The 105,854-nt window shown below is 60.0% G+C and carries 89 protein-coding genes, 6 tRNA genes, 1 pseudogene and 1 riboswitch; of the genes and pseudogenes, 31 read left to right on the top strand and 65 right to left on the bottom strand.

Annotated features, from left to right (window positions below):
• Window positions 1-103 precede the first annotated feature (103 nt).
• The 5 genes from HMPREF2710_RS04345 to HMPREF2710_RS04325 all read right to left on the bottom strand — a co-directional run bounded on the left by HMPREF2710_RS04345 (window position 104) and on the right by HMPREF2710_RS04325 (window position 7,073).
• Window positions 104-1,030 carry an amino acid oxidase gene (locus tag HMPREF2710_RS04345; RefSeq protein WP_070599709.1) on the bottom strand — a complete coding sequence of 309 codons (927 nt, stop codon included), beginning with the start codon at window positions 1,028-1,030 and terminating at the stop codon, window positions 104-106.
• 234 nt (window positions 1,031-1,264) lie between these two features.
• Window positions 1,265-2,182, bottom strand: a complete 918-nt coding sequence (sucD, locus tag HMPREF2710_RS04340) for a succinate--CoA ligase subunit alpha (protein WP_005504562.1) — start codon at window positions 2,180-2,182, stop codon at window positions 1,265-1,267.
• Between the two features lie 29 nt (window positions 2,183-2,211).
• Window positions 2,212-3,378, bottom strand: coding sequence for an ADP-forming succinate--CoA ligase subunit beta (gene sucC, locus HMPREF2710_RS04335; RefSeq protein WP_005504561.1), 1,167 nt, complete (start codon window positions 3,376-3,378; stop codon window positions 2,212-2,214).
• Window positions 3,379-3,839: 461 nt separating this feature from the next.
• Window positions 3,840-6,821 carry a UvrD-helicase domain-containing protein gene (locus HMPREF2710_RS04330; protein WP_070599707.1) on the bottom strand — a complete coding sequence of 994 codons (2,982 nt, stop codon included), beginning with the start codon at window positions 6,819-6,821 and terminating at the stop codon, window positions 3,840-3,842.
• Window positions 6,822-7,000: 179 nt separating this feature from the next.
• A tRNA-Arg gene (locus HMPREF2710_RS04325) sits at window positions 7,001-7,073 on the bottom strand.
• A gap of 177 nt (window positions 7,074-7,250) precedes the next feature.
• On the opposite strand from HMPREF2710_RS04325, the gene HMPREF2710_RS04320 reads away from it, so the two are divergent.
• The gene (locus HMPREF2710_RS04320) at window positions 7,251-8,267 is read left to right on the top strand and encodes a DUF4031 domain-containing protein (RefSeq protein WP_070599706.1); all 1,017 of its coding nucleotides are present in this window, start codon (window positions 7,251-7,253) and stop codon (window positions 8,265-8,267) included.
• 182 nt (window positions 8,268-8,449) lie between these two features.
• Here the strand turns inward: HMPREF2710_RS04320 and HMPREF2710_RS04315 are convergent, their stop codons facing one another.
• From HMPREF2710_RS04315 to HMPREF2710_RS04305, 3 genes are all read right to left on the bottom strand, one after another.
• Window positions 8,450-9,163: a C40 family peptidase gene (locus tag HMPREF2710_RS04315; RefSeq protein WP_070599703.1), complete on the bottom strand. Its 714-nt coding sequence runs from the start codon at window positions 9,161-9,163 to the stop codon at window positions 8,450-8,452.
• Window positions 9,164-9,323, bottom strand: a riboswitch (cyclic di-AMP (ydaO/yuaA leader). It abuts the gene before it with no gap.
• 699 nt (window positions 9,324-10,022) lie between these two features.
• Entirely contained in the window at window positions 10,023-10,727 is a 705-nt protein-coding gene (locus HMPREF2710_RS04310; RefSeq protein ID WP_070599702.1) for an iron-dependent transcriptional repressor DtxR, read from the bottom strand.
• 223 nt (window positions 10,728-10,950) lie between these two features.
• Complete coding sequence (locus tag HMPREF2710_RS04305) at window positions 10,951-11,712, bottom strand: DUF3027 domain-containing protein (protein ID WP_070542971.1); 762 nt, start codon at window positions 11,710-11,712, stop codon at window positions 10,951-10,953.
• 141 nt (window positions 11,713-11,853) lie between these two features.
• On the opposite strand from HMPREF2710_RS04305, the gene HMPREF2710_RS04300 reads away from it, so the two are divergent.
• The 4 genes from HMPREF2710_RS04300 to HMPREF2710_RS04285 all read left to right on the top strand — a co-directional run bounded on the left by HMPREF2710_RS04300 (window position 11,854) and on the right by HMPREF2710_RS04285 (window position 15,112).
• Window positions 11,854-12,126 (top strand): hypothetical protein, encoded by a 273-nt coding sequence (locus HMPREF2710_RS04300; protein WP_049340923.1) that lies wholly within the window; start codon window positions 11,854-11,856, stop codon window positions 12,124-12,126.
• A 74-nt stretch (window positions 12,127-12,200) separates the two neighbouring features.
• Window positions 12,201-12,905: a response regulator transcription factor gene (locus HMPREF2710_RS04295; RefSeq protein ID WP_070599698.1), complete on the top strand. Its 705-nt coding sequence runs from the start codon at window positions 12,201-12,203 to the stop codon at window positions 12,903-12,905.
• A gap of 1 nt (window position 12,906) precedes the next feature.
• Window positions 12,907-14,406 carry a sensor histidine kinase gene (locus HMPREF2710_RS04290; RefSeq protein ID WP_070599697.1) on the top strand — a complete coding sequence of 500 codons (1,500 nt, stop codon included), beginning with the start codon at window positions 12,907-12,909 and terminating at the stop codon, window positions 14,404-14,406.
• Between the two features lie 415 nt (window positions 14,407-14,821).
• Window positions 14,822-15,112, top strand: a complete 291-nt coding sequence (locus tag HMPREF2710_RS04285; protein ID WP_005504526.1) for a WXG100 family type VII secretion target — start codon at window positions 14,822-14,824, stop codon at window positions 15,110-15,112.
• A gap of 232 nt (window positions 15,113-15,344) precedes the next feature.
• Here HMPREF2710_RS04285 and HMPREF2710_RS04280 read toward each other — a convergent pair whose 3' ends face one another.
• On the bottom strand, window positions 15,345-16,805 hold the full coding sequence (locus tag HMPREF2710_RS04280; RefSeq protein WP_070599694.1) for an RNase H family protein: 1,461 nt from the start codon (window positions 16,803-16,805) through the stop codon (window positions 15,345-15,347).
• A 178-nt stretch (window positions 16,806-16,983) separates the two neighbouring features.
• Here HMPREF2710_RS04280 and HMPREF2710_RS04275 point away from each other — a divergent pair, with 178 nt between their 5' ends.
• Entirely contained in the window at window positions 16,984-17,988 is a 1,005-nt protein-coding gene (locus tag HMPREF2710_RS04275; protein ID WP_070599692.1) for a 4'-phosphopantetheinyl transferase family protein, read from the top strand.
• Window positions 17,989-18,089: 101 nt separating this feature from the next.
• Here the strand turns inward: HMPREF2710_RS04275 and HMPREF2710_RS04270 are convergent, their stop codons facing one another.
• From HMPREF2710_RS04270 to HMPREF2710_RS04255, 4 genes are all read right to left on the bottom strand, one after another.
• Complete coding sequence (locus tag HMPREF2710_RS04270) at window positions 18,090-19,193, bottom strand: isochorismate synthase (protein WP_070599691.1); 1,104 nt, start codon at window positions 19,191-19,193, stop codon at window positions 18,090-18,092.
• A gap of 63 nt (window positions 19,194-19,256) precedes the next feature.
• A complete protein-coding gene (locus HMPREF2710_RS04265) occupies window positions 19,257-20,024 on the bottom strand; it encodes an SDR family oxidoreductase (protein ID WP_070599689.1) in 768 nt (255 codons plus the stop codon).
• Window positions 20,021-20,740, bottom strand: coding sequence for an isochorismatase family protein (locus HMPREF2710_RS04260; RefSeq protein WP_070599687.1), 720 nt, complete (start codon window positions 20,738-20,740; stop codon window positions 20,021-20,023). Before HMPREF2710_RS04260 ends, HMPREF2710_RS04265 begins: the two co-directional genes overlap by 4 nt.
• A gap of 306 nt (window positions 20,741-21,046) precedes the next feature.
• On the bottom strand, window positions 21,047-22,456 hold the full coding sequence (locus tag HMPREF2710_RS04255) for an FAD-dependent oxidoreductase (RefSeq protein ID WP_070599685.1): 1,410 nt from the start codon (window positions 22,454-22,456) through the stop codon (window positions 21,047-21,049).
• 195 nt (window positions 22,457-22,651) lie between these two features.
• On the opposite strand from HMPREF2710_RS04255, the gene HMPREF2710_RS04250 reads away from it, so the two are divergent.
• A complete protein-coding gene (locus HMPREF2710_RS04250) occupies window positions 22,652-23,179 on the top strand; it encodes a mycothiol transferase (RefSeq protein ID WP_049353950.1) in 528 nt (175 codons plus the stop codon).
• A gap of 212 nt (window positions 23,180-23,391) precedes the next feature.
• Window positions 23,392-24,753 (top strand): MFS transporter, encoded by a 1,362-nt coding sequence (locus HMPREF2710_RS04245; RefSeq protein ID WP_246824527.1) that lies wholly within the window; start codon window positions 23,392-23,394, stop codon window positions 24,751-24,753.
• 204 nt (window positions 24,754-24,957) lie between these two features.
• Here the strand turns inward: HMPREF2710_RS04245 and rlmC are convergent, their stop codons facing one another.
• From rlmC to HMPREF2710_RS04225, 4 genes are all read right to left on the bottom strand, one after another.
• Complete coding sequence (gene rlmC, locus HMPREF2710_RS04240) at window positions 24,958-26,091, bottom strand: 23S rRNA (uracil(747)-C(5))-methyltransferase RlmC (protein ID WP_070599683.1); 1,134 nt, start codon at window positions 26,089-26,091, stop codon at window positions 24,958-24,960.
• Between the two features lie 208 nt (window positions 26,092-26,299).
• On the bottom strand, window positions 26,300-27,922 hold the full coding sequence (gene groL / locus HMPREF2710_RS04235) for a chaperonin GroEL (RefSeq protein ID WP_049346117.1): 1,623 nt from the start codon (window positions 27,920-27,922) through the stop codon (window positions 26,300-26,302).
• Window positions 27,923-28,333: 411 nt separating this feature from the next.
• Window positions 28,334-28,924, bottom strand: coding sequence for a LytR C-terminal domain-containing protein (locus HMPREF2710_RS04230; RefSeq protein WP_049340902.1), 591 nt, complete (start codon window positions 28,922-28,924; stop codon window positions 28,334-28,336).
• Between the two features lie 261 nt (window positions 28,925-29,185).
• Window positions 29,186-29,509, bottom strand: a complete 324-nt coding sequence (locus HMPREF2710_RS04225) for a DUF3263 domain-containing protein (RefSeq protein ID WP_070599681.1) — start codon at window positions 29,507-29,509, stop codon at window positions 29,186-29,188.
• Window positions 29,510-29,720: 211 nt separating this feature from the next.
• Between HMPREF2710_RS04225 and HMPREF2710_RS04220 the strand changes: the two genes are divergently transcribed.
• On the top strand, window positions 29,721-30,392 hold the full coding sequence (locus HMPREF2710_RS04220) for a uracil-DNA glycosylase (protein WP_070507220.1): 672 nt from the start codon (window positions 29,721-29,723) through the stop codon (window positions 30,390-30,392).
• 139 nt (window positions 30,393-30,531) lie between these two features.
• Here HMPREF2710_RS04220 and HMPREF2710_RS04215 read toward each other — a convergent pair whose 3' ends face one another.
• From HMPREF2710_RS04215 to HMPREF2710_RS04180, 8 genes are all read right to left on the bottom strand, one after another.
• The gene (locus tag HMPREF2710_RS04215; protein ID WP_070507221.1) at window positions 30,532-32,670 is read right to left on the bottom strand and encodes a threonine/serine exporter family protein; all 2,139 of its coding nucleotides are present in this window, start codon (window positions 32,668-32,670) and stop codon (window positions 30,532-30,534) included.
• Window positions 32,671-33,086: 416 nt separating this feature from the next.
• The gene (locus HMPREF2710_RS04210) at window positions 33,087-33,365 is read right to left on the bottom strand and encodes an HPr family phosphocarrier protein (protein WP_005504506.1); all 279 of its coding nucleotides are present in this window, start codon (window positions 33,363-33,365) and stop codon (window positions 33,087-33,089) included.
• Window positions 33,366-33,599: 234 nt separating this feature from the next.
• Window positions 33,600-35,294, bottom strand: coding sequence for a phosphoenolpyruvate--protein phosphotransferase (ptsP, locus tag HMPREF2710_RS04205; protein WP_012902843.1), 1,695 nt, complete (start codon window positions 35,292-35,294; stop codon window positions 33,600-33,602).
• A 99-nt stretch (window positions 35,295-35,393) separates the two neighbouring features.
• Window positions 35,394-37,412, bottom strand: a complete 2,019-nt coding sequence (locus tag HMPREF2710_RS04200; RefSeq protein ID WP_070599679.1) for a PTS fructose transporter subunit IIABC — start codon at window positions 37,410-37,412, stop codon at window positions 35,394-35,396.
• A gap of 182 nt (window positions 37,413-37,594) precedes the next feature.
• Window positions 37,595-38,545, bottom strand: a complete 951-nt coding sequence (locus tag HMPREF2710_RS04195; protein ID WP_070542993.1) for a 1-phosphofructokinase family hexose kinase — start codon at window positions 38,543-38,545, stop codon at window positions 37,595-37,597.
• Window positions 38,545-39,336 (bottom strand): DeoR/GlpR family DNA-binding transcription regulator, encoded by a 792-nt coding sequence (locus tag HMPREF2710_RS04190; RefSeq protein WP_049357323.1) that lies wholly within the window; start codon window positions 39,334-39,336, stop codon window positions 38,545-38,547. The genes HMPREF2710_RS04195 and HMPREF2710_RS04190 overlap by 1 nt, the downstream gene beginning before the upstream one ends.
• A 418-nt stretch (window positions 39,337-39,754) precedes the next feature.
• A complete protein-coding gene (locus HMPREF2710_RS04185) occupies window positions 39,755-40,189 on the bottom strand; it encodes a VanZ family protein (RefSeq protein WP_096740964.1) in 435 nt (144 codons plus the stop codon).
• Between the two features lie 34 nt (window positions 40,190-40,223).
• On the bottom strand, window positions 40,224-41,513 hold the full coding sequence (locus tag HMPREF2710_RS04180; protein ID WP_070599677.1) for a histidine phosphatase family protein: 1,290 nt from the start codon (window positions 41,511-41,513) through the stop codon (window positions 40,224-40,226).
• 265 nt (window positions 41,514-41,778) lie between these two features.
• On the opposite strand from HMPREF2710_RS04180, the gene HMPREF2710_RS04175 reads away from it, so the two are divergent.
• The 4 genes and pseudogenes from HMPREF2710_RS04175 to HMPREF2710_RS09355 form a co-directional block, all read left to right on the top strand.
• Window positions 41,779-42,717, top strand: coding sequence for an ABC transporter ATP-binding protein (locus tag HMPREF2710_RS04175; protein ID WP_070599711.1), 939 nt, complete (start codon window positions 41,779-41,781; stop codon window positions 42,715-42,717).
• On the top strand, window positions 42,717-44,135 hold the full coding sequence (locus HMPREF2710_RS04170; protein ID WP_070599675.1) for an FtsX-like permease family protein: 1,419 nt from the start codon (window positions 42,717-42,719) through the stop codon (window positions 44,133-44,135). The genes HMPREF2710_RS04175 and HMPREF2710_RS04170 overlap by 1 nt, the downstream gene beginning before the upstream one ends.
• A gap of 175 nt (window positions 44,136-44,310) precedes the next feature.
• Window positions 44,311-45,075 (top strand): HAD family hydrolase, encoded by a 765-nt coding sequence (locus HMPREF2710_RS04165; protein ID WP_070599673.1) that lies wholly within the window; start codon window positions 44,311-44,313, stop codon window positions 45,073-45,075.
• Between the two features lie 1,421 nt (window positions 45,076-46,496).
• Window positions 46,497-46,649: pseudogene (locus HMPREF2710_RS09355) on the top strand (HAD family phosphatase); the annotation flags it as partial.
• 153 nt (window positions 46,650-46,802) lie between these two features.
• On the opposite strand, the gene HMPREF2710_RS04160 reads toward HMPREF2710_RS09355, so the two are convergent.
• The 4 genes from HMPREF2710_RS04160 to HMPREF2710_RS04145 all read right to left on the bottom strand — a co-directional run bounded on the left by HMPREF2710_RS04160 (window position 46,803) and on the right by HMPREF2710_RS04145 (window position 51,663).
• Complete coding sequence (locus HMPREF2710_RS04160; protein WP_070507236.1) at window positions 46,803-47,498, bottom strand: methionine ABC transporter permease; 696 nt, start codon at window positions 47,496-47,498, stop codon at window positions 46,803-46,805.
• On the bottom strand, window positions 47,499-48,554 hold the full coding sequence (locus HMPREF2710_RS04155) for a methionine ABC transporter ATP-binding protein (RefSeq protein ID WP_049353211.1): 1,056 nt from the start codon (window positions 48,552-48,554) through the stop codon (window positions 47,499-47,501). It abuts the gene before it with no gap.
• 141 nt (window positions 48,555-48,695) lie between these two features.
• Entirely contained in the window at window positions 48,696-49,580 is an 885-nt protein-coding gene (locus tag HMPREF2710_RS04150; protein ID WP_070507239.1) for a MetQ/NlpA family ABC transporter substrate-binding protein, read from the bottom strand.
• Window positions 49,581-49,896: 316 nt separating this feature from the next.
• Window positions 49,897-51,663, bottom strand: coding sequence for a long-chain-fatty-acid--CoA ligase (locus HMPREF2710_RS04145; RefSeq protein ID WP_070599671.1), 1,767 nt, complete (start codon window positions 51,661-51,663; stop codon window positions 49,897-49,899).
• Between the two features lie 147 nt (window positions 51,664-51,810).
• On the opposite strand from HMPREF2710_RS04145, the gene HMPREF2710_RS09460 reads away from it, so the two are divergent.
• Genes HMPREF2710_RS09460 through HMPREF2710_RS04135 form a run of 3 tightly spaced genes read left to right on the top strand, consistent with a single transcriptional unit; the run spans window position 51,811 to window position 53,768 of the window.
• Window positions 51,811-51,960, top strand: coding sequence for a hypothetical protein (locus tag HMPREF2710_RS09460; protein ID WP_005504480.1), 150 nt, complete (start codon window positions 51,811-51,813; stop codon window positions 51,958-51,960).
• Entirely contained in the window at window positions 51,960-52,622 is a 663-nt protein-coding gene (locus HMPREF2710_RS04140) for a sugar O-acetyltransferase (protein ID WP_049363518.1), read from the top strand. The genes HMPREF2710_RS09460 and HMPREF2710_RS04140 overlap by 1 nt, the downstream gene beginning before the upstream one ends.
• 33 nt (window positions 52,623-52,655) lie before the next feature.
• Entirely contained in the window at window positions 52,656-53,768 is a 1,113-nt protein-coding gene (locus tag HMPREF2710_RS04135; RefSeq protein WP_070599669.1) for a hypothetical protein, read from the top strand.
• A gap of 175 nt (window positions 53,769-53,943) precedes the next feature.
• Here the strand turns inward: HMPREF2710_RS04135 and HMPREF2710_RS04130 are convergent, their stop codons facing one another.
• The 6 genes from HMPREF2710_RS04130 to HMPREF2710_RS04105 form a co-directional block, all read right to left on the bottom strand.
• Window positions 53,944-55,419, bottom strand: coding sequence for a dihydrolipoamide acetyltransferase family protein (locus HMPREF2710_RS04130; RefSeq protein ID WP_070599667.1), 1,476 nt, complete (start codon window positions 55,417-55,419; stop codon window positions 53,944-53,946).
• 99 nt (window positions 55,420-55,518) lie between these two features.
• Entirely contained in the window at window positions 55,519-56,505 is a 987-nt protein-coding gene (locus HMPREF2710_RS04125; protein ID WP_049327015.1) for an alpha-ketoacid dehydrogenase subunit beta, read from the bottom strand.
• A 2-nt stretch (window positions 56,506-56,507) separates the two neighbouring features.
• Window positions 56,508-57,674: a thiamine pyrophosphate-dependent enzyme gene (locus tag HMPREF2710_RS04120; protein WP_070599665.1), complete on the bottom strand. Its 1,167-nt coding sequence runs from the start codon at window positions 57,672-57,674 to the stop codon at window positions 56,508-56,510.
• A gap of 413 nt (window positions 57,675-58,087) precedes the next feature.
• Complete coding sequence (locus tag HMPREF2710_RS04115) at window positions 58,088-59,215, bottom strand: histidinol-phosphate transaminase (protein ID WP_070599663.1); 1,128 nt, start codon at window positions 59,213-59,215, stop codon at window positions 58,088-58,090.
• Window positions 59,216-59,487: 272 nt separating this feature from the next.
• A complete protein-coding gene (locus HMPREF2710_RS04110; protein WP_070599662.1) occupies window positions 59,488-61,776 on the bottom strand; it encodes an extensin in 2,289 nt (762 codons plus the stop codon).
• A gap of 19 nt (window positions 61,777-61,795) precedes the next feature.
• A complete protein-coding gene (locus HMPREF2710_RS04105) occupies window positions 61,796-62,389 on the bottom strand; it encodes an ABC transporter substrate-binding protein (RefSeq protein WP_070599659.1) in 594 nt (197 codons plus the stop codon).
• A gap of 291 nt (window positions 62,390-62,680) precedes the next feature.
• Between HMPREF2710_RS04105 and purB the strand changes: the two genes are divergently transcribed.
• On the top strand, window positions 62,681-64,114 hold the full coding sequence (gene purB / locus HMPREF2710_RS04100) for an adenylosuccinate lyase (protein WP_070599657.1): 1,434 nt from the start codon (window positions 62,681-62,683) through the stop codon (window positions 64,112-64,114).
• A 109-nt stretch (window positions 64,115-64,223) separates the two neighbouring features.
• Here the strand turns inward: purB and HMPREF2710_RS04095 are convergent, their stop codons facing one another.
• Window positions 64,224-65,105 carry a hypothetical protein gene (locus tag HMPREF2710_RS04095; RefSeq protein WP_049346152.1) on the bottom strand — a complete coding sequence of 294 codons (882 nt, stop codon included), beginning with the start codon at window positions 65,103-65,105 and terminating at the stop codon, window positions 64,224-64,226.
• 271 nt (window positions 65,106-65,376) lie between these two features.
• Here HMPREF2710_RS04095 and HMPREF2710_RS04090 point away from each other — a divergent pair, with 271 nt between their 5' ends.
• Window positions 65,377-66,438, top strand: coding sequence for an EamA family transporter (locus HMPREF2710_RS04090; protein WP_012902817.1), 1,062 nt, complete (start codon window positions 65,377-65,379; stop codon window positions 66,436-66,438).
• A gap of 188 nt (window positions 66,439-66,626) precedes the next feature.
• Complete coding sequence (locus HMPREF2710_RS04085) at window positions 66,627-67,601, top strand: EamA family transporter (protein WP_070599655.1); 975 nt, start codon at window positions 66,627-66,629, stop codon at window positions 67,599-67,601.
• 102 nt (window positions 67,602-67,703) lie between these two features.
• Here HMPREF2710_RS04085 and HMPREF2710_RS04080 read toward each other — a convergent pair whose 3' ends face one another.
• Together HMPREF2710_RS04080 and HMPREF2710_RS04075 are read right to left on the bottom strand one after the other, a co-directional pair.
• Entirely contained in the window at window positions 67,704-68,492 is a 789-nt protein-coding gene (locus HMPREF2710_RS04080; protein WP_070599653.1) for a spermidine synthase, read from the bottom strand.
• Window positions 68,492-69,256 (bottom strand): DsbA family protein, encoded by a 765-nt coding sequence (locus HMPREF2710_RS04075; protein ID WP_070599651.1) that lies wholly within the window; start codon window positions 69,254-69,256, stop codon window positions 68,492-68,494. The genes HMPREF2710_RS04080 and HMPREF2710_RS04075 overlap by 1 nt, the downstream gene beginning before the upstream one ends.
• Window positions 69,257-69,576: 320 nt before the next feature.
• Here HMPREF2710_RS04075 and HMPREF2710_RS04070 point away from each other — a divergent pair.
• Window positions 69,577-69,651 (top strand) — tRNA-Thr (locus HMPREF2710_RS04070).
• Window positions 69,652-69,756: 105 nt separating this feature from the next.
• Window positions 69,757-70,023 carry a hypothetical protein gene (locus tag HMPREF2710_RS04065; RefSeq protein ID WP_005504446.1) on the top strand — a complete coding sequence of 89 codons (267 nt, stop codon included), beginning with the start codon at window positions 69,757-69,759 and terminating at the stop codon, window positions 70,021-70,023.
• Between the two features lie 126 nt (window positions 70,024-70,149).
• Here the strand turns inward: HMPREF2710_RS04065 and HMPREF2710_RS04060 are convergent, their stop codons facing one another.
• The 3 genes from HMPREF2710_RS04060 to HMPREF2710_RS04050 form a co-directional block, all read right to left on the bottom strand.
• Window positions 70,150-71,025, bottom strand: a complete 876-nt coding sequence (locus tag HMPREF2710_RS04060; protein WP_049358271.1) for an HpcH/HpaI aldolase/citrate lyase family protein — start codon at window positions 71,023-71,025, stop codon at window positions 70,150-70,152.
• A 218-nt stretch (window positions 71,026-71,243) separates the two neighbouring features.
• On the bottom strand, window positions 71,244-71,783 hold the full coding sequence (locus HMPREF2710_RS04055) for a dehydrogenase (protein ID WP_070599649.1): 540 nt from the start codon (window positions 71,781-71,783) through the stop codon (window positions 71,244-71,246).
• 248 nt (window positions 71,784-72,031) lie between these two features.
• Window positions 72,032-73,042, bottom strand: a complete 1,011-nt coding sequence (locus tag HMPREF2710_RS04050) for an NAD(P)H-quinone oxidoreductase (protein ID WP_070599646.1) — start codon at window positions 73,040-73,042, stop codon at window positions 72,032-72,034.
• 125 nt (window positions 73,043-73,167) lie between these two features.
• On the opposite strand from HMPREF2710_RS04050, the gene HMPREF2710_RS04045 reads away from it, so the two are divergent.
• A tRNA-Ser gene (locus HMPREF2710_RS04045) sits at window positions 73,168-73,255 on the top strand.
• Between the two features lie 102 nt (window positions 73,256-73,357).
• On the opposite strand, the gene HMPREF2710_RS04040 is transcribed toward HMPREF2710_RS04045, so the two are convergent.
• From HMPREF2710_RS04040 to HMPREF2710_RS04015, 6 genes are all read right to left on the bottom strand, one after another.
• Complete coding sequence (locus HMPREF2710_RS04040; protein ID WP_070599644.1) at window positions 73,358-73,801, bottom strand: hypothetical protein; 444 nt, start codon at window positions 73,799-73,801, stop codon at window positions 73,358-73,360.
• Between the two features lie 67 nt (window positions 73,802-73,868).
• Window positions 73,869-74,150 carry a hypothetical protein gene (locus HMPREF2710_RS04035; RefSeq protein WP_049353199.1) on the bottom strand — a complete coding sequence of 94 codons (282 nt, stop codon included), beginning with the start codon at window positions 74,148-74,150 and terminating at the stop codon, window positions 73,869-73,871.
• 137 nt (window positions 74,151-74,287) lie between these two features.
• Window positions 74,288-74,761, bottom strand: a complete 474-nt coding sequence (locus tag HMPREF2710_RS04030; protein ID WP_070599642.1) for a hypothetical protein — start codon at window positions 74,759-74,761, stop codon at window positions 74,288-74,290.
• A gap of 178 nt (window positions 74,762-74,939) precedes the next feature.
• Entirely contained in the window at window positions 74,940-75,584 is a 645-nt protein-coding gene (locus HMPREF2710_RS04025) for a DUF4190 domain-containing protein (RefSeq protein ID WP_049352300.1), read from the bottom strand.
• A 198-nt stretch (window positions 75,585-75,782) separates the two neighbouring features.
• Window positions 75,783-76,283: a hypothetical protein gene (locus tag HMPREF2710_RS04020; protein ID WP_049352303.1), complete on the bottom strand. Its 501-nt coding sequence runs from the start codon at window positions 76,281-76,283 to the stop codon at window positions 75,783-75,785.
• Between the two features lie 209 nt (window positions 76,284-76,492).
• Window positions 76,493-76,840, bottom strand: coding sequence for a DUF4190 domain-containing protein (locus tag HMPREF2710_RS04015; protein ID WP_049340397.1), 348 nt, complete (start codon window positions 76,838-76,840; stop codon window positions 76,493-76,495).
• 254 nt (window positions 76,841-77,094) lie between these two features.
• Here HMPREF2710_RS04015 and HMPREF2710_RS04010 point away from each other — a divergent pair.
• Window positions 77,095-77,186: transfer RNA gene (locus HMPREF2710_RS04010), tRNA-Ser, on the top strand.
• Window positions 77,187-77,279: 93 nt separating this feature from the next.
• Here the strand turns inward: HMPREF2710_RS04010 and HMPREF2710_RS04005 are convergent.
• From HMPREF2710_RS04005 to HMPREF2710_RS03965, 9 genes are all read right to left on the bottom strand, one after another.
• Window positions 77,280-77,825 (bottom strand): SixA phosphatase family protein, encoded by a 546-nt coding sequence (locus HMPREF2710_RS04005; RefSeq protein ID WP_070599640.1) that lies wholly within the window; start codon window positions 77,823-77,825, stop codon window positions 77,280-77,282.
• Window positions 77,826-77,976: 151 nt separating this feature from the next.
• Complete coding sequence (locus HMPREF2710_RS04000; RefSeq protein ID WP_070599639.1) at window positions 77,977-78,729, bottom strand: winged helix-turn-helix domain-containing protein; 753 nt, start codon at window positions 78,727-78,729, stop codon at window positions 77,977-77,979.
• Window positions 78,730-79,308: 579 nt separating this feature from the next.
• Window positions 79,309-79,947, bottom strand: coding sequence for a uracil phosphoribosyltransferase (gene upp / locus HMPREF2710_RS03995; RefSeq protein WP_005504417.1), 639 nt, complete (start codon window positions 79,945-79,947; stop codon window positions 79,309-79,311).
• Between the two features lie 185 nt (window positions 79,948-80,132).
• Window positions 80,133-80,219: transfer RNA gene (locus HMPREF2710_RS03990), tRNA-Ser, on the bottom strand.
• 155 nt (window positions 80,220-80,374) lie between these two features.
• The gene (locus tag HMPREF2710_RS03985; protein WP_005504416.1) at window positions 80,375-80,995 is read right to left on the bottom strand and encodes a TetR/AcrR family transcriptional regulator; all 621 of its coding nucleotides are present in this window, start codon (window positions 80,993-80,995) and stop codon (window positions 80,375-80,377) included.
• A gap of 80 nt (window positions 80,996-81,075) precedes the next feature.
• Entirely contained in the window at window positions 81,076-83,682 is a 2,607-nt protein-coding gene (locus tag HMPREF2710_RS03980; RefSeq protein WP_070599637.1) for a YhgE/Pip domain-containing protein, read from the bottom strand.
• A 2-nt stretch (window positions 83,683-83,684) separates the two neighbouring features.
• On the bottom strand, window positions 83,685-84,596 hold the full coding sequence (locus HMPREF2710_RS03975; RefSeq protein WP_246824526.1) for an ABC transporter ATP-binding protein: 912 nt from the start codon (window positions 84,594-84,596) through the stop codon (window positions 83,685-83,687).
• Window positions 84,597-84,894: 298 nt separating this feature from the next.
• The gene (locus HMPREF2710_RS03970; protein ID WP_049363561.1) at window positions 84,895-85,422 is read right to left on the bottom strand and encodes a nucleoside deaminase; all 528 of its coding nucleotides are present in this window, start codon (window positions 85,420-85,422) and stop codon (window positions 84,895-84,897) included.
• A gap of 41 nt (window positions 85,423-85,463) precedes the next feature.
• On the bottom strand, window positions 85,464-87,650 hold the full coding sequence (locus HMPREF2710_RS03965; RefSeq protein ID WP_070599633.1) for a RecQ family ATP-dependent DNA helicase: 2,187 nt from the start codon (window positions 87,648-87,650) through the stop codon (window positions 85,464-85,466).
• Window positions 87,651-87,987: 337 nt separating this feature from the next.
• Between HMPREF2710_RS03965 and HMPREF2710_RS03960 the strand changes: the two genes are divergently transcribed.
• Entirely contained in the window at window positions 87,988-88,644 is a 657-nt protein-coding gene (locus HMPREF2710_RS03960; protein WP_005504410.1) for a DedA family protein, read from the top strand.
• 149 nt (window positions 88,645-88,793) lie between these two features.
• Here HMPREF2710_RS03960 and HMPREF2710_RS03955 read toward each other — a convergent pair whose 3' ends face one another.
• From HMPREF2710_RS03955 to HMPREF2710_RS03920, 8 genes are all read right to left on the bottom strand, one after another.
• Window positions 88,794-89,453: a hypothetical protein gene (locus tag HMPREF2710_RS03955; RefSeq protein WP_070599631.1), complete on the bottom strand. Its 660-nt coding sequence runs from the start codon at window positions 89,451-89,453 to the stop codon at window positions 88,794-88,796.
• Between the two features lie 406 nt (window positions 89,454-89,859).
• The gene (locus HMPREF2710_RS03950) at window positions 89,860-90,684 is read right to left on the bottom strand and encodes a multidrug ABC transporter permease (RefSeq protein WP_070599629.1); all 825 of its coding nucleotides are present in this window, start codon (window positions 90,682-90,684) and stop codon (window positions 89,860-89,862) included.
• Window positions 90,685-90,776: 92 nt separating this feature from the next.
• Window positions 90,777-92,456 (bottom strand): ABC transporter permease, encoded by a 1,680-nt coding sequence (locus tag HMPREF2710_RS03945; protein ID WP_070599627.1) that lies wholly within the window; start codon window positions 92,454-92,456, stop codon window positions 90,777-90,779.
• 79 nt (window positions 92,457-92,535) lie between these two features.
• Window positions 92,536-93,129, bottom strand: a complete 594-nt coding sequence (locus tag HMPREF2710_RS03940; protein WP_044141787.1) for a flagellar type III secretion system protein FlhB — start codon at window positions 93,127-93,129, stop codon at window positions 92,536-92,538.
• Window positions 93,130-93,239: 110 nt separating this feature from the next.
• Window positions 93,240-93,977 carry an organic solvent tolerance protein OstA gene (locus tag HMPREF2710_RS03935; protein WP_246824525.1) on the bottom strand — a complete coding sequence of 246 codons (738 nt, stop codon included), beginning with the start codon at window positions 93,975-93,977 and terminating at the stop codon, window positions 93,240-93,242.
• A 257-nt stretch (window positions 93,978-94,234) separates the two neighbouring features.
• Window positions 94,235-94,921 (bottom strand): amino acid transporter, encoded by a 687-nt coding sequence (locus HMPREF2710_RS03930; RefSeq protein ID WP_070599622.1) that lies wholly within the window; start codon window positions 94,919-94,921, stop codon window positions 94,235-94,237.
• Between the two features lies 1 nt (window position 94,922).
• Window positions 94,923-95,432, bottom strand: coding sequence for an asparaginase domain-containing protein (locus HMPREF2710_RS03925; RefSeq protein WP_070832225.1), 510 nt, complete (start codon window positions 95,430-95,432; stop codon window positions 94,923-94,925).
• Between the two features lie 168 nt (window positions 95,433-95,600).
• Window positions 95,601-95,673, bottom strand: a tRNA-Lys gene (locus HMPREF2710_RS03920).
• 87 nt (window positions 95,674-95,760) lie between these two features.
• On the opposite strand from HMPREF2710_RS03920, the gene HMPREF2710_RS03915 reads away from it, so the two are divergent.
• From HMPREF2710_RS03915 to HMPREF2710_RS03890, 6 genes are all read left to right on the top strand, one after another.
• Window positions 95,761-96,534, top strand: coding sequence for a histone acetyltransferase (locus tag HMPREF2710_RS03915; RefSeq protein WP_083303485.1), 774 nt, complete (start codon window positions 95,761-95,763; stop codon window positions 96,532-96,534).
• Window positions 96,535-96,930: 396 nt separating this feature from the next.
• Window positions 96,931-97,548, top strand: coding sequence for a hypothetical protein (locus HMPREF2710_RS03910; RefSeq protein WP_005504391.1), 618 nt, complete (start codon window positions 96,931-96,933; stop codon window positions 97,546-97,548).
• Window positions 97,548-98,582: an inorganic phosphate transporter gene (locus HMPREF2710_RS03905; RefSeq protein ID WP_070599618.1), complete on the top strand. Its 1,035-nt coding sequence runs from the start codon at window positions 97,548-97,550 to the stop codon at window positions 98,580-98,582. Before HMPREF2710_RS03910 ends, HMPREF2710_RS03905 begins: the two co-directional genes overlap by 1 nt.
• Window positions 98,583-98,724: 142 nt before the next feature.
• A complete protein-coding gene (locus HMPREF2710_RS03900; protein WP_070599616.1) occupies window positions 98,725-99,777 on the top strand; it encodes a glycosyltransferase family 2 protein in 1,053 nt (350 codons plus the stop codon).
• 2 nt (window positions 99,778-99,779) lie between these two features.
• Window positions 99,780-101,471: a polysaccharide pyruvyl transferase family protein gene (locus tag HMPREF2710_RS03895; RefSeq protein WP_012902788.1), complete on the top strand. Its 1,692-nt coding sequence runs from the start codon at window positions 99,780-99,782 to the stop codon at window positions 101,469-101,471.
• Between the two features lie 127 nt (window positions 101,472-101,598).
• Window positions 101,599-102,927: an FUSC family protein gene (locus HMPREF2710_RS03890; RefSeq protein ID WP_070599614.1), complete on the top strand. Its 1,329-nt coding sequence runs from the start codon at window positions 101,599-101,601 to the stop codon at window positions 102,925-102,927.
• A gap of 100 nt (window positions 102,928-103,027) precedes the next feature.
• Here the strand turns inward: HMPREF2710_RS03890 and HMPREF2710_RS03885 are convergent, their stop codons facing one another.
• Window positions 103,028-104,509 carry a DNA repair protein RadA gene (locus HMPREF2710_RS03885; RefSeq protein ID WP_070599612.1) on the bottom strand — a complete coding sequence of 494 codons (1,482 nt, stop codon included), beginning with the start codon at window positions 104,507-104,509 and terminating at the stop codon, window positions 103,028-103,030.
• Between the two features lie 208 nt (window positions 104,510-104,717).
• Here HMPREF2710_RS03885 and disA point away from each other — a divergent pair, with 208 nt between their 5' ends.
• A complete protein-coding gene (disA, locus tag HMPREF2710_RS03880) occupies window positions 104,718-105,794 on the top strand; it encodes a DNA integrity scanning diadenylate cyclase DisA (RefSeq protein ID WP_070599611.1) in 1,077 nt (358 codons plus the stop codon).
• The last annotated feature ends 60 nt before the right edge of the window (window positions 105,795-105,854 follow it).

Here is a 105,854-nt window from a genome sequence, read left to right as displayed (position 1 = left end):
GTTTTGTTGTCCAAGAAACGGGAGGCAGTTCAATCACACGCCGGGGGTTTTCTATACGTCCGTACCCTGCATGAGGGGTTACCCTACTACGGGCTGAGCCCTATTACGGGTGAATCTCCGCGGTGGTGGCCTGACCGGAAACGCTCTCAGAACCGGTCGCGCCGTTGCCGGAGTAGGTCAGGTTAGCGACCTGCACGCTGGACGTCTGCTTGTACGAAACCCAGCCGTCGTTTGCCGGGAAGCGCAGCTGCGCCGGCATGAAGTTAGTCTGGCTGTAGTACTTGGTGCCGGACTGCTTCATGGTGTACGCCTTGCTGGTGGTGTAGACGATACGACCCTTGAAGGTGTAGGTGCCGTCGGAGTTCTGGGTGATGGTCGGTACTTCTGCGGTCCAGGTGCCAGCGGTCTGTGCGACGGACAGGTACTTTGCCTGGCCTGCGGAGGCTACCAGTTCGGTGGTCTTACCGGTCAGCTTGCGACCGGAGGGGGCCCATGCCTGGCCGTTGATCTTACCGAACTTAAGGAGCGACTGTGCGCTGGCGGCGACGGTGTACTCAACCTCGGTCACGAAGGTTGCGCCAGCTGCGAGGGTGACGCTGCTGCCGGGGATGTAGCCGGTGCCGGTTGCGGTGTCCTTGGTCGGTACGGACCACCAGAAGCCGCTGGAGGACATGTATGCGCCGTTTGCGCCGGTCTGGGAGTTGGTGACGGGGGTGAACTTACCTTCACCGTTGACGTAGGTTGCGCTCTTGGGCTTGGAGGTTGCGTCGTCCCAGTTGATGTCGGAGTCGGGGGTGCCGGAGGCGGTGAAGTGTGCCTCGGGGGTTGCCGGGTTGATGGTGCCGGTGTTGTTGGAGGATGCGTAGCCGACGTAGCCGCCGTTGTTCTGCACGCTGACGTACACGCCGTACTGTACGCCGGGGGTTTCCTTGGATGCTGCGTAGGCGGGCACTGCTACGGAGGCTGCGACGACGGGTGCAGACCAGACGCCTGCCTTGGCGATGGTGCGGCGAGAGATGGGCTGGGTCATGAGTGTGGTGATCTCCTGTGAGTGGTGGTGTTTCTTGGAGCCGCCCAGAAAATGATTCTGACTAGGCTCAACGCCCTCCAGTATACAAAGGTTCTGGTCATACTTACATCTTTTTGCGGCACTATGTGCACAATCTTACTTTCTAGTGCAATATTTGCTAGCGTTAGAGGGGCGTTAAAAGCGCAGATGCCGGCAGTCTTTCGACTACCGGCATCTGCCGCAATACTATGCTGTTTACTTCGCTGCGAAGATTTCGCGCATCAGGTTTGCAGCCTCGGAGGGGGTCTTACCGACCTTCACGCCTGCTGCTTCCAGAGCTTCCTTCTTCGCCTGAGCGGTACCGGAGGAACCGGAGACAATAGCGCCTGCGTGGCCCATGGTCTTACCCTCAGGAGCGGTGAAGCCTGCAATGTAACCAACGACGGGCTTGGTCACGTTTGCCTTGATGTACTCTGCAGCACGCTCCTCAGCGTCACCACCAATCTCACCAATCATGACGATTGCTTCGGTCTCGGGGTCAGCTTCGAAAGCTTCCAGAGCGTCGATGTGGGTGGTGCCGATGATGGGGTCGCCACCAATACCGATAGCGGTGGTGAAACCAATGTCGGACAGTTCGTACATCAGCTGGTAGGTCAGGGTACCGGACTTGGAGACCAGACCGATCTTGCCCTTGCCGGTGATGTTCGCCGGGATAATACCAACCAGGCACTCCTCGGGGGAGATGATGCCGGGGCAGTTGGGGCCGATGATGCGGGTGATCTGCTTGCCGTTCTCGTCCACGGATGCCTTAGCGGCTGCCCAGAACTCTGCGGAGTCCTGAACCGGAACGCCCTCGGTGATGACGACGACGAGACCGATCTTAGCCTCGATAGCCTCGAGAACTGCTGCCTTGGTGAAGGCCGGGGGAACGAAGACGATGGAGACGTTCGCGCCGGTCTTCTCCATAGCCTCAGCTACGGAACCGAACACGTTCAGCTCGATGTCGGAGCCGTCCTTCGCCTTGTGGGTGACGGTGGTGCCAGCCTTGCGAGCGTTCACGCCGCCCACAATGTTGGTGCCTGCTGCGAGCATGCGTGCGGTGTGCTTGGTACCCTCGCCACCGGTGATGCCCTGAACGATGACCTTGGAGTCCTTGTTCACAAAGATAGACATATTACTTCCTTGAAATCCTTTGCTGGCGATTACGCCTTGTGAGCGAGCTCTGCTGCCTTGTCAGCGCCGGAGTCCATGGTCTCAGCCAGAACAACCAGCGGGTGGTTCGCCTCGGAGAGGATGCGGCGACCCTCAGCAACGTTGTTGCCGTCCAGGCGCACAACCAGGGGCTTGGTTGCTGCGTCGCCCAGAATCTCCAGAGCCTTCACGATGCCGTCTGCCACTGCGTCACATGCGGTGATGCCGCCGAAGACGTTCACGAAAACGCTCTTGACCTGCTCGTCGCCCAGAATGATTTCCAGGCCGGCAGCCATAACCTCAGCGGACGCGCCGCCACCAATATCAAGGAAGTTTGCGGGCTTGACGTTGCCGTGGTTCTCACCAGCGTATGCAACGACGTCCAGGGTGGACATAACCAGACCTGCACCGTTACCAACGATGCCGACCTCGCCGTCCAGCTTCACGTAGTTCAGGTCGAACTGCTTTGCCTTAGCTTCCAGCGGGTTCTCAGCGGACTTGTCCACGAGAGCCTCGTGCTCGGGCTGGCGGAATTCTGCGTTGTCGTCCAGGGAGACCTTACCGTCCAGGGCGAGGATGGTGCCCTCGGGGGTCAGAACGAGGGGGTTAACCTCAACCAGGGTTGCGTCTTCCTTAGTGTAGACTTCGCCCAGCTTGACGAGAACGGGAACAACCTTCTCCTGCAGTTCTGCGGAGAAACCTGCTGCCTTAGCAATTTCCTCAGCCTTAGCCTGGTCCAGGCCGACCAGCGGGTCAACCTCGATCTTTGCCAGTGCCTCGGGGCGCTCAGCAGCGAGCTGCTCAATTTCCATACCGCCTTCTACCGAGCACATTGCCAGGTAGGAGCGGTTTGCGCGGTCCAGCAGGAGGGAGAAGTAGTATTCTTCGGCGATGTCTGCGCCGTCAGCGACCAGCACGCGGTGAACGGTGTGGCCCTTGATGTCCATGCCGAGAATTGCCTTAGCGTGCTCGTAAGCTTCTTCGGGGGACTTTGCGAGCTTAACGCCGCCAGCCTTACCGCGGCCGCCGGTCTTAACCTGAGCCTTAATGACGGTCAGGCCGCCAATTTCCTCAGCTGCTGCCTTTGCTTCTTCAGGGGTGGTCGCAACAATGCCCTTGAGCACGGGTACACCGTGCTTTGCGAAGAGCTCGCGCGCCTGGTATTCGAAAAGGTCCACAGGTGTCCTTCTTCTTCGAAGTGGTGCCGAGTACTGGTGCACTCGGCCTGGTCTCATTAGAGGAGGTTCCCCCGTGTGGTCAGTACGGTGCGATAGGGGTCTCTCGCACCCGGCGCACACGCATCATTGACGCGGGGAATTTCTCTCGTCTCTACTCTATCGGATTCGGCGTGAGCTCGCACTCACAGAGCCCCAAATCTGAGATTTTAGCGACTCAGCTCACAAATATTTTGGGTACATTCCACCCAAAGGCAGTGCACCAGGTAACTAACTCGAGCTAACGCTCCCCCATCCGCCGCGAAATACCGGCGAAAATGCGGCGTTTACCGCCGTGCTCTGCAAAGCCCCGGCCACCTTCTCAGCAGGCGGACAACACGCCCGATACAGCACATAAAAGAGGGGCGGGCACCCTCAGGTACCCGCCCCTCCATCGGCGTTGTTAGGTTCGCACGCCTGACGCGTTAGCTCACCTTCTCCAGCGGCGCGTAACGCAGCAGCAGGCGCTTCTCTTCCGAACCGAAACGGACCTTCGCCACGGTCTTATCGCCGCTACCCTCAACGGCGAGCACGCGGCCCTCACCAAACTTGGTGTGGCGCACGGTATCGCCGACCGCCAGGGTCGGGATTTCCTTGCTCTGATGCACGCGGGAACGGTTCGTCACCTTCGAGGAGGCAACCGCCGCCAGCCCGTAGCTTGCCGAGCCGTTGATATCCGCGGTGGACGGCTCAGAACGGCGTGCGGGGCGGGACTCGTAGGGGTCGTATGAGCCGCGCGAGCTACCGGCGCTGTAACCGCTCGAGCCATAACCACCCGAGTAGCCGCCGGAACCGTAGCCGGAACGGGAACCACCCGAATAGCCGCCACCGTACGAGCTACCGTAGGAGCTGCCGCCATAGGAGCCACCGCCGCGAGCGCCGTATGCCCCCATGCCCGAGGCACCGAAACCCGAGAAGCCCGCGGTGCGCTTCCACTCAATGAGCTCCTCCGGGATCTCCTCCAGGAAGGGCGAGGGCGGGTTGAACTGGCTCTTGCCCCACATCGTGCGGGTCTCCGAGCGGGTCAGGTACAGGCGCTCCATGGCGCGGGTCAGACCCACGTAGGCCAGGCGGCGTTCCTCGCTCATCTCCTTCTCATCGGTCAGGGCGCGCTGGTGCGGGAACAGGCCGTGCTCCATGCCGGTCAGGAACACCACGGGGAACTCCAGGCCCTTGGCGGTGTGCAGGGTCATGAGGGTGACCATGCCCTGGGCCTTCGCCTCGGCGGCCTCGGCGGCAATCTGCGCAGCGGAGGCGCTCTCACCCTCCGCGCTGGCGGGGCGGTTCGGAATCGAGTCGGCGTCGGCGACCAGGGCCACGTGCTCGAGGAACTGCTCCAGGTCGGCGCCGGGGTTCTCGGTCTCGAACTCGACCATGGCGTCAAGCAGCTCGGAGAGGTTTTCCACGCGCGATTCGTCCTGAATGTCCTTGGAGGCGCGCAGAGCCGCCAGGTACCCGGTCTGCTCCAGGACCGCCTCCAGGCAGGTTGCGGCCGGTTCGGTGCGGGCAATCTGCGCCAGGTCATCCATGAGGCGCACGAACTCGGCGTACTTCTTGACCGCGGCGGCACCCAGACCCGGAACATCGGCGGCCTGGCGGGCGGCAGCAAAGAACGAGATGCTGTGAGCGGTCGCGTAATCGGCCACCACGGACTCGGACTTGGCCCCGATACCGCGCTTGGGCTCATTCAGGATGCGGCGCACGTTCACGTCGTCATCGGGGTTGCTCAGGGCACGCAGGTAGGCGAGCGCATCTTTGATTTCCTTACGCTCGTAGAAGCGGGTACCACCGACCACGCGATAGGGCAGGCCGGCACGCATGAGCATGTCCTCGAGGGTTCGGGACTGCGCGTTGGTGCGGTAGAAGATGGCAACGTCACCGGGCTGCACGCCGTGCTCGTCCGCCAGGCGGTCAATTTCACGGGTGATGAAGCGTGCCTCGGCGTGCTCGGATTCGGCCACGTAACCGATGATTTTCGCGCCCGCGCCGGAGGCGGTCCACAGCTTTTTGGGGCGACGATCGGGGTTGCGTTCAATGACCGCGTTCGCCGCGGAGAGAATGTTCTGCGTGGAACGGTAGTTCTGTTCCAGCAGAATCGTGTGGGCGTTCGGGTAGTCCTTCTCGAAGTCCGTAATATTGCGGATATCCGCGCCGCGGAAGGCGTAGATGGACTGGTCGGAGTCACCGACCACGGTCAGCTCGGCGGGGGGCACGGCATCCGGGTAGGGGCCGCGGTCAGCAGGTGCCTTCGTGTGGGCGCCGACCAGTTCACGCACCAGCTGGTACTGGGCGTGGTTGGTGTCCTGGTACTCGTCCACGAGGATGTGGCGGAACTTGCGGCGGTAGTAGTTCGCGATTTCGGGGAACTTCTTGAGCAAGAAGACGGTGCGGCCAATCAGATCGTCAAAGTCGAGGGAGTTGGCGGCGCCCAGACGCTGCGTGTAGACGGTGTAGATCTGCGAGATGGTCTTCTCGTACGGGTTATCGCTCGCCACGCGGGATGCGTACGCTTCGGCACTGACCAGCTCATTCTTCAGCGCAGAGATACGGTTGCCCACGGCCTTGGCGGTGAACTTCTTGGTGTCCAGGTTGAGCTCTTTAATGATGAGGCTCAGCAGGCGCTGCGAGTCGGTCGAATCGTAGATGGTGAAGGTGGACTTCAGACCCAGGGCGGCGGCCTCACGGCGTAGCACGCGCACGCAGAAGCTGTGGAAGGTCGAGATCCACATGTGCTTGGCGCGCGGGCCGACCAGCGCCTCAATACGTTCACGCATTTCGGCGGCAGCCTTGTTGGTGAAGGTGATGGCGAGGATCTGGCCGGGGGTCGCGCGGTGGGTTGCGAGCAGGTAGGCGATGCGGTGGGTGAGCACGCGGGTCTTGCCGGAGCCGGCGCCCGCGACGATGAGCAGGGGCGAGCCGGAGTGCAGCACGGCTTCTTCCTGGCGTTCGTTGAGCCCTGCGGTGAGGGAGGTAGGGTCTACGGCGCCCAGGCTATAGGTGCGTTCGCCGTAGGGGTCGGCGGGGTCGAAGTCCTCGCCGTAGCCGCCGACGCGGTAGGCGGGTGGCATGAAGTCGCCGAGCGGGTCTGCGGCGGTGAAGGCTGCGGGTGCGCCGGGTTCAGGAACGGGCGCACTGGTAGCAGGGGCACCGTAGGCGGGCATGCCGGTGGGCAGGGCGGCGGGTACGTCCTGTGCGGGTGCCTCCATCACCGGGGCATCCATCACTGCGGCTTCCATGGGAGGGGCGTAATAGTCGTCCTCGGCAGGGGGTACGTCGTAGTAGGGGTCGAAGGGCGGCTCGTCCACTGGTGCAGGGTCTACCGGTGCTGCGGGGGTGACGAGTTCGGCGGCGAACAGGCCGTCCTGTTCGGTGAAGGGCTGCTTCTGCTGTTCGGGCTTGTCGCTCATCGTCTACCTCGCTGCCTAGAATACACGTTCGATATTCCATGCTACCGCATTTGCTTCGCGGCTCCCACCCGTTCGGTCATCCGTCGCCCTCTCATTCGAGCAAAGATAAGAAAACCGCCCGCACCTGCTAATGCAAGCGACGGGCGGTTTCTTGTACCGGGGTGAATGCCGGTTCTGTGTGCCCCCGAGACGATTCGAACGTCCGACACCTTCTTTAGGAGAGAAGTGCTCTATCCCCTGAGCTACGAGGGCGTACCTATCCAGTATAAAGCACCCCGCACCGCAGGTCGGCACAGCCCACGACAAGCCGCCCGCATCCACCGGTAATCGCACCGTGCCCACCCCCGGTCCCAGCCAGCGTTCACCGACCCGTGTTCACCGCCTGAGGACACCCGCACCCGGCGGCAGAACCACTCCTACAATGTACGAATGAGCATCTACATTGACCCGCCCGTCTGGCCCGCGCACAGCACCGTCTTCTCGCACCTCATTTCGGATGTGTCCCTGACGGAACTACACGAGTTCGCCGCGGCGGCGGGCATCAGTGAGCGTGCCTTCGACCGCGACCACTACGACGTTCCGGCGCACCTCTACGAGGATCTAGTACGGGCGGGCGCGAAGGAGCTCAGCGGCGCGCAGCTGACTCGCACGCTCATTGCGAGCGGTCTGCGCATTCCCCTGAAGGAGCGCCCCGAGAAGATTCGCCCGCGTCTGCTTCGCGCCTGGGAGGCAGCGTTTACGCTCCGTCTCAAGCGCATGGAGGTTCCTGCCGAGCTGCGGGCTCAACTCACGGCGCAGGTGGCGGAACTGGGCGAGAGCCTGCTGCAGGCGTGGGAGCAGCCGCACCGCGCCTACCACCACAGCGGGCACCTTTCGCAGATGCTCACCGACCTGGACCGCCTCTACGCACATCGCGCGCAGGCAGGTTCTACTCCCCTGGCGTTGATTCTGGCGGCGTGGTTCCACGACGCAGTCTATGAGGGCGCACCGGGTGAGGATGAGCGTCGCAGCGAGCAGCTGGCGAGCGCCTCCCTGGCACCGCTGGTTACCGCGGGCCTACTCACCGGGCACGAGCTGCAGATGGTGAGCCTTCTGGTGCGCGCCACGGCAACCCACGAGCTTCCCGAGCCTGCCGACCTACCGGCGGGCTATGAACCGGCTGATATTGAGCTCTTTCTCGACGCCGATATGGCTATCCTGGCGGCTGATTCGGCACGCTACCGCCGCTACCTGCGCGGGGTGCGTAGCGAGTACTCCCATTGTGACGATGAAGCGTTCCGTACCGGTCGTACGACCTTCCTGCGTTCGATCCTGGGGCGTAAGCGCATCTTCCTCTCCGAGGAGGGTCTGCAGCTCTGGGAGGAGCCCGCGCGGGCTAATCTGCGTGCTGAGCTCAGCGAGTGGGCGCAGGACCCGCAGGGGCTTCTGCAGGTTCTCGCGTCCTAGCCGCATACATCTAAAACACATACCGCCGAGAATGCGCCCATACTAAGGTGCGCTCTCGGCGGTATTTTCATGGAATCTCTCGGGTACGCAAATCTCGGGTACGCAAAAGGCGCCCACCCCGTGCGGGGTAGGCGCCTTTTGAGAAGTATGTTGGGCTAGACCCAGCTCTTATGCACTAAGGCTTAGAGAGCGGTGTAGTAGCCGTCAACGGACATCCAGGAGGTGGGGTGCACCAGGGTACCGTAGCTGGGGTTCAGAGCGGAAATCATCTTGCCGTCGCCCAGGTAGATACCAACGTGGCTGTAGCCGTTCTGGAAGACGATGTCGCCGGGCTGGGGGTTAGCGGTCGGGCGCAGCTCGTTCTTCATTGCGTAGGTGAAAGCGGTCAGCTTGATGCCGTGCTGAGCGAAAACCCAGGAGGTGAAGCCGGAGCAGTCCCATGCACCGAAGGTCTTGCCGCCCCAAACGTAGGAGCCGCCCAGACCGCTCATTGCGGTTGCAACGATTGCGTCGCGGGATGCGTTACCGGTGGAAGCGGAGGAAGCTGCGGGTGCCGGAGCTGCAGCGGGTGCAACGTAAGCCTGCTGTGCCTCAGCCTGAGGAGCGACGTAAGCCTGCTGTGCCTCAGCCTGGGGTGCTACATAGGAGGTCTCAACTGCGGGTGCCGGAGCTGCAGCGGGTGCAACGTAGGTCTGCTGTGCCTGAGCCTGGGGTGCAACGTAGGTGGTTGCGGGGGTGTTGTAGCTGGTGTAGTCGAACTCGTAGTTGGTGTAGTCGTAGGACAGGTCAGCTGCAGCGGGGATCTGTGCGAATGCGTTCGCGGGAACGGTCGAGCCGAGCAGGATTGCGCCTGCTGCGAGGGTTGCGCCTGCGGTACGTACGATCTTGTTAGCCATTGGTAATTCCTCCATTGCCTGACGAGGTGAGCTGTCGGACTCGAGCATGGATTCGCTCGGCCACCGAAGTGACTTAGCCCCGAGGCCTCTCGATTGAGAAGCCGTATCCCAGCTTGGGGATTGGGTCCCCCGCTTCTGCCATATTGGGTAGACGTTCATCGAAGCGTTGGCAGAACTCAGCGGAACCGCTTCGACGGTGCCCTCTTACGATTAGGATTTGGGCACAGAAAAGAGAATACACAGAAAACTCCCAGTTGTCACCTCAATCGAACTTAAATTTTGAGCTTTCACCCCCGGAGGAACGGAGCGAGCTTGAACGACCAGAACCTCGTTTATCTGCGGATGCTTAAGCAACTTAAGGCGTTTGACTAGGCATTTCACAAGGATGCACATTCGCTTTTAATGCACCACCACCCCTTAAGGGCATGGTTCAAAACTCTTAAAAATGAGCCTCGTCTCTTAAGATTTTGCGCCCATTACCCGCTCAGAAACCGGCGTGTCTCTCAGTTTTAACCTCAGATTTAAGCGAAAAACGCGAAAAATGCACTCAAGCGCAGTTGCCAAAAAGTTAAGAGAGGAGTATATGCTCGCTCACGTGAGGGTAGTCTGAACTACTGATATACGTCGCTTAGCCCACCTTTTGTAGCCCGAATACGCCGCATTCCTCCGCTTTTGTCCGTTTCTTCCCTTATATACGGCATTTTGCGCCGATTCTTGAGCTAAATCATCCACTATCTAAGACAGTGCCGGATCCCGGGGAGTCAACGGCACAAAAAACGGTGGTACCGCCTCCTCAAGTAAGAAGGCGGTACCACCATTTAAAGCGTGAAGCGGGATAGTAGACTCTCAAAGCTGGAGCTTAGAGGCTGCCACCGCGCTTGACCACAATTGCGTTTGCCACGTCCATATCCAGGGAGAGGGTGTCCTCTTCACCATCGGCGTGAACAATCACGTCATCGTTCTGGCCAGCAACCACGGACACCGAAGCGCCGTAGACAATACCTGCGTCAGCCAGCAGCTTCAGCAGCTCAACGTCAGTCTGAATGGACTCGGGGAAGCGAGAAATGGTGAAACGATCCTCGGGACCGGAGTCGCGTGCAGCCAGGGACATGGGCACGGTGCGCTCATCATTCTTCTCGCTAGTGTGGCCCAGGTCCTCCAGGCCGGGGATAGCGTTACCGTACGGGGAGAACTTGGGATCCTTGAGCATCCCCAGGATGCGCTTCTCCACCTTGTCACTCATGACGTGCTCCCAGCGGCATGCCTCTTCGTGCACGTACTCAAGTTCCAGACCAATAATGTCGGAGAGCAGGCGCTCAGCCAGGCGGTGCTTACGCATCACCTTAACCGCCTTCCGGCGGCCTTCCTCAGTCAGTTCGAGGTGGCGATCCGGCTCAACGGTGAGCAGGCCATGCTTCTCCATGCGTGCCACGGTCTGGGAAACGGTCGGGCCGGAGTGCTCGAGTCGTTCAGCGATGCGCGCACGCATGGGGACGATGCCTTCTTCCTCCAGTTCGAGGATGGTGCGCAAATACATCTCTGTGGTATCGATGAGGTCTGTCATATATCTCTCCCAGCTATCACCGCAACAGTGCTTAGATAGCACTGCCTAAGTCGTTACTTATTCAATAATCTATTATGTACTTTTTCAGCGGCTTTTGCCACGGCTTAAGTCATTGGCTTAAGTCATTGAGTCGCCCAACAATAACCGTTGGACGACTCAATACAACACCTTATATATACATTTTGTTAGCCCACCCCTTATTAAGAGGAGTGGATAGTAGGCTCTACTCTGCGGACTCAGCCTCGGCAGTTTCCTCTGCAGCAGAAGCGTTCTGCGCGGTTTCACTCTCCGCCGAGTTGTTCTCTACGGGCTCACCGGACTCAGCAGATTTCTCAGCATCAGACTCTGCGTTCTCCTGCGCAGCGTTCTCCTCCAGGTCTTCCGGGCGAACACGGTCAGCCCACGGAACCCAATCCGGAGCGATGAGCGCATCATCACCGGGCAGCAGACCCACCTCGCAAATCGTTGCCACGCGGGAGCGAGGCGCACGCGAGAGGGTAGCAAACCAGAACCAGCCACGGTAACCGGGCAGGGTGCACTCAAAGAGGTGAGTGCTCAGGCGCTCTTCCTCGGCGCGCACGTGGTGAACCAGACCGATAGCGTGTGCCGGGGCGATCTCTCGCACACCCTGCAGCGCTACGTCCTTAGCGGCGGCAAGAATCTCATCCACCTTGGAGGTGCGGCGCAGCTTGTGCGGAACACCCAGGGAGGGGACACCTACCTCTTCATCCAGCGGGGTGAAGGGGTCGGGGGTGGAGTCTTCGTTCTGTTCAGTTTCTTCGGTAGCGGATTCCTCGGAAGCAGATTCTTCAGCAGGCGTCTCAGCCACCTCAGGCTCCTCAGCGTTCACGGAGGGCTGAGTCTCAGCAGGTACAGCGCTACCCTCGTCAGCGCTCTCAGGCGCGGCAGAAGGCACAACGGACTCTGCAGGCGCGTCAGTAGCGGGCGTAGTTTCGGGGAGCAGTTCAATAACCTGTTCAGACATACCCCTATTAAAGCATCTCGCGTGCGCAAACATTGCGGCGCCCGCCCCAAGCTTCACATACGCTGTGAATTTGGGTCTCAAACCGCTGAATCTGGGGCTTCGCCCACGAACAGCTGTGTGTGAGCTGATACCGTTAAATCCATGAGTAATGAACCCGCACAGGATAAGCACAACGCTGCAGAGCAGACCCCTGCACCCCTGCCCTACGCCGGAGCCATCCGCTGGCTCGGTGCAGGCGGCGCGATTCTCGCCCTGCTTTGTCTGCTCACCGGAGTTGCCATGCTCGTGATGAAGTGGGTTGGGGCAACGCCGCCCGCCCTCATGAGCCAGATTCCGCTGGTCCTCCTACCCGTCGCCTTTATTGCACTCATGGCCGCACTCATCCTGTCGGTCATGCGCCGCAACAAGGCATAAAGATTTGAGCCGCAAGCTCACACACATCATTCACTTATCAAGTACAGCCTGCCATTCAGAGAGAAAGATAGAGTATGTCTACTGAAGCAAAACTCCTAGTCGTCGATGACGAGTTCAATATTCTTGAACTGCTCGCCACCTCCCTGCGTTTCGCCGGTTTTGAAGTAGTTACCGCCGGCAACGGCCGCGAAGCCCTCGAAAAGGCACACGCCGAAAACCCCGACCTCATTGTCCTGGACGTCATGATGCCCGGCATGGACGGTTTCGAGGTGACCCGCCGCCTACGCGAAAACGGCACCACCACCCCCGTGCTCTTCCTGACTGCGAAGGACGCCACCGAGGACAAGGTGACCGGTCTGGGTGCCGGCGGCGACGACTACGTCACCAAGCCCTTCTCCCTTGACGAGGTAATCGCCCGCATCCGCGCCATTCTGCGCCGTAGCCGCAGCGTCCAGGAAGAGGATGACGCCGTACTGCGCGTAGACTCCCTGACCCTGAACGTGGACACCCACGAAGTGTTCCTCGGTGACGAAGAGATTGACCTCTCCCCCACCGAGTTCAACCTGTTGCACTACCTGATGCTCAACGCCAACCGCGTGCTGTCCAAGGCGCAGATTCTTGACCACGTGTGGGAGTACGACTTCAACGGTGACTCCTCCATCGTCGAGTCCTACATTTCCTACCTGCGCCGCAAGATTGACAACAACCGCGAGAACCACGAGCCGCTCATCCACACCAAGCGCGGTGTGGGCTACATGATTCGCGGTTCTCGAGGCTAACGTGGCGCTCAAACCCCTCGACCGGATCCCCCAGTCTCTCTCCCTTCGCACCCAGCTGGTGCTCATCACCTCCTTGCTCATCGCCCTCTCCATTGCGGTGACGAGCCTGGTGGCGATTTCCGCTCTGCGCGCCCAGATGGTGCACCAGCTGGATGAAGAGATGAAGAACAGCGCCCCCTCACTCGTGCAGCTGGCGACCGTGCGCCCCTCCGGCAATCAGGAACAATCCCTGAGCACCTACCGCCTGTACCTGCTCGATAAGGACGGCAACGTACTGTACTCGCTCAAGTCCGAGGACAGCGAACAGTTCAGCGAGCCGGCGCTGCAGGGCTGGACCGAAGAGAAGGTTCGCAAGCAAAACGAGGAGGCGGTCACCGTCAACTCGGTGGGTAGTTCCTCCGATTGGCGTGTGCTCGCCGTACCCATTGAAGCCAACGACTCTTCAGGTTTGCCGGAGGCGGCCTCCCTCATCATTGCCATGCCGTTGAAACAAACGAACCAGGTGGTCGCCCTCGTGGGTGTGCTGACCTTCGCGTTTGGTTTGGCGACTCTCGCCTCCGCAATTGCGATGACCTGGGTGATTGTGACCCGCACCTTCGAGCCGCTCGCGCGTGTGGAGCAGACCGCCGCTAAGATTGCTGCCGGCGACCTCTCGCAGCGTATTGAGGACTACAACCCGAGCAACGAGATTGGTAACCTCGCGGTTTCGCTGAACACGATGCTCGCCCAGATTGAGGTGCTCTTCAAAGCCCGCGAGAAGAGCGAAGCGAAAATGCGCCGCTTCGTGGGTGACGCTTCGCATGAGCTGCGCACCCCTCTGGTCAGTATTCGAGGCTACTCGGAGCTGTACCGTCAGGGCGCTCTGCCCACCGACGAGGCCGTTGCTACCGCGATGAGCCGTATCGAATCGGAGTCCAAGCGTATGGGTCAGCTCGTGGAAGACCTGCTGACCCTGGCGCGTATTGATGAGCGCCGCGAATCCAAGCTGGCGCCCTTCGACCTGTTCAACCTGGCAGTGGACGCTAGTAACGACGCCTACGCTACGGCACCCGATCGTGCAGTGTCCCTGGTGGGCCTGAACGAAGAGGTGGCACCGACCTCCGCAACCGTGCTCGGCGACGAATCGCGTCTGCGTCAGGTCGTGGCAAACCTGCTGACCAACGCCATGCGCTACACCCCCGACGGCTCTCCCCTGGAGATTGCGGTGGGCGTGCGCGAAGAGGTTCCCGGCTTCCCGCTGTCCGTGCTGGAGGTGCGCGACCACGGCCCCGGTATTCACGGCGAAGACCGCGAGCGCGTCTTCGAGCGTTTCTACCGCACCGACACTTCACGTTCGCGTGAGACCGGCGGTACGGGTCTGGGTCTGTCCATTGTGGCTGCGATTATTGAGCAGCACGAGGGCAGGATTCATATTGACGAGACCGATGGTGGCGGTGCTACCTTCGTGATTTCTTTGCCGTTCTATCCGCCGCCTGTCTCGGACGATCAGCTGATGAAGTAACACTGACGCATAAACCCCCGGATTGTAGAACTTGAGTGTTCTACGGTTCGGGGGTTTTGCTGTGCCCTGGAGGCGGGACTATATCGCGGCGGGGCGATAACTCGCGGCAGTGCGAGTGAGGAGAGCGCGGGGAGGAGAAGCTGCGCGGCTCAAGAACAGCGGGGGCAACCTCGTGTGCGTCATGGCGGCGTCATTTTCGGGAGGGTTTTCGATTTTTTCGAGGTGCTGGAGTGAATCTGGCGGGTTTATCCACAGATTTATCGAAACATCATTTTTTAGCTTATTTGATGCATTTTGAAAGATATAGTGATAACAAGCTTCCGGTCAGGAACTCAACCCTTCCAGAGATCCAAACCCCAAGCACCACCACGGGGCAACCGCCCCACCCATCTCACATATCTCAAAGGAGAAAACCATGGCACAGTTCAATGTCGATTCCGAAGTCATCGCAGCCAAGAGCGCACAGGCACGATCCTACGTCGCATCCATCACCGCAGACGTCAACGGTATGACCGCATCCCTGCACGATCTGCAGAGCTCCTGGACCGGCTCTGCATCCGCTAACTTCCAGGGCGTACTGGACCAGTGGCACGCAACCCAGCGCCAGGTCGAAGCATCCATCACCCAGATCAACGAGGCACTCACCCGCGCAGGTGTGAACTACGCAGACACCGAGCAGGCTAACGCCTCCATGTTCGTCGGCTAAGGGGTCAGGGCGGCAAGCCCAAAACCCCACCCGCAGCCAGGCAGCAGGCCGGGTGGTTTAAAGGTCCCGGACGCACGGCACACCGCCCGCCAGATTTGCCAGAAGGCGGCGAACATTTATTGAGAAAACCCCGTCGCATCCTCGCAATTGAGGATGCGGCGGGGTTTTATTGCACGGAAATCTTTGGGCTCAAGAGCCCAATCCTTAGGAGCTGAGCGTTAGGAGCTCAGCTTTAGGAGGCGGGGGTCTCCTGACGGAAACGCAAACGCCACAGGCCGCGCTCAGCGTCGTAATGCCAGATACTTGAACGGCTCACGCGGCCGCGCGCGGTGGCAACCGCCGCCATGACCAGCACGCTAGAAGAATCCAGCACCTGCACGCCCTGCTTGAGCGGGGCACCCTGCTGGGTGAAGGCGCGTTCACGGTACTGCAGCACCGAGGAGCGGGACACCGACTTGCCGGTGGCGGTCACCCACACCAGTCGCTCGTGCAGCATGGATTCCAGCTGCGCTGCTTCCATGGCGGAGCCGCGGCTTTCGAGCAGCTGTTCTGCGGCGGAGGCTTCCTCAGGGTTCAGGACAGCGGGGTTCGGAGCAGGCGCGGCGGGAGCGGTGCGCGCGGGAGCAGAAGCGGGCGCTTCCTCCACGGGTGCCTCAACCTGAGCGGACTCTACGGTCTGTGCGGGCGCCGCGGCGGGCTCTACGGCAGGCTCTACCGTCTGCTCTTCTGCGTGTTCTTCCGTCTCACCCAGCAGTTCCGCCGGGTCAACATCGTTCGGGTCCAGACCCGCGAATTCTTCCAGGCCGGTCAAGTCATCCTCTTCTTCCGTCTGCGCGGCATTGGATGCCTGCTGAGCGGTCTCCTGCTGGCGCGCCAGTGCCTTTGCGTCACGCTCGGCGGCACGCTCTGCCGCGAGCGCCAGCTGTTCCTTGCGGGTGCGGACCGCCTCCGGGTCGGGGGCGTTCACCGCGGAGGCGGGGCGCAGCAGACCGGACAGGCGCAGGCTCTCCACGCCGCGCTGGGCGTTCTCAATCTCGGCTGCGGTGAATTCCTGCACGGGCAGGTGGGCGTCCGCGGAAGACTCGGAGGGCGCTGCCCCAGAGAGCGCAACCTCAGAGAGGGCAACGTCAGAGAGTGCAGGTTCTGCAGCCGGAGCATTCACAATCGGCGCTTCAACAGCCACAAGCTCCACAGCCGCAGCCGCAGGTTCAGCAGAGGCACCGAAGCCGGGGCCGTGCGCAGGTTCGCGACCCTCCTGATAGGCGCGCGCGGCACCATTCGCCAGGGAGTCCGCCTTCTCATTGAGCTCGTGACCGGCGTGGCCCTTCACCCAAATAAACTCGTAGTCGCGGCCGGTCAGCGCCTGATCCAGCGCCTCCAGAAGATCGCGGTTGAGCACGGGCTTGCCATCAGACTTCTTCCAGCCCTTCTTCTTCCAGCCGGGCATCCACTTGGTCAGCGAGTTAATGACGTACTGGCTATCGCAGTACACGCGTAGCTTCGCCTCCGGGCGGGATGCGGTCGCCTCGAACAGGTCCAGGACCGCCTTGAGCTCACCCATGTTGTTGGTGCCGTGCGCCCAGCCGCCACTCGCCCAGTGGTCGTCGTCGATATACCATGCCCAGCCCGCCGGTCCGGGGTTGCCCAGCGCCGAGCCGTCCGCTGCGGCAATAATCTCTTGCGTGCTGTTCACGGTACCTTCTTTCTGCGCTGCCGCCCCTCTAGCGTGCAGGCGGCAGTCCGTAATGATGTCTGTGATGACTTTACCGCACCGGCGGCGAGGGTGCGTAGCGCACGGTTACAGCTGTGGACAACCTAATGCAGCCTCGCACGCGCCATTTGCCGTAATGCCGGGCGGGTACACTAAACCTATGAGCTATTCTGCCCCCGAAACACCCAGCGCACAGCACCCGGAGCGCCCTACCGCCCGCCCGAGCGAGCGCGTGCAGATTTTCGCTCTTCCCACCCGCACGATGTACGGCTCCCTGCGTTTTAGCTGGTTGAGCTACCTGGGGCTTGCTGAGCAGCAGCATGCGGCGCAGTTGCCGACCTCCACGGCGGCGGTCAGCTACCTGAGCACTCAGGCGCTTATGCGCGCTATGGCGGCGGCGCGTCTGGATGTGCCGTCCAGTGCCGCTTCTGAGATTGAGGTGGATCGTTCCTGCACCCTGTGCACCAGCGGTAAGAAGCACGGTAAGCCGCGTATTGCGGGCGTAAATTTCAATATGTCGCAGGTGAATCCGCTGGTGGTGGGCGCGTTTAGTCGTAATTCCTCGGCGGTGCTCGGCGTGGATGTTGAGACCCTGGATGCGCGCCTGTTCTCCGGTTTTGCGCGTCTGGCACTCTCCAATGAAGAACGTACGTTCTACGAGCGGGTGGCGCAGGAACGCCCCGCCCCCGTACTGCACCTGCTCTCTGTGGCGCTGTGGACCGCTAAGGAGGCGGTGCTCAAGGCAACCGGCCACGGTCTGAGCGTGGTGCCGTCCCTGGTTCGGGTGCAGCTCACCGATGGCCTGCTGGATGCGCTCGAACTTGCCATGAACGAGGAGGTCCCGGGGGACCTTCTGGGTAGCGACGCTCCCGAGCCGACCGCCCTGCGTGTACTGACTCAGGACAGCTTGACCGCCCAAGCGGCCTTTAGCGCGCCCCATGTCGGTAATCAGGGTGACGATCAGGACGGCGAGGCTATCGAGCGAAGCTTTAGCCTGCAGTGGGTACCCGTGGCACTGCCCGACGCGGAGAACCCCGAGCACGCGCAGAAGATGCTCATCGCCCTGGCAGTGGAGAACCCTACCGAGGGTGAGCCCGCGCAGGTTGAGGCTCAGCTTCTGCCGGTGGCTACTCCCCTGGAGCTCAAGCGCCTGCTCACCGATTAGCCAGGCTCAATCCCTCATAACAACAACGACTGAACGCGCCCGCCACGACGGCGAGCGCGTTCGGTCGCTTCCACCCCGCGCGGGGCGGTTCGAAAAGAGTTTTAGGGGGTATCTTCGCCCAGGGTATCCACGCCCAGTGCGCGACCGAAGCTGCCGAGCTTCGTACCGGTCTCGGTGTGCTCCAGCTCCGGGTCGGACTCAGCCACGATACCCGCGCCAGCGTACAGCACCGCCTCCTCCGGGCTGACCTGGGCGCAACGCAGCACCAGCGCCCACTCGCCGTTACCCTCGGCATCCATGTAGCCGACCAGTCCGCCAAAGTAGCGGCGCTCGAAAGACTCCAGCTGGCGAATCAGATCGAGTGCTTTCTCGGTGGGGGCACCGCAAATCGCGGGGGTCGGGTGGATCGCGCGGGCACCGTCCAGGCAGGTCAGCCCCTCCTTCAGCACGCCGTCGATGGGGGTCGCCAGGTGCCACAGCTGCGGGGTCTGTAGCAGCGAGGGCACCTGCGGTACGTTCAGCTCCTCGGCGATGGGTGCCAGGCGCTTGGCAATATCGTTAATGACGTAGGCGTGCTCGTGGCGGTCCTTCGGCGAGGCGAACAGGCGGTCACGAATCGCCTCGTCCTCGGCGCTACCGGGCTCGGCAATGCGCGGGGCGCTACCGGCAAGCGGGTGGGTCTTGAAGGCGCGGCCCTCGGTGCGGAACACCAGCTCCGGGGAGGCACCCATCAGGTAGCTTCCGTTCATGCCGCGCTCACCGTCGGGCAGGCGCACCGCAAAGTTGAACGCGGAACGCTGCTGGGCGCGCAGGTTGTTGTACAGCGCCTCCAGGTTGAGGGCGCCGGGTGCGTAGTGGGCGGTGAGCACACGCGAAAGCACAATCTTGCTCAGCTCACCCGCCTTCATACGCTCCACGGCGGTCGCCACGGCGGCACGGAACCGGTCGTTCTGCCGACCGGTGACCGATACCGGCTCGGCAAGCGCCACGGTCTGCTCGGGGACCGGCACCTGCTGCTCCTCCAGGCGTTCGGGCACGAAGAGGTAGGCGGACATATCCGGGTCAAAAGGAATCAGGCCCACGACGGCGCTACCGGCACGTTTCGCCTCGTCCAGGGCATTATCGAAGGTGACAGGGGTCATCGCACCGGATGCGCGCAGGACGCGGGTGCCGGTGGCAAAGATAAAGTCGGGAAGGTTCGTCATCGTACTTCTATCAGTGGTGTGTGGGGTCGCGCCGGGCATCTAAACGCCGGACGCGGGGTGCCGTTAGAGGGTCGCACCGCCGTCGGCGACAATCTCCTGCATGGTGATGTGGCGGGCCGCCTCCGAGATGAGGAAGGCGTTGACCGCCGCAATATCCGCCGGGTCGGCAATACGGCGCAGCGGAATGCCCAGACGGAACGTTTGCGGGTTACCGGCAACCGGCAGGGCGGAGCGGTCCTCACCCTCCCAGGCGTCAGTCACCATAGGGGTTCGGGTGGTGCCGGGGCAGACCGAGTTCACGCGAATACCGTGCGCGGCAAGCTGCAGACCGAAGCTGGAACTCACGCGCGCCGCCGAGGCCTTCGATGCACCGTAGGCACCAAACTCCGCGCGGGGCACACGTGCCGCGTTGGAGGCGACCGCCACCAGGGAGCGGCTGTTCGCCGGGTCGCTCTCCTGCTGGTCAATCATGATGCGCGCGAATTCGCGCAGACACAGGAACACGCCGTCGGAGTTGACCGCGTGCAGACGCTTCCATGTGGCGAAACTGGTTTCCAGTAGCGGCTGGCTGTGGGCGATGCCCGCGGCGAGCACCGCACCGGTGATGGGTTCGTCGAGTGCGGCCACGGCGTTGGCGAGGGCGGTGACGGACTCTTCGCTCGTAACGTCTACGGCGCGGTAGCGGAAGATCGCGTCCCCGTAGGTACCGAAGGAGGCAATGGGCTGCTCCGCGAGGTCAGCCGCAAACACCGAATAACCGTTCTTGATGAGCTGGTGGACGGTTGCCTCACCAATACCGCCGTTCGCGCCGGTCACAATGACCCAGCTCATGCGCGCGCCTCCTCAGCAGTCTCAGCCTTCTCAGCAGTCTCAGCCTTCTCAGCACCTTCTGCAGCATGCAGGTCGGCGAGTACATCGGCGGTGTTCAGCACGCGGGCGCAACGACCCGAAGCGTACTCGCACGCTATGCGGTGCTCCTCCTCCGAGAAGTCGGCGAGCGCATCCGCGACCATGAACGGCTGAATATCGCGCATGAACGCCTCCAGGGCGGTGGTCAGGCAGCCAATGTGCGCGTACACGCCGCCGATAATGAGCTGATCGCGACCGGACTCCTTGAGCAGGTCCTCGAAGGGGCTGCGCACGAACGCGGAGTAGCGCCACTTGGTCAGCACGGTGTCGCGGTCGGTGGGTGCCAGTTCGTCGAGGATGCGGGCGGACTCGTCGTTCTGCAGGCCGTCGCCCCAGAAGTCGATGAGCAGACGGCGGTCTTCGGGGTTCTGGCGCGGCGGCTGTGCGGTGTAGTAGACCGGGATTCCGGCGGCGTGGGCGGCGTCAATGAGGCGGCGCAGGTTCCGAATGGCGATGTTAATCTGGGCGTCCGGGTTGTTGTTACCCTCACCCAGGTTGGCCCCTTCGAAAGCCTGGACGAAGTGTACCTGCATGTCGTGTACGAGCAGTACAGCGCGGGAGGGGTCCACGGGCCAGCTCACGCGGTTGCTGTGTTCACGGTCGACGTAGGTGTAGGGCTTGATTTTGGGCAGTGCCATGATTCTCCCGGTTCGTGCCTTTGGTTTTCGGTTGTATGCGCGGCGCAGGCGGTGCGCTGTGGTGGGTGTAGCAGCGAGTGGGTGTCTCCTCCGAGCCCTCTCGCGCTGACCACCCAATCGGTGAGCTTGCGCTTATCTCATAACCATCTTAGGGCATGCTTAGCTACTAGGTATATATGAGCCTTAACAAAAATGCTTCCCCACCCGTACCTCCGTTGACAGCACAACGGGCGGAACGGGCAGGGAAGCACTCAGACAAGCAGAAACGCTATACGAACCGCGAATCCAGACGCGATTCTAGTTCGACTAGTTCACGGGCGCCGCGACGGCAAGAACCTCATTCAGGCCCTCAGTGATCGAGGGGTGAGTGTAAATCTCATCGCGTAGCTGCGAAGCAGTAATGCCGTGGCGCATCGCCAGAGCCACCAGGTTAATAACCTCCATGGACTCGATTACCAGCAGCTGGGCACCCAGAATCTGGTCGGTCTGCGCGTCAATCACGAACTTCATGATGCCGCGCGGGTTCTCCTGGGTCTTCGCACGCGGCATCGCGGCAACTGCGGCAACCGGCTTCGAAGCGACCTTCACCTTGTGGCCAGCCTCGATTGCTTCACGCTCGGTCAGGCCCACGGAAGACAGCGGCGGGTTCATGTAAATGGTCGAAGCCACTGCCTTGCGGTCCTTAGTGGAGCGGGAACCGTCACCGACCAGCTGGGAGAGCACCACGCGGTAGTCATCCATGGAGATGTAGGTGAACTGCGGGCCGCCGTTCACGTCACCGAGCGCGAAAATGTTCGGCACGGTGCTACGCAGGTGCTCATCCACGACAATTGCGCCGCGGTCGTTGGTTTCGATGCTGGTGTTCTCCAGGCCCAGACCCTCGGTTGCGGGCTTGCGGCCGGTTGCAACCATCACGTAGTCCACCTCCAGCTGCTGGGTAGCGCCCTCGGAGTCGAGGTAGGTCACGGTCACCGAGTCAGCGCCGTCCTTGAAGGACTGCACACGCACGCCGGTGTGAGCGGTAATGTCCTGGTCTGCGATAATCTCGCGGGCAACCTGGGCGACATCCTCGTCGTAGCGGCCGAAGAGGGCGGGTGCGCCGTCCAGAATGGTCACCTCGGTACCGTAGGAGGAGAAAATACCGGCGAACTCAACACCGATGGGGCCGCCACCGATAATGCCCAGGCGCTTGGGGCGCGGGGTGAGCTTCTGCAGCTCGGTGGAGGTGAGCACACGCTCAGATTCGCGGATACCCTCAATCGGCGGGATGACCGACACGGCGCCGGTGTTGACGATGAAGTAGTCGGCGGTAACGCGCAGGGTGTCCTCGCCCGCGGTAACCTCAACCTCGGTGTCGGAGATGAAACGTGCGTGACCATCAATGAGCTTAGCGGTCTCGTTGGACAGCAGGATTTCGCGGTTCTTGGCGCGCATCATGCCGGTCAGCTTGTCACGGAAAACCACGGCGGATTCGTAGGCGGCGTTTGCCTCTTCAAGGGTGCGCTCGCCGCTGGCGCGGAACTCATCGGCACGGTGAACCAGCGCCTTGGTGGGTACACAACCGATGTTGATGCAGGTGCCGCCGTACATGCCGGTGGACTGTTCGATGAGGGCAACGTTCTTACCGGTCTTGGCGTATGCGCCAGCGAGGGTCTTGCCGCCCTTGCCGAAGCCGATGACGACCATGTCAAAGTGCAGCTGAGCGGGGGTGGTCATAATATTCTCCTGTGAAATTTAGATGATGATGTCTTCACAGAGTTCAACGGGAAGAAATGAGTATTATTCCCGTGCGCCACATTTTTTCTTCCAAACCGACTCTTTCAAGGCGACTCTTTCAAGGCAGCGAACACGCGGGCGTAGACTGAAACTACCCGGCTCCCTGCGAGGAGCCAGCATCTTCAGGAGGATTCCATGAAAACCCACGACATTCTGCGTGACGCCGCCAGCCGCCCCGGCATCGAAGCCGCCGTAGCCGTCAAGGGGCTATCAGCTGAGGCGCTCAACGCCCACCCGGGCGGGCACCCGAACTCTATTGCGTGGCTACTCTGGCACGCCGGACGGCAGATGGACATGCAGCTTTCCGCCCTGAACGGTCAGCCGCAGGTCTGGGAGGCTCAGGGCTTCAGGGAACGTTTCAACCTGGGCGAGCTTGGCGACACCATAGGTTACGGCCACACCCCCGAGCAGGCACGCTCCATCGTGGTTGCAGATTCTGCCCTGCTGGTGGAGTACCTTGTGGCAACCGGCGAGGCGCTCGCGGCCTACGCGCAGACGCTGAGCGAGGCTGATTTGAGCGAGGTTATTGACCGTTCGTGGACTCCGGCGGTGACTCGCGGTGTGCGCCTGGTCAGCCTGATTGACGACGCAGCCCAGCACGTAGGCCAGGCGGCGTACGCGGCGGGTATTCTCGCGGCACAGGATTTCGCGGCGCAGGGATAGAATTTCACGCCCGCTAGAGGGGAACGAAAAAGCGGTGGCGCCTCGGACACAACCAGCCCGAGACGCCACCGCCCGGTTGCGGGCAACCCCGATAACACCGCGAGCAGATAATATTTCGGCGAGAAGATAACGGACTGTTATCTGCTCGCGCATCTTGTGTCTTGTTTCGCCTCGGTTACAGCGTTCTTACCCGTGATAGAATCCACAGTATTATGAGACGCACCACAGACCCTTCGCCTGAGCACCCTGAATCACCTGCGTCGCGCATTCCAACAAACACACCAGACGCGACCGCAAAACCCACATCAGCAACGCCGCTGAACGCACGCGGGCAGCTCACGCTCCTGACCGCGCAGGTTTCTGATGCTCTTGCGTCCAGTATCCAAGCTATCGCCATGCCCCTGCTGACCTACGGCGCCACCGGCGACCTCGCCCACTCCGCTATCGTCATGGTCGTCGAGGCAGTCCCCGTCATCCTCTTCGCACCATTCGCAGGCGCTATCGCCGACAAATTCAACCGCAAAACCCTCACCGTCAGCTTCAGGCTCGCCAGCGCCGCCCTACTCATCGCATCCCCAGCCCTCTACGCCGCCGCAGGACTACCCGCCTTCCTCACCATCGCATTCCTCGTCTCAACCTTCGGCACCTTCTCATCCCCCGCAGCCTCCGCCGCCATGCCCTCCCTGCTCGGCGACGACTACCAAAAATACATGGCACGCCGCGGCAGCCTCATCTTCCTCGCCCAAACCCTCGGCCCCACCATCGCAGCCGCCGTCGCATCCTTCACCACCCCAGCCCTCGCCGTCGGATTCGCAGGCACCCTCAACCTGCTCGCTGCCCTCACCGTCGCCACCATACGCAACTACGACCTCACCCACGCCGAACGCACCGCCACCGTGCAGGAACACCACACCGGCAGACTCCTGCGCGAAGGCGCCGCCTACACCGCACACAACCCCATCGTGCGCGGTATGCTCACCTTCTGGTTCCTCTCCATCGCCGCCGTACCCATCACCACCCTGCCCATGCTCGAATACCTCACCCGCGGCCTCGGGCACGACTACACCGCCTTCGGAATCGCAACTTCCGTCTACGCCGCCGGATGCGTGATCAGCTCCTGGCTTTCAGCCAAACTCGGCGTCGGTACAGGCGCCGGGCGGGTGCGTATGACCAAACGCGGGTGGATGTGCATCTCCGGACTCGGCTACGGCGCCGTTTGTCTGAGTATGGGACTACACCCGGCGCTGTGGGCGGTACTCGTGCTCTGGTTCATCTGGGGCATGTTCTACGGACCCGAAGAAGTGCTCGGGCAAGTCCTCTTCGCAGACGCTATCGACGAACACATGCGCGGGCGCGTCTACAGCTTCATGGGTGTGGTTTTCTCCCTAGCGGGTATGGTCGGGTACCTCATCACCGGATGGGCGGTACCAGCGTTCGGCGCGATCAACACCATTGTTACCGGAGGGGCACTCTTCATCATCGCCACCGTATTCACGTTCATTCTCGGCCCGACTGCGCGAGCGATACGGGCGCAGGAATCGCGGAATGAGGCAAAGAGCCGTGCGGGTGCATGACTGTGCTCTGTATATCGCCTCGGGGCATCATCGCCTCACCTCCGCCACGTTGCGGGCAACCCTGATAACACCGCGAGCAGGTGATTTTTGGCCGAGCATGCAGGAAAAATACTACCTGCTCGGCCAAAAATCACCTGCTCGCGCCCTAGTGTTATGTATCTGCTCGCGGACTTGGGATAGGAATGAGCGCTTGACCCGAGAAACCTACCCGCGCTTCAGCAACGTCATAACCTCATAGTGGTCCGTATGCGGGAACATGTCCAGCACACGGCCCTGCACCGGCGCATACGAGGGCATACGCTCCAGATCCTTCGCCAAAGTCACCGCGTTACAGCTCGAATACACCACAAGGTCAATACCCGAACCCTCAATCCACGCACACAAGCTCTCACCAATACCGCGGCGCGGCGGATTCACCACCAGCATCTGCGGCACCGCGCCCGAAGACACCGCGAACTCCGGCGCATCCTGAGCCGAAAAGTCCACGCCCTCCAGACCGTACTCAGCGACCGTGCGCTGTGCCGAAGCAACCGCCTCCGCACTAATCTCAATGCCCGTCACCGAGCCGCCATCCATCACCGAAGAGGCATGCAGGGCAAAACCGCCCACACCGCAGTACAGATCCCACAGCGAGCGCGGAGCCACCTCACGCACCCACTCACGGCCCTGCGCATACATCGCCTCAGCGACCTTCGTGTTCGTCTGGAAGAAGCTCTGCGGACGCAAATGCAGGGTCAGGTCATTCACCTGCATCGGCAGGGTCTGACGCTCCGAGAGAATAATCTCCTCATCACCCTCAACGCGCGCCACCGGCTCACGCAGCAGGTTCACCGACAGCACTGCCAGGTTCGGCAGCCGCTCCTGTAGCCAGCCCATCTGGCGGCGAATCGGCACCAGAAGCTTCTTCGAACGCAGCACGAAACGCACCATCAGCTCACCCGCCGCCGAAGCAGTCACCAGAATATTCTTCAGCTCACCGCGACGGTTCGGAATGTCATAAGGGGTCAGGTCTGCACGCTGAATCAGCTCACGCAGCACCGGTATAGCCGCCTGAATCGGCTCCATATAGAGCGGGCATTCGCCAAGATCAGTGGAGGCACCCGTGCGGTAATCCACGATGCCGAGGGTCGGGTTCTTCGCCGAACCGCCCACCACGAGCTTCGCCTTGTTGCGGAAGCCCGCCTCCGCACTGGTCACCGGGTCCAGCCACTGTAGCTGCGGGTAGTTAGCGAGCAGGGCGCGGGCATGCTCCTGCTTCGCCTGCACCTGCGCGGTGTAGGCGGTCTCAATGCTGGGGCAGGAGGAGCAGAGGTCATCACGAAAATAGGCGCATTCCATAAGGAGCCATTCTACCGCCTCCACCGCCGGGACAGGACGCACGGGCACACAAAAGCGGGGGCGGCCACCCTTCATGGGTAGCCGCCCCCGCCTCATACGGATGCGGTGTGATTATGCCGGGTTAGTTTCCAGCGGCATCTCACCACCGAAGGTCACTTCGTGCCCTTCGGATTCCATAACTTTTTGCCCCATCAGGGACAAAAAGTTATTACATCATTCCGCCCATTGCGTCCGCACCGGGAGCAGCCGCGCCAGCGGGCTCCGGCTTGTTCGCAACAACAGCCTCAGTGGTCAGGAACAGACCAGCAATAGACGCAGCGTTCTGCAGAGCCGAACGGGTCACCTTCACCGGGTCAGCAATACCAGCAGCCATCAGGTCCTCGTACTCGCCGGTCGCAGCGTTCAGGCCGGTACCAGCAGGCAGGGAACGAACGCGGTCAACCACAACGCCCGGCTCCAGGCCAGCGTTAGCAGCGATCTGCTTCAGCGGTGCGTCAATAGCCACGCGCACAATGTTCGCGCCGGTCGCCTCGTCGCCGGTCAGCTCCAGCTTGTCGAAGACCTTCACGCCAGCCTGAATCAGAGCAACGCCACCACCGGGGACGATACCCTCCTCAACGGCAGCCTTAGCGTTACGCACAGCATCCTCAATGCGGTGCTTACGTTCCTTCAGCTCAACCTCGGTTGCGGCACCAGCCTTCAGCACAGCAACACCACCGGCGAGCTTAGCCAGGCGCTCCTGCAGCTTCTCACGGTCGTAGTCGGAGTCAGAGTTAGCGATCTCTGCGCGAATCTGAGCAACGCGACCCTCGATAGCCGCTGCGTCGCCTGCACCCTCAATGATGGTGGTCTCGTCCTTGGTCACAACGACCTTGCGAGCGGAACCGAGCATGTCCAGGGTTGCTGCGTCCAGGGACAGGCCAACCTCTTCGGTAATGACCTGGCCACCGGTCAGGATAGCGATATCAGCCATCTGAGCCTTACGGCGGTCACCGAAGCCCGGAGCCTTCACAGCAACGGACTTGATGGAGCCGCGCATCTTGTTCAGCACCAGCAGAGCCAGAGCCTCACCCTCAACGTCCTCAGCAACGATCAGCAGCGGCTTGCCGGACTGCATGACCTTCTCCAGGACGGGGACGAGGTCCTTCACGTTCGAAATCTTCTGGTTCACAACCAGGATGTAGGGGTCCTCCAGGACTGCTTCCTGACGCTCCGGGTCGGTCACAAAGTAACCGGACAGGAATCCCTTGTCGAAGCGCATACCCTCGGTCAGCTCCAGGTGCAGGCCGAAAGTGTTGGAGTCCTCAACGGTGATGACGCCTTCCTTGCCGACCTTCTCCATTGCCTCAGCAATGAGCTTGCCGATCTCAGCGTCGCCAGCGGAAATAGAAGCGGTTGCAGCGATCTCTTCCTCGGTCTCAACTTCCTTCGCGGAGGAGAGCAGAGCCTCGGTCACAGCCTCAACAGCCTTCTCAATGCCGCGCTTGAGGCTCAGCGGGTCAGCGCCAGCAGCCACGTTGCGCAGGCCCTCGCGAACCAGTGCCTGAGCCAGAACGGTAGCGGTGGTGGTACCGTCACCTGCGATGTCGTCAGTCTTCTTAGCAACTTCCTTGACGAGCTCCGCACCAATCTTCTCGTACGGATCCTCCAGCTCGATTTCCTTCGCGATCGAGACACCGTCGTTGGTGATGGTGGGGGCGCCCCACGCCTTCTCCAGCACAACGTTGCGGCCGCGGGGGCCGAGGGTCACCTTCACTGCATCGGCGAGGGTGTTCAAACCGCGCTCAAGGCCGCGGCGTGCCTCTTCGTCAAAAGCAATGAGCTTTGCCATAAGTGTCCTCCTGGACGATCGGATTTTTTCCTTCACCCCTGCGGGTGCGGTACATCTAAAATCGGGTGGCTGCCCCTCCACAACGCCCCCGTTACGGAGGTGCGGGCAGAGCAGGGCATAAAGCACCCGAACGCTACATCAATTGTGGCACCCGCACCGGCATGGAGCAAACGTTTAAGCCCAAGGTTGAAGGGTTAATCGCCCAGTGCTTAATCTGCGCTCATCAACCCCGTCAAAAGGGGCGTTATCGGTGTGCCCGCCGGGAGTGCGGGAGGGGTGTTAAAAGCATCAACCCCACCCGGCGCATCAGTGGAATTGCGCGGATGGGGTTGAGCAGAAGTCGTTATGGATGAAACAGCTGGCACGGGCTTAGAGTCGCGGGCTTAGAATCACCCGAGCAACCGCCTAAACCTATTCCGCGGCAGTAGCGGAGGCGGTGTAATCCGACGACAGAATCACGATGACCTCGTGGTTGCCCATCTCAACGTTGGCGGTCGCCTGGCGCACCTGAGTAATGCCCAGCTTCGAGGCGATGCTCTGCGCCTGCGACTGGTAGCCCTCAGCGTAGTAGACCACGCTGGTTGCAGGAGCCACACCGGTGTAATTCGCGGTCTCGTTAATGGTGTAGCCGGTCAGCAGAGCCGCCGCGCTGGAGGCGCTACCCGCCGGAGCCGCCGCATTGTAGACCGCCACAGAGATGGACTCAGCCAGACCGGTCTTCGTGGCGCTTGCCGACGCAGAAGCCTTAGCCGGCGCAGAGGACGCCGACGCACTTGCGGGGGCGGAGCTGCTCTTCGCGGTGGACGCCGAGTACTGCGGGGAGGCGGTGCGCGGCGCGTACACGTACATTGCGCCGCCGATGAGCAGACCAACTACGCCTGCAGCTACCAGGGGGATAGCGCCCTTGGGGCTCTTTGCCGGGTCAGCATTGACCGCGCGGTAGGTTCCGCGGCGGGCGGTATTTTCGTCTACCTCATCAAATTCGTCGCGGGGGTAGCTCATTTATCCTCATTTCACGGGTCTCTGTTTACCGGCTGGTACCGTGCCTCCCTGCCTGGCACGCGGGCGCGGCTGCAGAAGGTGCGGTCTTGGTGTTCTAGTACCTAGAGTACCGGCTCAATTAGCGAGAACCAATGTGAACGCCCCGCAACCGGCTGTGAAAGAGACGGACACCGCACAGTGTTCAATCTCTGGTTGAACCTAAGGTGTGCGGGGTTGGATGCAGGAGTTGGAAGGCTCGCACGGCTCCCGCAATTCGAGCCCCTAGTCAGCGTCTCGGCGGGCGCGCAGAACGTCGATCATCTGCGGCGCTGCGGCGCGTACCCGCTCATCATCGAGCATCACATTCAGGCGCTGATAGTAGGCAATCGGGGTGAAACCGGCGGCGATAATCGCCTTCTCCTTGGAACCCTGGTGCTTGAAGCGGCGGCGCTCCACCTCAAGGATGCGGCGCTCCACCGGGGTCAGCCCGCCGGGTTGGCTCTGGGCTTCCGGCTGGTTTTCTATTTCCGCCTGGCTCTGCGCTTCTAATTGGCTCTGCGCTTCTAATTGGCTCTGTGCGGTTTCAGCGCGTTCCTGTTCTGACACGTTCCCTCCTGTCTGTAGCTCGCCCGCTGCGGCTGGCGTCTCCTAGCGTGTGTATTCGTCATCCCCTAGTCTAGAAGAGAAACCCAGCCTAGAAGAGAACCCTAGCCTAGAGGAGAGCCTCAGTCTAGAAGAGAACCTCAGTCTAGAGGAGAAGTATTCATCCCGCACCCGGCCCCGTCACCGTCCGGGTCGCATCAGCCCCAGGAGATTCATGAACCAGCCCCTCAGCAACATTATGAGCGAGGATTGGGCGGCAGCACTCGCCCCGGTCGAAGAGCAGATTCACGCCATGGGCGCTTTCCTGCGTGAGGAGCACGCGGCGGGGTATCGTACTTTCCCGCCTGCCGCTGATATTTTCAATGCGTTCCGCCGCCCGATGAGCCAGGTGAAGGTCCTCATTATTGGCCAGGACCCCTACCCTACTCCGGGCAATGCGATGGGTTTGTCGTTCTCGGTGCACCGCGGTATGCCGTTGCCTCGTTCGCTGAACAATATTTACAAGGAACTTGAGGACGACCTGGGTATTGCCCCGGCTGATCACGGCGACCTGTCCTGTTGGGCTGATGAGGGTGTCATGCTGCTCAACAGGGTTTTGACGGTGCGTGAGTCTGATGCGGGTTCGCACCGCGGCAAGGGTTGGGAGGAGATTACCGAGTGTGCTATTCGCGCTCTAGTGGCGCGTAACCAGCCGCTGGTGGGTCTGCTGTGGGGTGCGGATGCGCGCAAGTGCGCACCCATGTTGCAGCCGTACCCGAGCGTGGAGTCGGCGCATCCTTCGCCGCTGTCTGCTCGTCGTGGTTTCTTTGGTTCGCGCCCGTTTTCGACCGTGAATTCTTTGCTGGTGCAGCAGGGTGCGGAGCCGGTGGATTGGACGGTCCGCTAGGCGCAGCGTAAGAACCGGTGTAAAAGCTGGCGCAATGGGTGTAGCGAAGGGGCGGTAGCTTGTGAGTTGAACTCGCAAGCTGCCGCCCCTTCCCGCATCCAATATATGCAATATTGGCTATATACCCTTGAAAATAGGGTTAGGAATCTGCCGGTTCCACATTCCGCGGAGTCGTAAAATGCTGTAGCGCGTACTGCATCGTGTAATTACCCAACGCAACACCCGAAGCCATCGCCACCACAATCGAAACCGCCGTAATCATATTCTGCATACCCAGAATCACATCCGTCTCAACCGTCAACAAATACATGCCGCGGAAGAACGACAGACCCGGCAGCAAGAACGTAATCGCAGGAATTGAGAAAATCGCCTGAGGCACATGCAGACGGTACGCAAAATACGTGCTCAACGCACCAATCACAACCGCCGCACACGCCGTCGGACCGCGACCAGTACTTGGGCCAGCCAGTAGCTCATAACTGTAATACGCCGCCAGACCGCAGCCCGTAATGACCATCAGCCACCCGACCTTCACCAGCTTCGTCTGCAAGGTAATCGCAAAGGTCGCAATCGCCACCAGGAAGAAGAACGACGCCACCAGCGGGGTCGTCGGCTCAAAACGCAACTGCTCAATATCCAGGGTCGGGCCGTTGAAAATATTGATCGCACTCACCGCGGTCGCAATGCCAACCACCAGGCCCAAGAAGCTCATGCCCGTAGACACGAAACGACCCGCAGCCGTCACCGGGAAGCCATTAATCGCGTCCTGCACGGCACCCACCAGGCGCGGCGTTGGCAAGAACATAATCATGCCCGCAGCCACCACCAGAGGCGCCGAAATCGCCTCCCCTTGACGCTGCAGCACCGAAAGAATGGACCCTTCACCACCCAGCCAAATCGCCAAGAAGGTCATCAGACCCGCACTAGCAGCCATACGGAAGAACGCCGGAATGCCAATCGAACTCAACCACTGAATCAGCAGGTACACCGGAATAAAGATAATCGCCGCGCTCAACGCCGTCGCAAAGCTCGCACCCAGCGCCGCCGTCAGGGTTCCGGCACACGCCAGGTTCGCCAACCACACCACCAGAGGCGGGAACGGCTTGGGTCGGTGCGTAATCTGGTTCAGCTTCAAATCAGCCATTTCCAGGGTCATACCGCCGCGAGTGATCTTGTAGATCAGGCCGTACACTTCAGAAAGCGCCTCGTAGTTCTCCGTAGAGGAACGCACCACACGCACCAGGGTATGGGTGAAGCGCTCCTCAGCATTCGCATTGCGCTTGGCGATGCGGGACTCCATGTAAATATCGGGGTCCGACGTGTAGTTGATGGTCACCGACTGGTTCGTAATATCGACTTCCACCGAGTCCAGCCCGTACGCCGAAGAGACCGCAATAATCGCCGAGTCCACGTCCATTGCATCCGCACCGTAGTGGAACATCGCCTCCGCCAGGCGCAGGGTGAAGTTCAGAGTATCGCGGGCGTACTCCTTCTCACGGCGGAACGCCTCACGGCGCTCATGCTCCTCAGAGCGAATCGTCGGCACGAACTGGCGCTGCGCGATGCGCTGGGCACCGCGCGGGGCAGCGGGTGCCGCCTCCTCAGTGCGCACGAAGGAGCGGAAGCGACGCGAACCCCAGCGACCACCGCTACCGCGCCCAAACAGGCCGCGAGAGCCGCCCTCAACCAGCGGTACGGAGGTGGTGGGCATCGAGACAGGCCCGGTCTTCGGCATTGCGGTAGGATCCGCGCCGAAGCGGCGGGCTGCGTGAGAGTTGGGCACCTGCGGAATCATGCCGGTCATGGGCACCGGCTGGGAGGGGCGAGTCAGCGCTGCCTCAGTTACCAAGTTGCTGGATGTGACGGGGTTAGAGTCCTCACGGTACGCATCCAGGTCGTCATCAGGCACGAGGGAGGGGTCAATGACGGTGCGCGCGCCGTGGCCGTTAGGGGTCAGTTCGGGGTCGCATGTGGGCTCAACCGGCTCCTGCGCGGTGATGCCCATATCCGCTGCGGCCTCCTGCAGTACATCGCTGACAGCTTCTGCAGCGACGGTGCTCTCCTGGCTTGTCGCGGAGGTAGCATGCTGAGCCAGCACGCGGCGCAATTTCTCGTCGGTGACCTGGTCTAGTGAAACCAGGGGAAAACCGCGTTTACCGGCGATGTAGCCCGCGGTGGTGTTCTGCTCGCTTCCTTCCATTGCGGCAGTGTTCGCTTCGTCTGCATGCGAAGCTTCCCGCGATGTGGGGGTCGCGGGGGTGTTCCTCGATTCTGCCAATGTCCCTCCCAGATAGACAGTGCCTTTTTAGTCTAACAAGGGCACGATTCTGCGGTAGCACTGGAGAGCAGAAATATCACTTTTCTGCCCGGTGATTTTGTGAGCAAAAAGCGCTCTGCGGCACTTACGGCAGAAGGCTTCATTGATATGAAGAGAAATCCAGGTCATTACTGCACAGAAGATATTTTGGGAGATATTTCTAGAGCTATTTTCGAGGAAAAATAAAGGTTATATATACATTAAGATTTGCAGAGAAATATCCCCTATCTCCCCCCACTCACGCCTCAATAAAAAATGAATTATTCATAACAAAAAATATCCCGCCACCGAAGTGACGGGATATTCACGCTTTAAGGCTGTAGCCTTCACAGCATCCGAAGCGCACCGCTCAGGGTCACTTCAGAGGCGAAAGTCAATTACTCAGCGTCGTGGTCGGTCTCGAGGATCTTAACCAGCGAGTCAAGAGCCTCTTCAGCACCTTCGCCCTCAGCGCGCAGGACAACAACGTCGCCGTGCTTTGCACCCAGGGACATCAGGGACAGAATCGATGCAGCGTCCATAGCCTCATCTGCGGGCTCACCCTTAGCAGCGATGGTCACCTCAACGGGGAGGTCGCCAGCTGCCTCAGCGAAGATAGCTGCCGGACGTGCGTGCAGGCCAACACGGCTTGCAATAGTGGCTTCGCGCTCTGCCATTATGTTTCTCCTTTGATCAAGGAACCAAAAATATATCAGTCCCTATTCTAAATGAACGGGGCGCTTCAGGACCCGCCCTTACTCTATAAATTGTACCGTTCAGCCGTACGCTAACAAGTACAAAAATGCCGGATGCAGAAATAAAACTCCGCACCCGGCATTTTTATGGACCCGGGCACCGCCTAACACACCCCACCAAGGGGCGGCAGGCAGAACCCGGAATCGTTTTAAGGCTTAGAGGCCCAGCTCATCCAGAATCGGCAGAGCCTTGCGTGCGCTCTCCTTCGCCTCAGCAGAAGAAATCTGCTGCAGAGCGATAGCCGCAATCTGCTGTGCCTTCTCCTTGGTCACAGACTTCAGAACCGCAGCCACAGCGGGGATAGCGCCAGCGTTCATGGACAGGGTGTCAACACCCAGACCAATCAGAACAACAGCCAGAGCCGGGTCAGCCGCAGCCTCACCACAGACGCTCACGTACTTCTTCTTACCCGCGGTGACCGATGCACGCTGAGCACCCTCAACAGTCATCTTGATCATCTTCAGCACTGCAGGCTGCCAGGGGTTGTTCAGGTGCGCCAGGTCACCCAGCAGACGGTCAGCTGCCATGGTGTACTGGGTCAGGTCGTTGGTGCCGATGGACACGAAGTCGACCTCGCCCAGGATAGCCTCAGCGTTCATCACAGCTGCGGGGGTTTCAACCATCACACCGTGAACGGGCAGGCCGATCTCCTTGAGCATGTTCGCGAAGTTGCGTGCCTCGGAGGTGGTCGAAATCATCGGAGCCATAACCCAGATGTCCGCGTCGGAGTTCTCCGAAGCAGCCTTAATAGCCTCCAGCTGGCGGGTCAGAACGCCCGGAACGGTCCAGTCAGTACGGAAACCGCGAACACCCAGTGCGGGGTTCTCCTCGGGGTTCACGTTCAGGAACGGCAGGGGCTTGTCAGCACCAGCGTCCAGAGTACGAACCACAATGTGCTTGCCGGGGAATGCGTCAAACACGGACTTGTAGGTCTTAGCCTGAGTCTCGATAGAAGGCTCAGAGTCGTGGCCCAGGAAGCCGAACTCGGTGCGCAACAGGCCAACACCCTCAGCCTTCAGGCTTGCAGCCTTCTCAGCGGACTTGCCGTCACCAACGTTTGCGTACAGCTCAACGCGGGTGCCGTCAGCCAGCACACCCTGACCGTCAAAGTCAGCGACAGGCTTACGGTTTGCGTACTTGATTGCTGCCTCACGGTCAGCGTCGGTGGGCTCGGTGTCAACGATGCCTTCGTTGGAGTCCACGTAGACGACGGTGCCGTCAGCAATCTCGGTCACGCCCTTAGCCGCCACAATAGCGGGCAGACCCAGACCGCGAGCCAGAATAGCGGTGTGTGCCTGGGGGCCACCGTCAGAGGTAATCAGAGCGATAACCTTCTCGGGGTCCAAGGTCGCGGTGTCAGCCGGTGCCAGGTCAATAGCGGCCAGGATGAACGGCTCATCAGAAACGGGGATGCCGGGAGCCTGCTGGTCGGTCAGCTCAGCAACAATGCGGGCACGCACGTCGTGGATGTCGGTGACGCGCTCAGCCATGTAGCCACCCAGGGCAGCCATCTGGTCTGCGAAGGAGGTTGCAGCCTCCCAGATAGCGCGCTCGGGAGCCATCTCCTGAGTCTCAACCAGCTTAATAGCGCTCTTGATGAGTGCACGGTCGGTAGCCATCTGAGAGGTAGACTTCAGAACAGCCTTGCCGTCACGGCTAGCGTGCTCTGCACGAGCGAGCAGGTCTTCCTTCACGCGGACCGAAGCGTCCTTGATGCGCTGCGCTGCAGCCTCAGCGGTCTCACCGCTCAGACGCAGACCGTCCTTGGGTTCCTCGATGGGCTTAGGCATCTGAAGAACGGGGCCAATAACGCGGCCGGCGTATACGCCGACGCCCTTGTAGGTAGTCATAAATTCATGTCCTATCTGTGGTTTGTCTACAGTGTAACGTGTTTTTTCACGCTCACGCCTGCAAACAGACGATCAAATGAAGGTGAGGTTATACGGCCTTTACGCGGATGCCTTAGAGCGGGCACCCAGAGACTTCAGCACCACGTACAGCAGCGCAGAAACAACGGTACCGGCAACAACAGCCGCCAGGAACATCAACGGGTTCTGCGCCAGACCAATAATCCAAATACCACCGTGCGGAGCCGGGGAAGCCACGTGCGCACCCATCGAGATTGCACCGGCAATAGCGCCACCAACAATGGTCGAAGGAATCACGCGAGCCGGGTCAGCCGAAGCGAAGGGAATAGCACCCTCAGAGATGAAGGATGCACCCAGCAGCCACGCAGCCTTACCGTTCTCACGCTCGTTCTCGTTGAACAGCTTGGGACGCAGGGTGGTTGCCAGAGCCATAGCCAGCGGCGGAACCATACCGGAAATAATGACGGCAGCCATGATTTCCTGGTTCACGGTCGCACCCGAGGACAGGCCAGCGGTTGCGAAGAGGTAAGCAGCCTTGTTGATGGGGCCACCCAGGTCAGAAGCCATCATGGCACCCAGGATCAGACCCAGCAGCAGAGCGGAACCGCCAGACATGGAGGTCAGCCAATCCTGCAGGGTGGTCATAACCCACGCCAGGGGCGCACCGAGCAGCAGGTACATTGCCAGGCCGGCAACCAGAGAAGTCACCAGCGGGGTGATGACCACGGGCATCATCGAGCCAAGCCAGCGGGGTAGCTTCAGGGTGCCCAGAGCGTACGCAATCAGACCGGCGAGAATACCGCCAACAATACCGCCAAGGAAGCCCGCGTTCACCGCAAGAGCCACCGAACCGGCGATGAAGCCCGGAGCAATACCGGGGCGCTGAGCCAAACCGTACGCAATGTACGCGGCAAGAGCCGGAACCATCAGACTCAGACCGAAACCGCCGATGGTCTGCAGAACAGCACCCAGGTACAGGGTCCAGTGCACATCACCGAGGTTGAACAGGGTTGCCGACTCGAGAATCGCCTTGGTGTTCACCTCACCAAGGTTCGGCACCGTAATTGCCTCGAAAACGAAGCCCAGGGCGACCAGAATACCGCCGGCCGCAACGAACGGAATCATGTAGGAGATACCGGTCATCACGGCCTTGTAGATGCGCGAGCCCCAAGCGCCTTCGGTAGCGCCTGCGCTGTCCTCACCGCTGGATGCGGCAGCGGCAACGCGTGCACCGTTGGGGTTCTCGGCCTCAGCCAGAGCCTCCGCAATCATTTCCTTAGGCTCGTCAATACCGCGCTTGACGGGAGACTCAATAAAGGGCTTACCTGCGAAGCGGTTACGCTCACGCACGTTCACGGACACCGCGAAAATCACGGCGTCTGCGGCGTCAATATCAGCCTGAGTCAGCTTCTCATTACCCGAGGAGCCCTGAGTCTCAACCTTCAGATCGTAGCCGAGCTCTTCAGCAGCGTACTTGAGGGCGTCCGCAGCCATATAGGTGTGAGCGATGCCGGTGGGGCATGCGGTCACAGCAACAATCTTCTTCACCGGAGCCGAAGCGGCGGGTGCTTCCTTCTCAGCAGCAGCCGGGGTAGTAGCCGGAGCAGCAGCGGCAGCCTCGGCGGGCTTAGCCTCTGCCTTCTTCTCACCCACGCCGAGCGCACCGTTGACCAGCTCAACGATCTCTTCAGCCGAGGAGGCTTCGCGCAGGGACGCGGTGAAGCTCTTCTTCATCAGGGAGCGTGCCAGGGTGGAGAGCAGCTTCAGGTGAGCCTGGTCAGCGCCATCGGGTGCAGCGATGAAGAAAATCAGGTCGGCGGGGCCGTCCTTTGCACCGAAGGAAACTGCAGGGTTGGGGCGTGCCATTGCCAGGGTCGGCTCGGTGACGGCGGCACTGCGGCAGTGCGGAATCGCAATACCGCCGGGGATACCGGTGTCGGTCTTGGATTCGCGTGCCTCGGCAGCCGCGTAGAGCTGCTCGAAGTCGGTAGCGCGTCCGGCATTTACGACTGCCTGGGCGAGCTTGGCAATTACGTCGAATCGGGTCTCGCCGAGGTTCTCGTCCAGCAGGACGAGATCTGCGGTGATCAGATCAGACATATTCCCTCCTCGGGTATGTGTTGGGGCGGGGATTCGCTTAGCGGTGCCGGGCTTCTCCCCTATATGGGTTCAAAGTGTGTGCAGTGTGTGTTGTGTTCGTATATGCGTGTGGGTGTTGAGGTAACACCCCTGCATACATTCCCTTCTGAGAATAAAAGCTGGAGGTGCGAAAACAGTCCGAATTAGAGCTGCAGCTGACGAACAGTGACCTTCTCAGGAGTGGTCTGCTCCAGCGAAGGCATACGGGTACCGGGCAGAGCAGCAGCAGCCGAACCGTGAGCTACCGCCTGAACTAGGCAACCGGGGGCATCCTCACCACGAGTGTGAGCAATCAAGAAACCGGACAGCGAGGAGTCACCGGCACCCACAGTGCTACGAACCTGAATCGGCTCGTGCACAGCGTGCCAGATACCCTGCTCAGTGACCAGCACGGCACCGCCGCCACCGAGGGTGGCAAGCACATATTCAATGCCGTCGCCGAGCAGCTTCTGGGCGGTACGGGCGGTCAGCTCGGGGCTGGCCTCCAGCTCCTCCCAGTTGTCGCTACCGGTCAGCTGAGCCAGCTCCTCCGAGTTGGGCTTAATCAGGGTGGGCTTATGCTCACCGGCGACGGTCGCAATCAGCGGCGCCTCAGAGGTATCGATAGCGATTTTGCCGTCGTAGCCGGAGGCGCGCAGTGCCGCCACCAGCTCGGAGTAGTAGGTCGGCTCCAGACCCGGAGGCAGGGAACCAGCCAGAACCACCCAGTCGGCACCCTTGGAACGCTCAACCACCAGCTCGTCCAGCTTCTGACGCAGTTCAGCGTCAAAAACGGTGCCGGGGGCATTCAGCTTGGTGGTGGTGCCGTCCGGGTCAACCACGGTGATGTTCGAGCGAATCGGCTCACCGGTGGGCAGGTTAGCGAACTCGACATCCACAGCCTGCAGTGCGGTCAGCACCGGGTCGCTGGCTTCACCGGGCACAATGGCGAGGGTCGGCACACCGGAAACCTGCAGGGCGCGCGAAATATTCACGCCCTTGCCACCGGGATCCTGTACGGCGCCGACAGCACGCTGCACGGCACCGTGGGCCAGGGGCGCGCCGAGTTCAATGGTGCGGTCCAGGCTGGGGTTGGCGGTCAGAGTAATAATCATTAGGCAATCACAATCTCAACATTTGCGGCCTCGAGTGCCTGGCGGAGGGCACCTTCGGGCTCGCGATCAGTAATGAGGGTGTCAATATCCTCGAATCCGGCGAAGCGGACCAGGGATTCCTGACCGAACTTCGCGGAGTCACAAAGCAAGACCACGCGGCGGGCTGCCTTGCAAATTGCGGTCTTGACAATAGCTTCGTTCATGCCGGGGGTGGAGATGCCGAAGTGGGCTTCAATGCCGTTGGCACCGATGAAAGCAATATCGGGGCGCATGGTACCGAAGTGCTCTGCGGCGCGTGCACCAACAGCAGCCCAGGTCATCTTGCGCAGCTGGCCGCCAACCAGTTCAAGGGTGACACCCTCGGCTTCGGCGAGCTTGACTGCAATGTGCAGTGCGTGGGTGATGATGATGCGGTCGTTGCCGGTCTTGAGGCTGAAGTTCTCGGCGCCGATGTGGTCGGCGAGAATCTCGATGGTGGAGCCTGCGTCCAGGACGATGGAGCCTGCCTCGGAGTCGCGCAGCATCTGGTATGCCTTGGTGGCGATACGGCGCTTCTCGGGGGTGTTCATGCCCTGTCGGGAGGAGATGGAGGACTCCAGGGAGGTGGACTGCTCAATGGTGACAGCACCACCGTGAACACGGCGGAGCTTACCTGCCTCTTCCAGTGCGGCGAGGTCACGACGCACGGTCTCCATGGTCACATCGTAACGACGTGCAAGGTCAGCGCCGTTGACACGACGTGCGGAGGCAACAAGCTTTGCAATTTCGGCACGGCGTTCTTCTGCGAACATAACTCTGGTGTTCCTTTGGGCTAGTGGGAGAAAATCTGTGCGTTCTTTTCTGCGTTCTGCTCGGCTTTTATGGCCATGAGAGACATGGCTTCAATGAGCCAGCAAAACACTTGAGGGTAATACTTGATTTTATGTGGGTTTTTGTGGGCAAGTCAATATAAAACGCTGTATTTGCCGGAATATTACCCGAATGTTCCCTACCGAAACCACACCTATTTGCGAGCTGTTGCCTGTTTATGTCTGTTTGACCTAATGAACTGTTGGGTTTTCCCGCTCCCTCACCATTCCCACAGTGTCCAACACCTACACGGCGCCCTCACAGGGCAAAAAGTGGAGGCGCCGGCTCCGAAAATCCTCGAAACCAGCGCCTCCACCAGCAGAACATATGCAATTAATGCGCGCTTATTTGGGTGCTCGTTTACTTGCCCTTGCGTTCGCGACGCACGCGACGCCAACGATGCACACCCAAGGCACCCGCCGCGCCCAGCAGAGCACCCGAACCGTTCATCAGCACATCCACCGGGTCGCCGGTGCGATCAGGCATGAAACTCTGAATCATCTCAATGCAGGCGCTGACCAAAAATCCCGAGTACAGCACGTGCGGGCGAGCCTTCGGCTTGAGCAGCAGGGCGAAAAGAAAACCGCCCGGAATGAACATAATGACGTTCGAAAGCTGCTCGATGCTCGAATAGGTGATGAACGCAGGCAACCAACCCTCGGAGTGGCCGGTATCCAAAAACTGCGCCAGGCGGCCGCCCATCTCGTTATCGTCCACGTGCACGGGGGCGAACACGATACTCGCCACCACCGCGCAGTACAGCGCCGTGACGGGCCAGAGAATCAGCCGCCACACGCGAGCGCCAGAGCGACCGCTACCGGGTTGTCCTTTACCAAACAAGGCGACCCACCTCGTCGAATTGCTTGGTCGAGTCCCACGCGAACAGGCCCGGCACGTCAATCGTGAGCGGTTCGGCGTTCGGTACGGTCACGGTCCATTCTTTACCGGCTGCTGCGGAGAGAGCGCGGCGGATAAAGCTGCCGTGGCTGACGGCAATAATCTTCTGGTCGCCCGAGGCGTCAGAGAGTTCACGCACGATGCCGCGCAGGGTGCGCACCGCACGAATGTACACGTCACGCTCGGATTCCACGTTCGGGTAGTAGCGTTCCGGGGCGCGGCGTTCGGGGGCGGGAATGTCCAGGCCTTCGCCGGCACCGTAGGCGCGTTCCACCAGCTCGGGGTAGGTCTTGTGCACCTGCAGGTCGAAGTGCTCACCGACCAGCTGCGCCGTCTCGTGGGCGCGGGAGAGCGGCGAGGACACCAGCACGGTGAATTCCAGACCCATGTCGGCAAGCTTCTTGCCGGTGGTGCGTGCCTGCTCGCGGCCGGTGTCATTGAGCGGAATGTCGGTGATGCCCTGCATCAGATTCGCCTTGTTCCAGTCGGTCTGGCCGTGACGGATCAGGGTGAGGGTCGTATTCTCGGCACCCGCCGGGATCTCTTCGGGGCCCAGCTCGGGCTCCAGGTGCTGTACGAGCAGACGGTCGATTGCGTCGTCCAGATACTGCAGGGGCACCTCGGTCAGGGAGGCGTTCACCGGAATCGGGTAGATGCCGTCCTCGTTGAGCAGTTCGGGGTGGCGCTCAGCGACCAAGGCGGTCACGACCATGGCAATCAGCATGCCGTGCGCGGCGACCACAACGGTCTGACCCTCGTATTCGCGGCGGACGCGGTTCAGCGCCGCGAGGGAGCGGGCGAGGAAGTCCTTCTTCGGTTCCACGTTGAAAGCATTATTGGACTGGCGGGAGGCGAGAATCAGCTCGGGGGTAGCGATCTGGCCCTCCAGGTCGCCAAAGGAACGTTCCTGGAAGCCGTCAACGGCACCGCGGTAGGGTACGCCCAGACCTTCAGCTACGATTTCGGCGCTTTCTACGGCGCGGGAGAGGGGCGAGGAGACGATAGCATCCACGGTGGTGCCCTCAGTTGCCGCCTGCTGCAGGGCACCGATAGCGGTGCGGACCTGCTCTCTGCCGGTGTCGTTGAGGGGGATGTCGGTGCCGCCTTGGAAGCGGTGGTCAATGTTCCAGTCGGTCTGGCCGTGGCGTAGGAAGATGATGCGGGTTCCTGCCTCGGGGTCGGGTACCGGAGTGATGATGGGGGTGTTCTGTGCGTCGGTCATCCTTCTAGTATGGCACTGCCTCCATGCAGTTCAAGGCCGCCGCGCAGTTCAAAGCCTCGGCGCAGTTCAAGGGGTGCGCGGCTTATCCCTTCTGCTGAGGCTCACTCATACCGCGGTATGAGCTGCGGGGTGGTTGAGCGCCCGGTCGGGCGAATTTTTTCAGGGTATTCCCATATTTTTCAGCCCCCAGACGGAGGGGTGAGCCGCCGAGAAGCTGAGATGATAGAAGTGTACTTCCGTTAGTTCATACCCAATGAAGGTTGTCATGACGCAGAATCCTCAATCTCAGAACCCGCAGTTCCAGGCTCAGAACCCGTATTCAATGACCCCTCCGCAGGCGGCGCAGCCTGCCGGTCAGTATTCCGCTCAGCAGGGTCAGCCCGGCCAGCAGGGCTACTATCAGGGTCAGCCGCAGGGCTACCCGGCTCAGGCACCTCAGCAGATGCAGCAGGCGCCCTTCGCGCGCGGCGCGATTATTTCTGCCCGTAACCTGCACAAGTCGTACGGCAATAACCCGGTGCTACGTAACGTGAGCCTGGATATTTTCCCCGGTGAGTCCGTGGCGATTATGGGTCCTTCCGGTTCCGGTAAGACCACCCTGTTGCACGCGCTCTCGGGCATTATCAAGCTCGATGCCGGTTCTGTGCTGTTCAACGGCCCGACCGGTCAGGTGGCGGTGGAGTCCCTCAGCGAGCGTGAGCGCACCTCCCTGCGCGCTAACTCGTTTGGTTTCGTGTTCCAGCAGGGTCTGCTGGTTCCCGAGCTGACCGCGGAGGAGAACGTCTCCCTCGCCGCGATGATTGCCGGTGTTCCCCGCCAGCAGGCGCGTTCCATTTCGGCTGATCTGTTGAACCGTCTGGGTTTGGGGCAGATGCTGGACCGCCGTATGGGTGAGATGTCCGGTGGTCAGGCTCAGCGTGTGGCGATTGCCCGCTCCCAGGTGAACGGTGCCCCCGTGACTTTCGCGGATGAGCCGACCGGCGCACTGGATTCGAAGACCGCGCGTGAGGTGATGGCTCTGTTGCTGACCATGATTCCGCAGCAGGGTAAGACTCTGCTGGTGGTTACTCACGACCCGAACGTGGCGGCGGCGTGCTCCCGCGTGGTGTACCTGCAGGACGGTCAGATTGTGAGCGACCAGCGCAATAACCAGGGCGGTGTTCCCGCACAGAACCCCGGTGCTCAGTCTCAGGCAGGTGCATAATGCAAATCTATGCTCTACTCGCCAAGCGAACCCTATGGAGTTCGCAGGCGATTCTTCCCGTGCTGGCTTTTGCCGCCTCCTCGGCACTGTTTTTGACGGTTGCCGGTGGTGTTCAAGCGCTGAGTACGTGGCTTGAGCACGCCAACGTTGACCACGAAATGATCAACCTGATGGGCATTCAGAAGCTCTACATGGGTTTGGCGTGGGTTGCCGCTCTGGTGCTGATTGTTCCGCTCTTTACCCTGGGCGCTTCGGCTGCTCGTTTGAGTGCCCGCCGCCGTGATGAGCGTCTGGCATCCCTGCGCCTGATTGGTGCTTCTACGACCCTGATTGTGGGTCTGTCTGTTGCGGACGCGCTGGTGTACTCTCTTGTGGGTTTCATCATCGGTCTGTTGCTTTACCTGGTGCTGATTTTCCCCTTTGGCGCCCTGCACTTCATGAACGTTCCGCTGGGTGCTGAGAATATGCTCCTGCCGGTGAGCGTGATTTTCTACTGCTTCCTGGGTTGTATGGTTTTGGCGGCTCTCAGCTCCCTCTTCGGTCTGGCGAAGGTCAGCATCAGCCCGCTGGGTGTGCGTACCCGCGCGAAGGCCGGTTCCGCCGGTTACATTGCTCTGGGTATCGGTGTTGTTCTGGTCATTGCCGTCATGATTCTGGCTTCGACCTCGAAGGGTTTTAGCATGTTCTCACCCTTCCAGAACGGCGGTGCCGATAGCGCGATTAAGAACCTAGCGATTTTCATTGCTCTGCCGGGTCTGCTGATGATGGTTGCTATCGACCTGATTGGTACCTTCCTGGTGTGGGCGTACGCAAAGATTCGTGTGCGTATGACCCAGAAGGCGTCGGTTCTGCTCGGTTACCGTGCGGTGCTGGAGTCCCCGCGCGGGGCGTGGCGTCAGGTTTCGGGTGTGGCACTGTCGACCTTCTTGGTGACCTTCTTCGGCCCCATCCTGATTCTGGCGGGTGAGATGAACAAAACGGCGAAGGAGGTAGGTCCCGCCGCCGGCCCCTTCATGACCATCATGGCGGACATGTTCCAGGGCATGCTGCTCATGCTGTTCTTCTCGTACCTGCTGGTCACCCTCTCCGCAGTGTTGAACCAGAGCGCCGCCATTTACGAGCGTGGTTCGCTGTACTCTTCGCTGAATATGATGGGTACCCCCACGAGGATGTTGCAGGCTTCGCGCCTTACCGTGGTTTTCGGTCCGCTGGTGCTCATTAGCGTGGTTTCTGCGCTGCTGGGTCTGCCGCTGACGGCGTTGATTGCGGCGCAGGGTCTTTCCGGTGAGATTCTGGCGAAGATGTTCGGTATGACCTTCGGCGCTATTGCGCTGGGTCTGGCACTGGTCTATGTGGGCCTGTTGGCGACCATTCCGTTTATGCGTCAGGTGACTCATAAGCCGGTGTCCGCTCTCTAAGCTGTACGGCTGCTACCCTCCCGTTGCGTTCTCAGTGGATGCGGCGGGAGGGTTTCTTCATGTCCAACGTTTGTGTTGCGTGCTTTTGTACCCTCACCCGGTTTGCACCCTGCATGTTTTCTCACGCACCGGGCCACCGCTTCCATCGCCTAAAGCCCTGTGAGAGACTGACATTATGTTTGAACACACAGTACCCTCCGATTGGTTCCCCCGCTGCGCAATCTTCGACTGCGACGGCATCCTCCTCGACTCCGAGACCGTCTGGAACGATGTGCAGCGTGAGCTTTTCGCCCGCTGGTCTGTTCCCTTCACCGAAGAGGTGGAGCATCGCCTCACCGGTCTGGCGGCAGCCGACGTCGCGCAGGAGCTTGCACTGCTCTCCTACGAGGCGCAGAACGGCCAGAAGCCGGACACCGCCTCCGCAGAGTACGCCGAGCACCATGAACGCGTGATGAAGGATCTGCTCACCACCGAGCACGAGGTCATCAGCTCCGGCGTGGACCTGATTGAGGGTGCGCAACAGTTCCTGGGCTTCCTGAGTGAGCACATGCCGGTTGCGGTGGCGTCGAACTCCACCGCGAACATTCTGACCCTGAAAATGGAAAGCTACGGTTACGCCCCGCTGGTGCGCACCTGGGTCAGCAGCAACGACGTTCCGACCGGTAAGCCTGCCCCGGACATGTACCTGGAGGCGGCACGTCGCCTCGGCTTTGAGGGCCACGAGGCGCTGGCGTTCGAGGACTCCCCCGCGGGCGCGCAGGCGGCACGTGACGCCGGTACGAAGGTCATGATTTACGTTCCGGAAGGCACCGACCCGGCAAAGGCACCGGCCGGTTTTGGGCGCTTCGATTCGTTCAATGACCCGCAGCTCTGGGAGGCGGCACGCACCTGGATCGCCAAGCTTGAGGCAGCTCAGCAGTCTGAAGCAACGCAGGGCTAAGCACGTACCGCAGACGCCTCACCGCGCCACCGCCTCACCTGATAGGCAGCATCAAGAAAGACCCCCGGCCCGCTCCTCAAGGAGCAGACCGGGGGTCTTTTTATGCTTATCAGCTGCCTCTCTAGCACCCGCTCTTGTAGCCCTTTGACCTCATCAGCACTTTCGCGGAGGGCTACTTTTCCAAAGTCTCACTAAACGGTACCAATACAAAACATCACGAGAACCTGAACATTGGCAGGTTCTCGTGATGCTAGGTGTTTTAGAACTCCAAGGATGCTTATTTCGGCTGTTGCTTATAGAAAACAAAAGCGTACAGGATACTCATAAGTAGAACTACAACCTGAGCCAAAGGGTCAAGCCAATACACTTGTAAAATTACCACAGCCAACATAAAAAATACGGATTTTATGAAGGATGCCGCAGGTTGTACGTAGTTCTTATTTGCACGATATGCAGAGTACCCAACAACTCCACAAAGAATTAAAATACTGAGAACATTATAAACCATTATATCATGCGAAGATGTAAAATAATAGCAAGAATAACCTGCGAACCATAATTCAGGTATCGGTATGTATCTAGTGTCGACCACTTTAATCACCTATCGCTACAGTTACAGAAATACAACTTGCAATTGACTTACTAACATTTTTCATTGGCTGTCCCTCTCTAGCTGTTGATAATATCTCTAGTTTGATGTGAAACAGAACACTTTTATGATATCAATCAGCAAAATGGGAGTCAAAATTATTTTAGTAATGATTCAATAACAATTTGCGCCACTGCACACTATAGTATTTAGCTGCTAAAGCTCCCAGCCCGTTCTCTCTCCTCAGCAAACTTACATCCTAAGTCGTCTTATTGCGCTTCGGATGCTCCTCTGCCTTACACATTTCTAGGTTCTTATCGCAGATACAGCGGTAAACAGTCTTCACTTCCCCTGCTGCTTTCACCCACCTCTCTTCTTCTTTCCTACGTGCGTATGCTTTTCTTCTCTTACGAGCAGGAGATAACTCTGGTCTTGTCCTCACAACTCTCTCACTTCAGTTCTACGGTCTAGGAACTTTTATTTTACGTCCGCTTAAGCGGACTTCGCTAACGCTCAGGCTCTTTTTCTCTCTGGCTTCTCTCCTTCTGTTCCAAGACTCAACCTCACAGCTCAGGCTGAGAGAGGTGAGGGGAGAGAGAAGCGAATGCCCTTGTACTTTCCAAACAAAATACACAAAGGTATTTGAATGAAAAGCACAAGGGGCATCACAACAAACAACACAGGCCAGTCGGTCGGCTCGGTCGGTCGATTGGCGAAGCATAAGAAGCACAAACGGCTCGCTCTTCGCATAGATGGCGGAAGGCTCTAATCTTCCGCGCGGAGGGCATTCGCCCTGTGATCTGGCGGTGTTGTTGATGTGTAGGTCATAGACATGCCGGTTGCGGTGGCGTCGAACTCCACCGCGAACATTCTGACCCTGAAAATGGAAAGCTACGGTTACGCCCCGCTGGTGCGCACCTGGGTCAGCAGCAACGACGTTCCCACCGGTAAGCCCGCCCCGGATATGTACCTGGAGGCGGCGCAGGGCTAAGCTGCACCCGCCGCCCTCGTAGCAGCATCAAGAAAGACCCGGTACGAGGAAAGACCCCCGGCCCGCTCCTCAAGGAGCAGACCGGGGGTCTTCTATGCTGTATCAGCCGTACCTACAGTACCTACAAGGCCTACAAGGGGCACGAGCTTATCGGCGCATAACCTTCTTCGCCAGGAAGTTACCGATGAACTGAACCAGCTGAACCAGGACGATAATAATCGCCACAACAGCCCAGGTGATCTCATCGTTGAAGCGCTGGTAGCCGTCCACGATCGCGATCTTACCCAGACCGCCAGCACCCACGTAACCGGCCATAGCGGACATATCCACCACGCCAATGACGAGGAAGGTGTAACCGAGGATCAGCGGGCCAAGCGCCTCCGGAATCATCACGGTGAACAGGATGGTCAGCTTTGAAGCGCCCATCGCACGCGCCGCCTCAATCACGCCCGGGTCAATGGAGACCATGTTCTGCTCCACGATACGGGCAATAGCGAACGCAGCACCGAAGCTCATCGCGAAGACCGCAGCGTTCACGCCCAGGCGGGTACCCACCACAGCACTAGTCAGCGGGCCCAAAGCCGCAATCAAAATAATGAACGGAATCGGGCGAATCACGTTCACCAGAATGTTCAGGATCGTGTACACGAAGCGGTTCTGGAAGATGTTACCTTCACGGGTGGTGTACAGCAGCGCACCAACAATCAGGCCGACCAGACCTGCACACAGCATCGTAACAGACACCATGTAGAAGGTGTCGCCGATAGCCGGGAGCAGCTTCTCGGGCAGGAACTCGGACCAGTCCGTCTTAGACGCAGCCAGCGGAAGAGTAGTAGCAAACATTTAGCGCACCTCCTGCACGCGGGCAACGGTCTTCAGTTCGGCAACGGCGGCATCAATGCTGGTGATTTCGCCGAGAAGTTCCAGGGTGAGGGTACCGTACGCCTTACCCTGCAGGGTCTCAATACCGCCGCCCACAATGTTGAAGCGGACGTTACGGGCACCCAGGTAGGACAGCACCTTACCGAGCTCCTGGTTACCCTCCACGATTTCAACGTTGATGAGGTAACCCTTGTGGTTAGCGCGCAGCTCAGCCGCCTCCTTGCCGGTGGGGGCAAGCTTGACGGTGGTTGCCACGAACAGCTTCGCCACGTCGGTCTGCGGGTTGGAGAAGACGTCGTAGACGTTGCCCTGCTCGACCACGCGGCCGGACTCCATGACCGCCACACGGTCAGCGATGCTGGAGACCACGTCCATCTCGTGGGTAATGACCACGACGGTCACACCCAGTTCGCGGTTCACACGCTTGAGCAGAGCGAGCACTTCATGAGTGGTTTCCGGGTCCAGCGCGCTGGTGGACTCATCCGCCAGCAGCAGGGCGGGGCTGGTCGCGAGCGCACGGGCAATACCCACACGCTGCTTCTGACCGCCCGAAAGCTGGTTCGGGTAGTGGCCTGCACGGTCGGCAAGACCCACAAACTCGAGCATTTCCAGGGCGCGGGCGCGGCGGTCCTTCTTAGACCAGCCGGCAATCTTCAGGGGGAACTCGACGTTACCGAGCACGGTGCGGGAGTTCATCAGGTTGAACTGCTGGAAGATCATACCGATGTTGGTGCGTGCTTCGCGCAGTTCGGAGTCGCGCTTGCCGGAAATTTCGAAGCCGCCGACGGTCAGGGTGCCGCTGGTGGTGGTTTCCAGGCCGTTAATGAGGCGGACCAGGGTGGACTTACCGGCGCCGGAGTAGCCGATAATTGCAAAGATTTCACCGCGGTTAATGGTGAGGGAGACGTTGTCGACAGCAACTACTGCCTTGGGGCCGTTGCCGAAGACCTTGGAGACTCCGTCCAGAACCACCATGGGCGAGGTGCTGTCGCCGAAGCTCTGTGCCAGTTCACTCATAAATATGTATCCGTAAATGTCGTGGTTGGGGCGCTAAAGGGCCTTAACGCCGTTACGCAAAGGACGGTAAGCCTTCACCCGCATCGGGTTCTTAGACTTACCGCCTTTGCGTATGCCTAGAAGAGGCGTGTATTCAGAAGATTACTTCTTGGCGCGCAGCTTGGCTTCTTCGTTAGCCAGGGACTGACGCAGCTCGTCGGTGCTCACGTTGACCTCAACAGCGGTGCCGCGGGTCTCTTCCTGAACGACGTCCATGACGGCCTTCGAGTGGAAGAGTTCGACGATCTTCTTGTAGGTCTCGTCGTCAGCCTTGTCCTTCTGAGCAACGAAGAGGTTCACATACTTGATGGCCGAGGGGTCGGTCTTGGGGTCGTCCTGAGCCAGTGCGTCTGCGGGCTTCAGGCCTGCATCCTTGAGGAAGTCGTTGTTGACGACTGCGCCGTCAGCGGACTCCATGCCAACCACGGTCTGGGTTGCGTCGACGGGGGTGACCTTCACCTTGGAGTTAGCGGTGTCCACGTCGTCGATGGTGGGTGCGTCAACGTCAGCGTTCTTGAAGGTGACCAGACCGTTGGTCTTCAGCAGCTTCAGTGCGCGTGCCTCGTTCACGGTGTCGTTCGGGATAACGATCTCGCCGCCCTGGGGGATGTCAGCCAACTTGGAGTGCTTCTTGGAGAACAGAGCCATCGGGTAGATGACGGTCGGACCGACAATCTGCAGGTCCTTGTTAGCGCTCACGTTGTAGTTAGACAGGTACGCGATGTGCTGGAAGCGGTTCATGTCGATGTCACCGGCGTCCAGTGCGGGGTTCGGCTCGGTGTAAGCGCTGAACTCCTTGTACTCAATGTCGATACCCTGCTTCTTAGCTTCTTCCTTCAGGGTCTTGTTGAACTTCTCAGAGCCAACCACACCGATGGTGACCTTCTTGGATGCGGAAGAGGAGGAAGAGGAGGAGTTGGTGGAACCGCAGGCTGCCAGGCCAAAGACCATGGGGACAACTGCGAGTGCAGCAGCAAACTTCTTCACGGCTATGAATCTTTCTGTTGAATGATGATGCGTTCCACCGGGTGCTGACGTTGGTATTAGCACGTCCGATGGGAATGATGATGGGACAATTACAGCACGGGCGGGGGCGGGTGTGGAAGTTAAGAGCTATTCATGAGACACAGAACGTCAAGGTCGTCATATTTTGTCATATTTCGTCATGCGGTGATTATTTCCAGGTTATAAAGCGTCATTACCGGTGTATTCAGGCGCACACAAAACGCCGGCAAGGGCACAAAAACCCAAGCCAGCGTCCATCTAACCCACTCATTACGAGCAGGCGGCGAATCAACCAGTACTACTGATCGAACTCGCCCGAAGCAATCAGCTGCTCACGCACCTTACGGCGTAGAACCTTACCCAGCATCGAACGGGGCAGGTCATCCACCACCACGATGCGGCGCGGAACCTTATAGCGGGTCACCTTCGAATAGCAGTGCTCGCGCAGAGTGTGCTCCTGCACCACTCGGCCCGGGGCGGCAACCACAGCGGCAACGACCATCTCGCCACCGGCGGGCAGCGGAATACCGACGACCGCCGCATCCGCGACCATGTCGTGCTGCTTGAGCGCGACCTCAACCTCCGTCGGGGAGACGTTGAAACCGCCGGTAATAATGACTTCCTTAATACGGTCGACAATCTGAATGAAGTAGTCCTCATCCAGGCGCACAATATCGCCGGTACGCAACCAGCCCTCGGGGGTGATGGTCTTAGCCGTCTCGTCCTCACGCTTCCAGTAGCCGGCAAAACGCTGAGGGCCTTTCACCCACAGCTCGCCCTCTTCACCATCAGGCACATCCTCGCCAGTTTCCGGGTCCACCACACGAATATCGGTGGAGGGGAACGGAACACCAATAAAACCGGCACGGCGAGTGTCATTGAGCGGGTTGCAGGACACCAGCGGCGCGCACTCGGTCAGGCCGTAGCCTTCCACCATGAAACCGCCGGACGCTTCCTCCCACTCGGCAACCAGCTCAGGCGGCAGGTTCATCGCACCAGAAACCGCATAACGGATACCCTCCAGGGACACGCCACGCTTCTTCGCCTCATCCATGAGGCGGCGGTACACCGGCGGAACCGCAGGAAGAATGGTCGGGCGGGTCTTCTTCATCGCCTTCAAAATCAGGTCCATGTCCACGGTCGGGAACAGCACCAGGCGGGCACGGCACAGCGACGCAATCGTCACGCCCAGGGTCATACCGTACGCGTGGAACAGCGGCAGAACCGAGTAAATCACCTCGTCATCACCCGGGTTAATCCATGCCTCACCCATGCGGCCGTTAGACTCCAGGTTGCGGTGCGTGAGCATCACGCCCTTCGGCAGGCCGGTCGTACCCGAGGTGTACTGCAGCAGCGCAATATCGTGCGCCGTCGGGCGGCGATGCGACGGGTCAATACGCTCGCTCTTCACCAGCTGAGCCCACGACACCGTACCCGGCGCAGGACCGGTCAGCTTCTCGCGCGAAGCACGCGCGCTCTTCAACGGCAGCTTCAGCGCGGTACGCATCAGCGCGGGCATCGCCGAAATCATGTTCACTGAATAAATATGGTTCGGGCGGATATCCGCCGGAAGACCCGTAATATGCGAGGCGATCTTATCCCACACAATCGCGACCTTCGCGCCGTGATCCTCAAACATGTGGCGCAACTCCGCGCCCGTGTACAGAGGGTTATGCTCCACCACAATCGCGCCCAGACGCAAAATCGCGTAGAACGCCGCAATATGCTGAGGGCAGTTCGGCAAAATCAGCGCCACACGGTCACCCGCCTGCACACCAGCCACACGCAGACCCTCCGCAGCACGCTCAATCTGGTCCCCCAACTCAACGTAGGTTGTGGTCGCGCCAAAAAACTCCAGCGCCACCTTGTGGGGTACGGTGCGGACCGCCTCGTCAATGAGGTGGCTCAGCGAGGTTTCGGGTAGCTCAATATCGCGGGCAGTCCACGAAGAATAATTCTTCAACCAGGGGCGATGCGCCAACGGATGCGCACCAGCCGACGCGCCAGCGGGGGATGCAGGTGCCGCCGCATCCTGCAGGTTCGTGTTCTTCTGAGCCTCAGTCATGCATTGATTGTGCCTTCCTACACCCTCACGCTTCAACTCAGCAGCGCTTCTTTCCACGCTGAAAATCACACGGTACACCCGCCCCAGATACCGCAATAAACGCCGAAACACTAAGGTAAACCCAAGCAACTCTGGGATACTTAAAGCATGAGTAAACGACAGCAAGACATCACTGACGAACAGTTCAAGAAGCTCCTCCGCGAAATTTCCAAACGATTCGCTATCGCCGGAGGAGTCGTCATCCTGTTCGGAATGGCCATCATCGCACTTGCTTACCTTCTGGGAGGAGCCCACTAATGCACACCCCGCAGCGCCCCAACGGCGACATCTTCAACCGCATGGTCTCCGGCGCCGCCTACATGCCCGACGCCGAATGCGCCGCGCAGACTAAGCGCATCCACGCTGCAACCGTCCTCGCCGAAGAACACTACGCACGCGGCGAGCAGGCACAGGCAATGCACGTCTACCGTGAACACCTCGGCCACCTGGGCGAGCACTCGCACATCCGCCCGGGCGCACGCTTCGACTACGGCGTGAACACCTATATTGGTGACGGCTCCTTCTTCAACTTTGGCTGCGTCTTCCTGGACGTCTGCCCGATCCGTATCGGCTCCACCGTGCTCGTCGGCAACAACGTACAGTTCCTCACCCCCACCCACCCGCTCAACCCGATCGACCGCGCCGCATACTGGGAAGGTGGCGAGCCCATCACCGTTGAAGACAACGTCTGGATCGGTGGCGGCGCCATCATCCTGGGCGGTGTGACCATCGGCAAGAACTCCGTGATTGGCGCGGGCACCGTCGTCACCAAGGATGTCCCCGAAAACTCCCTCGTGGTGGGCAACCCCGGCCGCGTCATCCGCACCCTGGACGAGAACGAACGCCCGGCATACCCGCACACCTACTCCGCAGAAGCCCTGGAAGAAGCACGCGCCTTCTACGCTGACCGCAACCGCTAAATCAGCACCCAGGACTAGAATCCAAAGGATTTAATGAACGCACAGAACAACACCCCGCAGCAGCGCCCGGCCACCGCGGCGTCCTCCCCCACCGAAAGTGACCTGTGGGAGGCGGCATTCTCCTCCGACGACCCCACCGTGGTTCTGACCGATGAGGACCTGAACGCCGCACGCCGCGCCCACGAAAAGGCGCGCGAGGCGGCCTCTTCGGCGCAGTCCTCCGCGCAGTCCTCGCAGGATGCGACCCGCCCCCTCACCGAGGCGGCTACCGCAACCCAGCCGGTCCTCTCCGCAAACAGCGCCGCTCAAAGTGCAGACTCCGGTGCTGACTTGGGCGAACCCGCTACCGACAACCTCAGCTGGCTCGACAAGCCCGCGACCCCCAGCGCGGACAACGTACGCGGCGGCGCAACCCCTGCCCCCGCTACCGCGCCTGCCCCCGCGGCAAGCTACGAGGTGCCCGCACCCGGCAACGCCCATGCGGCACCCAGCGCCCCGCAGGCTGCCCCCGCGGCAGATGACCACTTCGTCATCCCCGCCCCCGCAGGTGATGCCGCTGGCTCGGAACCCATCCTCACCGCCGCAACCGCGCTGTCCATGCAGAAGAGCCGCTACTCCCGCATGCACCTGCTACCCGGTCTGCTCGGCTGGCTAATCACCATCTCCCTCATGGACGGTGGCCTGTGGGCTATCCAGTCGTGGCTGACCCTGACCGGTCAGAGCGAGTCCATCGAGTACGCCTCGGTGGTCTCCCGACTCTTCAGCGGCGCGTCGAACGCCGTGCCGGTCGCGGTGGCGTTGAGTGTGCTCATTTTCTTCGCCTACCTGGTGGGCGGTTATGCTGCGGGACGCATGGCACGATTCGCCGGCGCGAAGCAGGGCATTGCCGTATGGCTCTGGCAGATTATGGCGCTCATTATCGGGTCCCTGGCAACCTTCCTCGCGCCTCAACTGTTCCAGAACGGTGTCGCGTCCCTGTCCCTGCAGAAGCTGATTGCGGGCGATTTCGCGAACGGTCTGCTCGCGGTTCTGCTGGTTCTGGCGTTGAGCTTCCTCGGCGCTATCCTCGGCGGCCTGTGCGGACGTCTGTACCACCGCCGCGTGGACAAGTACCCGAGTGACCAGGTGGCACGCGAGGACGCCTAGGCTTCTGGACACCTAGTCTTCTAAGCGCCCGCGCCTCGTTGCGATAGGGATAAACCGTACAGAAAACCTCCGGTACCTTACGTAAGGTACCGGAGGTTTTCTGTATCTAAATATCTGTATCCTCAACAGCCTCAGCCACCCAGCAATACGACACTGACTAGCTAAAATGTGCCGCCTAGTGGTCCAGCAGCAGTGCAGGCTCCTCAAGAATTGCTGCCACATCAGCCATGAAACGAGCCGACAGGTCGCCATCCACCACACGGTGATCGAAGGAGCCACCCAGGGTCGTCACCCAGCGAGGAATAACCTCACCATCAACCACCCACGGCTTCTGCTTGATCGTACCGAAGGCAACAATCGCCACCTCACCGGGGTTAATAATCGGGGTACCCGTATCAATACCCAGCGAACCGATGTTCGTAATGGTCAGGGTACCGTTCGCCATCTCAGCGGGCTGAGTCTTACCCTCACGGGCGCGAGTAGTCAGGTTGTTCAGCGCAACCGCCAGCTCACGCAGGGACAGCTCCTGAGCGTCCTTAATGTTCGGGACCATCAGGCCGCGCGGGGTTGCCGCAGCAATACCCAGGTTCACGAAGTGCTTAATCTGGATTTCGCTATCGGTCCAGGTCGCATTGACCTGCGGGTTACGCTCAGCAGCCCAAATGACCGCGGCAGCAAGCACCAGCAGCGGGGTGACCTTCACGCCCTCAAAGTGGCGGGACTTCTTCAGGCGCTTCACGAACTCCATGGTGCGGGAGGCATCAACATCCACGAAGATGGACACGTGCGGGGCGCTAAACGCCGAAGAAACCATCGCCTTCGCGGTAGCCTTACGCACGCCACGCACCGGGATGCGCTCAATGCGGTCACCGGGGGTGGCTGCGGGCTGCCAGAACGGCTGGCGGGCGCCGCTATGCTGCACGTCGCTCAGGTGCGCCACATAGTTCATGAGATCCTGCTTGGTCACCTGGCCGCGCGCACCGGTAGCAGTCACGTTCGCCAGGTCAACACCCAGCTCCTTTGCGGCAAGACGCACCGGAGGCGGCGCGAGGGTCGGGCGGTGCGGAACCTGCTCGGGAGCCAGAGTCGGCGCGGGAGCTGCTGCGGGCTCGGGTGCCAGGCGCTGCACCATCGAGTTCAGCGGGGTGTTCTCCACAAAACGGGAGGCGCGCTCAGCCAGCTCGCTCAGCAGACCCTGGTTGCGATTCACCGGGTCGGAGGGGGTGTGCGCCACGGGTGCCTGAACAGCCGGTGCGACCGGTGCCGCAGTAGCCTGTGCGGGCTGGGTTGCGGAGGCGGGGCGCTTGCGGGCGCGACGCTTCACAGCGTCCGCCTTGGGGCCGGAGCCGACCAGTGCGGTGCCGGACTCAGCCTCTGCCGCGGCGGGTGCCGCCGGGGTGGCGGGTGCGTTGTCGCCGCCGGAGATGCTGATGATCGGGGTGCCCACCTCAACGGTTTCGCCTTCGGCAACGAGCAGCGCCTCGACGGTGCCGGCGAAGGGCGAGGGAAGTTCCACAACGCTCTTCGCGGTTTCAATTTCGACGAGGACGTCGTTGATGGCGACCTCGGTGCCGACTGCCACCTTCCAGCTGAGGATTTCTGCTTCGGTCAGGCCTTCACCCACGTCAGGGAGCGGGAAAATCTGGGACATTTTTACCTCTCACTAGGGCATATACCCTATACGGAATATTCTGTGCGGGCTCGCAACCCGCCATAGCGCAACACGCTGATACGTCAGATCAGGGAATGCCTAGTAGTCAAAAGCGCGGTCAACCGCCTCAAGAATACGGTCAATATCGGGCACGTACTCTTCCTCAACACGGGACACCGGGTACGGCATGTAGTAGCCGCCCACGCGAATCACCGGCGCCTGCAGGCTGTAGAAGCAACGCTCCGTAATCGCCGCAGCCAGCTCACCACCCATACCGCCAAAGGTCGGCGCCTCGTGCGCGACAATCAGGCGGCCAGTCTTCGCTACCGAAGCAGCAACGGTCGGCACGTCCAGCGGCGAAATCGAGCGCAGGTCAATAACCTCAATCGAACGGCCATCCTCCACGGCAGCCTCTGCGGCAGCCAGAGCAACCGGCACCAGCGGACCGTACGCAACGATGGTCGCGTCCGTACCTTCACGCACCACCTGGGCGCTAAACGGATCAAAGGAAGTGTCGCTAAAGTCCACTTCACCCTTGAGCCAGTAGCGGCGCTTCGGCTCAAAAATAATGACCGGGTCGGGGCACTCAATCGCCTTGCGGGTCATCCAGTACGCCTCGTGCGGGGTCGAGGGGGTCACAATACGCAGACCCGCGGTGTGGGCGAACAGCGCCTCCGGGGACTCGGAGTGGTGCTCCACCGAACCAATCACGCCACCGTACGGAATGCGGATAGTCACCGGCACCGTGTACTGCTTGTCTGTGCGGTTATGAATCTTCGCCAGCTGGCTCGTGATCTGGTTGTAGGCGGGGAACACGAAGCCGTCGAACTGAATCTCCGGCACGGGGCGGTAGCCACGCAGTGCCATACCGATGGAGGTGCCGATAATGCCGGACTCACCCAGGGGCGCATCCATGACCCGGCGGTTACCGAAGCGCGCCTGCAGGCCCTCGGTCACACGGTACACACCACCGAGCTTGCCGATATCCTCACCGAGCATGACGACGGTGCGGTCGGCTTCCATGGCGTCTTCCAGGCCGCGGGTAATCGCCTTGGCGAGGGTCAAACGTTCAATTTTCTCGCTCATGCTTACTCCTCTTCAAAGCCTGCAACGTAGTTACGGTAGAACTCGCGGTCGTCTTCCACCTGCTGGTGTTCCTGCACGTAGACGCGGTCGAAGAAATACTCAAAGTCGGCAACCTCAGAGTTCAGCACTGCCTCACGCACGCCGTTCGCGACCTGCTGCGCAGATTCTGCAACCTCTTCGAAGAAGGCATCGTCGGCGTAGCCCTGCTCGCGCAGGTACTTCTCGAGGCGAATCATGGGGTCGCGGTGCAGCGGCCCCTCAAGGTCAGCCTCGGTGCGGTACTTCGTGGGGTCGTCGGCAGTGGTGTGCGGGCCCAGACGGTAGGTCTCGGCCTCGATGAGCACGGGGCCCTCGCCGGCACGAATCTTCTCCATGGCGTAGCGGGTTGCCGCGAGCACGCCCAGGATGTCATTGCCGTCCACGCGCAGGCCCTCGAAGCCGTAACCGGCGGCTCGGGTCGAAATCGGCACGCGCGACTGCACCTCGAAGGGAACCGAGATGGCCCAGCGGTTGTTCTGCACGAAGAAGAGCACCGGGGCGTCGTAGGAGGCCGCGAAGACCATGGATTCGTGAACGTCTCCCTCGCTGGAGGAGCCGTCACCGAAGTAGACCGCGACGGCGGGCTTCTGAGCGTCGGTTGCGGGGTCGGTGGCCTGGCCCTGGCCGGTGGGGCGCTTGCCGGTTTCAGCCTCGATATCGGCATCGAAGTTCAGACCCATGGCGTAGCCGACGGCATGCAGGGTCTGGGCGGCCAGCACCTTGGTGTAGGTGTGGAAGTTGTGGGCCTTCATGTCCCAACCGTGGGTGGTGGTGCCGCGGAAGATGGTAATCAGGTCGCGGAAATCCACACCGCGCGCCAGGGCGACGGCGTGCTCACGATAGGAGGGGAAGATGTAGTCGTTGGGGGCGTAGGCCAGTGCGGAACCGACCTGCGCGGCCTCCTGGCCTCGGCTAGGAACCCACAGGGCGAGCTGGCCCTGGCGCTGCAGGGCGGTCGCCTCGTCGTCGAAGCGGCGGGTGGTGTACATGAGGCGGTAGGCCTCGCGCAGGGTATCACCATCGACGTCTTTGACGTATCGGCTGAAGGTGGGGTGTTCGTGGACGGTGCCGTTCTCATCCATGAGCTGGATGCGCTCGGGCACTCCCGGGTACTTGTCGTTCTCGTGCATCTAACCTCCACACGTGACGAGGGCTTGGCCCTCAGCGACTTGGGTTTTAGTCTCAACTTTCACCTGATGGTGCAGGGTTTGAGGTGTTCCGGCAAGCCTGTGAGGGTCTGGGCATATATAGTTACCAGTCTACTCTTTTCGGCTTTATCTCGCGGCAGTTACGCTGATAACACAGCGTATTATGCCCTGTCATTCACTATTTGAACATCATTAAATTAAACCTCCCATATATTCTTTTTCAGGAATATACGGGAGGTTTAATTTAACTATTGAGAGCTTTTTCGGGTCATCATTTTTTCCGCGCGAGAACCATTTGAAAAGCCCAAACAAACCTCGACAAGGGAAAATAGTACATTGTTCAATTAGGGCTCAAACAGGGCAGGGTGGGCACTCCCGCCCCTTCACAAGAGGCTCTAGAGACCCTTCGCGAAGACCTCGCAGAGCGAGAGGAAACGGTCGTTCGCCTCCACTTCACCGATACTCACGCGAACACCCTCGGTACCAAACGCACGCACCGACAGCGCATGCTCAGCCATCAGCTGCACGAACTCACCCGTGCGCTCCCCCAGCGGCAGCCATACAAAGTTCGCGTAGGTGCTCGGGAACTCGTACCCCAGCTCGCGCAAGCGGGCGGTCACGCGCTCACGCTCAGAGACCAGGTGGCTCACGCGCTCCATCACCGCATCCTCATGCTCGATGGAGGCGATAGCCGCCGCCTCAGCCAGCGCCGTCACGGCGAACGGGGTTGCCGCCACGCGCAGGTGCTGCGTAATCTGCGGGTGCGAAATCGAGTAGCCCACGCGCAGACCCGCCAGGCCCTGCGCCTTGGAGAAGGTGCGCAGAATAATGACGTTCTCATAGTCGCGGTAGATGTCCAGGCCGTTCAGCGGGGCTTCTTCACCTTCCGGCACGGTGGAGGCGGCGCAGAACTCGAAGTACGCCTCATCAATCACCACGGGGATGTGGGCGGGCACCTTCTCCAGGAACGCACGGATTTGGCTTTCGGTGACGGCGGGGCCGGTCGGGTTGTTGGGGGTGCAGACCAGGATCAGGCGGGTGCGGTCGGTGATGACTGCCGCCATGGCGTCCAGGTCGTGTGAGCCGTCGGGCAGGTTCGGCACCTGCACGCTGCGAGCGCCCATAATGCCGACGAGGATCGGGTATGCCTCGAAGGAGCGCCAGGCGTAGATGACTTCATCCTGCACGCCGTCGGCGTTTACGCCGGCGAAGGTTTTGAGGATTTGGTTGAGCGCACCGAGGCTTCCGGCACCGGTGACGATGTCGTCAGCGTCCACGCCGAGCCGTGCGGAGAGCTTCTGTCGCAGGGCGGTGGAGAGCGGGTCGGGGTAGCGGTGTACGGTCGCAAATTCTGCGAGGACGCGCGCAACCTCGGGTACGGGGCCCAGCGGGTTCTCGTTCGAGGAGAGCTTGTACTGGGTGAGGCCTTCAACGGGTGCGGGCGGCTTGCCTGCCGCGTAGCTGGGCAGGGTGTTGAAGACGGGGCGGACCGGGATGTTGGCGTGTTCAGCTGACTGGCTCATGGTTCCAGTATGTGCCTGCGGGCGGCTCGGAGGCTAACGCTTCTCACCTGGAGAGCAGGTCGCAGCTGCAGCTGTGCAGGCAGCAGATACTGGCCGCGAGCGCTGTACGCAAAGACTGCATGCAAAAGCTGTACGCAAAGATGGAGGGGCGCCGCCGGGGTTGTTCCCGGTGGCGTCCCTCCTTTTCTCTTCTCTACTCTACTCGCCCCCTCCACCCTCCACCGAGTCTTTGAGATACCGAGTCCTTGAGGTTGGTTCTTTGGACTCGGTGTTTAGACCATCAGGGGTTCACGCTCCTCGATGGGAGTCAGGTCCTCGGGAGGGCCTGGGGCACGGAACCCGGGGTCGATGTTCTCGGGTGGAGTTGGTGCGAGGAACCCGGGGTCAATGCTCTTAGGCGGGAGCATGGGCGCAGGCTTCAGGCCCGGCAGGGTCGGGATGAGCGGCTTACCGCCGTCGTAGTCTCCGCCCTGTCGGGGCCCGAGGAACGGATCCTTGAGCACAGAACCAGCATTAGGGAGCTGCAGGCGATCGATGATTGGCTGAGTAACAGCCTTTTCGATGTGAGTATGCAGGTCTGCGGGTTTGGGCAGAATATCCGGCGGGATTAGACCTGCAGGAGGCAGCTGACCTTCTGCCTCGATTCGGGCGGGCAGCTTGATGGGTGCAGGCTCCGGACGATTCAGGTCCGCCGGCATATTGATGGCGGGCGGAATATTCTGCGGGTTGTATCCCTGCAGGAGGGGCACCTTGGGCATCGGCGGCACGGGGGTTTCGGGCCATGCAGGCTCCGGGGCCTGAGGCTTCTCCTGCGGAGTCGGCTCGGGGCGAGGGAGGGTCTTTTTGACGCCCTCGATGACGGCGGGGACGGTATCTTCGATACCACGCTTTGCCCGCCCCAGACGCTCGCCTGGCTTCTCATCAGCCAGCTCAGCTATACCCAAGGGGCCAGGCACAGTTCCTGATGCAAGGGCTGCCCCGCCGTAGACCTCGGTACGTTTGATAGTTATACCCACTCGTAGAGCGGGAGGCAGACCGTCCGGCAGGCTTGAGGCTGAGGTTACCTTCTGTTCCCCCAGCGCGTACTCTTTACCCTCCATTGCAGCGCGCATGCCGCCAGGCACCTTGCCACTATGCCCTTCACGTTTTAGTGCTTCGTGGTAATTCTCGCCATGATGTTCAGGGTTATTGACGGTGATTACTGTATCGCGTTCATCAGGACTCCATGTTCCCCCGAAAATTTGGGCAAGAGGATTCACCGCTGAGTCAGGAACCCAGTCTCCTTCTCCTTCCACGTAGTCCACAGCAAAATCACGGCGTTTGGCGGGCAAGCCTCGTAGCGGAGCCCCTTGGGCGTAGATACCCACAATGTTGATTTCTTTAGCGACTTCAGTACTATTCGCCATGTTGTAGGCAATCATGGCGCCCTGGCTGAAACCCTCCATGTACACGCGTGCGCCCTGAGGCGCGCCGGCATCGCGGAGGGCTTGCAAAACCATCTGATAGGCGGGGTTTTCCAGGGTATCTTTGCCCAATGCTTCGCGTTCGGCACCAGGGACATCTATGATGGATCCGCCCCAGGAGTTAAAGTTGGTACCCGGAACGCTCACCACATACAGGGCATGGGCGGGGTCGCCTTCGTGCCCTGCTTCGTACATGACGGTGACGAGCACGGCACTACGTTCAGCGGTCGAGGGGTTTTGCCGGGAACGCTCAAATTCCTGATCCTGTGCCTTAGCAGCCGCAAGAAGACGATCTGAGCTGGCACCTACAGAAAGCTGGCTTTTCTCACCACGATGCGTAGCAATACCGTATGCATCGGCGGAAGCGGTCCGAATATTATGAGCCTTAGTGCCAAGATAGGTATCGATTCCAGATTTGACGATACTGAAGATACTAAATAAGCCACCTCCCAGTGCCTTTCGAGCAAGTCCTCGCGGAATGCCAAACATGTCTGCAACCCGGTCAATTGTTCGCTGATGGGCAATTTCAGGGTTCCATAATGCGTCCATATAGGCGGTGAAGCCAAAGAGAATACCCGCGACTATAGGCGAATACGGCAGCGTCCGAGATGCCGAGAAGTACCCAAGCTCGGGAATGGTGAGCTTCAAGAGGTAGTTAGCTTCGCCGGGTTCTCCAGCGATGAGTCCACGCAGGTGGTCTCGGGTGCTGCGTCCGTCGGGTAGCTTGCCGTCCTTTGCGATGCCCATGGAGTCGAACCAGCCTGCGACAATACTTTCGGTCTGCAGGTAGGAGCTGTGGGCTACACGGACAGCGACTGCGGTGGCACCGAACTTTGCGGCACTAATACCGAGCTCTGCAGCGAGGCCGGTGCAGAGGGCGGCAGCCTGCTGGGCGCGTCCGTTGATGCCGAGGAAAAGACGAGTTTCAGCGGCGATGCCAAGAATGGGCATGGTGCGGTCAGCGCAGGTGCGGCTGACGGTGTCGAGCCCGTCGGCGATGGCGGGCATTTCTTCAAGCTCAACGCTGATGGTGCCTGCGGTGGGCCCTGCGGAGTTGCTGAGGTCACCGATGGGCGCAACGGTGGGTCCGGTAATCATGGTGTCTCCTAGGGTGAGGTTAGTGGGTTCGGATGAGCGAGCTCAGCCCGTCGGGCAGATTCACGTGCATGAGTGAATCGAGCGCTGACTGGGCTTTTTGCACGCCTGAGCGGGCGATGATTTCGCCGGGGTTGAGTTTTTCCAGGGCGTCGGCGGCACCGTCGGCAAGTTTGCCGAGTAGGTTATCTACGGCGGAGGCGGCGACTTTGATTGCCTGCGCTTTGCCGGTGAGGTCGTTGGCGAGTTCTTCTCCGGCGGCGGCGATCATGGCGGCGGTGCCTTCGGCTTGTTCGGCTTGGTGGCGGATTTTTTCGCGGTGCTCTTCGAGTTGTCGCCGGTAGGCGCGTCCGGCTTCGGATGCCCAGCGGTCGCCGTTGAGTTCGTTGGCGCGTTGGTGTGCGGTGCGGATTTCTTGGGCTTCGGTGCGCATCCTGTGAGCGAGTTCTGCGCCTTTGGCGCGGGCGAGGGCGGCTGCTGCCATGAGCTGAGTGGCGAGGGCGTGGCCGGCGGCGGTGCCGATGCCCATGTGTCCTGCTGCGCGGAGGATATCGGTTGGTTCGATGCGGGGCAGCTGGGGTGCGGGAGGCGGTGCGGTGTCGACGATTGTGTTCATGGGGCGTCCTTTCGATGGTTGGACTGGTTGTTTATGCGCCTGTTTCTGTCCTGTGTTTGGGTTTGTTTTAGGCTAAATCTGTTGCGGTGACCGTGCAGGCGGAGTACGCCAACCTGTGGATAACTCAGGCTTGTTTCGAAAAATTCGCACATTTTTGCCCCTTATCACCCGAAAAATGCCCCCTCCGTACCCCCTCGTTTTGTCATATTTCTGCAACTAGCCAAGCCGCCCATCACGTCCATATGCTCTGCCCGCCTCTTTTTTTCGGCGAATTCATGCAAAAATAGAGTTATGTCTCACACCAATAACACCTTCTTGCCTTCTGGCCGTATTGATCTGGGCACCGGCGAACTTGCGCTGGGCCCCCTGGACGGACGCTACGCTTCCGTGACCGCACCCCTGACCAACTACCTTTCTGAGGCGGCTCTGAACCGCGACCGCATCCACGTTGAGGTTGAGTGGTTCATTTACCTGTGCGAGCACGAGGTGCTGCCGGGTCTGTCCCCGCTGAGCGAGGAGCAGAAGAAGGGCCTGCGCGCCATCGTGACCGATTTCAACGCTGATTCTGTGGCGGAGCTGGCTGAGATTGAGGCAGTCACCGTTCACGACGTGAAGGCGGTTGAGTACTACATTGGTCGCCGCCTGGAGGGCCTGGGCCTGGGCCACCTGGTGCCGCTGGTTCACTTCGGCTGCACCTCCGAGGACATTAACAACCTCTCCTACGCACTGGGTATCAAGGACGCCGTTGAGAACGTGTGGATCCCCGCCGCTGAGGAGCTGATTGAGGTTCTGCTGAAGCTGGCTGAGGAAGGCCGCGATGTACCGATGCTGTGCCGCACTCACGGCCAGCCGGCAACCCCCTCCACCCTGGGCAAGGAGATGGGCGTGCTCGCCTACCGCCTGAAGCGCCAGGTCAAGCACGTGAAGGCTATCGAGTTCCTGGGCAAGATTAACGGTGCGACCGGCACCTACGCTGCTCACTATGCGTCGGTGCCTAGCGCTGATTGGCAGAAGATTTCTCGTGGTTTTGTGGAGCACCTGGGCCTGACCTGGAACCCGCTGACCACTCAGATTGAGTCGCACGACTGGCAGGCTGAGCTGTACTCGGATATCGCTCACTTCAACCGTGTGCTGCACAACCTCTGCACCGATGTGTGGAGCTACATTTCGATTGGTTTCTTCCGTCAGATTCCGGTGGCTGGTGCGACCGGTTCGTCGACTATGCCGCACAAGGTGAACCCGATTCGCTTTGAGAATGCGGAGGCTAACCTGGAGCTCTCCAACGCTCTGCTGGATTCGCTGGGTTCGACTCTGGTGACTTCTCGTTGGCAGCGTGACCTGACTGACTCGTCGGCGCAGCGCAATATTGGTGTGGCGTTTGGTCACTCGGTGCTGGCTATCTCCAATGTGGTGAAGGGTCTGCAGCGTCTGGATATTGCGACCGACGTTATTTCTGCTGATCTGGATTCCAACTGGGAGGTTCTGGCTGAGGCGATCCAGATGGTGATGCGTGCTGAGGCTATTGCGGGTGTTCCCGGCATGGAGAACCCGTACGAGCGTCTGAAGGAGCTGACTCGCGGTCACCGCGTGGATGCCGCTCGCTTGAAGGAGTTCGTGGCTACTCTGGGCCTCTCCCCCGAGGCTGAGGCGCGTCTGTCGGCTCTGACTCCGCACACCTATAACGGTATTGCGGCTCAGCTGCTGGACCATGCGAAGAACGCTTAGTCCGTAGCAAAGATATAAACAAAAGACCCCGGGTCCCTGCATTCAGGGATTCGGGGTCTTTAGCGTGTTGGGTCTTCGCTATGTTCCGGTTTTATGACCGGCGAGGATTTTAGCGGCCGAGCATGCGGTGGTGACCGGTTTCGGTGTCGTTGCCCTTGTCGCGGGTGAAGACCTTGCCTACAGCCTTACCTGCGTCCTTGACGCCCTTGAGCAGGGAGCCAGCCACGCCGGAGGAGCCGTCCGAACCTTCGCCGCCCTGTACGCGCGGTGCACGCGGGGTAATCATGAGCTCTGCGGGGAAGTAGGCGGGCGCGTCGCCGAAGGCTCGGCGGGTGTTGCGCACGACGTCCTTGCCGAGGGTCAGGTTCGCGCCACCGCCAACGACTGCGCCCACGCCGAAGGGCAGGGCACGGCCGAGCAGTGCACCGGTCTGGCGGGTGAGGAAGCGGCGGATGAACATGTTTCGGATGGTACGTTCGACGCTGAACATCTTGCCGCTGGAGGAGTTGCCGAGCAGCATGCCCCACTTGTTGGAGACACCGCCTGCCTTGCCGGTCTGCAGCAGCACGGTGTTCATGAGCTGGGAGCCTTCTTCGCCGAGCATGATTGCCATGACCATGGAGCGGGCGGTTTCGGGGTCGTGTACGTGCACGCCGTGCAGTTCTGCGACTGCCTGGGCGTAGAGTGCGGTGCGTTCGAGGTAGCCGCCGACTGCGAGCGCGGACAGGCTCATGGAGGTGACGGTGCCGACGCCGGGCACGAATGCGGATGCGCCGGTGACGCCGCCGATGGCGGTGATGTCACGCAGGTAGGTGCGGTCGAGGCGCTTGTGGATTTGTTCGGGGGTTTCGTCGGGGTGTGCTTCACGCAGTTTTTTGACGATGGACAGCGCGAGCGGTCGTTGCATGCGCAGTACGTTGTCGAGGGTGGTGGTCAGTGCGGGACGGGGGTTGCCGTCTTCATCGAATAGAGACTTCTTCGGGTCAAGCATGCTCTCAGTAAATCACGGCTTGGTGAATTTTTCCTGAATATGGGGCCTGTGGTGGGGTTTGGGGGGTGAAATTTCACCGAGGGCGTGGAGGTTTTTGATCGCTTGTTAGGGTGTTTTGGTCTTTATTTGCGCCCAATTTTAAAGCGCGTAAAATTGTCGTAGATTACACACTATTCATTGTTTGCATAGTGCGTGACCTGCTTCACGGAGATTCGGGTTGCGCCTGATGACAGATAGCGGCTAATACCTCTTCTGAATCCTAAGGAATACTATGACTTCTTCCACCCATACGCCCAATGCTGCGCGTTCTCCCCTGGCGACTCAGGGGCTGGGTGTTGCGTACGCGACCGGCGCGATTATTTCGGCGCAGTTCGGTGCGGCTCTTGCCAAGCAGCTCATGGGCGATTTGGGCCCCTGGGGCGTGGTCGCTCTGCGCCTGCTGACATCTTCTATCCTGCTGTGGGTGTTCTTCCGCCCGCAGATTCGTTCGTGGACCCGTCAGCAGTGGATGGCGGTCATTGTCCTCGGTGTCGCCCTGACCGGTGCGAATGCCTTCTTCTATGTGGCTATTGAGCAGGTTCCGCTAGCAATTGCGGTGGCTATTGAGTTTATGGGTCCGCTGGTGCTGGCGACGGTTATGTCGCGCCGTAAGCTGGACCTGGTGTGGATTGCTCTGTCATTTACGGGCATGGCGATTCTGACTGCTGAGTCCCAGGCGAAGCCTGAAGATTTCGCGTTGATGGGTGTGGTTTTCGCAATCCTGACCGCTATTTCTCGTGCCGCCTATATTCTGGCGACTGAGAAGGTTGGCGCTCTGATTCCGGGTATGGGCGGCATGGTCGTGGGTAACGTTGTCTCTACCCTGCTGGTTCTGCCGTTCCCGTTCCTGATAAGCGGCAATAACCTGTTGAAGGTCACCCAGGATGTGCACCTGCTGGCTATTGGCTGCCTGATGGGTCTGCTGGCTTCTGCCCTGCCGGCGCTGGGTGAGGTTTCTTCGCTGCGTCTGCTGCCCGCGCACATTTATAGCGTGGTGCTGTCCCTGGAGCCTGCGATTGCGGCGGCTGTGGGTATTGTGATGCTTGGTGAGGCTACCGGCCTGGTTCGTTGGGTTGCTATTGCTCTGCTGGTGGCGGCGAGTATCGGTATTTCGATTTCTCACGCTCGTGCGCAGAAGAAGGCGCAGGAGGACGGCACGCTGGAGGATGCGGACCATTACCTGCCGGGTGCGGTGGATGCGCACGCGGTGGATATTGCGCAGATGGCGACTAACTCTATTACGATTCCGTCGGCTGAACAGATTAAGGCTGACCGTGAGGCGAAGGGCCTCTAATCTACTGAACTGTAGCCGTGTCAACGGCTTCTAGCCCCCCCCCCGGGTAACGAGTAGGATAGTATCTCGTGTTGCCCGGGGGGGGCGCGCTCTTTAAACGGCGCTATTGGAGCGTTCGTTCTGCCCCGTAGCGGCACAGCATGCACACGTGGAGAAGTACCGCCTTGTGAGGCGCAGGAAGGAGAATCATGCCGCATACTTCATCTCAACGCCCCGCACTGGGCATTATGTTTGTGCTGATGTCCTGCTCATCGCTGCAGTTCGGTGCCGCGTTCGCGATTACTCTTTTCCCGCTGTTTGGCGCTCTGGCTATTAGTGTCAGCCGCCTGGCGATTGCTTCCATTGTGGTGGGTAGCGCCGTGTGGTTGGCGGCGCGTTGGCATACCCGCCGCGGCGGCGAAATGCCGCCGGGTGCGCTGTCGTGGTCGAAGGAGCAGTGGCATGCCGTCATCATCTTCGGTATGACGTTCGGCCTGATGAACGGCTTCTTCTATTGCGCGATTGACCGCATCCCGATTGGTTTGGCGGTTGCGGTGGAGTTCTTGGGCCCGCTGGCGTTGGCGTCCATGCTGACGCGCAGGCTCCGCGACGCGGTGTGGGTGCTCTGCGCTCTGGCGGGCATGCTGGTGCTCGGCTATGAGGCGGCGGTCGGTAAGGATACCGACTACCTGGGTCTGACGTTCGCGCTGATTGCTGGCGTGTTCTGGGCGCTGTATATTCGCTCTAGCGCGAAGGTGGGTGCCCTGGTTCCGGGTGCGAGCGGCCTGGCGGTGGCGATGCTTGTTGGTGCTGCGTTTATTGCCCCGGTGGCGGCGGTTGTTCCGGCGCCTCAGCCGATTTGGAATGCGGCGCAGGATCCGATGCTGCTCCTCATGATTTTTGGTACCGCCATGTTCGCTTCGGTGATTCCCTATAGCGCGGAGCTGATGGCTCTGCGTAACCTGCCGCAGCAGGTGTTTAGTGTGCTGATGAGCATGGAACCGGCGATTGCGGCGATTGCCGGTTGGGCGTTGCTGGATCAGGAGACCGGCCCGATTCGTTGGGTGGCAATCTGTCTGCTGATGACGGCGAGTGTGGGTATTACGCTCACCACCACGAAGGGCGATTCCCCCAAACAGAAGGATGACGGTGAGGACCCCGTTCCCGTGCCGCTACCCGAATAAAACCAAGATTCTGCCGGCGCGCGGCATAGAGAAAACCCATATACAAAACCGTTGAGGCGGGTACCTGGTTGGTACCCGCCTCAACGGTTTTATGTTTCAGTTTTAGCTCTCGGCCAGCTCGTCCAGCAGGTCGCGCAGCTCGTCGGTGGTGAGCACCTCCGCCGGATGCGGTCCCATCGCGTACAGCAGATCCTGCGTGTCCTCGTCCAGCTCGCGGGAGGTACCGATCAGTACGAGGTTTCCCTCGTTCTCGCCACTGAGCATCGAGCTCTCGCACAGGCACCACACGTGGTCGAAGACTTCCAGCATGGCGGTTGCCTGCAGGCGGAAGAAGGGCAGACCCGCGTCGTCACCCACGTTGATGGCGACCATGCCGCGTTCACTCAGGGCGTCCTTGAGTTCGCGGTAGAAGTCGCGGTTCGCCAGGTGTGCGGGCGCGTCCATGCCGGTGAAAATATCGAGGATAATCGCGTCGAAGCCGGGCACGCCCAGCAGTTCGGGCAGGTGGGCCAGCTGCTCGCGGGCATCGCCCACCACCAGCCGGCAGTCGGTGCCGGCGGGTAGCGGCAACCGGTCGGTCACGAAGCCCATGAGCTCGGGCTCAATATCCACGGCAACCTGGCGGGAGCCGGGGCGGGTCGCCTGAATGTAACGCACGAGGGTGAGCGCACCGGCGCCCAGGTGTGCGGCGGTGATGGGTTCGCCGGCGGGTGCGAGCGCATCCACCGCGTTTGCGATGCGGCGCAGGTACTCGTAGAACACGTAGTCGGGGTTCTGCACGTCCACGTGGGACTGCTCGGCGCCACCGATTTCGAGGACGTAGCCGTGGTCGCTGAACCCGTCCGGGTGGATTTCGGCGCGCTGACCGCCGGAGAGCTGAATGTGCGCCACTACTTCACGCCAGCTTCACGCTTGAAGGTGCTGACCAGGTCGTCCACCGAGGAGGAAGAATCCAGACCCTCAACGACCTTGTCGTTCACGGCGAAGGTGGGGGTGCCCTTCACACCAATCTTCACGGCGTGCTCGTAGTCGCGCTGAACGGGCTTGACGGTGTCGGAGGCAAGCAGGACCTTGTCGAATTCTTCGGTGTTCAGGCCCAGTTCCTTGGCGTAGTCGTTGAAGAGGGTGCGCAGTTTGTCGCGCTCTTTGATGTTCTTCCAGTCGTTCTGGGTGTTGAAGAGCTTGTTCGCCATTTCGACGTGCTTACCCTGAGCTGTTGCGGCTTCTACGGCGAGCGCGGCGGGTACGGCGTTGGCGTGCATGTTCAGCGGCATGTGACGCACGGTCACGTTCATGATGCCGTCAAGCTTCTTGGCGGCTTCTTCAAACTTAGGTTCTGCCTTAGCGCAGTAGGGGCACTGGTAGTCGGTGTACAGGGTTGCGGTGCCTGCACCGGGTACTTCGCGGTTGAGGCGGTAACCGACGTAGCCGTCATCGGCGGTTGCCGAAGCAGTACCCGAAGGGTCAGCGGATGCCGAAGCGCTCGCGGATGCACTTGCCGAGGTAGCGGCGGTGCTTGCAGATGCGCTCGCCGAACCGCTCGCAGACGCCGATGCGGAAGGCTGGGAGGAGCTGGAACCGCATGCGCTCAGCCCCAGGGCGGCGGCGGGCACTACGCCCAGTAGCAGGGTGCGGCGGTTGAGGGGTGAAGTCATGGTGGTTCCTCTCTCTACGGGTGGCGGGCTGGCCTGTTTGCTACATCTGTGGTTGATTAATCTGTGGTTGATGTGCACTCTGAGGTGCTGTCAGCCGCCGTGGGTATAGGGTTTATTGTATGCCTCTGCCCTGAACTTTCCCTATCTTCGGGCGGGTTTGCGGGGTGAATGCAGTGCACACCATAGCCGCCCTGTCGCCTGCTCCCAGCTGCGGGGCCGGTGTTGAAAGTAATTAGCCTCTCCCCCGCCTTTTTGGTACTATTGCGGGGTATGCACTGTTCACCGGTTGCTTTCGGGCAGTTGAGAACGGCAGCATATGCGCCTCTATAGCTCAGGGGTAGAGCATTTCCCTCGTAAAGAAAAGGTCGTGGGTTCGAATCCCACTGGGGGCTCCACATCCGCCGTAACGCGTGCCGGTTTCCGGTGTGTTGCGGCGGTTTTTAGCATCTGAGAGTTGTCGTTTTCTCGAAGATGTCACCGTCGAACTTTAGGAGATTCTCATGTCTTCTCGATCCGCATCCGCTAAGCGCCAGAGTGGCCGTGCGCAGGCAGGTCGCGCCGCTGCGGGCTCTGCACGCCCGATGAGCCCCACGATGCGTTTTGCTCTGGTGTACGTGCTGGCGCTGGTGGTTTCCCTGGCGGTGTGGTTCTTCTACCGTTCCGTGTATGAGGATGACACCTCGTTCCTGGTGCCGATTGTGATTTCCTTGGTGACTTCGTACGTGTGCGCTCATGCGCTGACGGGCGGCAAATCGCCCCGCAACTAGACCGCCGACCAGCAGCCCGCCAGGCTGTAGCCTCGTGAGGTTTCAGGCAGACAAAAGCCGCGCATCCGGTTCCCCGCTCGGGGGTCGGATGCGCGGCTTTTTACGTGTGTACTTTAGACCAGCGCCTTACTTGGATGCGCGCTGGAAGTCGCTGTCGGTCTTGCCCCACAGGCCGTAGACCTTGGCGAGTTCCTTGACCTTCTTTGCACGCAGGTAGCGCGGCAGGTAGGAGCCGTCGCGGGGGCCGTCGAGGGGCACGTCGAGCATCTGGTGTGCTTCTTCGATTTCGAGCTCGCTCGGGGAGAATGCCGCGTTGATGGTCTCAGCCTGGCGAATGTCGAGGGTGATCTTACCGGTCATGCCGTGGTCGTTCGCGTAGCCGCATGCCTTGGAGAGGTCAGCGCCGTATGCGCCGAGGGTCGGGCCGTCGATGGGGCCGGGCAGACCACCCAGGGTGGAGGCGATGACCAGCTGCGAACGCACGTAGGCGAGCGCCATGGGGGTTGCGGAGGAGCCGGTGTCGCGGCGGTAGTCGCCTGCACCGAATGCGAGGCGGAAAGTGCCGATTGCGCGCGCAATTTCGACGGAGTGGTGCACACCGAGTGCAGACTCGATCAGCGCGATGATGGGGGTTCCGGGGGGCAGCTCGGCTGCGGTGCGGTCAATGTCGGTGGCGTGCTCTGCGGTGGCGAGCATGACGCCTCGCAGGCCCTTCACGTTCTTGAGGGCCTTGACGTCCTTCCACCAGTGTTCGGTGGTGATGGCGTTGATTCGCACCCATGCGACGACGCCGGAGTTGAGCATACGGACGACCTGTTCGCGGGCGGCGTCCTTCTCTTCGGCGGGGCAGCCGTCTTCGAGGTCAATGATGATGGAGTCAGCCTCAGATTCGAAGGCCTCTTCAAAAACTTCTTCAGTGGAGTTGGCGCGCACGAGGAGCCAGGAACGAGAGAGGCTGGGGCGCAGCTGACGCGCACGCTCATTGCGGTGGAATTCAAACATGGTGTGTGACTTCTTCCGTGAATTGTATATGCATTGGGTTGTGCCGTAGAGGGGCAGGAAAAAGCCTGCGGTTCTTCCGCGCGTACCATCGCATTGTGTCGTCACCTCCATTGTGACGGAACCGCATAAGAAGTGTCCTACACCTCTTCTTTAAGCGTATCGCCTGTTGAGGTGCACATCAAACTAACCCGCCTGTTGACCGCAATTTAGGCCCTGTGTTATGCCTCAATCAGCTGGGTGCGGCCCACGGGGATTCCATCGTCGAAGGTCAGCTTGCCGGCGGCTTCCTTCTGGGCGCGCTGAATCAGACGTTCGGCATCCTCAATGTGCTGGATGACGGTTTCCACGCGACGGTGCACGCTCACCTGGCGGTCGCATCCGGTGGCACAGTTGCCGAAGCAACGTGCCATGGCGAGCGCTTCGGCGCAGAGTGCCACGGCGTTACCTGCCTTGGAGAGGGCGCGGTTCAGGTCGGAGTAGGTGCCGAACGGGGAGGCGGGAATATCGCCGTCGCTGGGGGCGAGGCGGTGCGCTTCCATAGCGACTGCACGCACGCGCGGAATCAGGTCGGCGAGCGCGTTTGCGTCCGGCACGATGAGCTCAATCATGGAGGCGGACGAATCGGTTGCCGCTAGGCGTTCGAGGACCTGGTGGAAGCGGTCAATGCCGCGAATGAACCGGTCGTGGGATCGGCGCCAGATGCCTTTGCCGAGTTCGGCGTCGTCGCGGCGCGATTGCAGGTAGCTTTTAAGTCCCATACGTCCTCCTCTGCGTGGTGTGTGTGCCGTGTTTGTTGGTCGGTGGAGGTTGCCGGTGATGGGCTCTGCGGCGACCCGCAAACCTCCCTATGCTTAGGTTACCCTAAATTTCTTTTAGTGACGAGATGTCAGCAGTCAGCTGTTTATTTCAAACCCAGATTTTCTTCACGCCGCTCACGCGACGCTCCCCGCGGTGCCAGCCTAAAATGGCACCGGCCTAAAATAGCACCGCGGGGGCGCAGCGATTTCTAGACCATCCGCAGCACAATCTTGCCGCGATGCTGACCCGAGTCGAAGTATTCGTGGGCGGCAGCCGCCTCCTCCATGTCGAAGATACGGTCCAGACCCACGCCAATCCTGCCGGATTCAATCAGCGGCAGCACGTGTTCGCGTACACCGCGCAGAATCTCAGCCTTCTGCTGATCCGAACGGGTGCGCAGGCTCGTAGCGTGCACCGACAGGCGGCGGGAGAGCATGTACCCCAGGTTCACTTCTGCTTTGGCACCGCCCATCAGACCGATAATGCACAGGTGCCCGCCGTCGGCGAGGGTGTGCAGGTTGTCGTCCAGGTACTTTCCGCCCACGACGTCGAGGATGTAGTCAGCGCCGCGTCCGCCAGTTTCAGCCAGCAGAACTTCACAGAACGAATGTTCGGTATAAATAATGGGTTCCGCGCCTAGTGAGCGCACATATTCTGCTTTTTCCTCGGTGCCCACGGTTGCGAACACGCGGGTACCTACGGCGAGCGCCAGCTGGATGGCGTGCACACCGATACCGCCGGTACCGCCGTGAATGAGCACCACCGCGGGTTCGCCGTCTTCCTTGAGGTTTTCGGCGGGGTTCATGCTCATACCGCAGGTGAGCACCAGGTTCGAGTAGACGGTTGCCGCGACTTCGGGAATACCGGCGGCTTCGGCGAAGCTCAGCTGTTCGGGTACGGGCAGCACGTGGTCGACCGGTACGGTCACGTAGTCGGCGTAGCCGCCTCCAGCGAGGAGCGCCATGACGGGGGTGCCGCGGTTCTCTACGGAGGCACCTTCACCGACCGCTTCGATAACGCCGGCCACTTCGAGGCCGTAGATGGCGCTCGCGCCGGCGGGCGGCGGGTAGAATCCGCGGCGTTGCAGGGCGTCGGCGCGGTTGATTCCGGCGGCGTGAACACGGATGAGAACTTCGTGGGATCGGGGTACGGGGGCGGGGACTTCGCTGATTGTCAGAGCCTCAGGTCCACCGTGACTGTTCTCAATAATTGCTCTCATGAGTCCTCCTCATTGCCGGAAGCACCATCGTTGGTGCGCGATTTACAGAAAGCTTATCGCATGAGATAATCTCGTAGTGCCCTGCGGCACGGTATTGCCATAAAATGCCGGTCTCTGGTGCGTATGGATGGTTGTCCGAGCGGCCGAAGGAGCTGGTCTTGAAAACCAGTAGGCGGTAACCCCGTCTCAAGGGTTCAAATCCCTTACCATCCGCGTTTTAGCTTCTGCTCCACGTGTGGAGCGCAAAGAGCCCCGTTCCTCGTATTGAGGAGCGGGGCTCTTTGCATACGCCATTTTGAGTTACCGGGAGCATCGTTAGTGGATGTGTGACAATGCGTTCACAATCAGCATGATAAGGGCGGCAATACCGATGAAAATGCATAGCCCCAGACCGTTGAGAATCAGACCGCCGATGGCACGGACACCGTACCGTCGTGCCACGAACCCCTGCCAGATGCCCAGAATGTTCAGGATTGGGGCAAGGATAGCTACCAGCAGAGCACTTTCTTCAAGACCTTGGACAAAACCCCAGAACCCTAGAACGAAGGACAGCGGGCCGAGGAAGGCAAAAAGTAGGGAGAAGTTCGCTGCTCTTTTACCGGTTTGTTCCCTCTGCACGTCGGGAGGTAGCTCGCTCGCAGGTAGCAACTCATTGTCCGTATCGTCAGCATCGAGTTGCTCGTTGCCCGTTCCCTGGTAGAGCTTGGCGTATTCGGGGTTGTAATCGAAAGCTTCATTGTTTTGGGGTAACTGCGACATCGCATCCACAACCTTTCAGGATCTACACGCGTTAGTTGAATACCTCAGCCTGGTGCTTCGCAAAAACCTATTCGCCGTTGAACCACGCCCACACAATCAGTACGTACACGAGGACAAGCTTGGCGATAGCTATCCAGCTCAGGATTCGACCCGCAAGAGAAACTACGCCGTAACTATCCGCTTCCTTAGCTTTATGTAGACCAAGGACACTTAAGATGATGGTGGGGATACCGAAAAACCACGGACCCGACACCATGATGTTGATGAGGCTGAGCACACCGAAAGTGAGTGAAAGTTGGGAGGCTCGTTCCCCTAGATTAGTCGCTGTTTTCCCACCGCTCTGCATCATAGGGGGCTCTTCAATATCAGCACCCTGTTTGTGGCGATGAGGTTTCGAGCGCAGACCAGCTGCTGGGTCGGAATACGGGCCTAGGATTGGATCCTGCATCGTTGCATAATAACCTTTCAATACCGGGTGTTACGTGTCTATCGAAGTGAGAGAGCGCTCAGGCTCGTCGACGGGCCTGCATCATTGAAGCCGTACAGAGCAAACCCAATCATTATGATGAAGCCGACGATGGCGATGACAATGACCATCCCTATCCCACTGAGAAACAGACCCACGTTGGCGTCCTCACCGTGCTGTCTTGCCACTCGTGCTTGCCAGAGACCCAAGAAGTTCAGTAATGGCGCAGCAATGATTATTGGCATGCCGATACCAAAGCCATGGGAAACCCACCAAAACGCTAGGGCGAGAGCAAGCATACCGAAGACACCGAAAATCAGGGAGAGATTTGCGGCTTTTTCGCCAGGGCCCATCTTCCACACGCTCGAAGAGAACTCACTCGCGGGTAGCGGCTGGTCGTCCGTACCAGACTGCACGCTGTCGTTCCCCCGGTGGGTCTTGGCGTATTCGGGATTGTCATCAAAAACTTCATTATTTTGGGGTAGCTGCGACATCGCATCCACAACCTTTCACGTACCGACACAGATGCTAAACCCACCCTAGACCTTCCCCCGCGCGGGAACAAGCATGTCAGGACCAATCCACGAGATATACGGCATATACACGGCAAAGCCCCGTTCCTCGTATTGAGGAGCGGGGCTTTTGCGTACCCTCCAATGAGGGTGAAAGTGTTTAGAAGAATGCCAGTATCTGCACAGTCTCCACGAGACTAGAATTTGCGGCAGAATCAGAAAGAGCCAGCATAATTGCTAGCAGAAGACCTCCGCCGAAAAGCACCAGGAACATGCCACCAATGGCTACGCTAATCCAGTTCAAGATACGACCAGCTGAAGCAGCCGCACCATAACGCTCTGCCTCGTTCGCCTTGAAAATACCGATAACACCCAGAATCAGGGAAGGCAGACCAAACAGCCACCAGCTGAGAGTCACTATACACGCCAAGCTGATAATACCCAGCACCGTGGAAGTCTGAGCAGCCTTCTCACCGGCAAGCTGCTCGGGGGTCTTCTGCAAAAAACCCATAGGAACCATCATGGGCTGACCGTACTGGTCGGGCTGCTGGTACTGCTGACCGTACGGGTCATACTGATTCTGACCATATGGGTCTTGACCGTACGAATTCTGACCGTACTGGTCATAAGAATACTGATCGTAGGAGCTCTGCCCGTACTGGCCGTAAGAACCCTGACCGTATTGGCCATACTGACCGTACTGAGTGTTCTGCCCGTACTGGCCGTTCTGGTTGTACTGCTCGTTCAGACGGTTGTAGTCCGGGTTGTAGTCGTAGGGGTCTGAACCCCGAGGAGTCTGAGACATGGCATCTCACTTTCGTACGGCTGGTGTGTGTTAAACCTAATTCACCCTAACCCATGAATGGAACGGGTACAACTAAGGCCGTTATGCAACCCCGCACAACAGACTTTGATGCGCTGGATATGCGCCTTATCAGGTACGCAAAAGCCCCGCTCCTCACATCGAGGAACGGGGCTTCCGCTATACCCTGCGAATGAGCTCTTAGAAGAGTGCCAGGGTGCTGACCAGCTCAGTAAAGTGGTTGGAAGAGGAAGAAGCAGCACCTGCCGCGCCGATAAGACCCAGCAGCAGGAAACCACCGATTACAACCAAGAACAGGCCACCAAAAGCTGCGTTAATCCAGCCCATGATGCGACCGCCCGAAGCTGCAGTGCCAAAACGCTCAGCCTCATTAGCCTTCATAATGCCGATAACACCCATGATCAGCGAGGGCAGACCGAACAGCCACCAGCTAACAAAGAAGTTGCAGATCAGACCAATAATGCCGAGCACCATGGAGGTCTGACCAGCCTTCTCGCCAGCAAGCTGCTCGGGGGTCTTCTGAACAATGCCGACAGGCACCATCATAGGCTGACCGTACTGACCAGGCTGCTGGTACTGCTGCTGGTACTGCTGCTGACCGTTCTGAGCGTTCTGCTCGTTCAGGTTGCCGTATTCCGGGTTGTAGTCGTAGGAGTTAGAGTCCTGCGGGTTCTGAGACATGTGGTCCCTCTTTCGTGTGAATGGTGTGTATTGAACCTTACTCACCCTAACCTATCGCTGAGGTGGGCACAAACGGATTCGTCATTCTGGAGCTATCCGCAGCATATATGCACTGACCAGAAAACTGATGAGGCGCACAGAAGCCCGCGTGCGCACGGGGCGCTCGCGGGCTTTCTCAAATCATGAGGCTACTGCAGGTAGCTTCAATCTTACTGCTTTACAAAAATCTTCAGAGCGACCAGCAAAATAATACTGACGACACCCAGAACAGTACCGGCAATAGCCATACCGCGGTTCTTCAGCTCGGGGTTATTCATAGCCAGGCGGCCGGTCGCAATAGCTACAGCACCAAGGATGAAACCGAGGACAAAGAAGCTCACAATACCGCTCACCAGAGAGACAATCGACAGGGTCTTTGCCTTCTTCGCCTGAGCCTGCTGCTCAGGGGTCTGAACGGGCACACCGTAAGGAGCCTGCTGATTGAACTGAGGTGCCTGCTGGCTAAACTGGGGGTCCTGGTTGAACTGGGGCTGGGGGTTGTTGGGGTTTTCAGACATGATCTCTCATTTCGTTGAGTAAATAAGACACCTCTGGCAACGTTGCATGGAAAAATCACACGCCAGAGACGCCCTCTATTTATCGGTTGGACAGTAGCAGTCTATCGAAAATGTATATGAGCCTCAAAGCGCACAATCCATAATCCGCCCTATAAAGCAACACATACTCAGAGATATCCTCCAAAGCACGGGCCGAATTGACCAAGCGCAAAACAGCCTATATTCTTATAGGGATGCGCTCACGAGCGCACCGTGGAGACGTGCCAGAGCGGCCGAATGGACTTCACTGCTAATGAAGGGTCGGGGTTAAACTCGACCGGGGGTTCAAATCCCCCCGTCTCCGCCACAAAAAGCCCCGTACCGGTTGGTACGGGGCTTTTGCTTTACCCATCTCATTCAGGCACGAAGCCTAGAAGCTCTTGGGCTAGAAGTTTCAGGACTAGAAGCACTTGAAATCCACGAGGCGCGCATCCGCACCATCAAGCAGAGCCCACTCCCCCGGCACCTCAAATACCGCAATGGAAGAGGGCGGGAAACCGTAATACACATCCATGGACGCGTTCGGGTCAGAATCTGGGCTCATCAGACGCTGCGCGGCATCCTGCACGCCGGGCAGATGCGACACCACCATCAGAGAATGAACATTCTCCGAAACACTGTTAATGCGCGCAATAATGCGGGACGCAGACACCTCGTACAGCCCCTCATCCAGATGAGCGGTAGGCGCCTTCGCCCCCAAACCATCCGAAACCCAAGTCGTCGTCTGACGAGTACGCAAAGCCGACGACGACATAATCTGCTCCGGAATATAACCGCGAGCCGCCAGCCAGGCGCCAGCAGCGGCAGCCTGCTCATGGCCGCGCTTCGTCAGCGGACGATCAAAATCATTCAGACCCCAATCAGCCTCCGCATGGCGCATAATAATCAGACGCTTGACCCCGCTGCGGTGCGAGCCAGATGCAGTGTTGGAAGAATTTTCAGCCATACACCCATTCTATCTAGAGGGCGCCGGATCGTGCCGCACGCCGCCACAGCACGCACACTAACACCCCCAGGCGGGCACAAGTAAACCCCGGCGCACCGGCATGACGCCAGCACACCGGGGTGCACTCTACAGAAGCTAAATTCTGTACACGCTAAATCGAGTATTCCGGAGCAGCCCAGACAACAACCTCGGGGTGCTCAAAGAAGCGGTAACCCTGACCGCGCACCGTACGCACGGTACCCGAGAGGCGGCCCAGCTTCGAACGCAGACGACGAATATGCACGTCAATTGTACGCTCATGCGGATGCTCGTCACCGGAGCTCCACAGCGCCTTCAGCAGCTCCTCACGACCCACGGTGCGGGAAGAGTTCTCCACCAGGTGTGCCAGCAGCTCGAACTCCTTGAAAGTCAGCATGAGCGGCTCACCATCCAGGAACACCTCGCGGCGTGCCAAATCAATCAGCACACCCGAAGAGTGGCTATTCGTGGTCTCTGCTTCGCGGGCGACATTCGCCTCCGGGTGCATGTACATTGCGGTCGGGTCGCCGAGCGCATTACGTACCACCTCAAGGTCGCTACCCTCAGCGTTCACCGGAGCCAACGCCACAGCGGCGTACGACTCCGACTCGGGAGCCAGGTGGTGTGCATAAGTGCGCAGATCTTGAACGATACGCACCAGGGAGGTGCCGTTCGCTGCAGCAAGTTCCTCATTCAAACCCACATAGAGCACAAAGCCGCGTGCCTCATTTTCCTGAGCCTGCTTATGGGCAGAGTCACCGGCTGAGAAAGTCATCGGACGCAACGTTGCGGCCTGCGCAGCGGGACGCTGAGGCTGCACGACCTGGCGCTTAGCGGCGCGGCCGCGCTGGGAGATGTGGACATATCCAGGTACAGCGCCTGACATGGTTCAACCTTCTCTCAAAGTCTGTGTACGGGATCCCTGTCGTACGTAGTGTGGGGTGCGCCGGAAGTGACGCCGAGTCAAACAGTCCCCAATACCTGTTCGAGCTTCAATCCTCTTACTTAATATTTCTCCTATTTGACGGATAAATCAAGCGGATTCAGCATAGTGGATTCATCTTTATGGGCGAGAGGAGTACAATGCCCCCTCTCATGTTTTAGGGTTTCAGGGACTACCTGAAGCTTTCAGTATTTTTTTCCCTTATAAATATTCATAGCTTCTTTTATTTACTGGTTCCACCCTGTATTTTCATGTGAAGCTGTGAATATGCTCAATATATTTTGAACCCTTCAAAACATTATAGTGTTCCTCATCACATACTATTAAGGGTGTTTCATAAACCCACACAAGCGCCCAACAACACCATAAACACCCAAGACAGCAGACCGTTAGACACACATCCCCCAACACCACACCATATAACCTGCGCACAGCCTCCAGCAGATACAACAAAGCGCCCCCGCACATGCTTAAACATATGCAGAGGCGCCCCACTCACATCACGTGAATAACGCTGAAAAACTACTCAGCCAGACCGTACAGGCGGTCACCAGCATCGCCCAGACCCGGAATAATGTACGCCTTCTCGTTCAGACGCTCATCACGAGCAGCCAGGAACAGGTCAACATTCTCCATACCCTCAATGCCCTTCTCCAGAGCAGCAATGCCCTCAGGAGCAGCAATCAGGCACACGCAAGTCACAGACTCAGCACCACGCTCACGCAGGAACTTAATTGCCTCGATCAGAGTGCCACCGGTAGCCAGCATCGGATCCAGCAGGTACACCTGACGACCAGTCAGGTCCTCCGGCAGACGCTCAGCATAAGTCACAATATCCAGCGTTTCCTCATTACGAGCCATACCCAGGAAGCCCACCTCAGCGGTCGGCACCATGCGAGTCATACCCTCAAGCATGCCCAGACCAGCACGCAGAATCGGAACAACCAGCGGCTTAGGATCAGCAATACGAACACCGGTAGTAGTCGCCACCGGAGTCACAACCTCAACCTCTTCCACACGAATCTCGCGAGTCGCCTCATAGGCAAGAAGGGTCACCAGCTCATCAACCAGCTGACGGAAAATCGGGGACGGGGTGTTCTTATCACGCAGAACACTAATCTTGTGAGAGACCAGCGGGTGGTCAAGAATCTTAATACGCATAATACGATTTTACCCACCCCCGAATCAGCAAGCACCGGCAAAGCCCCGGAAGTGGCACACAACCTATAAAACGAGGCGAAGTACCCCCGCACAAACACCCACCAACGCACCCGCCAACACCACCCCAGAACAATCCAGGCATGCGAAAACCCGCCGAGACGAATCTCGACGGGTTTTCGTTGGTGCGGTGGTGGAGGGATTTGAACCCCCGTTGGCTTTTACACCAAACATCATTTCGAGTGATGCACCTTCGGCCGCTCGGACACACCACCAACAGTGGAAAACTATAGCACACCCCCAACAGGAGAGCAAGAAAAACCGCGTGCGGCAGCCGGGTGTCGCCCTCTTCACGGCCCCTTTTCACCGTGCCCTTTTCGACACCCGACACCGAAGTCCCGGCTACGTCTACAGACCCCAACAGGTCCGCCTAATGACGGATATACCCATCTACAACCAGCATGACAGCACGCGTTGCATCCTCAGCATTGCGCTCCGCCTGATGCACTTCACGATCCATAGCAAACATGTAAATCGCGCCGAACATAGAGATCGCAATCGCACGAGGATTCTGAGCGGTATCAACCGTATAGCGGCGAGCCACAGCCTCCGTCATCTCCTCCAAAAAATCCAGAAGATTCAGACGGTTATCGCTCATCGCCTCAGTCCAACCATCCGCACCCTTCCACGCCTCCGAAAGCCACATCCTAGTAAAACCCGGACGGTCCTCAAGATACTGGAACGCGGCGCGAACAGCACTCCGCAACGCCTCACGCGGATCAGAATGAACCGACGCCGCGCGACGCGCATCGCTCAGCAGCAACTGCGTGCCGTACTGAACCAGCTGATCCACCATGGTCTTCTTAGAACCGAAGTTGTAATACACGGTTCCCTTAGAAACACCCGCCCGGGCAGCCACCTCTTCAACAGTGGCGTACTCAAGCCCCTTTTCGGTCATGATTTCCATAGCAGCGTTGAACAACTTCAACTGAGTTCTACCTGTACGGCCGGGACGACGACTTGAAGCTTCAGCGACTGGGCGCTGCAACATCAGCAGTCCTCCCTCCCTTTTTGCAGATATATCTCTATTTTATTAGACAGTTTTCCCCCGGTGCGACTAAACAGGGTTTGTTACACCGTAATCTCCGGAGCCAGCTTCTTCAGCGACCACGTACGATCACGACGCGTGCCAATGTAACCCAACATCAGACCAGCCAGACCCCACAGAGTCAAAACCAGCATGATGCCCCACAGGCTCGACTCATTAATGCCATACGCCAAACGACGCGTACCCGCCACCGCATAGCCCATCGGGAAGAAATCATGCATCCAACGAATCGACTCAGGCAAAGTCTCATACGGCATCGTGCCGCCCGCAGTAATCAGCTGCAGAATCAGAATGACCAAAGCAACAAGCTTACCCGGCGCACCCAAAATCACCGTCAAACCATGAATGAAACCGGTAAAGACCAAAGCCACATAGCAGAGGAACAGCCACACCAGCCACGGATGAGCCATCTCAAAGCCCAAACCAAACTTAATCGCGGCAAACATCAGGGTCGCCTGCGCAATACCCACCAGGCCGAACGGCATCCAGCTACCGAGCATCACACGAATCGACGGAGCATGCGAAGCCAACGCACGGTTGTTCATCACGCGCAACGTCTGAACCAGCATCAAGCCGCCAATCCACAACGCCAAGCACATGAAGAACGGGCCCATGCCCTCACCATAGTTACGAGCCGACGCCAGCGACTCCTGCGACAAAGTCACAGGGTTCGACATCGTATCCGCAACCTTCGCCTGATCAGTCGGCGCAAGACTCGGAACCTGCTTAGCACCAGAAGCCAGGCCGCTCTCCAGCGACGAAGTACCATCCTTCAACTCGGAAGCACCATCATTCAGCTGAGTAGAACCATCAGACAGCTTCGCCGTACCGTCAGAAAGCTGCGACGCACCATCCTTCAGCTCATTCGCGCCATCAGCCAGCTTCTGCTGACCCTCAACCGCAGACTGCTCCTTCTCCGCCAAAGTACCGCTACCATCCTTCAGCTCGGCAGTGCCGTTCTTCAAAGAATCAGTACCCTCCTTCAGCTCAGAAGCACCACCCGCCAGAGTCGCAGAACCACTCGCAAGGCTCGAAGCACCCGAAGCGATCTTGGAATTACCATCAGCCAGGGTCGCCGAACCCGACGCCAACGAGGACGCGCCAGCATCCACACGAGCGGCACCATCAGCCACCGACGAAGCGCCCTTGGCAAGCGAAGACGCACCGGAATCCAGCGAATCCACGCCAGCCACCAAAGTCTGAATCTTTGCCGCAGTCGACGACGTACCATCAGACACACAATGGCTCGACTTCAACGCACTCAACTTCGACAGGGCATCAGTAGCGGCAGCATCACGAGTAGCCAGATGCGACTGCAGAGCCTTCTGATTCAGCTCAGCAACCTCATTCTTCGTCTCCTCAGAATCAACAGCAGCGACCAGCTGATCAGCCTGCTCCTGAGTCAACGTACCCGCCTCAACCAGCGGAGTCACCTGAGCACGCACCTTCTGCGCACTCGCAGACACCACAGTATTCGACAAGTCACGACCAAAATCGCCGCTACCAGCAGAAGTATCCGTCTCATGCAGACGCATGCACATCGCGTTCAGCTCAGCCGGCAACTCACGAATACCAGCCTGATCCATGCCTTCACGCAACTGATGAATACCCGACGCCAAATCATTAGCGCCCTTCGCAACCGCCGCTGAACCGTCCTTCAAGCTCGCAGTACCCTCAGCCAGGGTCGCCGAACCGTCCTTTAGCTTCGACGCACCCTCAGAAGCAGACGCCGCCGCCGAAGCCAAGGTCGACGAACCATCCTTCAAGCTCGAGGCACCATCAGCAAGCTTCGCGGCGCCAGAATCCAGCTTCGCGGCGCCAGAATCCAAAGTTGAAACACCATCAGCAAGCTTCGCAGCGCCCTCAGCCAACTGCTTCTGACCATCCAACAACTGGGACTGGCCATCAGCCAGGGAGGAGGTGCCGTCCTTCAGCTTCACGGCGCCATCATTCACCGTGGCGGTGCCGTCCTTCAGCTGAGTGATAGCGTCAGCCAGCTTCACCGTACCGTTATTCACCTTCAACGCACCATCAGCAGCCTCACCCATCTTCGAATGAATAGTCGTGAAGCTAGCCAACAGCGAATTAGCCGTCGAATTACCGACCTTCTCAGCCACCGAATCACGCACCGCAGTGCCCGCCTTCGTGACAATATTCGTCAGCACATAGTTATTCGCGTCATTCGTAATGACCTCAATACCCGCCGAACGCGCATCAATAGGGCCCGTCTTACCGTCAGCATCAGGCTTAAACGAACCGGCACTCTGCAAATTACGCGAGAAATCCTTCGGAATCACCATCGCAAAGTCATAGGTGCCGTTCTCCACACCCTCGACAGCCTCAGTACGAGTCTGCACCTGGCGCCAATCAAACGTGCCAGCATCTAGAAGGCTCTTCTTCACGTCAGCACCGGTATTCACCTGCTGACCCTCAGAATCCGTCGCGCCCTCATCCTCAACCACCAGGGCACCCACAATGCCATTCACATGGCCGTAAGCATCCCAGTTGCCGTACAGGTACAGGGCACCGTACAGCAGCGGAATGCAGGACATCGCAAGGAGCACCAGAACCGGCAGAACACCGCTGGTCAGGCGCTTAAGCTCAACAAGAGCCACACGCAGAACAGTCATTCTTACTCCTTCTCAGCGGTCTTCTGGGCAACAGTCTTCTGGTTGCCGGTCTTCTGGTTATCAGTCTTATGGTCAGTGGTCTGAGCGGCTCCGGAAGTGCCGGATACCGCGGGGGTGAGGGAAATCGAAGAGGCCGAGGGGATTTCCTCCACCTCACGCACCTCAATCACGTCAATCACAGGCTCGGTCTGGGTTAGTTCCTCTGCCGCAGTCAGCTCTTCCGTCTCAGTCAGCTCTTCTGCAGGCTCCTCAGCCGGCTCAAACTCGCCGTCCTGATCCATGTGAACACTACCCACCACAGCACGGGCGCCCTGCCAGGACTCCGAAATATGCGGAACAATCGCCACCACAGTGCGAGGGCGATCCTCGTCAGTGGCAAGCTCCTCCAGGTAAGGAAGCCACATATAGGTGTGGTTCAAATGACGGGAGGGCGTGTCAAAAACCAGCAGGTCCGAAGGACTCGCCTGCGCCAAAGCCGCCATCAGCTCAATGTTCATCTCACCGTCAAGCTCATCCATCCACAGGCCGTCCAGGTCCTCAAGACCGCGTTCCTTCAGCCAGCGGCTCGCACGGGAACGACCAAAAACCGGCAGATTATAGGAGAGCATCTCAGACACGTAGTCGTGCACACGCATGTGCTGCTCGGGGGCGGTCACGTCAGGAGAGTCGATAATGTCACTGATACGACGCAGCTTCTTCATCGAAATCGGCTGCGGTTCCGCATCACCATCGCTCCAAAAAATCTCGCCACCCGACAGGGGCAAACGGCCGGTAAGAGCCAAACCCAGCGAGGTGCGCTCCATCTGGCTATCCGCCTGAATAATGATGACCTCACCCTGATTTACAGAAAAAGAGGTACGACCAAAAAGGGCGTGGTGACGCCCCTTAGCCCAAATATTGTCAACGCGAAGCACGAATAAATCCCCTTTAAATACAGGACGGTTCAGGTGAGTTTTGGGGAGCACTCCGCAGGTTGCGTGGGGTATCTATTTTCAGTCACGGGCAGACGGAGGCTCCAGTGCCTATATATGGTAGACCCGGACATGTGTGATGTGGTGGGCTTTTCATGAAAAAACAGGGGTCATTTTTGAAATTCTTGAAGTATTTTTCAAATAAATGGGGGTTTCGTACAAATAACGCGAAAAGCCACGCAATCTCTGCGCGGCTTTTCGCGTTATACAAACCATCTTCAGGGGTGAGGCCTAGGGGAGGTCAGGGGCGGCGTTCCCTAAAGAAGTCCACCATCAGCTGCGCACACTCATCAGCACGCACCCCCGCATACACCTCGGGAACCGGAGCAACCCTGCCGTCACGCAGTACATCGTAACGACTGCCAGCAGCCCCCGTCTTCTCCTCCCAGGCGCCAAAAACCACCGTCGAAACGCGTGACGCCAAAATCGTGCCGGCGCACATCAGGCACGGCTCCACGGTCACGACCAGGGTGCAACCGTCCAGGCGCCACTGACCACGATGCGCCGCCGCCTGACGAATCGCGTTCACCTCCGCATGGGCACTGGGGTCATGCTCCCGCTCGCGGGTATTGCCTGCCGAACCAATAATGACGCCCTGCTCGTCCACCACCACAGCACCGATAGGGATCTCGCCACGCTCACCTGCGGCGGCGCCCTCGGCGAGGGCGCGGACCATCCACTCGCCGTGTTCGGGGCGAGCGGGAATATCGCTGAGCACAGCGGAAGAACCGTCTGTGACCGTCAATTTTGAATATTCCGAATATGACATACAACCTCGTCAGGGGAATAAATAAACGTTAATGGGCGCGACTAGTGGGTGGCAGCCAAAGAGAAAGGATACACCGCAGAAGCACCCGCCAGCCGCAGCTCACGCGCCACAGCCGTAAACGCCCACCGCGAATCCACCACATCAGAAACCAGCAGAACAGGGCACCGATGCTCACGCACATAGTCCAGAACTTCTGCAGGCACCCGGTACGAGCGCAGCACATCCGCACAGCGGAATGCGCTATTACCGCCAAAGAAACGCGGCTCCCCCACCAGAGACACCCGGCCCAAATCCACCAGGCGACCCACCGACGCCAATCCCCTACCCAGGGACTGAGCCAAACGAGGACGCACCGGCGAAGGCAGAGTCAACACCGCCACCGGACGACCTGCCTCAGACCACTGCCAAGCGGCAAGCACCTTCACACAAGCGCGACCCAGCTCGGCAGGGACCTCAGAATCAACCGGCTCACCCAGCTCATTCGTCGCCAGAAGCTCACGCAGACGTGTACCGTACCCCATGTCGCTCAGACGTGCCAAAGCGTAACCGGATTCAGCCTGCTCGTCCTTAGACAAACGACCGCGCGGCGCATCCGCACCCATCAGCTGATCCAACCCGCTCGGCCACATACGACGCGGCTGCAACGGCACACCGACCGTGTTGAAGCTGCTCTGTGCCGCCTGCAGTGCCTCAGTGGGGACCTCCACCGGGTACCAGGGGCCCGCGCACACATCGCAACGACCGCACGCAACAGCGGAAGCATCATCAAGCTGCTGAGCCAGGAAAAGCATGCGGCACTGACTAGTACATTCATACTCGAGCATGGCGTTCTGCTCCAGCACACGTGCCTGCGCCACCGCCGCATAGCGAGCGTTATCGTACCGCCACGGCGAAGAGGTTCGACGCCAATAGTTGCCTTCCTTCACGACGGCGCCCTCAACATCCAGCACCTTCAGCAGAAGCTCCAGGGTTGAGCGGCGCAGTTGAACGCGCGCCTCCAAAGCGGTAATGCTCAACCCCTCCGGGGTCTGAGCCAGCGCATCAAGAACAGCCAGCGCCTGCTCCTCGTTAGGCATGGAGGCGGTCGCAAAATACTCCCAAATGGCGCGGTCTTCACGACCGGGCAGGAGCAAAACATCAGCGTTGACGGCACCTCGACCGGCACGACCAATCTGCTGGTAGTAGCTCACCGCAGACGACGGCGCGCCCAGGTGCACCACAAAACCCAAATCAGGCTTATCAAAACCCATACCGAGGGCACTCGTCGCCACAAGAGCCTTGACACGGTTTTCCTTGAGCGCCTGCTCCGCAACCAGGCGCTCATCGGGGTCGGTTTTACCCGTGTAGGCGAGAACCTCGTAGCCGCTGGCACGCAGAGCGTTTGCGGTATCTTCTGCAGCAGAGACAGTCAGCGTGTAGATAATGCCGGATCCGGGCAGGTCGTTCAGGTGCGTGAGTAGCCAGCCGATACGTTGCGCCTCATCAGGCAGGGTAAGCACACCCAGGCGCAGGGACTCGCGGGATAGCGGGCCGCGGATTACGTGCACAGGGGCGGTGTCAGTGCTGAGCTGTTCAGCGATATCGCGGCTAACGCGGTCATTAGCGGTCGCGGTTGTCGCCAGCACCGGCACACCCACCGGCAGAGACTTAATGAGCGAACCAATACGGCGGTAATCGGGGCGGAAATCATGGCCCCAGTCAGAAATACAGTGCGCCTCATCAATAACAAGCAGGCCCAGGCGCGGCAGCAGGTACGGCAGCCACTGCTCGCGGAACGCCGGGTTATTGAGGCGTTCGGGGCCCACCAGCAGCACATCGAGCTCATCAGTTTCGAGGCGGGTGCGGATCTCATCCCATTCGGTCACGTTCGCGGAGTTCACCATTGCGGCGCGCACCCCCGCGCGGGATGCTGCCTCAACCTGATCACGCATCAGGGAGAGCAGTGGGGAGACAATAAGCGCCGGGCCCATACCGCGGGCACGCAACAGCAGGGAGGAGATGAAGTAGACGGCGGACTTACCCCAGCCGGTACGCTGCACCACCACAGTGCGGGCTCGGTCGGCGACGAGGGCGCGAATCGCCTCGTACTGGCCATCGTGGAACTCAGCATCAGCGACACCGGTGAGGCGGCGCAACACTTCGCGGGCTTCAGCGTGCAGAGGGTCAGCCTGCAGGGAATCGGTGCGCAGGGAGTCCGCGGGGCTGGAAGCTGACTGCTGGGGGTTCATGGTTCTCTCCAACGGTGGGTGGTTGGGTCAATCGCTACGCCGCGACGCGCCGTGCTCTCTTTCCATCATGTCACACCCGGTATCGCCCGGCTCTGCGGATGGTCATTTCTTGGGGAGGCACGCGAGCGCCGCGTCACCTCAGGTTGTTTCGCCATGCGGGCGAGGAGATTTACGCCTCGCTCACCCGTGCGTCCGGCGTAAATGCCGGTAGAATTGTGCCAGTAATACACAGCCTCCGCATAGTTTTGCACAATGTTCACCATAGGTACGCTTTCTATGCTGGTGTTACTCCGCCGCCGATCCGTGTGTGCGGTCCACTCACAGTTCAGGATTTTTCATGACTTTTCTTGCCACCGCTTTGGCGCATCTTCCGGTTGCGCTCTTGGGCCTCGACCTTGAGCAGTTCCTGCTCGATACCGGCCCCTGGGTTCTGGTTGTTTCGGCAATTATCGTATTTATTGAGTCCGGTGTTCTTTTCCCGGTTCTTCCGGGTGACTCCCTGATTTTTGCTCTGGGTATGTTGCATGAGCAGATGGGCCTGTCCCTGTGGGTTGCGTTCCCGGTCCTGGTGCTGGTTGCTATTGCTGGCGCTGAGGTTGGCTACCAGATTGGTGCCCGTTACGGCCGTAAGATCTTCAAGGATGACGCGAAGATTCTGAGCACTAAGAACCTGCACACTACCGAGGAGTTCTTCCAGAAGCGCGGTAGTTTGGCTCTGGTTCTGGGTCGTTTCGTGCCGATTGTTCGTACTTTTGTGTCTCTTGCGGCTGGTATTTCTTCGTACGACCGTAAGAAGTTCCACCTGTGGAATGTTGTTGGCGCGGTTGCGTGGATTGGTTTGATTGGTCTGGCGGGTGTGCTGCTGGGCGGTATCCCGTTCGTGCATAACAACATTGAGTACATTGCTGTGATTATTGTGGCGGTTTCAGTGGTGCCGGTTATTATCGAGTACCTGCGTGGCCGTTCGAAGGCGAAGCAGGAATCTGCTGAGTAATACGTGAGTCCTTCTCGGTCGTTGAGCCGGGGATGAGAAAAGGTGGGGATACCGTTTGGTATCCCCACCTTTTTGCGTTCTCTCAAACCCGGTGGAGGTGATGCCCCGGAAGCCAGCTACACCTCCGCGAGGTTACTACCTCCGCGGGGTTACTTTAGGCCCATGCGTCGCAGGTCTCCACGCATATGGATGTACCGCCCCACCTGCGGCTGGCAGAGAAGAACAATAAAGAAAATGCGGATGATGAAGTCAAAGGCGAGCTTCGCATACATGCCCTCAAGGGTCATAAACGGACCAAAAAACATCGCCCTGACCGCTTGGGAATTATAGTCATTGCTCAGAAAGAAGCGGTCAGATCCGGCTACGACCACAATATCCAGAAGCATACGCAGCGCGCCCTCGATAATAATCACCACTCGCGCCCACTCATAACCCTCATTGAGGTACCAGGCAGAGACTACTCCAAGAACAATAGGGAGAATTATCGTAAGCCCCATAGTGCAAGCTGCCAGCCAATACGCAAATATAAACTCTAGACCCACAAGAGGCTGTAGGGGGTACGTAGCCAGAAGCAAGACCACGCAAATGCTTACCATCCAGATAGCAATGGGGCGCGGCGGATGATTGATAGCGCGCTGGACACCCGGCACACCATACACAGGGCGGGCACCTGCAGGAACCGGAAGCTGAGGTGCCGCTGCGGCGGGTGCCGGAAAGTTCGGTGCCGGAATATTCGATGCTGCGGCGTTAGACTGAGCCGCCTGAGGTACCAGCGTGCCCGCGGGGGCGCCGGAAGTATTGTTAAACATCGTCGTTCTTTCTCTCATATGCTCGCACTGTGGTGCGTCAGTCGGTGATTGTTGTACTCGTTCAGGTAGATTTGCCTTAAACGTACCTAAAAGAGTTATTTGATGTAGTTAGCTGAGAGAATAATACTTTTTCAGTATAGGGTAAGCTTTTCGAACCCTGTAGAGTTTTTATACGATGCCTGGAACCTTTTAGGTAACTCAAAGGGTTTTACCAGCTAGAAGATTTCGATATTTAACGCAAAAGGGTGGAGATACCGTTTGGTATCCCCACCCTTTCATGCTCTGAGCATTTTGGTGGTAGTGGTGTGCTCGGGAGTGCTGTCGCCGGATGCATTATCCTCTGCCGTGTTACTGTCTACCGCGCTACTAGGGCTAGCCTCGGAACTCCTGACGTTGGTGCCCCTTTCTATGTTCCCCATCCCGCACTACGGTGTGGCGGGCGAGGGTTGTTTTCCTTTGATGAGGTGCGTTCGCCGTCCTCGTCATCAGCGAAAAGCTCTCGAAGTTCCGCCGGCACCTGACCGGCAGCCTGTCTCGTCTCAGACATCATCTGCTGGTGTTCTAGTGCACGTGCCCCGCTAACGATTTGGGTGTACACCCTAATAGGAGCACGAGTCAGCAGCACAATCATCAGGAGGTAAAGAACAAGAGTAAAAATGCCGCTCGCGACACGCCCCAGGCTGGACGCCGCAGCCGCTCTAGAGCTTAACTCCGAGAAATTATCCGCAAGAATAAGCACACCGCTAGCAGCCGCGAGAGCGCAGTAGATGATGGTAAGAATGCGCGCCCACTCGCGGCCATCCCAGATCTTCCAGAGAATAAAAATCGGGATGGCGGAGATGATGAGGGTAACCACCAGGGCAGAGAAGAGAACACTCACCACCGTCTCAAAATCGATATATGACCCGCTTAGAATCGGCAGAAAATTACTCAGGGGCCCCAGCACGATAATGGCGGCAGCGCACCACATGACGCTGCGCATAGCCTTCGGGCGCTCCGGAATTACCTGCTCGGAGGCGGCAGTGTAGCCAGCGGTCGCCTCCCGGTAGCCGGGAGTGGTTTGCTTGGGGGTGCTGGCGTGCTCGGGGGCGCTGTCACCGGGCGCGTTGTCCTCTGCCGCGCCACTCTCCACCGTGCTATTTTCAGCCTCGTCGGAGGGCAACAGCACGCTGTACTCGGGAACCGTGTACTCCGGATCGTTTAGCGGTTGCTTTGGGGTACGTTCTGACATCGTTGTTCCTTTCTTCTCTTCGCACCCCGCCCCGCACGCTGTAGCACGGGGCAGGTGGCAAAGAGTCTCCCCATGGGGAGGGGCTTCCCGCCCTAGTTGAGGCGGTAGCCTTCCTCGGTGTACACGGAAGTATCCTTGTAGCCGCGCTGTTCGTTGCGGGAGTTCTTCCGCGCATCCGTACGGCGGGCCCTCTTGTACTGCTGAGCGACCGCTTCTTCAGCCCGTCGGTTAGCTTCCTTTTCTTCCCTGCGGGTCTGTTCTTCTTCCAGATGAGTACGCGTTTCTGCATCCTGATGCGCAACAATCCAACCGTCACCGGCGTTCACCTGTTCGCGTGCTTCTATCCATGCCAACCTCGCGGTTGTCATAAACGACCTGGTGGGACGGCTAATGAGCAGCACAACTATCAGCAGGTAGAAGGCCGTAAGAAAAGCTCCCATAATGTCACTCACCACGATGGAAACTACGTAGTCTCGGGGCCTTGAAGTCAACGATTCATCCGCCAGCCTGGAGAAATAATCAGCCGAGATGAAAGATTGCAAACTCATCGCCCCGATAAAAACCACAAAAGCACTACCGAAGAGGGTGAGGAAGTACGCCCATCTACGGCCCTTCCACAGTCGACGGAGGACGAAAATCGGTATGAGAGAGAAGATGAAGGTAGCAAATATGCCTGAAATGATGATGCCCGGCATATTTTCCATAACGCGGTCTGGGACCTCGTTATGGATAGATACATAGATACGTTGGATTGCGGACAGAATAATAATGGCTGTAGCGAGCCACATGACGCCGCGCAGCGACTTCGGGCGGGGCGGGAGCACCACCTGAGGCGCGGCAGGCGCGGTGGAGGCGGCGGTCGCCTCCGCACCCTCGTGCGCTTCCTGTTGGGGCTTATCCGACCCGCCAGACGCGCCGTCGAAGTTAGGCTTCACACCCGCATTCTGGGCGCGCTGAACCTGCTGTATCTCAGCCAGCAGGCGGTTCTTCTCCGCAGGGTCATTCGACAACGCATAATCGGCGGAAAGCTCACGCAACAGCTGCTCGGTAGAGTCCTTGACCGGGCCTTCTTCCTTCTCAAGCTGACGAAGAACATCCTCACGGGTCGGCTCTTCCTCATCATCCGCCATGCTGTCCTTGATAATCTGCATCTGCTCCCGAATCGCCGCGGGGCTCGGGACCACGCCCACAGCCGGGCGAGTCAGCAAAAACAGGAGAACGGCGCTACCCGCCGTAATCACCCCGACCAGAGCCTGCGACACCATAGACGAAGCAGCGGCAGGATGCGACACCGGATCCAGTGCGGTAAACGCAGGGAAAAGCACCTGAGCCAGACCAAAGACACCCGCAAAAGAGAGCACACCGCTCAAGGAACACAGCAGAAGGTACAGCATCAGCAGGCGGCGCGGATTAACGTACCCTGACTTGGTATAGTCCAGAACGAACCAGAGGAACGGCACCACCAAGACAGCGTCAGACAGAACCTTCGGCAGGGCATAGCTAAGGAACGAGCCGATGTTCACACTCCGGCCCGCGGTAACGATAATCTGGTACGCATCCAGGAGGAAATACACCAGAATGAGCATCATCGCGATGGAATACGCTTTACCGAGAATCGCCATTCCCCGGTCGAATTGCTGCTCCTTATCGCCGACTATGCCGAGGTTTCTTTTCGCCTCTTCAAACGCCGCCCGCTCATCATATGTGCGCTTAGCAGCGCCGGGGGTAGTCTGCGATGTGGATTCGTGCGCAGGTTCGGAAGTAGGGTGCACGAGTCATCCTAACTGTGGTTGGGTGAATAAAGTTATCGGTGAGCCGCAGGTCCGGGACCCGCAGCCAGAATCTGCAAGGCTAAATCAGGTAGTCCTCGCTACGGCGCAAACGCCAATCACGGCGCGCCTGCATGTACGAACGCGACTGACGCGACCACACCAACGCCAACGCTACCACGCACACCAGCATGTACGGGCCAGCAATATACACCGGAGTGTACAGCGGCGAAGCGCTACTGAGCAGCAACTCAACATCCTGGCTCGGCGCACCATTCAACGTGCCCAGAAGAGCCGCCACAGTCAGCATAATCAGCAAAGAAGCCAAAACGCCCAACGCCAACGCCACCGACAGCACCAGCGCCGCCCAACGGTAGCCACGCAGGTACGCCACCGTGCAGAAAGCATGCAGGGTCACGTTACCGAACGCGCTGACCAGCAAGAACATCACCGGGTAGTACGCCTGCGCCTCCACCAGCGACTGGGCGCGCCAGGTCGAAAAATGCGACAAATGGGTAGTCGCATAGGAGACGCCGGTGTACGCAATCAGCGCCAGCCAGCCCACAGCAATAACAAGCAGAACCCAACCCGCCACAGACACGAGAGTGGGGGTGGCGGGCTTCGTAGGATGCGTGGTGTTCGGAGCGGATGGCGGAGAGGACTCGACGGCGGACATAGCTGAATCTTTCGGATATCGGCTGATAGTGTGCGGAAAACGTATGAGCGAGTGTGTGATGTGAGTGTGGACGGCGGCGCAGCGTTTGTCTACCGCGCCGCCTCAAAACTTTAGGCAGAAGTGGACGGATCAACCGTCGCGGAAATACTGTCAGGTAGCAACGGAGAATCTGCCCGGTTCGCCATCGCAATTCGCAAGTTGTTGAAGCGGTAAATGGTCAGCAACGATAAACCGACCTCGCTCAACCAGACCAAGCCCAAGACAACAAGTATCAGCAGGGGGTCAAGCCCCATCGAAACTCCAGCCCAGTCGAGCATCAGCAGCAGGAACGTAATCGGTGAAAGCACCAGCCCCACCGCAACAAACCCGATCAGGGAGCAGATAGCCCAAACGCTATACACGGAGGCGTCCGTCGAATCATTCGGAGGGCGCATCAGCGGCCACATCTGAACCACCAGGTAAAGCGCCGCCACAAAACCAAAACAAATCGCCAACGGCTGCGTGTACTGAGAAATAATGAGCCCTTCGACCAGGGTCAAAATGCACAGAATAACGGCGCGGACCAGCAGGTTCTTCTTGAGCTTCTGCTTGCGCTCCTTCACCTCATCAGCGGTGTAAGTACGCAGAAAAGCGGGTAACTGACCCTGCCCCGGGAACGGCGGTAGAGGACCCGTCGGATGCGTACGCACCACAATCGGCGGGTTCGTACCATCCTGAATGATGACGGTAGAAGTCGCCGAAATAACCGGATGCGAGCCCGTCACCACAGGCGGCGCGTTCAGCGGAACGGACACCTCCGGCGTGGCAGGAGTCACGTGACGGATAGGCGCCTGAAAGCGGGTCTGCATACTGATATCTTCATCCGGGTGTTCTGCGGATGAAGCGGCATCTGTGTTCAGGTGTGTAGCGCCCATGAGTGGCCTCCTGGCAGGTGCGGGTCGTGTTTCTGTCTCTACCGTATCACGCGTACTTTAAGGGAATCTGAGCAGTGGCTGGGCATCGTTGAGAGCGTGTCACACCGCCACTTATCACCCCATCAACACCCCTCAGGCATCACCCGGCAGAGGCGCGGATGCGCGGGGATTCGCCCGCCCGTCGGTGTGCGTTAGCTCTGCTCCGCTACACGCGAAGCCTCCGCGTTCGGGTCCTCTGCATGCTGCTGTTCTGCGTTCCGCTGTTCTTCCTCTTGCTTCTTCTGCGTCAGACGCAAGCTCCTACGAACCGCCAAACTATAGAACAGCGAGAACAGAACCTCCAACGCGAACGACGCCATGACCGTCAGCAGGCTCACCGTATAGAACACGCCCACACGGTCCAGCAGCGTCTGCGGGCCCTGCACCGTCACAAGCGCATAGGCAAAGAACGCCGTCATAATGGCCGCCGCGACCCCGGATGCCGCATTCGCCAGCAACACCAACTTCACCGAACGGTTCGCCCGGTAAATCATGGCAACCCACATGTGCATCACCAGGTAAACCAGCGGCACCGCACCAATCGGGAAAAGCGTGACGCGGATGAAGTAATAAACAGTAATCAGCGAGGGTACGACCAGCAGCAGCACACGCACCAGGTACAGATTCTTAGCCGGCAGCGGGTAATCACTGGTGACATTCCAGAACTCGTCAGCCTGCTGCTCCAGCTCCTCCATCGCCTGCAACTGCATCAGCTGCGCTTGTGACATATGCCCCTGGGACATATGCTCCTGCGGCACAAGATCCGAGGAGCCCTCCACCGGCGCAAGCTCGGCGGCAGAAACCGGTTCACCCCGCCGCATACGAGCGGAATCAGCCATCTTAGCCCTCAAAAATACCGCGAGAACGATCCTTACGCACGCTCTCAGCAGGGAAAATACGACCGCTCATGCTGATGTACACACCCGGCTCCAGCAGGTTCAGGGCGGCAATAGCGGCACCCAGGTTGAAACCGGCATCCGAACGAGCCATCACGGCGGGCTGCATCGCACCGGTCAGCACCACAACCTTATCGCCCAGGTCGGCGTGCTCCACCAGGTAGCGGGCAGTCTCCGGCATGGTGTCAGTACCGTGAGTGATGAGCACCTGGTCGTTAGTGACAGCGTTCAGCGCCTCGGTCAGCTCGGCACGATCCTCATCGGTCATGTCCAGGCTGTCCTTGCCAATCAGCGGGCGAATATCAAAACGGATATCGGTAATCACACGGTCCAGCAGATCCTTAGCGGCAGGCTCACCAATATCCATGGTGCCCGCCACCGAATAGAACTTATCAATCGTGCCGCCAGTGGCAAGAATCGTGATCTCTTCGGGGTTCTTAATGGTGACGCTCACGGGTTTCCTCATCTTTTCGGGTCAACGTACACAAATCAAAACTGCCAGGCGAACCCGGCAGGACACGCCCCACCACACGGGATAGGCACGAGGTAAGACCACGCGCATGAGGGTGAAGACGCAAAAACCCGCCGACCCCCGCAATGCGGGAGGCGACGGGTCGGCTAGTGCGCCCTGTGGGGCTCGAACCCACGACCTGCGGATTAAAAGTCCGTAGCTCTACCGACTGAGCTAAAGGCGCTCCTATCCACACAAAACTGAAAGTGTGCAGATAGAAATACTATACACTACCGGCCCCCAGCCAATGAACGGTACACTGGGAAATCCTATGTCTACACCCGCAGCATCAACCGGCGCCTCCGGGCGCACCCGACACCGCACCCACCACCGCCCCGTCCTTTACTCCGCCGAAAAATTTGAACGCCACGAAGGCGGCATGGACCCCGCCGCACGCGAAGAGGCGGCACACGCCTCCGCACGCATCCTGCTAATGCGTGGACGCGGCACCGATGAGCAGATGACCGAGCGACTTGTCAGCTTCACCGACGACTACGGTATTGAAATGCTCGCCGAACTCTGGTCGCACGCAAGCGCCCACTCCCTGCCGGGTGCGCTGTGGCGTATGTACTGGCTGCGGGATGTGGTGCATCGTTCGCCACGCGGGGTGAGCCGTGCTTTTGAGCTGGGCATGGCGGAGGATTACCGTTCGCACGTGGTGGCGGGTGTTCCCGACCCGCCGAGTGCCGAGGAGGTGGTCCGCACGATTGATAAGATTCTGGCAGGCCTGTACACCGGCGATACGGATATTGCGATGGAACGTTGCGCGGCGTTTGCGCACGTGGTGGCGTTGGGTATTCGCACCGATTATGCGCGCTCTGCCGGGCAGGATGGTGCGGTTCCGGGCAGCCACGAGGTGAAGCGTGAGGCGGTGGAGCGTCGTGCTCGTCTGCCGCGTCAGGCTCAGCAGATGGAGCAGATTGCGCACGATTTGGAGGCGGTCGCCGCCCAGCTTCGCGCCGTTGAGGCTGGTCAGCAGGCTACCTGGGCTTCGGAGGCTGATTCTGCGCAGGGAAAATCGCAGACCAGCCTCGAAGCATTCTAGTCTTCTGCAGCGTTTAGGCGCCTAAAAATGCGGGTTCGTGCCGCGAATTGGCACAGGTTCCACATTGGGCCGCAAAGGCGTGATAAGCCTGTTTCTAATTGGCTCTGCACCGGGTGCGGGTGTATAATAATTACAAGATGTCGGGTTGCTAATAGGTAGCCCCGGGCTCCAAATCTTTAGCCGCTTCGAGCGGCCTTCCGCCGAGAGGCGCTCCCAACCCGACATCCCTAAACGTTCCGGTGGGGGTCGAGAAATCGACCCCCACCGTTTTTTGCTTAAAACCCCGTCTAGAAGCCGCCGCCAGCCCGACGCAGTTGTGTCTGAAGCTCGAGCGCTCATGAGATACGCGCGGGCTATGCGCACCCGCACCACCCAATACTGGTTAGACTGGGAACTATGCTGCACCGACTTTTCCCCCACGCAAACGAATCCCTCGCCTCCCTCGCTGAAATTTCAGCGCAGGTCGGTGAGGCTGCCGCGTTGCTCTCAGAAATGGTCGGCTCCCCCGTTGCGGAGTACCCCGAACTCTTCGAACGCATGCTCACCCACGAGGCGGACTCCACGAACCTGCTGTTCCGCACCCTCACCGAGGTGCGCAGCTCCTTCTCCCCGCCAATTCCGCGTGAAGACCTGTACACGCTGGCACGCAAGCTCACCAACGCCGTTGAGAAACTCACCAGCGCCGCGCACGTGCTGTCCCTGCACAGCATTGACGGCTTCGCCACGCACATCACCTCAATCCTGGACATCATTCAGCGTCAGGCGGTGCTGACCGCCGCCGTCATCCCCAAACTCGCCGATATTCGCGGCCTCGACAACTACTGGATGGACATGCTGCGCATCTCCCGCCAGGCGCTGCGCACCGCCGAAGAGTACGACGCGTACATTGCCGAACGCTACACCCCCGAACGGTACCGCCGCTACGCCACCTTCCTGGCGCAGCTGACCGCCGCCTCCAACGCTATGCGTGATGTGTCCGCCGAGATCGGCCGCATTATCGTTCAGGAATCCTAATGTTCCTGGGTCTTCTAGCCTGCTGCGCCTTCATTGCCGCGGTCTACGTTACCGGTGTGCACGACGCCTCCAACTCCGTCGCTGTTCCGGTGCGTACCCGCGCCCTTGGCGAGCGCTCTGCCCTGTACCTTGCCGCGCTCTTCAACGTGCTCGGTGTGGTTGGTGCGTTCCTGCTACTTGGTGAGTATTCCGCTTCGTGGGTGAATGCCCCGGAGGGTACCACCGGCCTGAACGGCATCGTTGCGGCGCTGCTCGTCTGCGCTATTTGGGGTGTGCTCACCTGGTTTCTGCGGTTGCCGTCCTCCTCAACTCACGCGCTGGTGGGTGCCCTCGCGGGTGTGAGCTGGTGGACCCAGACGAGGAGTGACAGCGCCGCTGAAGGCTTCGGTTCTCTCGCATTCCTGCCGCATATTTTTGGTGCGACCCTGCTGCCGCTCTTCTATCTGCCGCCGCTCATTTTTCTGCTGTCCTGGCTGATGGTGGTGCCGTTCTACCGGCTGGTGGTCGGTCACAACCCGCGCCTGGTGAATCAGCGCGCCCGCGAGGTGCTGGCGGTGTCTGCCTCCGCGATTTCGCTGCTACACGGCCTGCAGACCGGTTACCTGTACCTGCTGCTGTGGGCGCTGCTGAGCGAACGCATCATGGATCCGGCGCTGATTCAGTCCCTCACCTGGGGCGGGATGCTGCTGGGCACCCTCATTATTGCCCTCAGCCTGGGTGCCGGTACGCTGACCGGTGGCCGCCGCATCGGCTACACCTTTGCCTACAAGATGGTGCGCCTGGACCCGTTCCGTGGCGCGGTCGCCCAGGGTACGACCGCGGTGGTGCAGGTACTCGGCTACTTCCTGCTGCAGGTGCCGTTCTCCTCCTCGCACCTGGCGACTGCATCGGCGCTCGGCGCGGGCGTGAACCAGCGTTTTAACGCGTTGAAGTCCAGGATTGTTCTGCAGATTCTTCTGGTGTGGCTGGTAACCATTCCGGCGTGCTTTGTGCTCGGTGTGCTGGCGATGGTGGCGCTACAATCCATCAGCTAGTTTTTAGGGGCGGCTCGTGCCCCTGCATGCCCACTGCCGCGGGATAGCCGGGCGGCGGGTTGAGTCTGAACAGTGCACACCCTCATAATGGGTTGAGTTCTTGGGCTGGCACGCGCCCACTCACCCTCGACTGATTGTGGTTATGTCTTCCCCTACCGTAGCTATTCTGGTCCGCACGAAGGACCGCCCCCGCTTCTTGAGCCGCGCGCTGGAGAATATTGCGCAGCAGACCTTCACCGACTACACGGTCTGCGTGATTAACGACGGAGGCGACGAGCAGGCAACCCGCACCGTCATTGAGGCATCCCCGCTGGGTTCCGGTCGCGTGCAGCTGCTGACCACCTCCGGCGGCAACATGGAGGCGGCATCCAACGCCGGTTTGGCGGCGACCACCTCCGAATACGTGGCGATTCACGATGACGACGACCTGTGGGCACCCGAGTTCCTGGAGCGCACCGTCGCGGCGCTGGAAGAGAGCGGCGCGCTCATGTGCACCACCCGCGTTGTGGAGCGGTACGAACGTGAGAACGCCGACGGCGAGTTCGAGGTGTACGAGGAGCGTATTTTCCACGACGGCCTGCCCGGCATGGGTTTGCAGTTCCTGTTCCGCACGAACCGTGCCGTGCCGATCGGTATTCTCTACCGCCGCTGCCTGCACGAGCTGGTCGGTTTCTACGACGAGTCCCTGCCGGTGGTCGGCGACTGGGAGTTCAACATGCGTGCCGCCGCTGTGGCGGATATTCTGCTGGTGGATGAGCCGCTGGCGTACTGGTCGCTACGCCCCGACGCGGAGGGTGCCGAGGCGAATAGCGTGAAGCGTCAGGCTGATCACGCCCGCTTCGATTCGATGGTGCGTGCCCGCGCTATCCGCGAGGACCTGCAGGCGGGTGCCCGACCGGGTGCATACCTGTACCAGGCGCATCTGGCGGCTGACCTGGAGCGCCGCGTGATTGATGGGCACGATCTGACCCGCGAATCCCTGGACATTCTGCGCTCTATTGAGAGCCGCCTGGAACGTATTGAGGCTCGTCAGCAGGCTATTGAGGAGCGTTTGAAGGTTCTCAAGCACCTGCGCGCCCCGGGCCGCGCGTTGCGTTCCTTGGCGAAGCGTTCCCTCAATCAGCGCTCCCTAGTTCGTCGCGGTACTGAGGCTGGGTCAGCGGAGGCTGGTTCGGCAGAGCAGAAGGGCGCGTAGCCGTGGCAGAGAACAATCATTCTTCTACAGCACCGCGTGTGCTCGTCATTGGCGATATCGGCCAGCACATCTACCACGTGGGCGACGAAGCCATGACCATTGCGAGCGCTCAGGCGCTTTCTGAAGGCGGCACGGCGGTCACCCTCATGACCCGCGATGTGGGCCATTCGGCGCGCTATATCGGCGCGGCGGTGAATCATGAGGCGGACGCGCCCTACGAGTACCTGCCGTTTTTCCTCTTCCCCTGGGCACCGGCTGAACGCGAGCTGACCCTCGCGGCGCTCGAGTGCGTCCTGGAGCAGCTGCACGCCGACCGGGAACGCCCCTCCGTTACCGAGCTGGTGGCGTTACCGCAGGTGCAGGCGCTGCCGGAGGTGTTGCATCCTTTGGAGCAGACCGTTGAGCGGATGGTAGATTTCGCGGATTCTATCGCCTCCATGGACGCGGTCGTCATCTCGGGCGGCGGCAACCTCAACTCCCGCTTCGGTTGGCTCCTCTACGAGCGTGCCGCCGCGGTGCGTGCCGCCGAGCATGCGGGCGTGCCCGTGTACGTGACCGGTCAGTCCTTGGGCCCGGTCCTCAACCCCGAGGACGCGCAGGTTCTGGAGCGCATGCTGCGCACCGCCCGTTCGGTGACGGTGCGCGAACGTTCTTCCCTCGCTTGGTGCCGTGAGCGGGGTATTGACGCGCGCCTGAGCGTGGATGACGCCACCGACTACCCGGTGGCTTCCCCGGCGCGTACCCTGCACTATGCGGAAGGCGTTTCCGCAGGTCAGGCACTGGATGAGCTGCCCGAACGCTACGTGTGCGTGACCGTCAACGAGTGCACCGAACAGCAGGCGCAGCAGATCGCGCGTCTGCTCGATAGCATGTGGCGCGAGCACGGCTACGCCCTCGTGTTCCTGAGCCATTTTGGCGACCCACAGAACCCCGAAAGCGGCGATATTCAGGTGCATCAGCGCATCGCTGAGCAGCTCAGCCCCTCCACTCCGGCAACCCTGCTGCCGATTCTGCACACCGACCAGAGCGTCACCGTGCACCGTGGCGCGGCGTTCACGCTGACCAGCCGCTACCACCCGGCGGTGTTCTCTGCGGCGGCGGGTATTCCCGTGCTCGCCCTCGTGCCAGATGCCTTCACGCAGATGCGCGTGGGCGGCGCCCTGAACCTGTACGGGCTGGGCGAGTTCACCCTGCCGTTGGGCATGCTCGCCGGTGGCGTTCCCGAGCTGATGGTCACCGCTGCCCTGCGGCATGCGGCGGTGGCATCGGATGCACGCCGCACCGAGCTGCTGGAGGCTCTGCGAGCCGAGCGTGCCTACCTGCTCGCGCAGATTCTTGGCTCTGGGAAATGTGCGGCCCCCGCGCCTTTCCCTGCCGCAGAGCAAACCCCGGCTCTCCCCGAGCCGCTGGGTGCGACCGTCCGTGCCGCCCGCGAGCTCTTCACCGAAACCTCCCTCACCGCTGGGTTTGAGTGGGCAATGTCCGACCGGGCGCACTCCTGGGATGCCGAGCACCGCCGGCAGCTCGAATACGCCCGCGCTATCGGTGGTGCGTACAGTGCGCACGGTATTCACGGGGCACACGGCGCCGAAGAAACGCATCCTGTCACCGTTGAGCCTGAGTCATCTTCTGAAGCGCCCGCCGAGACGAAGCCGGGCCTGCTGGCGAAGGTAGCGCGGCGCCTCCGCGGCTAGAATCGCAGCTGAGCCCTTGAGCTAAAGTTTCCGCGCGAAAAACTACCCAAGCCAGGGTGCTACGCGGGGTCTCTCACACTTCAACCCAACACTCCCCTACCCCCTTGTACAGAGCACACGCGCCGGTATGATGGTGCTCATGGCACGCTTCGCAGAGATTCTACGCACTACTGAACAGAACACCCGGCAGTTCGTCCATGAGGGTATTCACCGAGTCCGAGCAGACTTCTTTCAGTCTGTGCAGATTGTTGCGGCGTCTATGGGCGCTTGGCTTTTCGCTGAGCACATCCTGGGCCACCAGGAACCCATTTTCGCACCGGTCGCTGCCCTCGTATCCCTCGGCTATGTAAGCGGCGCTAAGCATTCCCGCCGAATCCTTGAGGTCTCCTTCGGCGTGACCCTCGGCATTCTCATTGGCGACCTTCTGCTGATTCTGCTCGGTCACGGTACCTGGCAGGCGGCAGTGGTGCTTTTCTTGACCGTGATTATTGCCCGATTTATCGATAAGGGCATTATTTTTACGATTCAGCTCAGCTTCCAGGCCTGTTTCACGTTGCTGCTGCCCGTACCTGACGATGCGTTCACCCGCAGTTTCGACGGTATCGTTGGTGGCGCCTTTGCGTTCCTCGCCATGTACCTGATGCCACGCGACCCGCGTAAGAACCCGCGTGCCCGCGCGCAGGCTCTCATGGATGCGTTCGCGAAGGTTTTCCAGCTTTCCTCCGAAGCAATCCGCTACTACGACTACAACAAGGCGTACCAGAGCCTGCTTGATGCACGCGCCCTGCAACCGCTGTATGATGCGTGCCGAGGCGACCTGATCACCGCGCAGGGTATGAATGAGCTGTCCTGGAATAGCCGCAAGAGCAAGGGCGAGCTAGCGCGCATGGCAAAGACCCTCGCCGCGGTGGATTTGGCGATCCGTAACGACCGCGTGCTCAACCGCCGTATGGCGTCCACGATTCACCACGTGCAGCTACGCACCGCCGCGCAGCTCTCGCTCAGTGACGCGCTGACCGAGCTGTCGGTGGCGGCACAGAGCCTCGGCTTGGGCATGTCTGCCCCAACGGAGGGCGAACGCGAGCACTACATGATGGAGGCACGCGAGCGCATGATTAAGCTTGCCGGCACCCTCGAGCCGCGCACGATGGGTGTGGCGACCTTCGAGGGCGAGTCGCTCGTGCTGATGCTCCGCCTGATTGTGGTGGACTTTATGGAGGCAACCGGCATGTCCCACAAGGACGCCGTGGCGGTTCTGGTGCCCCTGGGCGAGGCGGTCACCAAACATGCACCGCGTACCTCGGTAATCCCGATTGTTGACGCTGACATGGATGACTCCATGGTGGTTGACGACGTGACCGATAGCGCGGTGAACACCCACCGCACGAACAAGCTCCACACCCGCTCGATCAACATCATGTTGCACGAGAACGAGGAGGAGAGCCGCTCCTCCTAGCGGGGTTCTAGCGGGGTCAGTGGCGACCGTCAAGACACAGCGGAGGGGGCTCCCGGTGACCTTCACGTCAGCCGGGAGCCCCCTCCTCGCTTTTGCTGTTTTACTTCTGCGGGAAGAGTAGTGCCAGCGCCTCGCCCAGGGTGGTCACCTCGCGCACGGTGACCCCCTCGGGCACGTCTCCCACGCCGGTCGGGGAGGCGGGCACCAGCACGTGCGTGAAGCCCAGGCGGCCCACCTCCGCGATGCGCTGGCGGATGCCCGGCACGGCGCGCACCTCACCCGCCAGGCCGACCTCGCCGAAGACCGCGAGTTTACGCGGTAGCGGCTTATTCTGCGCCGCCGAGGCAAGCGCCATGACGCACGCCAGGTCGGCGGCGGGCTCGGCAATCCTTGCGCCACCAACCGTGGATACGTAGCAGTCGAGCTTGCCCACGTTCAGCCCGGCGCGGCGCTGCAGCACCGCCAGAAGCATCTGAATACGCGCCGAATCCAGGCCCGAAACGGTACGGCGAGGGGCGGGCGCCACCGCCTGATCCAGTAGCGCCTGTACCTCCGCGAGCAGGGGGCGGCGGCCCTCCATCGTAACGGTCACGCAGGTGCCCGCCACCGGGTGCGGGGTACTCGAAACGAACATGCCGGAGGGGTCCAGCACGGGCGCGATGCCGTCCTCGTGCATGTCGAAGCAGCCCACCTCGTCGGTGGGGCCGAAGCGGTTCTTAATCGCGCGCAGCATGCGGATATTCGAATGCTTGTCGCCCTCGAACTGGCAGACCACGTCCACCAGGTGCTCGAGCAGGCGCGGGCCCGCGATGGTGCCTTCCTTGGTCACGTGGCCCACGAGCAGGGTGCACATATTGCGTTCCTTCGCGGCGGCAATCACGGAGGCGGCAACCTCACGCACCTGGGTCACGCCGCCAGCGCTACCCTCAACTTCAGCGGAGGCGAGGGTCTGCACGGAGTCGATGACCAGCAGCGCCGGGTCAATCTGCTCGATGTGAGCCAGGGCGGTGCCGAGGTCGGTTTCGCTGGTCAGGTAGAGGGTGTCCGCAATGGCACCGATGCGGTCGGCGCGAAGCTTGACCTGCGCGGCGGATTCCTCGCCGGTGATGTACAGGACCGGGCGCGGCGGCTGGGCGTTCTGCGCAGAGGTGTTTTGCGCTGGGGTGTTTTGCGCTAGGGTGTTCGTACGGTTCTGCGCGCCCTTCTGCCCCGCAATCCCGGCGGTGCCGCGCGCGAAGGTGGCGGCAACGTCCAGCAGTAGGGTGGATTTGCCCACGCCGGGCTCGCCCGCCATGAGGATGACCGCGCCGGGCACGAGTCCGCCGCCGAGTACGCGGTCAAATTCGGGGTTTCCGGTGCTCATGTAGGCGGCCACACGCGAGTCGACCTCGGCGATGGGCTGGGCGGGTTTCTGCACGCTGGATGCGGCACGGGTGCGCGCGCGGGTTCCCCCGGCGGCTTCTTCGACGGTGCCCCAGGTTTGGCATTCGCCGCAGCGGCCTACCCATTTGGCGGTGGTCCAGCCGCATTCGGTGCAGCGGTAGGCGGGGGCGGTTTTGGTGTTTTTCGTGCGCGCGGTCATGGGTCTATTTTAGGGTCTGGGGCAATATGGTGCGCGGTGTTTGGTCAGGGCGAAATGGGGTACCGCAGAACATATTTTTACTCTTAAATGCAGATAGTTTAGCCCTGCACACTCCCGTATAAATATCGAGAATATCCGTTCGTTTTTGAGGCACTTTAGCCCGCCGTTCCGCCCCTGACCTGGCTCAATAACCACCCTTGCGGGTACAATGTTTTTTGTGCAGATGAATTATAGTGACCTATTGCTTAAAACTATCGCCCGAATCGCCCCCGGCACCGAGCTCCGCGAGGGCCTGGAACGCATCATGCGTGGCCGTACGGGCGCACTCATCGTACTCGGATCCGACCGCACCGTATCCTCCCTATCCTCGGGTGGTTTCAACATCGACACCGAGTTCTCGGCAACTCGCCTGCGCGAGCTGGCGAAGATGGATGGCGCTATCATCTGCGACCGCGACGCCACCCGCCTGTTGCACGCCGGCGTACAGCTCATGCCGGACGCCTCCATTGAGACGAACGAGTCCGGCACCCGCCACCGCACCGCCGAACGCACGGCGATTCAGACCGGTTTCCCGGTGATTTCGGTGAGCGCGTCGATGTCTATGATTTCGGTGTACGTTGACGGCACCCGCTACACGGTCGAGGACAGCCAGTACCTGATGGCTCGCGCAAACCAGGCGATTCAGACCCTTGAAAGCTATAAGAAGCGTCTGCGTTCGGTGCTCTCCAGCCTGTCTGCCCTGGAGATTGAGTCGAACGTTTCCCTGGCGGATGTGACAATGACCCTTCAGCGTATGGAGATGGTGAACCGCATTATCCGCGAGGTCAGCCACTACGTGCTGGAGCTCGGCGTGCACGGCCGCCTCATTGCCCTGCAGCTGGAGGAGCTGCGCGCCCCCGAGATGACCGCCAGCGACCTGATTCTGCGCGACTACCTGCCCGAGGTGAACGACGAGCTGATTACCGCCGGCGTTGAGGCGCTCCAGAACCTGGACGATATGGACATCGTGGATCTGCGCGCGATTGCCCGCGCTGTTGGGTTTGGTGAGAACCCCGACCTGGAGCTTCCCCTGCAGCCTCGCGGTTTCCGCCTGCTTGCCGGCATTCCGAGCATCCCGAACGCTATTTCTGAGCGTCTGGTGGAGCGCTTTGGTAGCCTGCAGGCTCTCATGGCGGCGTCCCTTGAGGACCTGCGCGCCGTGGACGGTGTGGGTGAGGCTCGTGCCCGCACGGTGCGTGAGCAGCTGTCCCGCATGGCGGAGAGCAGCTTGGAGAAGTACCTCTAAGAAGACCTATACGAAAGCCCCCGTGCCGGAGTGAACTGCCTCCCGTTTCTTGGACAACAA

Source organism: Rothia sp. HMSC069D01 (assembly GCF_001810135.1).
In the GTDB taxonomy this organism is placed as follows: Bacteria; Actinomycetota; Actinomycetes; order Actinomycetales; family Micrococcaceae; genus Rothia.
Note: the sequence above shows the minus strand (reverse complement) of the source record. Positions and strands in the feature narration are given on the sequence as shown.

Excerpts from the sequence above, each read along its gene's own strand:
- HMPREF2710_RS04210 (WP_005504506.1), bottom strand. The coding sequence starts at position 33,365 with ATGGCAGAGCGCGAAGCCACTATTGCAAGCCGTGTTGGCCTGCACGCA.
- HMPREF2710_RS04330 (WP_070599707.1), bottom strand. The coding sequence starts at position 6,821 with ATGAGCGACAAGCCCGAACAGCAGAAGCAGCCCTTCACCGAACAGGAC.
- HMPREF2710_RS04105 (WP_070599659.1), bottom strand. The coding sequence starts at position 62,389 with ATGAACACAATCGTCGACACCGCACCGCCTCCCGCACCCCAGCTGCCC.
- HMPREF2710_RS04195 (WP_070542993.1), bottom strand. The coding sequence starts at position 38,545 with ATGATTATTACTCTGACCGCCAACCCCAGCCTGGACCGCACCATTGAA.
- HMPREF2710_RS04015 (WP_049340397.1), bottom strand. The coding sequence starts at position 76,840 with ATGTCTGAAAACCCCAACAACCCCCAGCCCCAGTTCAACCAGGACCCC.
- HMPREF2710_RS04255 (WP_070599685.1), bottom strand. The coding sequence starts at position 22,456 with ATGACCACCCCCGCTCAGCTGCACTTTGACATGGTCGTCATCGGCTTC.
- HMPREF2710_RS04300 (WP_049340923.1), top strand. The coding sequence starts at position 11,854 with ATGAGTAATGAACCCGCACAGGATAAGCACAACGCTGCAGAGCAGACC.
- HMPREF2710_RS04060 (WP_049358271.1), bottom strand. The coding sequence starts at position 71,025 with ATGTTTGAATTCCACCGCAATGAGCGTGCGCGTCAGCTGCGCCCCAGC.
- upp (WP_005504417.1), bottom strand. The coding sequence starts at position 79,947 with ATGCGTATTAAGATTCTTGACCACCCGCTGGTCTCTCACAAGATTAGT.
- HMPREF2710_RS03890 (WP_070599614.1), top strand. The coding sequence starts at position 101,599 with ATGATGGTGCTCATGGCACGCTTCGCAGAGATTCTACGCACTACTGAA.
- sucD (WP_005504562.1), bottom strand. The coding sequence starts at position 2,182 with ATGTCTATCTTTGTGAACAAGGACTCCAAGGTCATCGTTCAGGGCATC.
- groL (WP_049346117.1), bottom strand. The coding sequence starts at position 27,922 with ATGGCAAAGCTCATTGCTTTTGACGAAGAGGCACGCCGCGGCCTTGAG.
- HMPREF2710_RS04035 (WP_049353199.1), bottom strand. The coding sequence starts at position 74,150 with ATGATGCAGAGCGGTGGGAAAACAGCGACTAATCTAGGGGAACGAGCC.
- HMPREF2710_RS03960 (WP_005504410.1), top strand. The coding sequence starts at position 87,988 with ATGACTTTTCTTGCCACCGCTTTGGCGCATCTTCCGGTTGCGCTCTTG.
- HMPREF2710_RS03905 (WP_070599618.1), top strand. The coding sequence starts at position 97,548 with ATGTTCCTGGGTCTTCTAGCCTGCTGCGCCTTCATTGCCGCGGTCTAC.
- HMPREF2710_RS04285 (WP_005504526.1), top strand. The coding sequence starts at position 14,822 with ATGGCACAGTTCAATGTCGATTCCGAAGTCATCGCAGCCAAGAGCGCA.
- HMPREF2710_RS04050 (WP_070599646.1), bottom strand. The coding sequence starts at position 73,042 with ATGAGAGCAATTATTGAGAACAGTCACGGTGGACCTGAGGCTCTGACA.
- HMPREF2710_RS04120 (WP_070599665.1), bottom strand. The coding sequence starts at position 57,674 with ATGCACGAGAACGACAAGTACCCGGGAGTGCCCGAGCGCATCCAGCTC.
- HMPREF2710_RS03915 (WP_083303485.1), top strand. The coding sequence starts at position 95,761 with ATGTCTACACCCGCAGCATCAACCGGCGCCTCCGGGCGCACCCGACAC.
- HMPREF2710_RS04275 (WP_070599692.1), top strand. The coding sequence starts at position 16,984 with ATGAGCTATTCTGCCCCCGAAACACCCAGCGCACAGCACCCGGAGCGC.
- HMPREF2710_RS04000 (WP_070599639.1), bottom strand. The coding sequence starts at position 78,729 with ATGTCAGGCGCTGTACCTGGATATGTCCACATCTCCCAGCGCGGCCGC.
- HMPREF2710_RS04005 (WP_070599640.1), bottom strand. The coding sequence starts at position 77,825 with ATGGCTGAAAATTCTTCCAACACTGCATCTGGCTCGCACCGCAGCGGG.
- HMPREF2710_RS04245 (WP_246824527.1), top strand. The coding sequence starts at position 23,392 with ATGAGACGCACCACAGACCCTTCGCCTGAGCACCCTGAATCACCTGCG.
- purB (WP_070599657.1), top strand. The coding sequence starts at position 62,681 with ATGTCTCACACCAATAACACCTTCTTGCCTTCTGGCCGTATTGATCTG.
- HMPREF2710_RS04040 (WP_070599644.1), bottom strand. The coding sequence starts at position 73,801 with ATGTCGCAGTTACCCCAAAACAATGAAGCTTTCGATTACAACCCCGAA.
- HMPREF2710_RS04125 (WP_049327015.1), bottom strand. The coding sequence starts at position 56,505 with ATGAGCGAGAAAATTGAACGTTTGACCCTCGCCAAGGCGATTACCCGC.
- HMPREF2710_RS04165 (WP_070599673.1), top strand. The coding sequence starts at position 44,311 with ATGTTTGAACACACAGTACCCTCCGATTGGTTCCCCCGCTGCGCAATC.
- HMPREF2710_RS09460 (WP_005504480.1), top strand. The coding sequence starts at position 51,811 with ATGAGTAAACGACAGCAAGACATCACTGACGAACAGTTCAAGAAGCTC.
- HMPREF2710_RS04200 (WP_070599679.1), bottom strand. The coding sequence starts at position 37,412 with ATGTCTGATCTGATCACCGCAGATCTCGTCCTGCTGGACGAGAACCTC.
- HMPREF2710_RS03940 (WP_044141787.1), bottom strand. The coding sequence starts at position 93,129 with ATGTCCGCCGTCGAGTCCTCTCCGCCATCCGCTCCGAACACCACGCAT.
- HMPREF2710_RS04315 (WP_070599703.1), bottom strand. The coding sequence starts at position 9,163 with ATGGCTAACAAGATCGTACGTACCGCAGGCGCAACCCTCGCAGCAGGC.
- HMPREF2710_RS03885 (WP_070599612.1), bottom strand. The coding sequence starts at position 104,509 with ATGACCGCGCGCACGAAAAACACCAAAACCGCCCCCGCCTACCGCTGC.
- HMPREF2710_RS04135 (WP_070599669.1), top strand. The coding sequence starts at position 52,656 with ATGAACGCACAGAACAACACCCCGCAGCAGCGCCCGGCCACCGCGGCG.
- HMPREF2710_RS04190 (WP_049357323.1), bottom strand. The coding sequence starts at position 39,336 with ATGTTCGCAGAAGAACGCCGTGCCGAAATTGCAAAGCTTGTTGCCTCC.
- HMPREF2710_RS03930 (WP_070599622.1), bottom strand. The coding sequence starts at position 94,921 with ATGGCTGATTCCGCTCGTATGCGGCGGGGTGAACCGGTTTCTGCCGCC.
- ptsP (WP_012902843.1), bottom strand. The coding sequence starts at position 35,294 with ATGACTACCTACAAGGGCGTCGGCGTATACGCCGGCCGCGTTATTGGC.
- HMPREF2710_RS04055 (WP_070599649.1), bottom strand. The coding sequence starts at position 71,783 with ATGGGACTTAAAAGCTACCTGCAATCGCGCCGCGACGACGCCGAACTC.
- HMPREF2710_RS04140 (WP_049363518.1), top strand. The coding sequence starts at position 51,960 with ATGCACACCCCGCAGCGCCCCAACGGCGACATCTTCAACCGCATGGTC.
- HMPREF2710_RS04160 (WP_070507236.1), bottom strand. The coding sequence starts at position 47,498 with ATGTTTGCTACTACTCTTCCGCTGGCTGCGTCTAAGACGGACTGGTCC.
- HMPREF2710_RS04090 (WP_012902817.1), top strand. The coding sequence starts at position 65,377 with ATGACTTCTTCCACCCATACGCCCAATGCTGCGCGTTCTCCCCTGGCG.
- HMPREF2710_RS04025 (WP_049352300.1), bottom strand. The coding sequence starts at position 75,584 with ATGTCTCAGACTCCTCGGGGTTCAGACCCCTACGACTACAACCCGGAC.
- HMPREF2710_RS03965 (WP_070599633.1), bottom strand. The coding sequence starts at position 87,650 with ATGAACCCCCAGCAGTCAGCTTCCAGCCCCGCGGACTCCCTGCGCACC.
- HMPREF2710_RS03950 (WP_070599629.1), bottom strand. The coding sequence starts at position 90,684 with ATGTCAGAACGTACCCCAAAGCAACCGCTAAACGATCCGGAGTACACG.
- HMPREF2710_RS04260 (WP_070599687.1), bottom strand. The coding sequence starts at position 20,740 with ATGGCACTGCCCAAAATCAAGCCCTACACCTACGTCGACCGTGAACAC.
- HMPREF2710_RS04180 (WP_070599677.1), bottom strand. The coding sequence starts at position 41,513 with ATGACCGACGCACAGAACACCCCCATCATCACTCCGGTACCCGACCCC.
- HMPREF2710_RS04145 (WP_070599671.1), bottom strand. The coding sequence starts at position 51,663 with ATGACTGAGGCTCAGAAGAACACGAACCTGCAGGATGCGGCGGCACCT.
- HMPREF2710_RS03910 (WP_005504391.1), top strand. The coding sequence starts at position 96,931 with ATGCTGCACCGACTTTTCCCCCACGCAAACGAATCCCTCGCCTCCCTC.
- HMPREF2710_RS03980 (WP_070599637.1), bottom strand. The coding sequence starts at position 83,682 with ATGACTGTTCTGCGTGTGGCTCTTGTTGAGCTTAAGCGCCTGACCAGC.
- HMPREF2710_RS04155 (WP_049353211.1), bottom strand. The coding sequence starts at position 48,554 with ATGAGTGAACTGGCACAGAGCTTCGGCGACAGCACCTCGCCCATGGTG.
- HMPREF2710_RS04270 (WP_070599691.1), bottom strand. The coding sequence starts at position 19,193 with ATGACGAACCTTCCCGACTTTATCTTTGCCACCGGCACCCGCGTCCTG.
- HMPREF2710_RS04310 (WP_070599702.1), bottom strand. The coding sequence starts at position 10,727 with ATGACAGACCTCATCGATACCACAGAGATGTATTTGCGCACCATCCTC.
- HMPREF2710_RS04110 (WP_070599662.1), bottom strand. The coding sequence starts at position 61,776 with ATGATTACCGGACCCACCGTTGCGCCCATCGGTGACCTCAGCAACTCC.
- HMPREF2710_RS03900 (WP_070599616.1), top strand. The coding sequence starts at position 98,725 with ATGTCTTCCCCTACCGTAGCTATTCTGGTCCGCACGAAGGACCGCCCC.
- HMPREF2710_RS04220 (WP_070507220.1), top strand. The coding sequence starts at position 29,721 with ATGAACCAGCCCCTCAGCAACATTATGAGCGAGGATTGGGCGGCAGCA.
- HMPREF2710_RS04320 (WP_070599706.1), top strand. The coding sequence starts at position 7,251 with ATGAGCATCTACATTGACCCGCCCGTCTGGCCCGCGCACAGCACCGTC.
- HMPREF2710_RS04265 (WP_070599689.1), bottom strand. The coding sequence starts at position 20,024 with ATGAGCTGGGTCATTGTGACCGGCGCGAACGGCGGTATTGGTGAGGCA.
- HMPREF2710_RS03970 (WP_049363561.1), bottom strand. The coding sequence starts at position 85,422 with ATGTCATATTCGGAATATTCAAAATTGACGGTCACAGACGGTTCTTCC.
- HMPREF2710_RS04230 (WP_049340902.1), bottom strand. The coding sequence starts at position 28,924 with ATGAGCTACCCCCGCGACGAATTTGATGAGGTAGACGAAAATACCGCC.
- HMPREF2710_RS03935 (WP_246824525.1), bottom strand. The coding sequence starts at position 93,977 with ATGCAGACCCGCTTTCAGGCGCCTATCCGTCACGTGACTCCTGCCACG.
- HMPREF2710_RS04305 (WP_070542971.1), bottom strand. The coding sequence starts at position 11,712 with ATGTCTGAACAGGTTATTGAACTGCTCCCCGAAACTACGCCCGCTACT.
- HMPREF2710_RS04085 (WP_070599655.1), top strand. The coding sequence starts at position 66,627 with ATGCCGCATACTTCATCTCAACGCCCCGCACTGGGCATTATGTTTGTG.
- HMPREF2710_RS04170 (WP_070599675.1), top strand. The coding sequence starts at position 42,717 with ATGCAAATCTATGCTCTACTCGCCAAGCGAACCCTATGGAGTTCGCAG.
- HMPREF2710_RS04065 (WP_005504446.1), top strand. The coding sequence starts at position 69,757 with ATGTCTTCTCGATCCGCATCCGCTAAGCGCCAGAGTGGCCGTGCGCAG.
- HMPREF2710_RS04130 (WP_070599667.1), bottom strand. The coding sequence starts at position 55,419 with ATGTCCCAGATTTTCCCGCTCCCTGACGTGGGTGAAGGCCTGACCGAA.
- HMPREF2710_RS04175 (WP_070599711.1), top strand. The coding sequence starts at position 41,779 with ATGACGCAGAATCCTCAATCTCAGAACCCGCAGTTCCAGGCTCAGAAC.
- HMPREF2710_RS03985 (WP_005504416.1), bottom strand. The coding sequence starts at position 80,995 with ATGTTGCAGCGCCCAGTCGCTGAAGCTTCAAGTCGTCGTCCCGGCCGT.
- HMPREF2710_RS04295 (WP_070599698.1), top strand. The coding sequence starts at position 12,201 with ATGTCTACTGAAGCAAAACTCCTAGTCGTCGATGACGAGTTCAATATT.
- disA (WP_070599611.1), top strand. The coding sequence starts at position 104,718 with ATGTTTTTTGTGCAGATGAATTATAGTGACCTATTGCTTAAAACTATC.
- HMPREF2710_RS04095 (WP_049346152.1), bottom strand. The coding sequence starts at position 65,105 with ATGCTTGACCCGAAGAAGTCTCTATTCGATGAAGACGGCAACCCCCGT.
- HMPREF2710_RS04345 (WP_070599709.1), bottom strand. The coding sequence starts at position 1,030 with ATGACCCAGCCCATCTCTCGCCGCACCATCGCCAAGGCAGGCGTCTGG.
- HMPREF2710_RS04030 (WP_070599642.1), bottom strand. The coding sequence starts at position 74,761 with ATGTCGCAGCTACCCCAAAATAATGAAGTTTTTGATGACAATCCCGAA.
- rlmC (WP_070599683.1), bottom strand. The coding sequence starts at position 26,091 with ATGGAATGCGCCTATTTTCGTGATGACCTCTGCTCCTCCTGCCCCAGC.
- HMPREF2710_RS04250 (WP_049353950.1), top strand. The coding sequence starts at position 22,652 with ATGAAAACCCACGACATTCTGCGTGACGCCGCCAGCCGCCCCGGCATC.
- HMPREF2710_RS04020 (WP_049352303.1), bottom strand. The coding sequence starts at position 76,283 with ATGTCTCAGAACCCGCAGGACTCTAACTCCTACGACTACAACCCGGAA.
- HMPREF2710_RS04115 (WP_070599663.1), bottom strand. The coding sequence starts at position 59,215 with ATGAGCCAGTCAGCTGAACACGCCAACATCCCGGTCCGCCCCGTCTTC.
- HMPREF2710_RS03955 (WP_070599631.1), bottom strand. The coding sequence starts at position 89,453 with ATGTTTAACAATACTTCCGGCGCCCCCGCGGGCACGCTGGTACCTCAG.
- HMPREF2710_RS04075 (WP_070599651.1), bottom strand. The coding sequence starts at position 69,256 with ATGACTTCACCCCTCAACCGCCGCACCCTGCTACTGGGCGTAGTGCCC.